The sequence below is a fragment of the Sphaerotilus natans genome (assembly GCF_900156335.1).
GTDB lineage: Bacteria > Pseudomonadota > Gammaproteobacteria > Burkholderiales > Burkholderiaceae_C > Sphaerotilus > Sphaerotilus natans.
On sequence record NZ_FTMZ01000008.1, the window covers coordinates 55,806 to 161,240 of the forward strand.

General features: G+C 71.5%; 66 protein-coding genes and 2 tRNA genes (1 of these 68 cut by a window edge). 33 read left to right on the forward strand and 35 right to left on the reverse strand.

From position 1 onward, the window contains the following. The 13 genes from ectB to BW996_RS09410 all read right to left on the reverse strand — a co-directional run. A protein-coding gene (gene ectB, locus BW996_RS09350) for a diaminobutyrate--2-oxoglutarate transaminase (protein WP_037478870.1) crosses the window boundary here: on the reverse strand, positions 1-856 show its 5' portion. 407 nt of this gene lie to the left of the window's left edge; 856 of the gene's 1,263 nt are visible here — the first part of the coding sequence; its start codon is at positions 854-856; its stop codon lies beyond the left edge, outside the window. A 19-nt stretch (positions 857-875) separates the two neighbouring features. Continuing rightward, entirely contained in the window at positions 876-8,291 is a 7,416-nt protein-coding gene (locus BW996_RS09355; RefSeq protein ID WP_051631623.1) for a non-ribosomal peptide synthetase, read from the reverse strand. Continuing rightward, positions 8,288-16,222, reverse strand: a complete 7,935-nt coding sequence (locus BW996_RS09360; protein WP_139330818.1) for a hybrid non-ribosomal peptide synthetase/type I polyketide synthase — start codon at positions 16,220-16,222, stop codon at positions 8,288-8,290. The genes BW996_RS09355 and BW996_RS09360 overlap by 4 nt, the downstream gene beginning before the upstream one ends. Then, on the reverse strand, positions 16,215-23,018 hold the full coding sequence (locus BW996_RS09365) for a non-ribosomal peptide synthetase (protein WP_037478872.1): 6,804 nt from the start codon (positions 23,016-23,018) through the stop codon (positions 16,215-16,217). The genes BW996_RS09360 and BW996_RS09365 overlap by 8 nt, the downstream gene beginning before the upstream one ends. Positions 23,019-23,043: 25 nt before the next feature. Continuing rightward, a complete protein-coding gene (locus tag BW996_RS09370; protein WP_051631625.1) occupies positions 23,044-28,917 on the reverse strand; it encodes a type I polyketide synthase in 5,874 nt (1,957 codons plus the stop codon). Positions 28,918-28,942: 25 nt separating this feature from the next. Further along, positions 28,943-40,531 carry a type I polyketide synthase gene (locus tag BW996_RS09375; protein WP_051631626.1) on the reverse strand — a complete coding sequence of 3,863 codons (11,589 nt, stop codon included), beginning with the start codon at positions 40,529-40,531 and terminating at the stop codon, positions 28,943-28,945. Positions 40,532-40,601: 70 nt separating this feature from the next. Then, the gene (locus tag BW996_RS09380; protein WP_139330819.1) at positions 40,602-41,690 is read right to left on the reverse strand and encodes a hypothetical protein; all 1,089 of its coding nucleotides are present in this window, start codon (positions 41,688-41,690) and stop codon (positions 40,602-40,604) included. A gap of 172 nt (positions 41,691-41,862) precedes the next feature. Continuing rightward, positions 41,863-42,405, reverse strand: a complete 543-nt coding sequence (locus BW996_RS09385) for a YcjF family protein (protein ID WP_051631627.1) — start codon at positions 42,403-42,405, stop codon at positions 41,863-41,865. 163 nt (positions 42,406-42,568) lie between these two features. Further along, positions 42,569-42,817, reverse strand: a complete 249-nt coding sequence (locus BW996_RS09390; RefSeq protein WP_037478877.1) for a hypothetical protein — start codon at positions 42,815-42,817, stop codon at positions 42,569-42,571. Between the two features lie 4 nt (positions 42,818-42,821). Beyond that, positions 42,822-44,828: an ABC transporter substrate-binding protein gene (locus tag BW996_RS09395; RefSeq protein ID WP_081837974.1), complete on the reverse strand. Its 2,007-nt coding sequence runs from the start codon at positions 44,826-44,828 to the stop codon at positions 42,822-42,824. Positions 44,829-44,838: 10 nt separating this feature from the next. Next, positions 44,839-45,798, reverse strand: a complete 960-nt coding sequence (locus BW996_RS09400) for a prohibitin family protein (protein WP_037478880.1) — start codon at positions 45,796-45,798, stop codon at positions 44,839-44,841. A gap of 17 nt (positions 45,799-45,815) precedes the next feature. Then, complete coding sequence (locus BW996_RS09405) at positions 45,816-47,483, reverse strand: cyclic peptide export ABC transporter (RefSeq protein WP_037478882.1); 1,668 nt, start codon at positions 47,481-47,483, stop codon at positions 45,816-45,818. Further along, positions 47,480-49,126, reverse strand: coding sequence for a cyclic peptide export ABC transporter (locus BW996_RS09410; RefSeq protein WP_037478885.1), 1,647 nt, complete (start codon positions 49,124-49,126; stop codon positions 47,480-47,482). Before BW996_RS09410 ends, BW996_RS09405 begins: the two co-directional genes overlap by 4 nt. Positions 49,127-49,525: 399 nt before the next feature. Between BW996_RS09410 and BW996_RS09415 the strand changes: the two genes are divergently transcribed. After that, positions 49,526-50,974 (forward strand): sensor histidine kinase, encoded by a 1,449-nt coding sequence (locus BW996_RS09415; RefSeq protein ID WP_051631628.1) that lies wholly within the window; start codon positions 49,526-49,528, stop codon positions 50,972-50,974. An 11-nt stretch (positions 50,975-50,985) separates the two neighbouring features. On the opposite strand, the gene BW996_RS09420 is transcribed toward BW996_RS09415, so the two are convergent. The 3 genes from BW996_RS09420 to BW996_RS09430 form a co-directional block, all read right to left on the reverse strand. Continuing rightward, the gene (locus tag BW996_RS09420; RefSeq protein WP_245801910.1) at positions 50,986-51,651 is read right to left on the reverse strand and encodes a response regulator transcription factor; all 666 of its coding nucleotides are present in this window, start codon (positions 51,649-51,651) and stop codon (positions 50,986-50,988) included. Between the two features lie 117 nt (positions 51,652-51,768). Beyond that, entirely contained in the window at positions 51,769-52,611 is an 843-nt protein-coding gene (locus tag BW996_RS09425; RefSeq protein ID WP_081837976.1) for a thioesterase II family protein, read from the reverse strand. 57 nt (positions 52,612-52,668) lie between these two features. Beyond that, complete coding sequence (locus BW996_RS09430) at positions 52,669-53,373, reverse strand: 4'-phosphopantetheinyl transferase family protein (protein ID WP_162177952.1); 705 nt, start codon at positions 53,371-53,373, stop codon at positions 52,669-52,671. A 330-nt stretch (positions 53,374-53,703) separates the two neighbouring features. Between BW996_RS09430 and BW996_RS21680 the strand changes: the two genes are divergently transcribed. The 11 genes from BW996_RS21680 (at position 53,704) to BW996_RS09480 (ending at position 66,671) form a co-directional block, all read left to right on the forward strand. Next, entirely contained in the window at positions 53,704-53,847 is a 144-nt protein-coding gene (locus tag BW996_RS21680; RefSeq protein WP_156027815.1) for a hypothetical protein, read from the forward strand. 3 nt (positions 53,848-53,850) lie between these two features. After that, positions 53,851-55,137: an ergothioneine biosynthesis protein EgtB gene (egtB, locus tag BW996_RS09435; RefSeq protein WP_037478887.1), complete on the forward strand. Its 1,287-nt coding sequence runs from the start codon at positions 53,851-53,853 to the stop codon at positions 55,135-55,137. Between the two features lie 55 nt (positions 55,138-55,192). After that, entirely contained in the window at positions 55,193-56,161 is a 969-nt protein-coding gene (egtD, locus tag BW996_RS09440) for an L-histidine N(alpha)-methyltransferase (protein WP_051631631.1), read from the forward strand. Positions 56,162-56,193: 32 nt separating this feature from the next. Next, complete coding sequence (locus BW996_RS09445; RefSeq protein WP_037478889.1) at positions 56,194-57,018, forward strand: sterol desaturase family protein; 825 nt, start codon at positions 56,194-56,196, stop codon at positions 57,016-57,018. Continuing rightward, positions 56,979-58,199, forward strand: coding sequence for a PLP-dependent transferase (locus BW996_RS09450; protein WP_051631632.1), 1,221 nt, complete (start codon positions 56,979-56,981; stop codon positions 58,197-58,199). Before BW996_RS09445 ends, BW996_RS09450 begins: the two co-directional genes overlap by 40 nt. A 159-nt stretch (positions 58,200-58,358) precedes the next feature. Continuing rightward, positions 58,359-60,038 carry an AMP-binding protein gene (locus tag BW996_RS09455; protein WP_139330820.1) on the forward strand — a complete coding sequence of 560 codons (1,680 nt, stop codon included), beginning with the start codon at positions 58,359-58,361 and terminating at the stop codon, positions 60,036-60,038. A gap of 34 nt (positions 60,039-60,072) precedes the next feature. Further along, positions 60,073-61,245, forward strand: a complete 1,173-nt coding sequence (locus tag BW996_RS09460) for an isovaleryl-CoA dehydrogenase (protein ID WP_037478896.1) — start codon at positions 60,073-60,075, stop codon at positions 61,243-61,245. Between the two features lie 10 nt (positions 61,246-61,255). Continuing rightward, entirely contained in the window at positions 61,256-62,863 is a 1,608-nt protein-coding gene (locus BW996_RS09465; protein ID WP_037478897.1) for a carboxyl transferase domain-containing protein, read from the forward strand. Between the two features lie 14 nt (positions 62,864-62,877). Further along, on the forward strand, positions 62,878-63,687 hold the full coding sequence (locus BW996_RS09470; RefSeq protein WP_037478990.1) for an enoyl-CoA hydratase/isomerase family protein: 810 nt from the start codon (positions 62,878-62,880) through the stop codon (positions 63,685-63,687). A gap of 3 nt (positions 63,688-63,690) precedes the next feature. After that, a complete protein-coding gene (locus BW996_RS09475) occupies positions 63,691-65,691 on the forward strand; it encodes an acetyl/propionyl/methylcrotonyl-CoA carboxylase subunit alpha (RefSeq protein WP_037478899.1) in 2,001 nt (666 codons plus the stop codon). 8 nt (positions 65,692-65,699) lie between these two features. Continuing rightward, complete coding sequence (locus BW996_RS09480; protein WP_081837978.1) at positions 65,700-66,671, forward strand: hydroxymethylglutaryl-CoA lyase; 972 nt, start codon at positions 65,700-65,702, stop codon at positions 66,669-66,671. A gap of 7 nt (positions 66,672-66,678) precedes the next feature. Here the strand turns inward: BW996_RS09480 and BW996_RS09485 are convergent, their stop codons facing one another. The 8 genes from BW996_RS09485 to uraH form a co-directional block, all read right to left on the reverse strand. Then, entirely contained in the window at positions 66,679-67,275 is a 597-nt protein-coding gene (locus BW996_RS09485) for a septal ring lytic transglycosylase RlpA family protein (RefSeq protein ID WP_245801911.1), read from the reverse strand. 483 nt (positions 67,276-67,758) lie between these two features. Then, on the reverse strand, positions 67,759-68,322 hold the full coding sequence (locus tag BW996_RS09490; RefSeq protein WP_037478905.1) for a DUF1415 domain-containing protein: 564 nt from the start codon (positions 68,320-68,322) through the stop codon (positions 67,759-67,761). Next, positions 68,319-68,996: a riboflavin synthase gene (locus BW996_RS09495; RefSeq protein ID WP_037478907.1), complete on the reverse strand. Its 678-nt coding sequence runs from the start codon at positions 68,994-68,996 to the stop codon at positions 68,319-68,321. Before BW996_RS09495 ends, BW996_RS09490 begins: the two co-directional genes overlap by 4 nt. Positions 68,997-69,066: 70 nt before the next feature. Further along, positions 69,067-70,179, reverse strand: a complete 1,113-nt coding sequence (locus BW996_RS09500) for a carbonic anhydrase (RefSeq protein ID WP_037478909.1) — start codon at positions 70,177-70,179, stop codon at positions 69,067-69,069. Between the two features lie 106 nt (positions 70,180-70,285). Next, on the reverse strand, positions 70,286-71,563 hold the full coding sequence (locus BW996_RS09505; protein WP_037478911.1) for a glycerate kinase type-2 family protein: 1,278 nt from the start codon (positions 71,561-71,563) through the stop codon (positions 70,286-70,288). 52 nt (positions 71,564-71,615) lie between these two features. Continuing rightward, entirely contained in the window at positions 71,616-72,446 is an 831-nt protein-coding gene (locus BW996_RS09510; protein WP_051631634.1) for a J domain-containing protein, read from the reverse strand. 6 nt (positions 72,447-72,452) lie between these two features. Further along, positions 72,453-73,670 carry a urate hydroxylase PuuD gene (locus BW996_RS09515; RefSeq protein WP_037478913.1) on the reverse strand — a complete coding sequence of 406 codons (1,218 nt, stop codon included), beginning with the start codon at positions 73,668-73,670 and terminating at the stop codon, positions 72,453-72,455. A gap of 3 nt (positions 73,671-73,673) precedes the next feature. Then, entirely contained in the window at positions 73,674-74,030 is a 357-nt protein-coding gene (gene uraH / locus BW996_RS09520; protein ID WP_037478915.1) for a hydroxyisourate hydrolase, read from the reverse strand. A gap of 125 nt (positions 74,031-74,155) precedes the next feature. Here uraH and puuE point away from each other — a divergent pair, with 125 nt between their 5' ends. The 3 genes from puuE to BW996_RS09535 are packed head-to-tail and all read left to right on the forward strand — an operon-like array spanning position 74,156 to position 78,158. Continuing rightward, positions 74,156-75,112 carry an allantoinase PuuE gene (gene puuE, locus BW996_RS09525; RefSeq protein ID WP_037478917.1) on the forward strand — a complete coding sequence of 319 codons (957 nt, stop codon included), beginning with the start codon at positions 74,156-74,158 and terminating at the stop codon, positions 75,110-75,112. 5 nt (positions 75,113-75,117) lie between these two features. Further along, complete coding sequence (gene uraD / locus BW996_RS09530) at positions 75,118-76,911, forward strand: 2-oxo-4-hydroxy-4-carboxy-5-ureidoimidazoline decarboxylase (RefSeq protein ID WP_037478920.1); 1,794 nt, start codon at positions 75,118-75,120, stop codon at positions 76,909-76,911. Further along, positions 76,908-78,158, forward strand: coding sequence for a M20/M25/M40 family metallo-hydrolase (locus tag BW996_RS09535; protein ID WP_037478922.1), 1,251 nt, complete (start codon positions 76,908-76,910; stop codon positions 78,156-78,158). The genes uraD and BW996_RS09535 overlap by 4 nt, the downstream gene beginning before the upstream one ends. 7 nt (positions 78,159-78,165) lie before the next feature. On the opposite strand, the gene BW996_RS09540 is transcribed toward BW996_RS09535, so the two are convergent. The 7 genes from BW996_RS09540 to BW996_RS09570 are packed head-to-tail and all read right to left on the reverse strand — an operon-like array spanning position 78,166 to position 84,481. Continuing rightward, positions 78,166-78,996: a LytR/AlgR family response regulator transcription factor gene (locus BW996_RS09540; RefSeq protein ID WP_241461836.1), complete on the reverse strand. Its 831-nt coding sequence runs from the start codon at positions 78,994-78,996 to the stop codon at positions 78,166-78,168. Next, positions 78,993-80,129 (reverse strand): sensor histidine kinase, encoded by a 1,137-nt coding sequence (locus tag BW996_RS09545; protein WP_139330821.1) that lies wholly within the window; start codon positions 80,127-80,129, stop codon positions 78,993-78,995. Before BW996_RS09545 ends, BW996_RS09540 begins: the two co-directional genes overlap by 4 nt. After that, on the reverse strand, positions 80,129-81,145 hold the full coding sequence (locus BW996_RS09550; protein ID WP_076458858.1) for a hypothetical protein: 1,017 nt from the start codon (positions 81,143-81,145) through the stop codon (positions 80,129-80,131). The genes BW996_RS09545 and BW996_RS09550 overlap by 1 nt, the downstream gene beginning before the upstream one ends. A 5-nt stretch (positions 81,146-81,150) precedes the next feature. Further along, a complete protein-coding gene (locus BW996_RS09555; protein WP_206539492.1) occupies positions 81,151-81,918 on the reverse strand; it encodes an outer membrane lipoprotein-sorting protein in 768 nt (255 codons plus the stop codon). A gap of 12 nt (positions 81,919-81,930) precedes the next feature. Further along, on the reverse strand, positions 81,931-83,175 hold the full coding sequence (locus tag BW996_RS09560; protein WP_206539493.1) for an ABC transporter permease: 1,245 nt from the start codon (positions 83,173-83,175) through the stop codon (positions 81,931-81,933). Beyond that, on the reverse strand, positions 83,172-83,882 hold the full coding sequence (locus BW996_RS09565) for an ABC transporter ATP-binding protein (RefSeq protein WP_206539494.1): 711 nt from the start codon (positions 83,880-83,882) through the stop codon (positions 83,172-83,174). Before BW996_RS09565 ends, BW996_RS09560 begins: the two co-directional genes overlap by 4 nt. Beyond that, the gene (locus BW996_RS09570) at positions 83,879-84,481 is read right to left on the reverse strand and encodes a hypothetical protein (protein ID WP_037478930.1); all 603 of its coding nucleotides are present in this window, start codon (positions 84,479-84,481) and stop codon (positions 83,879-83,881) included. Before BW996_RS09570 ends, BW996_RS09565 begins: the two co-directional genes overlap by 4 nt. 205 nt (positions 84,482-84,686) lie before the next feature. Here BW996_RS09570 and BW996_RS09575 point away from each other — a divergent pair, with 205 nt between their 5' ends. The 11 genes from BW996_RS09575 to BW996_RS09625 all read left to right on the forward strand — a co-directional run bounded on the left by BW996_RS09575 (position 84,687) and on the right by BW996_RS09625 (position 97,293). Then, positions 84,687-85,406: a YebC/PmpR family DNA-binding transcriptional regulator gene (locus tag BW996_RS09575; RefSeq protein WP_037478932.1), complete on the forward strand. Its 720-nt coding sequence runs from the start codon at positions 84,687-84,689 to the stop codon at positions 85,404-85,406. Between the two features lie 127 nt (positions 85,407-85,533). Then, the gene (locus BW996_RS09580) at positions 85,534-87,180 is read left to right on the forward strand and encodes a phosphoethanolamine transferase (protein WP_083701043.1); all 1,647 of its coding nucleotides are present in this window, start codon (positions 85,534-85,536) and stop codon (positions 87,178-87,180) included. Positions 87,181-87,192: 12 nt separating this feature from the next. Then, positions 87,193-88,491: a phosphoribosylamine--glycine ligase gene (purD, locus tag BW996_RS09585; RefSeq protein WP_037478934.1), complete on the forward strand. Its 1,299-nt coding sequence runs from the start codon at positions 87,193-87,195 to the stop codon at positions 88,489-88,491. Beyond that, a complete protein-coding gene (gene hemF, locus BW996_RS09590) occupies positions 88,484-89,470 on the forward strand; it encodes an oxygen-dependent coproporphyrinogen oxidase (RefSeq protein WP_169740569.1) in 987 nt (328 codons plus the stop codon). Before purD ends, hemF begins: the two co-directional genes overlap by 8 nt. After that, complete coding sequence (nadD, locus tag BW996_RS09595) at positions 89,460-90,140, forward strand: nicotinate (nicotinamide) nucleotide adenylyltransferase (protein ID WP_051631636.1); 681 nt, start codon at positions 89,460-89,462, stop codon at positions 90,138-90,140. The genes hemF and nadD overlap by 11 nt, the downstream gene beginning before the upstream one ends. Further along, complete coding sequence (gene rsfS, locus BW996_RS09600; RefSeq protein ID WP_037478937.1) at positions 90,140-90,820, forward strand: ribosome silencing factor; 681 nt, start codon at positions 90,140-90,142, stop codon at positions 90,818-90,820. The genes nadD and rsfS overlap by 1 nt, the downstream gene beginning before the upstream one ends. A 15-nt stretch (positions 90,821-90,835) precedes the next feature. Then, positions 90,836-91,306, forward strand: a complete 471-nt coding sequence (gene rlmH / locus BW996_RS09605) for a 23S rRNA (pseudouridine(1915)-N(3))-methyltransferase RlmH (protein WP_037478939.1) — start codon at positions 90,836-90,838, stop codon at positions 91,304-91,306. Next, entirely contained in the window at positions 91,299-91,937 is a 639-nt protein-coding gene (locus BW996_RS09610; RefSeq protein WP_175619104.1) for a Maf family protein, read from the forward strand. The genes rlmH and BW996_RS09610 overlap by 8 nt, the downstream gene beginning before the upstream one ends. A gap of 48 nt (positions 91,938-91,985) precedes the next feature. Continuing rightward, positions 91,986-93,467: a ribonuclease G gene (gene rng, locus BW996_RS09615; protein WP_175619108.1), complete on the forward strand. Its 1,482-nt coding sequence runs from the start codon at positions 91,986-91,988 to the stop codon at positions 93,465-93,467. A gap of 16 nt (positions 93,468-93,483) precedes the next feature. Continuing rightward, positions 93,484-95,265: an ABC transporter ATP-binding protein gene (locus BW996_RS09620; RefSeq protein WP_051631637.1), complete on the forward strand. Its 1,782-nt coding sequence runs from the start codon at positions 93,484-93,486 to the stop codon at positions 95,263-95,265. Between the two features lie 63 nt (positions 95,266-95,328). Then, entirely contained in the window at positions 95,329-97,293 is a 1,965-nt protein-coding gene (locus BW996_RS09625) for a glycosyltransferase family 2 protein (protein ID WP_241461837.1), read from the forward strand. A gap of 17 nt (positions 97,294-97,310) precedes the next feature. On the opposite strand, the gene BW996_RS09630 is transcribed toward BW996_RS09625, so the two are convergent. Genes BW996_RS09630 through BW996_RS09645 form a run of 4 tightly spaced genes read right to left on the reverse strand, consistent with a single transcriptional unit; the run spans position 97,311 to position 100,704 of the window. Beyond that, on the reverse strand, positions 97,311-98,312 hold the full coding sequence (locus tag BW996_RS09630) for a glycosyltransferase family 2 protein (protein WP_051631638.1): 1,002 nt from the start codon (positions 98,310-98,312) through the stop codon (positions 97,311-97,313). 44 nt (positions 98,313-98,356) lie between these two features. Continuing rightward, complete coding sequence (locus tag BW996_RS09635) at positions 98,357-99,184, reverse strand: glycosyltransferase family 2 protein (protein WP_051631639.1); 828 nt, start codon at positions 99,182-99,184, stop codon at positions 98,357-98,359. 10 nt (positions 99,185-99,194) lie between these two features. Next, positions 99,195-100,085, reverse strand: a complete 891-nt coding sequence (locus tag BW996_RS09640) for a glycosyltransferase family protein (protein ID WP_241461838.1) — start codon at positions 100,083-100,085, stop codon at positions 99,195-99,197. 31 nt (positions 100,086-100,116) lie between these two features. Continuing rightward, on the reverse strand, positions 100,117-100,704 hold the full coding sequence (locus BW996_RS09645) for a peroxidase-related enzyme (RefSeq protein ID WP_037478946.1): 588 nt from the start codon (positions 100,702-100,704) through the stop codon (positions 100,117-100,119). Positions 100,705-100,819: 115 nt separating this feature from the next. On the opposite strand from BW996_RS09645, the gene BW996_RS09650 reads away from it, so the two are divergent. The 7 genes from BW996_RS09650 to BW996_RS09680 all read left to right on the forward strand — a co-directional run bounded on the left by BW996_RS09650 (position 100,820) and on the right by BW996_RS09680 (position 105,433). After that, the gene (locus BW996_RS09650) at positions 100,820-101,647 is read left to right on the forward strand and encodes a glycosyltransferase family 2 protein (RefSeq protein ID WP_051631640.1); all 828 of its coding nucleotides are present in this window, start codon (positions 100,820-100,822) and stop codon (positions 101,645-101,647) included. 8 nt (positions 101,648-101,655) lie between these two features. Beyond that, on the forward strand, positions 101,656-102,960 hold the full coding sequence (gene tolB, locus BW996_RS09655) for a Tol-Pal system beta propeller repeat protein TolB (RefSeq protein WP_175619105.1): 1,305 nt from the start codon (positions 101,656-101,658) through the stop codon (positions 102,958-102,960). A 28-nt stretch (positions 102,961-102,988) separates the two neighbouring features. Further along, a complete protein-coding gene (gene pal, locus BW996_RS09660) occupies positions 102,989-103,552 on the forward strand; it encodes a peptidoglycan-associated lipoprotein Pal (protein ID WP_037478036.1) in 564 nt (187 codons plus the stop codon). Between the two features lies 1 nt (position 103,553). Continuing rightward, positions 103,554-104,375, forward strand: a complete 822-nt coding sequence (gene ybgF, locus BW996_RS09665; RefSeq protein ID WP_051631506.1) for a tol-pal system protein YbgF — start codon at positions 103,554-103,556, stop codon at positions 104,373-104,375. Between the two features lie 11 nt (positions 104,376-104,386). Next, positions 104,387-105,163 carry a tRNA threonylcarbamoyladenosine dehydratase gene (locus BW996_RS09670; protein WP_037478037.1) on the forward strand — a complete coding sequence of 259 codons (777 nt, stop codon included), beginning with the start codon at positions 104,387-104,389 and terminating at the stop codon, positions 105,161-105,163. Positions 105,164-105,232: 69 nt separating this feature from the next. Beyond that, positions 105,233-105,308: transfer RNA gene (locus BW996_RS09675), tRNA-Lys, on the forward strand. Positions 105,309-105,357: 49 nt separating this feature from the next. After that, positions 105,358-105,433: transfer RNA gene (locus BW996_RS09680), tRNA-Lys, on the forward strand. Positions 105,434-105,435 lie beyond the last annotated feature (2 nt).

A 105,435-nucleotide genomic window follows, 5' to 3' on the forward strand; every position in this document is an offset into this window, starting at 1 on the left:
GCCACTGGTCCAGTTCCGGCCGGATCAGCACCACCGACAGCGGCAGCCCGTAGCCGCTGAGCGACTTCGACAGCGTGACCAGATCGGGGGTGATGCCGGCCTCCTCGAAGCTGAAGAAGTGGCCAGTGCGGCCGCAGCCCATCTGGATGTCGTCCACGATCAGCAGCATGTCGTGGCGCTTGCACAGCGCGGCGAGCCGGCGCAGCCAGGCGGCGCTGGCGACATTGATGCCGCCTTCGCCCTGGATGGTCTCGACCAGCACGGCAGCCGGGTGGTCGAGTCCGCTGCCCCCGTCCTCGAGCTGCCGCTCGAACAGCGCGATCGTGTCGATCTCCGGCCCGTGGTAGCCGTCGTAGGGCATGAAGACGACCTGACTGAGCGCGACCCCGGCGGCGCGGCGGTAGTAGCGATTGCCGGTGGCCGCCACCGAGCCCAGCGTCATGCCGTGGAAGGCGTTGGTGAAGGCGACGATGGTCTGGCGGCCGGTGACGCGCCGCGCCAGCTTCAGCGCGGCCTCGACCGCGTTGGTGCCGGTCGGGCCGGTGAACTGCACCTTGTAGTGCAGGCCGCGCGGCTGCAGGATCACCGCGTCGAGCGTCTCCAGGAAGCGCTGCTTGGCCGCGGTGGCCATGTCCAGGCCGTGCACGAGGCCATCCTGAGCGAGGTAGTCGAGCAGGTCGGCTTTCAGCAGGGGAGGGTTGTGGCCGTAGTTGAGCGTGCCGGCTCCCGCCAGGAAGTCGATGTAGGTGCGGCCCCGCTCGTCATTCAGGCGAGCACCCCGGGCCGAGGTGAAGACCGTGGGCAGGTTGCGGCAGTAGCTGCGCACGTTGGATTCCAGCCGTTCGAAGGTTTTCATGGATTGCTCCGGGGGTTCATCAGGGAAGGACGCCATCGGCCACCCGTGCCGTGGCCGAGGTCTCGAGGCGATGCAGCGCCGCGCGCAGGTGCTCAGCCAGCACCTCGACATGGGGCCGGCTCATCATCGTCAGGTGGGTGCCGGGCACCTCGATGCGCTCGACGGGTCGATCGCTCCAGCGCTGCCAGCCCAGGAAGGCGTCGTGCTGCTGCGGCAGCGCCTCGCCCTGGTCCGGTTCGCGTGGCATCGGATCGGCCGCTTTCAGCAGCAGCAGCGGGAAATCGGCCTGTCCGGCAGGCTGGTAGCGCATGAGCAGCTGGCTCCGGAAGACCTCGACCCAGCCGCGGGCCTGGCGCGGATCGGACTGGGGCGGCAGCAGCTCCATGCGCTCCAGCTCCCGCTGGAACGCCTGCATCTGCGCGGCGGCGTCCAGGGCACGCAGCGTCTGGACGCCGAGCGTGCAGCGCTGGCCGGCCATCGTGCCGAAGGCCGTGGCCAGCGCGACCAGCCAGCGCGCATCGTCCCAGTCCGGCACGGGCGGATCGGTGTGCGCGTCGCCCGGAGCGGTGACATCGAGCAGCACCACGCCGGCGACCGCCTCGCCCGCCTGGCGCAGCTGCCGAGCCATCTCGAAGGCGACCTTGCCGCCGAAGGAGTGTCCGCCCAGCAGGTAGGGGCCACGGGGCTGGACCTGCCGGATCGCCCCCAGGTGGTGCGCCGCCGCGGCCTCGACCGTGGCATGCGGCGGCGTCCTGCCGTCCAGCCCGGTGGCCTGCAGGCCGAAGACCGGGCGGTCGTCGCCCAGTTCGCGGGCCAGCGCATGCAGATAGAGCGGATAGCCGCCGGCGCCCGGCACGCAGTGCAGCGGCAGGCCCGGTCCGCGGCTCGACAGGGGCACCAGGGTCGGCTCGGCGTGCGTGCTGTCGTTCTCGGGATCGGCCAGCAGACGTGCGACCGTCTCGATGGTCGGGTGCTGCAACAGCGCTGCCAGCGGCAGGTCACGGCGGAACTGCTGGCGGATGCGCGCCATCAGCCGCAGCGCGGCCAGCGAGTGGCCGCCCAGATCGAAGAAGCTGTCGCGCACGCCGATCGCGCGGGTGCCGAGCAGATGGCGCCACAGTTCCAGCAACTGGCGCTCGGTGTCGTTGCGGGGGGGAACCGGCGGCTCGCCATCCGTGCGCGGAAGCGGGAAGAGCGTGTCCTCCTTTTCCCCTTCGGCGCCGTCCTCGATGCGCTCTTCGGGGACCAGCAAGGTGTGCAGGGGCTGCGAGGGCTCTCCGATCAAGGCGTCCAGCACGGCGATCAGCCGGCTTGCGATGTCGTTCACCGCCGCCTCGTCGAGCCGGCGTCGGTCGCGGATGAAGCGCAGCCGCATCGGCTCGCCCGGCAGGACCAGCAGGGTCAGCGCGTGGCGCGTGCGTGCACCGATGGCTTCGTCGCCGTCCAGGACGAAGGGCCCGATGCGCGGCAGTGGGCCTGCCGGGCCGGACCCGTCGTCCTGCGCCACGGGGTAGTTCTCGAACACCAGCAGGCTGTCGTACAGCGGCTGCCCGGCCGGCACCTCGCTCCACGACTGGATCTGGCCGGCCGCGCAGTGGCCATGCGGCTGGGCCTCCAGGAGCCGGTCCTGCATCGTCCGCAACCACGCCAGGCGGGTGACGTCGTGGGCGTCATCCAGGCACACCCGCACCGGCACGCTGCTGATGAACATGCCCACCATCTGCTCCACGCCGGCCAGCTCCGGCGGCCGGCCGGACACGGTGGCGCCGAAGACCAGGTCACGCGCCCCTCCGAGCTGATGCAGCGTCAGCGCCCAGGCGCTCTGCATCAGGGTGCCGGAGGTCAGGCCGTGCTGCCGGCCAAAGGCCGCCAGCCGCGTGCCGAGACCGGCCGGCAGCACGTGTTCCTGGCTGGCATGGCCTCTCGGCGCATCGGCGGCCGGCGCGGTGCCATGGCGCAGGCGGGGCGGCTGGTGCAGACCGGCCAGATGTCCGCGCCAGAAGGTCTCGCTGGCGGCTGGATCCTGCGCCCGCAGCCAGCGGATGTAGTCGGCATAGGGCCGCGTCGGTGGCAGGGCCGCCGGCTCGCCCCGGCTGGCGGCCAGGTACAGCGCCATGAAGTCTTGCATCATCACCGACACCGACCAGCCATCGCTGAGCAGGTGGTGGCGGGTCCAGACCAGATGGTGCAGGTCCGCATCCGCCTGCAGCAGCGCCACGCGCATCAGCGGCACCGCATCGGGTGCGAAGCCGCGCCGGCGCTCCGCCTCGGCCTGCTCCATCACCCGCCGGCGCGGGTCCGGCTCGTTCTGGCCTCGCAGATCGACCTCGGTGATCGGCAGCACCGCGTGCTGCGGCCGCAGGACGAACTGCAAGGGCTCGTCCAGGCCTTCCCACAGGAAACCGCTGCGCAGGCTGGCGTGGCGCGCCAGCAGGGCCTGCCAGGCCTGCCCGAAGGCGTGGCGATCGAAGTCGCCCTGCCAGCTCATCACCGACTGCTCGACATGGATGCCGCTCCCGGCGTGGGCCAGCGTCTCCATCAGCATGCCTTGCTGCGACGGCGACAGCGGGTGGATCGACTCGATGGCGCGGTGCACTGGCCCGGCCTGCGGGTTGGCGCGGTGGATCGCGTGCAGCGCCTTGTCCAGTCCGGCCTGGTCGAGGCCCGCCTCCGGAAAGTCGCTGGGCGTGCGGCCGCCGGCGCCGGGCTGCACGCAGTGGTCGATCAGCTCGCGCAGCGCGGCCGTGAACCCGGCCGCCAGCCGCTCGATCGAGGCGGCCAGGTGACGATGGCGGCTGTAGCCCCAGACGATCTCCAGCCGACCGCCGGCGACCAGGCAGGTCAGCTCCAGCGCATGGGCGCGCGGGGCCGACGGCGAGCGCGTCGGCCCGACCTCCTCGGGCGCCAGCGCACGGATCAGTCCGTCGGCGGCGACCTGCTGGTCGAACTGGCCCAGGTAGTTGAAGCACAGGCCGGGCGAGACCGCCAGGGCCTGCGCGCCGCCAAGCTGCGTCAGGATGCCGTGGCCGACGCCGTGGCGCGGCACGCGGCGCAGCGTTTCCTTGACCGACCGGATCGTGGCGCCCGGCCCCTCGTCGCCGTCGGGCAGCGCGAGTCGCACCGGGAAAATCGCGGTGAACCAGCCGACGGTGCGCGAGACATCGACATCATGTCGGCCGTCGAACACGTCCTCGCGGCCGTGGCCCTCCAGCGACAGCAGCAGCTCGCGCTGGCCGCTCCAGCGCCGCCAGGCGCGCAGCAGCGCCGCCAGCAGCAGGTCGTTGATGCGGGTCTGCCAGGCGGCGGGCGCCTGGTGCAGCAGCGCCGCCGTGTCGGCCGGGTCCAGCCGGGTGGTCACGCTCTCGGCCGAGGCCTGATCGTCGGGGCCGCTCATGTGATCGATCGGCAGCGCGGGCACGCCGCCGGCCGCGATGCCGGCCCAGTACGCCCGCTCGTCCGCCACCGCCGCCGGACCGTCCTGCTGAAGCTGGCGCGCCCAGTCGGCGAACGACAGCGTGCGCGCCGGCAGCACCGGCACCGCGCGGCGGCCCACCGCGTCGCAAGCCGTGGGCAGATCGTCCAGAAGCAGCCGCCAGGACACGCCGTCGACCACCAGATGGTGAATGGCCAGCAGCAGCAGCCGGCGCGCTCCCCGCTCGATCCACAAGGCGCGCACCAGCCGGCCGGCGGCCAGGTCCATGCCTTGCTGGCAGGCGCTGGCCCGTTCGCGCAGCGCCTCCGTCCAGTCGGCCTCGGCCAGCGCGGAGAAGTCGGCGCGCTCCAGCACCAGCCCGGCCCCGGGCCGTGCCGGGTCGATCGCGGCGATGTCGGCCTGCCAGTGGCCGTCGGCGGCGCGGACGAAGCGGGTGCGCAGCGCCTCATGGTGATCGACCAGCACGCGCAGCGCGGCCTCGAGCGTGTCCGGGTCGGTCTGCGGATCGAGTTCCAGCAGCATGGCCTGGTTGAAGTGCTGCGGCTCGGCCCATTCCTGCGCGAAGAAGCGGCGCTGGATCGGCGTCAGCGGCAGCGGGCCGCTGGCGGGCAGGCGCTCGCCCACCACGGCGCCACCGGCCTGCGCCTCCGGCTGGGCGATGGCGGCCAGCTCGGCGATGGTCTGGTGCTGGAACAGGTCGCGCGGCTTGAGGTGCAGCCCGGCGGCGCGGGCGCGGCTGACGATCTGGATGCTCAGGATCGAGTCGCCACCGACCTGGAAGAAGTTGTCGGTGACGCCCAGGCGCTCGTGCCGCAGCACCTCGCACCAGATGCGCATCAGCAGGGCCTCGACCGGCGTGCGCGGTGCCACCGCGCCGGTGTTGCCCGCCTCGGCGGGCGGCTCCGGCAGCGCGCGGCGGTCGAGCTTGCCGTTGGGCGTCATCGGCAGCGCCGGCAGGCCGACGATGCACGCCGGAACCATGTAGGCCGGCAACACCCGCGCCAGCGCGGCGCGCAGCGTGCTGCCCTCGACCTCCTCGCCGGCCTGGCCGACCACGTAGGCCACGAGCTGGTGGCCGCCTTGCGGCGTCTCGCGCACCACCACGGCCGCGGCCGACACCGCACCACCGCCGCAGTGCAGCAGCTGCGCCTCGATCTCGCCGGGCTCGATGCGCACGCCGTTGACCTTGACCTGGCCGTCAAGACGGCCCAGGTACTCCAGGCGGCCGTCGGCCCGCCAGCGCGCCAGATCACCGCTGCGGTAGAGCCGGCCGGCTCCGAAGGGGTTGGCAACGAAGCGCTCCGCGCTCAGCGCCGGCTGCTGCCGGTAGCCGCGCGCGACCTGCACGCCGCCGATGTGCAGCTCGCCCGGTGCGCCGATAGGCACCAGCTCGCCGTGGCGGTCGAGCAGATGGATCTGCGTGTTGGCGACCGGGCGGCCGATCGGCACATGGCCACCGCCGCCTTCATCCGGCCGGGCCTCGTGCCAGCAGCAGGCCACGGTGGCCTCGGTCGGGCCGTACTGGTTGAAGACGCGCGTGCCGGGCGCGTGGCGCCACCAGGCCTCGAGCAGCGCCCGCGGCAGCGCCTCGCCGCCCAGGACCAGCGCGGTCGTGCTCAGACCCCTTGTGTTGCCGGCCGCCTCCGGCGTGCCGAGCAGGCGGTGCAGCAGCTCCAGATGCGTCGGCGTGCCCTTGATGAAGCTTAGTGGCGCACCCTGCGGCGCCGCCTGCGGGCGCAGCAGGGCCACCAGTTCCTCGAACTGGCGGTCCTCCGACAGCAGCAGCACCTCGGCGCCGACCAGCAGCGGCGCCAGCAGGGCCGGCAGCGTGCCATCGAAGCCGAACGACGCGTTGACCGGCACGCCGCGGCCGGCCGCGACCGGGTAGGTGCGCACGCACCAGTCCAGATAGTTCAGCAGGCTGCGGTGCGTGACCTCGACGCCCTTGGGCCGACCGGTCGAGCCGGAGGTGTACAGCACATAGGCCAGGTGATCGGGACCGGCCGGCAGGCCGGGCGGCGCGGTCGGCAGACCGTCGAGCCGGTCGATCTCGATGATCCGCTCCGCCCCCGGCGGACAGGCCTCGCGCAGGCGGGAGTGCGTCAGCAGCACCTGAAGCCGCGCCTCCTCGCGCATCTGCAGCAGGCGTGCAGGCGGATGGGCCGGGTCCAGCGGCAGCCAGGCCCCGCCGGCCTTCAGGATGGCCAGCAGGCCGACGGGCAGATCGGTCGTGCGCTCCACGCACAGCCCGACAGCCACCTCGGGGCCGACGCCAGCGGCGCGCAGCACCGCCGCCAGCCGGTCTGACCGCTCCTCCAGCGCCTGGTAGGACAGCGTCCCCTGGGTATCGCGGGCGGCGATGGCCTGCGGCGTGCGCCGGGTCTGGGCGTGGAGGCGCTGATGCAGCGTCGAGCCGTCGGCCGCAGCGGCGAAGACGGTGGCGGTGTCGTTCCAGTCGTGCAGCAGCGTGCGGCGTTCGCTCTCGCCGAGCAGCGGCAGTTGGCCCACCGGCAGGTGCGGCGTGGCCACCATGCCCTCCAGCAGGCGCTGGTAGTGTCCGGCCATGCGCTCGATCGTGGCCGGCTCGAACAGGTCGCTGGCCCAGTTCCAGGCGGGGGTCAAGGCCTGTTCGTCCTCCCAGACCGTCAGCGTCAGCTCGAACTTGGCCGCGTGGCGCGTCGATTCGAGCGGGCTGAAACGGGCCGGCCCGAGCTTCAGCGTCTCGCGCGGCGTGTTCTGCAGCACGAACAGGACCTGGAACAGCGGGCTGAAGGCCAGCTGGCGCTCGGGCTGGAGCGCCTCGACGATCCGCTCGAAGGGCACGGCCTGGTGCTCGAAGGCGTCCAGCGTGGTGCGGCGCACCCGCGCCAGCAGCGTCGGCGTGTCCGGATCGTCCGACAGGTCGTGACGCAGCACCAGGGTGTTGACGAAGAAGCCCACCAGCGGCTCCAGCTCGGTCTGCGGCCGGTTGGCCACCGGCGTGCCGATGCACAGATCTTCCTGGCGGGTGTGGCGCATCAGCAGCACCGCGAAGGCGGCCTGCAGCAGCATGAACAGGGTCACCCCCTGTGCCTGTGCCAGCCGGCGCAGTTCCGTGGCCAGCGCGGGTGGCAGCGGGGCCAGCCGCCGCTCGCCGCGGTGGCTGGGCTGGGCGGGGCGCGGGTGGTCCGTCAGCAGCAGGGGGTGCGCGGGCACGCCGTCGAGCTGGCGGCGCCAGTAGGCGATCTGCCGTGTCAGTGCCGCCTCCTGCGCGGCATCGCGCTGCCAGAGCGCGACATCGGCGTACTGCAAGGGCAGCGGCGGCAGCGTGGCGCCGGCGTACAGCGTCGTCAGCTCGTGCGTCAGCACCCCGATCGACCAGCCGTCGGAGATGGCATGGTGCATCGTCACGAACAGCGCATGCGCTTCGGTGTCCAGCCGCACCAGCCGGACGCACCACAGCGGACCGCGCGCCAGATCGAAGACCTGGGCAGCCTCGGCATCGGCCAGGGCCTGCAGCGCGGCCTCACGCTTGTGCTCCGGAAGACCCGACAAGTCGGTGTGCTGCAACGCCAGCGAGGGCGGCAGAATGTGCTGGTGCGGGCCGCTTCCGTCATCGGGGAAGCAGGTGCGCAGCACCTCGTGCCGGCGCTCGATCTCGCGCCAGGCGGCCTCCAGGGCATCCACGTCGAGCGGCCCGTGCAGCCGCAGGGCCAGCGCGATGTTGTAGGTCGCACCGGGACCGTCGAGCTGGTCAAGGAACCACAGGCGCTGCTGGGACCACGACAGCGGCAGCCGCGGCGGACGGGGCGGCGCCACGATGGCCAGCCCGGTCGCGGCCGGCGCGGCATGTCGGCGCAGGAATTCGATCAGCCCAGGCTTGTGCGCCCGCAGCCGGGCGATCAGCTCCGGCGGCAGCCGGCCGGCCGGGCCGTTGACGCGCAGTGCCTCGCCCTCAAGCGACAACCGGATGTCGCGTGCGGCCAGATCGGCCACCAGATCCAGGACATCGCTCGTGCTCATATCAGGAACTCTTCTCGTTCGTCGTTCGACAGCGTGCTGTCGGTCGGTGTCGCGGGCTGCACGCTGAGCGCCAGGCGCTGCTGCGCCAGCAGCTGGTCGATCTGCTCGGCCAGCGCATCCAGCGTCGGCGCGGCGAACACGCCGCGCAGCGGCAGCTCGATGCCCAGCCGGCGGCGCAGCCGCGACACCACCTGCGTCGCCAGCAGCGAATGCCCCCCGAGCGCGAAGAAATGGTCGTGGCGGCCGACCGCCTCCACGCGCAGCACCTCGCGCCAGATCTCGGCCAGCAGCACTTCGGTCGCGGTGACCGGTGCGATGAAGCCCGTCGCATCGCCGCCTGTGGCGGTGTCGGGCGCGGGCAGGCGCCGGCGGTCGATCTTGCCGTTGGGCGTCAGCGGCAGCGTCTCGTGCCGCAGCACCCAGGCCGGCACCATGTAGGCTGGCAGGTGCTGCGCCAGATGGGCGCGCAGTTCGGCCGTCAGCCCGGCGTCGTCGCGGTCGCTGCCGACATGGGCGACCAGGTGCGGCTCGCCGCGCGCATCGGTGTGCACCACCACCACCGATTGCTGCACCGCCGGATGGCGCTCCAGCGTCGCCTCGATCTCGCCCAGCTCGATGCGCAGGCCGCGCAGCTTGACCTGGAAGTCCATCCGGCCCAGGAACTCCAGCGTGCCGTCGGCGCGCCAGCGTGCCAGGTCGCCGGTACGGTACAGCCGGGCCCCCGGCTGGCCCGCCCAGGGGTCGGGGTGGAAGGCAGCACGGGTGCGTTCCGGATCGTGCAGGTAGCCCCGCCCGACGCCAATGCCGCCGATGCACAGCTCGCCGGCCACGCCGACCGGCAGCGGCTGCAGATGGCGGTCGAGCACGTACAGCCGCACGTTCGGCAAGGCCCGGCCGATCGGCACCGTCGTCGCCTGCGGCGGCAGCGGCCCGGTCAGGATGTGGTGGGTGGCGTCGTCCGAGCACTCGGCCGGGCCGTAGGCGTTGAGCACCGGAATGCGCGGATAGCGCGCGAACCAGGCGCTGCACAGCGCGGGCGGCAACGCCTCGCCGGTCAGCGACAGCCAGCGCAGCGCCGCCAGCGTCGGCGCGGCCTCGCCCTCGGCCTGCGCCTCGTCGAGCATGAAGCGCAGCAGCGAGGGCACGACCTCCAGCACGCTGATGCGCTCGGCCTCGACATGGCGCAGCAGCGCGGCCGGATCCTTGGCGATCTCGTCGCCGAAGATGCGCACCGTGGCGCCCGTCAGCGGCGCGGCCAGGAACTGCCACACCGAGATGTCGAAGCCGGGCGGCGCGGTCTGCGCCAGCGTGTCGGCCGCGCCCAGACCGTGGTCGCGGATCTTGGCGCGCAGGTTGTTGACCATGCCGCGGTGCTCGACCATCACGCCCTTGGGCAGGCCGGTCGAGCCGGAGGTGAACAGCACATAGGCCAGACGGGCCGGATCGCGTCGCACGCCGTCCGGGGCCTGTGCGGGCAGCGCCGCCAGCGCCGCGGCCTCGCGGTCCGGGCACAGCAGCGGCGTGTCGGGCACGAGCGCGGCCAGTCGGTCCGCATGGCCGGCCAGCGTCAGCACCAGCGGCACGCGGGCCTGTCGCACCAGCAGCGCCAGGCGCTCGTCGGGCAGCGCCGGATCGAGCGGCATGTAGGCCGCGCCGATCTTGAACAGGGCCAGCATCGCCACCAGCGTGTGCGCCGAGCGCTCCATGCACACGCCGACGATGTCCTCGGCGCCGACCTCGCCGCCCAGACCGCGCGCGCGCATCGCCTGCGCCAGCTGGTTGGCCTGGCGCTCCAGCTCGGCGTAGCTCAACGACAGGAGGGCGGCCCCGGGCACGGGCTGCCAGCGCACCGCGATCCGCTCGGGCGTGGCCGCAGCCTGCGCCTCGAACAGGGTCATGTAGTCGCTGTCGCCGGCGTCGGGCGTGGCGTTGTCGTTCCAGTGCTGTAGCACCTGCTCGCGCTCGGGCGCTGTCAGCATCGGCAGCTCGCGCACCGCCCGGCCCGGATCGGCCACGACCGCTTCCAGCAGCGTGCGCAGGTGGCCGGCCATGCGCTCGATGGTGCTGCGCTCGAACAGGTCCGTGTCGTACTCGAGCACGGTGTGCAGGCCCGTGTCGATCTCGTGCATCATCAAGGTCAGGTCGTGCTTGGCCATCCCGTCGTGAATCGCGGCGTGTTCAGTGCGCAGCCCCTCCAGCGTCAGCGCATGGGAGCGGTTGGTCAGCAGGTTGAACATCACCTGGAAGATGGGGGTGTACGCCAGCGACCGCTCGGGGCGCAGCGCCTCCACCAGCGTCTCGAAGGGCAGGGCGTGGCGCTGGAAGGCGTCGAGATCGCCCTGACGCACCCGGGCCAGCAACTCGCGGAAGCTGGGATTGCCCGAGACATCGGTGCGCAGCACGAGCGCGTTGAGGAAGAGCCCGATCAGCGGCTCGGTCTCGGCGAACTGGCGGTTGGCGTTGGGCGTGCCGATCACGACGTCGTCCTGACCCGCGTAGCGCGCCAGCAGCACCGAGAACACGGCCTGCACGACCATGAACAGCGTGGCGTTCTCGGCCCGTCCCAGCTGCTTGAGCGATTCGGTCAGGGCCGTCGGCAGCAGGAAGACGAACTTGTCGCCGACGCCACGCTGCACCGCCGGGCGGGGGTGGTCCGTCGGCAGGGTCAGCAGCGGCGGTGTGCCGTCGAGCCGCTGTCGCCAGTAGCTCAGCTGCTCCTCCAGCACCGGGCCGCGCAGCCACTCCCTCTGCCAGAGCGCGTAGTCGGCGTACTGCACCGGCAGTGCCGGCAAGCGGGCCGCCGAAGCCGGCTGGCCCAACACCAGCGTGCCGTACAGCGTGGACAGCTCGTGCATCAGGATGCCCATGGACCAGCCGTCGGCGATCGCGTGGTGCAGCGTGAGGGTCAGCAGGTGGTGCGCCGGCCCCAGGCGCAGCAGCGTGGCGTTCCACAGCGGGCCGTTGGCGAGGTCGAAGGCCTGGTCGCTCTGTTGGCGGATCTGCCGCGTGACCTCGGCCTGCTGTTGTTCCTCGGGCCAGGCGGACAGGTCGGTGACGGCGAGCCGGAAGGACGGCGGATGCACGCGCTGACACGGCTGGCCCGCCTGCTCGGGAAAGCTGGTGCGCAGCGAGGCGTGGCGCGCTTCGACGGTCTGGAACGCCTGCTCCAGCGCCGAGACCTGCAGCGGGCCGTGCAGGTGAATGGCCGCCGGCAGGTTGTACAGGCTTGGATGGGCCTCGAACTGGCTCAAGAACCACAGCCGCTGCTGGGCGAAGGACAGCGGCACGGGCGTGTCCGAAGGCAGGCCGGCCGCGCGCGGCACCAGCCCCATGCCGGGATCCTGGCGGTCCACGGCGCTACCCGAGACCCGCTGCAGGCGAGCGATGGTGGCCGCGAGTCCGGCCACGGTGGGTTCCTCGAAGACGGTCTTCATCGACAGCGCCACCTGGAACACCTTGCGGACGTGGGCGATGACCTGGGTGGCCAGCAGGGAATGCCCCCCCAGCGCCCAGAAGTCGTCGTTCACCCCGATGTCGGTGACGCCCAGCAGTTCCTGCCAGATCCCGATCAGGCCCTGCTCGACGCTGTCGCGGGCGGCGACATGGGGCGGCAGACCCACGCGGCGCTTCGCTGGCGTCAGGACGCTGCCCGGGGCTGCAGGTGTCGGCGGCGCCGGGTCCGCTGGCGGGTGCTGCCGCCGGTCCAGGCGGGCCTGCAGGTCGCCGGTGGACAGGAGGATCTGCGCATGTTCCCGGCTGCCGAGCACGGCATGCAGCGCCGCCATGCCCTCCTCAGGCTGGAGGGCGAAGCCCGCGACGATGCTGCCGGGGCCTGCTGTTTCGGGCCGTGGGGTGTTGCCCAGATGCCAGCCCTCCCAGTTCAGGCTGATCCAGGGCAGGCCCCCGTTCTGGCGCCGCGCGGTGACGAAACAATCCAGCGCTGCGTTGGCCGCACTGTAGGCGCCAAAGCCCAGGCCGCCGAGCACAGCGGCCAGCGACGAGAAGGCGATGCAGAAGTCGAGCGGCTGACCGTCCAGCAGGCGGTCGAGCACCTGGGCCCCGCCCAGCTTGGCGCGGAAGTGGGGGGTGCAATCGGCCACTTGCGCGGTCTGGATGAAGCCATCCGTTGCCTGTCCGCGGGTGATGCCGGCGGCGTGGAACACGCCGTTCAGCGGCCCGAAGGTGGCCTGGGCGGTGCGCAGGGCCGCACCGAGCTGGGCCGCGTCGGCCACGTCGGCGCTCAGGGCCAGCACGTGCGCGCCCGCCTGCTCGATGGCCAGCAGCCGGCGCAGTCGGCGGCTGACGGCGTCGTCCTCGGCGTGCGTGGCCAGCCAGGCCGCCCAGTCCTGCCGTGCAGGGATCGGCGAGCGTCCGATCAGGACCAGCCGGGTGCGCCAGGTGGCCAGGTGTTCGGCCAGCAGCAGCCCGATCTCGCCCAGCCCGCCGGTGATCAGGTAGACCCCGCCTTCCCGGAAGGGGCCGGGGGCGTCGTGTGCATCGGATGCGGCAGGGCTGGGCAGGCGGACGGACGGGAAGGTCGGGGTCCAGCGGTAACGGCCGCGGTAGGCGACGACCGTGTCCTGGCGCAGCGCGAGTTCGGCCAGCACCTGATCGGCCGCAGCCGTGGCGGGACCGACCTCGCCGTCCAGGTCGAGGCAGCGGCAGGCGATGTGGGGGTATTCCTGCGGGATGACCCGGACCAGTCCCAGCAGCGCGGCCTTCTCCGGGTCGAGCGTCTCGTCGCCGGTGACCGCCTGGAGGTGGTTGGCGATCACCGTCAACTGCACCGGCGTGCTGAGGACCGACAGCGCCCGGGCCAGGAACATCAGGCTGTAGAAGCCCTGTGCCAGCGCCTGCCCGTCAGGGGCTGGCAGCGACGACAGCGGTGTCACCTGCCAGAGGTGAAGCACCTGCTGGGGCACAAGCTGGCGCGCCAGCAGGTCGTCCACCAGCGCCGTGAAGTCCTGCGGCCGGCTCGGGTCCACGGCGTAGTCGGCATCGCCCGATCGGGAAAATGCGCTGCCGGGCCGGACGGTGATCACCGTGTGGCCCGCGGCGGCGAGGCGGAGTGCCAGCCGATCCCCCAGTCCCAGCGTATCCGCGAAGACCAGCACACAGGACCGGTCCGCCAGCGCGCTCAAGCTTGATTCGGCCTGCTGCGGCAGGGGCATGCGCTCCCAGCCCGGCACATGGAACCAGTCGGCCAATGGGCGCCGGGCCGCGGCGCGGGGTCGGTCCGCCGCGGCGGCGGGCCGGTCAATCCAGTAGCGCTGGCGTTCGAACGGGCTGCTCGGCAGCGTGACCCGCTGGCGCCGCGTCCGGTCGAGGTCGAAGAAGCCGGCCCAGTCGACCTGCCCCCCCGCCGCCCACAACTGCCCCAGCGCATCGAGCAGGCACTCGCGCTCGGACCGCGCTTCCTGAGGCTGCGGGGTGGAGCGCAGGATGACCTGTTCGGTGATGCCCGGCTGCTGGCGGGCCAGCGAACCCAGCGCCCGGCCTGGCCCCACTTCCAGCAGGATCAGCGCCGGCTCCTTCGCCAGCTCCGCCACGCCGCGGGCGAACTGCACCGGCTCCCGGGTGTGCCGGGCCCAGTAGTCGGGGTCGGTGGCCTGCGCGTCGGTGATCCAGGTGCCGGTCAGGTTGGAGAGGTACGGAATCCGCGGCGGGCGCAGCGTGAGGGTGCGCAGGTGCGCCACCAGCGGCGCCAGGACCGGCTCCATCATGGCCGAGTGGAAGGCGCGGTTCACGTGCAGGCGCCGGTGGCTCACCCCTTGCGCGGTGAGGTGCAGCTGGAACGCGGCGATGTCCTGCGGTGTGCCGGAGACCACGCTCATCGCCGGGCCGTTGACCGCCGCGAGCGCGATTTCCGGCGGCAGGACCAGTTGTTCGGCCGCGAGCGACACCGCCAGCATCGCGCCTTCGGGCTGCGCCTCCATCAACCGGCCGCGCAGCGCCACCAGCCCCAGCGCCTCCGGCAGCGAGAGCACGCCGGCGACGGTGGCCGCCACGTACTCGCCGAAGCTGTGGCCGATCATCGCCTGCGGTTTCACGCCCCAGGACAGCCAGAGCTGCGCCAGCGCATAGGACGTGACGAACAGGGCCGGCTGCGTCACCGAGGGCTGGTGGAGGCGGTCCTCGGCGGTCTGGCGGTCGTCGCCTGAGTCGGGATACAGAAGTTCACGCAGGTCGTAGCCGGTCAGCGGCTGCAGCAGCTTGGCGCAGCGGTCCACCTGCGCGCGGAAGACGGGCTCGGTGTCGTACAGCGCCCGCCCCATGTCGACGGTCTGGGTGCCCTGGCCGGGAAACAGGAAGACCACGGGCCGCGGGGCCTGCGGCGCCTGCGCCTGGCACACGCTGCCGTTGTCGGCGGCGGCCGCCAGGGCGGCGGCGGCTTCAGCCGTGTTGCGGCACAGCAGCGCGCCGCGCACGGGATGGTGCTGTCGGCCATGGGCGAGGCTGTAGGCCACGTCAGCGAGCGCAAGGTCCGGGGCTTCGGCCAGCCGCGCCGCCAGCGCCCGTGCGTGAGCGACCAGTCCGTCCTCGCTGCGTGCGGACAGCAGCAGCAATTGCTGCTGCTGCCCCGGGCCGGACGGCTGCGGTGTCGGTGCTTCCTGCAGCACGACATGCGCGTTCGTGCCGCCAACGCCGAAAGCGCTGACCCCCGCCCGCCGCGGCGCCGCACCGCGCGGCCACGGCGTCGGCTGGCTGGCGATGAAGAAGGGGCTCTGTTCCAGCTTCAGCGCCGGATTCGGCCGTTCGGCGTGCAGCGATGGCGGGATCAGCCCGTGCTGCAACGCCAGCGTGGCCTTGATCAGGCCGGCCACCCCCGCAGCGGCATCAGCGTGGCCGATGTTGCTCTTGACCGAGCCGAGCGCGCAGACGCCGCGCCGCTCGCTGCGGAAGGCCTCCGTCAGCGCGGCGACCTCGATCGGGTCGCCCAGCGGCGTGCCGGTGCCGTGGGCCTCGACATAGCCGATCGAGTCGGGCTCGACCTCGGCGACGGCCTGCGCCTCGCGGATCACCCGCGCCTGACCCTCGACGCTCGGCGCGGTGAAGCTGATCTTGGCCGCGCCGTCGTTGTTGATCGCCGAGCCGCGGATCACCGCGTGGACCATGTCGCCGTCGGCCAGCGCCTCGGCCAGCGGCTTGAGCAGCACCATGCCGACGCCACTGCCGCCCAGCGTGCCGGCCGCATCTTCCGAGAAGGCGCGGCAGTGGCCGTCCGGCGACAGGATCATGCCCTCCTGGTGCAGATAACCCTGGTCCTGCGGCAGCAGCAGCGACACGCCACCCGCCAGCGCCAGGTCGCACTCGCCCGCCAGCAGGCTCTGGCAGGCCTGGTGCACCGCCACCAGCGAGGTCGAGCAGGCGGTCTGCACCGTCACGCTCGGGCCGCTCAGGTTCAGCTTGTACGACAGCCGCATGGCCACCGAGTCCGGGCTGTTGACCAGGAACATCTGGTACGCGCCGACGGTGTTTTTCAGCGCCGCGTTCGGGTGCAGGTGTTCGAGCAGGTAGTGGTTCAGGCCACTGCCCGCGAACACGCCGATGCTGCCGCGGCCCGCCAGCGTGCGGTCGCTGTAGCCGGCCACGTCCAGCGCCTCCCAGGCGGTTTCCAGCAGCAGGCGCTGCTGCGGATCGAGCAGTTCGGCCTCGCGCGGCGAGAAGCCGAAGAAGGCCGCGTCGAAGCGGTCGTGCTCGGGCAGCACGGCGCCCGCCCGGACATAGTGCGGATCGTCCAGCAGCGCCGGCTCGACCCCGGCCGCGCGCAGTTCCGCGTCGGAAAAGCGCGTGATCAGCGCGTCGCCCGCGCACAGGTGGCGCCAGAACTCCTGCAGCGACGACGCGCCCGGGAAGCGGCCCGCCAGGCCGATGATGGCAATCGCTGCGTCGTTCATGTCGTCGTGTTCACGGTCATTCAGATCAGTCAAGGGAGGTCTCCTCGGTGCGCGCGTCCTTGCGGATCTGGCGCTGGCGCAGGCCGGCACCGCGGGCCGTGCGCCGGGCCTCGGCACGGCGGCTGTCGTCGGGGGGCGGGGCGGGGCTGGCTGTGGACTCGCCGCCGTGGCCGTCCCACGAGCCGGCCGTCGCCAGGTGGCGCGCCAGCGTGGCCACGGTCGGGTGGCGGAACAGGTCCACCAGGCCGAGGGCCGGCACGCCCCAGTCGTCGAGCCGGTTCTTCAGCTTCACCAGCAGCAGCGAATGGCCACCCAGCTCGAAGAAGCTGTCGTCGCGGCCGACCTGCTCGATCTGCAGCAGCTCCTGCCACAGCGCGGTGAGCCGGCGCTCCAGCGCGTTCTGCGGCGCCATCGGCGAGTCCGTGCGCGGCGCGGCCGTGGGGGCCGGCAGCGCCCGGCGATCGACCTTGCCGCTGGGATTGCGCGGCAGCGCGTCCAGGCGAACCCAGGCTGCAGGCAGCATGAAGGCCGGCAGGCGCGTGCTGGCGAAGGCGCGCAGCACGCCGCTGTCCGGAGCTTCGACCCCGGAGGCGGTGACGGTGTACGCCACCAGCCGCGGCTCGCCCGGGCGGTCCTCGCGGACGATGACGGCGGCATCGGCCAGCGCCGGATGGGTGCGCAGGACCGCCTCGATCTCGCCCAGCTCGACGCGGAAGCCCCGCAGCTTGACCTGGTGGTCGATGCGGCCGAGGAACTCCAGGGGGCCGTCGCCGAGCCGGCGCGCCAGGTCGCCCGTGCGGTACAGCCGCTCGCGCCGCCCCATCACCGTCCGCTCGACGAACTTGTCGGCGGTCAGATCAGGCCGGTTCAGGTAGCCCCGGGCCAGACCGACCCCGGCGATGCACAGCTCACCCGGCACGCCCACCGGCACGACCTGGCCCGCCGTGTCCAGCAGGTGCAGGCGGGTGTTGGCGACGGGGCGGCCGATGGGCACGGTCTGGGGGCCGTCCACCGGCTGCGTCACCTCGAAGAAGCTGGTGCCGACGGTGGCTTCGGTCGGGCCGTAGCCGTTCAGGAACCGCCGCCCTCGGCTCCAGCGCAGGGCCAGCGTCCACGGACAGGCTTCGCCGACCGCCACGACGGTGGCCAGATGCGGGAAGGCTTCCGGGTCAAGCGTGGCCAGCAACGACGGTGGCAGGGTCGCCACCGTCACCCGTTCCTGCTGCAGCAATGCGACCTTGGCGAGCGGATCGGCGCGCGTCTGCGGCGTTGCCAGCACCAGCGTGGCGCCGGCCGCCAGCGTCACCAGGATCTCGAACACTGCGCCGTCGAAGCCCCACGCCGCGAACTGGGCGAAGCGGCTTTCGGGGGTGAGCTGGCCCAGCGTGATGAAGTCCTCGGCCAGGTTCACCAGCCCGCGGTGCGGCAGCAGCACACCCTTGGGCTGGCCGGTCGAACCGGAGGTGTAGATCACGTAGGCGAGATCGTCCGGCGCCACTGCGGGCACCTCGGCCACCGCGTCCGCCTCGACCTCACCCTCGGCGGGCCGCTCGCACAGCGTGTCCAGGTCCAGCGTCTGCACGGTCGCCTTGAGGCCCTTCAGCGCGGCCATGGCGGCGGGCCATGTTGTGGTCTGGGTCAGCAGCACCTGGACGCCAGCGTCCTCCAGGATGCCGACCAGGCGTTCATGCGGATAGTGCGGGTCCAGCGGCAGGAAGGCGCCACCGGCCTTCAGCGTGCCCAGCATGCCGGTCACCAGGGCCGGGCCGCTGTCCACCCAGAGGGCCACCAGCGCCCCCCGACCGACACCCGCCCGGCGCAGGTGCCGCGCCAGCCGGTCGGCGCGTGCATCCAGTGCCTGGTAGCTGACCGGCTCCCCGCCGCACACCAGCGCGACCGCCTGCGGACGCCTCCTGGCCTGGGCTTCGAACAGTTGGTGGACACAGGAGGTGGCCGAGTACGGCGTGTCGGTGGCGTTCCAGGCCTGCAACTGCTGCTGCTCGGCCGCGGTGAGCATCGGCAGGCGGCTGATCGCCGTGTCCGGCGCGCCACGGGCGTCGACCGTGGCCACGACCGCCTCCAGCAGCGTCGTGTAGTGCCCCGCCATGCGGGCGATGGTGTCGGCGTGGAACAGGTCAGCGTTGTGGTCGAACACCAGGCGCAGGCGTCCCCCGTGCTCATCGGCCAGCAGCGCTAGGTCAAACTGGCCCGCACCCTGCCCGCCGGTCTCGGCCAGCGCCCACGGCGTCATCTGCAGGCCGGCGGCGGTCAGGGGCTCGGCCTCGTCCTGCTGACCCAGCAGGAACAGCGTCTGCACCAGCGGCGGCACGCTCGGATCGCGCTGTGGCAGCAGCTCCTGCACCAGCGCGGAGAACGGGTAGTGCTGGTGCGCCAGCGCACCGGCCACCGTCTGCGCGACCTGATCGAGGAAGTCGGCGAAGTCCGGCGAGGCGTCCGGGTCGTGGCGCGAACGCAGCGCGATCAGGTTGACGAAGTAGCCGACCACCGGCGCGAACTCGTCGCGGGTGCGGCCGGCCTCGGGTGCCGTGCCGACCAGCAGGTCGGACTGGCCGGTGGTGCGGTGCAACTGCACCAGGTACACCGCCAGCAGCAGCGTGAACAGGCTGACCCGCTGGCGCCGCGCCAGCGCCTTGACGCGCTGCGTCAGGTCCGCGTCCAGATGCCAGACATGGGCGCGGCCGTTGAAGGTGCGGGTCGGTGGGCGGGGCACGTCCAGCGGCAGTTGCAGCACCGGCAGCTCGCCCGCCAACTGCTGGTGCCACCAGGCGCGCAGGCGCGGTCCGGCCGTCTCCAGCAGCCCTTGTTCCCAGCGCACGAAGTCGGCCCAGCCGTGGCGCAGCGGCGGCAGCGCGGCCACCGTGCCCGCGCAGCGCGCTGCATAGCCCTGCGCCAGCTCGCGGGTCAGGATCTCGCCCGAGCCGGCATCGGTGGCCAGGTGGTGGATCGACAGCACCAGCAGGTGATCGTCGTCGGCGTGGCGGATCAGCACGGGGCGGAACACGGCCTGCGTCAGGTCGAACGGCTGCGTGAACTGCGCGCGGACTTGCGCCGCCAGCGCATCCGCGTCCAGCCCGACCGCATCGACCTCGGCCAGCACGACTCGCGTGGGCGGCAGCACCTGCTGCATCGGCCCGCCGTCTTCGACGCGCACGACCCGTCGCAGCGCGGCATGACGCGCCACCAGATCGGTCAGCGTCTGCTGCAGCGCCTCACGCTGCAGCGGGCCCTGCAGCCGCAGCACCCGCCCGGAGTTCCAGGCGTGGCTGAGCGGCGCGCTCTGCTGCAGGAACCACAGGGCGCGCTGACCGTGCGACAGCGGACAGCGGACCGCCTCCTCGGTCACGACCGGCAGGGGCGCCGCAAAGGCCATCGCCATCGGATCGGGTGTGTCCTCCACCCCGGTCTCGTCCAGCGCGGCGGCCAATGCGGCGACGCTGCGCAGCCGGTAGAGCTGCGTGGCCGTCACGGCCCGGTCCAGCCGTTGCTGCGCCAGGCGTACCAGCTTCAGGGCCAGCAGCGAATGCCCGCCCAGCTCGAAGAAGTCGTCATGCACACCGACCGCCGGCCGCCCGAGCACCTCGGCGAAGACGGCCGCCAACGTGGCCTCGACGGGCGTGCGCGGGGCGACCAGCCCGTTGCCCGATGGGTCGTTCGCCGTGTCGATCTCCGGTGCGGGCAGTGCGCGGCGGTCGATCTTGCCGTTCGGGGTCAGCGGCAGCCGCGCATGCACCATGAGGTGTGTCGGCACCAGGTGCGCGGGCAGGCGCTGCTGCAGCCAGCGGCGCAGCGCCGTGCCGAGTGCGGCGGCCCCGGCGGTGTCGGCGATGTCCTTCAGCCCGACATGGCCGACCAGCACGGCGTCGGCCCCTTGCCCGTGGACGACGGCCGCGGCGGCGACGACGGCCGGGTGGGCGACCAGCGCCGCCTCGATCTCGCCAGGCTCGATGCGGAAGCCGCGCAGCTTGATCTGGTGGTCGATGCGGCCGAGGTAGTCCAGTTCGCCATCCGGCCGCCAGCGGGCCAGATCGCCGGTGCGGTAGAGCCGCTCGCGCCGGCCGCCCAGCTCCACCTCGATGAATCGTTCGGCCGTGAGGTCGGGGCGGTTCAGGTAACCGCGCGCCAGCCCCGTCCCGGCGATGCACAGCTCGCCCGGCACGCCCGGCGGCACGTGCTGCAGGTGCGCATCCAGCAGGTGGATGCGGGTGTTGTCGATCGGCCGGCCGATCGGTGTCGGCGCCTGCGCATCCATCGCCGCGGTGAAGCGGTGGAAGGTCGAGCAGATGGTGGTCTCGGTCGGGCCGTAGCCGTTGACGATCACCAGGCCCTGCACTCCAGCGGCGTCCTGCCAGGCCTGCAGCAGCCCTTGCCGGATCGACTCGACGCCCACCAGCAGGCGGCGCAGCGGAAGATCCCGGCCCAGTGCGTCGAGCAGGGGCTCCAGCAGCGCGGGCGGAACGTAAGCGCTGTCGATGCCGCAGGTTCGGATGGTGCGGGCCAGCTGCTCCGGCGCGAGCAGCAGGTCGCGGGGCACGATGTGCAGGGCGCCGCCAAAGCCCAGCGTGCCGTGAAGCTCCCACACCGCCACGTCGAAGCCGAACGGGGCGAGCGTCAGGCTCCGGAAGCCGGGCGCCAGCGGGGCCACGCGGTGGAAGGCTGTGACCAGGTTCGTCAGCGCGCGGTGCGGCAGGCAGGCCCCCTTCGGCTGCCCGGTCGAGCCGGAGGTGTAGATCACATAGGCCAGGTCGTCGGGTCCGGTGCGACGCGCTGGCCGATCGGCCGGAAATGCGCCCCAGGCATCCGGTTCGTCCAGACCGAGCAGCACACAGCCTGCGGGCGCCAGGGCCGCGACCTGCTCGGCCAGCGCCTGCTGGGTCAGCACCAGGCCGGCGCCGCAGTCTTCGAGCAGGAAGCGCAGGCGCTCCGGCGGATAGTCCGGGTCGAGCGGCACGTAGGCGCCGCCGGCCTTCAGGATGCCGAGCACGCCGGCCACCATGTCCGGCGAGCGCGACACGCACAGGCCGACCAGCGTGTCCGGGCCGACCCCGCGTGCGATCAGCGCCTGGGCGATGCGGTTGGCGCGGGCGTCGAGGTCGGCGTAGCTGAGCGAGGTGTCCCCGCAGACGACGGCGGGCGCCGCCGGCGTGGCCGTGGCGTGGGCCTCGAACAGATCCACGAGCGTCCAGCCCTGCGGGTCGTTGCGCTCGGTCGCGTTCCAGGCGAGCAGTTGCCGCTGCTCGGCATCGGTCAGCAAGGGCAGCGCGTGAATGTCCGCCTCGGGGTTGGCGACGATGCCCTGCAGCAGCACCTGCAGGTGCCCGGCCATCGCGGCGATCTGCGTGTCCTCGAAGCGTCCAGCGTTGTAGGTGAACATGGCCGTCAGGACGCCGCCGCGGTCCAGGACGGTCAGCGTCAGCGCCTGCGGCATGCCGCGCTGCTCGCTCGCCAGGGGCTGCAGCAGCGTGTCGGTGGTTACCGCGTCCGCCTGGCGCAGCGCGACGCAGACGAAGCCCGCGATGCCGGTGTGCAGCCGCTGCGGCGTGGCGTGGGTCTGCAGCAGGCGCATCATCTCGGCGTGCGGCCAGGCCTGGTGCGCGAGGGCTTGTTGCTGCGCCGCCTGCGTGCGCTGCAGCAGCGTGGCAAAGGTCGGCGCGCCGCCCAGGTCCGCGCGCAGCAGCACCGGGTTGGCGAAGTAGCCCACCGTGTCGGTCCAGCCCGGCAGCGCGCGGGTGGTGGCCGGGGACGCGATCAGGAACTGTGATTGCCCGCCGTGCCGGCCGAGCAGCACCTGCCAGGCGGCCAGCAGCACGGCGTACAGCGTGCTGCGCCTGGCGCGGGCCAGCGCGCGCAGTCCGTCCGCCAGACCGGCGTCGAGCGTCACGCAGTGCCGGCGGGCCTCGCCATCGGCGTGGCCGACGGTCGGCAGGTCCAGCAGCGCAGGCTCGCCGCTCAGCGCGTCGCGCCAGTAGGCCGCCAGCGCGTCGCCCTGCGCCGCAAGCGTGTCGCGCTCCCAGCGCACGAAGTCGTGCGGGCTCAGGTGTCCGGGATCGGTCACCGCCGCCGCGACCGACCCTTGGCCCGCGACCCGCTCGTGGTAGAGCGCAGCGAGGTCGTGGCGCAGGATCTCCTGGCTGGTGTAGTCGGTGGCGATGTGGTGGATCGACCCGTGCAGCTGGGCCTCGACCGCGCCGGATGGCGTGCTCACTTCCAGCACCGCCATGCGCATGACCGGGCCGCGGGCGAGGTCGAAGGGCTTGTCGGCAAACGCCCGGCGCCAAGCCTCGACCTGCGCCGCATCCCAGCCCCGGCCGTCGACGACCGTGAAATCCGGTTCGGCCTCGACGAGCAGGCGCTGCACCGGCTGCACCGCGTCGGTGGCCTCGGGACTGTCGGGTCTGTCGGGTCTGTCGCATCTCTCGGAGAGCGGATAGACGGTGCGCAGGATCGGGTGCCGCTGCAGCAGCGCGCGCGTGGCCTGGCGCAGCGTGTCGAAGCAGGTGCCCGCCGGCAGGCGGTCGATGCTGACCAGGTGGTAGCGGCTGCTGGTGGGGTCGATCTGCCAGTCCAGCCACAGGCCGAGCTGCCCTTGCGACAGCGGGCTGTCGGCCTGTCCGGCTCCGAAGGCCTCGCGCTCGGCCAGCCAGGCCAGGATGGCCGGCTTGTGCAGGCGCAGCGATGCCAGCGCCTCCGGGGGCAGCCCTGCGCGCGGGGCGCGAAAGCGCAGCTGCTCACCCTCGCGCCAGAGCGTGATGTCGCGTGCAGCCAGGTCGGCGAGCAGCTCGACGACGTTGAAGTGGGTGTCAGTCTTCATGCTTCATGTCCACTCTTCAGCGGGTTCAGATCGATCCGGTCGTCCAGTCGGCATCGGCTTCGGCGGCTGCCTCGTTGCCGTGCCCACGCTCCGGGGTCGCGGAGACACCGAGCGTTGCCATCAGCTCGGCGACGATGTCGCCGACGCTCAGCCCCTGGAGGAAGCGCGCGAACGGGATGTCGACGCCCCAGTGGCGGCGCAGGCCGTTGCGCAGCTCGACGGCCATCAGCGAGTCCATGCCCAGGGCCAGCAGGCTCTCGTCGGCCGGAACGCTCTCGCCGCGGGGCAGCCGCAGCACGCGGGCGACCTGCGCGGTGACATGCCCATGCAGCCACGCCGGCCGGTCGGCCGGTGCGCAGCGCTCGAACTGCTGGCGCGGCGTCGCGACGGGCACCTCGGCCGCGGCGGGCGCGGTCGTCTCGCCCGCGGTCACGGGCACCGTGCCGCTCTGCGGGCGTGCCTGCGGCATCCCGACCGTGTCGGCCAGCAGCTCGGCGAACAGCGCCGGCACGACCGCGGCATGGCCGCGCATGCGTTCCCGGTCCAGTGGCATCACCGCCACCTGCGCCTGGGCCGATCCGAGCAGCCGGCCCAGCACCGCGAGGCCCTGCGTCGGCTCGATGCGGCCATGGCCCTGCGTCGACAGGTGCCGGGCACGGTCGGCGTCCATGCGCGCGGCCGCCCCGACCTCGGACCAGATGCCCCAGGCGATCGCCACGGCCGGCCGCCCGGCCGCACGCCGCTGCTGGCACAGGGCGTCGAGCGCGCTGTTGGCCGCCGCGTAGGCGCCCAGGCCCAGGTCGCCGGTCAGCGCGGTGATCGAGGAGAAGGCGACGAAGAAGTCCAGGGGGCGGTCCCGGGTGAGGGCGTCCAGGTGGCGGGCGCCCAGCACCTTGGGCGCGAGCACGGCCGCGAAGCGCTCCGCATCGGTCTGCAGCAGCAGGCCGGTGGTGTCGCTGGCGGCTGCGGCGTGCAGCACGCCGGCCAGCGGATGCGCCGCCGCGATGCCGTCGAGCACCGCCGCCAGCGCCGCACGATCGGCGACATCGGCGACCCGCAGCTGCACCTGCCCGCCTTCGGCCGCGACCCGGTCCTGCAGCGCCGCCAGATCGCGGGCCTGCTCGGCCGAGGGTTCACGCCGCGCCAGCAGCAGCAGGTGACGCGCGCCTTGCCCGATCATCCAGTGCGCCACCGCCCGGCCCAGGCCGCCCAGGCCGCCGGTGATCAGGTAGGTCGCCTCGGGGCGCAGCGGCAGACGGGGCGATGCGGGCTCCTGCTCCTCGTGGCGCACCAGCCGGGCGACATGGCGATGACCGCCCCGCAGCGCCAGGCGCCTTTCTGCCGGCAGCGTGTCGGGAGCCGCCAGCGCCGCCAGCAGCGCCTCGGCCTGTGCGGCCGCCGGCGCCGCGCCATCCAGGTCGATGCAGGTGCAGGCCAGCTCGGGGTGCTCGACGCCGATCGCCGCCGCCAGTCCCCACCAGGCGGCCTGGTCGGCGCCCTGCAGCCGGTCACCGTCCTGCACCGGCTGCGCGTCGCGGCTCACCAGCCACAGCCGCGGTGCCGGGCCCGGCCGGGTGGCCAGCGCCTGCACCACCGGCAGCACGGCCGTGGCGACCTCGCAGGGCCCGGCCGTCTCGCCCGCCAGGTCGGGCAGGCAGATCACGCCCTGCAGGTCGGGCATCTCGGCCAGCCGCCGACCGAGGTCCGCGTCCGTCCGTGGCGCGAGCACCATCTGCCGGCCGTGCCCCTGCAGGCCCGCGACCAGCCGCGCGCCCAGGCCATCGGCATCTCCCAGCACCAGCCAGCCGCCCGGCTGCACAGGGGGCTCAGGCGTCAAGCTCGGCCCGCGCGGCGCGCGCGCCAGCAGCAGCACCTGCCCGAGCGCGCTGTCGGCCAGCGCGGCCGACGGGCTGGCGACGACCGACTCGAAGCCGGCCTCGGCCAGCAGCGCCTCCCAGGCCGCGACCGGCAGCAGCGGATGGCCCTGGCGCTCGTCGGCGGCGCGCCACCAGCCTTCGGTCAGGCCGAAGCTCAGGTCGATCCAGCGCCGCGCGCCGCTGGCCTCCACCAGCACGAGCAGCCCGCCCGGGGCGAGCAGGCTGCGGGCATGGCGCAGGCTGGTGCGCAGATCCTCGGTGGCGTGCAGCACATTGGCGGCGATCACGATGTCCTGCTGCCCGGGCAGGAAGCCCTGGGCCGCCGGCGGGCGCTCGATGTCGAGCGCAGACAGCACCAGGCCGCCCGAGGCCAGGTGGTGGGCAAAGCGCTCGCCGGCCTGCTTGACGAAGGCCCGCCCCTGGTCGGTGAAGGTGTAGCGCAGCCGGCCCGGCAGCCGCTCGGCGAGCCGGGGCAGCAGCGCGGCGGTCGTGCCGCCGGTGCCCGCGCCGATCTCCAGCACGCGCAGGCCCCGGTCGGTCGGCAGCGCCTCGATCGCGCGCCCGATCGCCGTCTCGACCAGCGTGTTCATCAGCCGCGAGGCCGCCGTCTCGCGGTAGAGCCGCTCGGCGGTGTTGTCCTGGAACAGCAGGTCCAGCGCCTGGGCCTGGCCGCGCAGCAGCGCCGGCAGCGCCGGCGCGAAGCGGGTCAGCAGCGTGCACTCGATCGCCGCTGCCGCACCGACCTGCCCGGGCAGCCCGGCCGCCCAGGCCGCCAGATCGATCGCCGGTGCGTCGCGCATCACCCGCCAGCGCGGCCCCTCGCGCTGCAGCCAGCCGTCCTCGGCCAGCATCGCCAGCAGCCGCGCGAAGAGCCGGCGGTGGGCCGGCACCACGCCGAGCGCCTGTGCGGCTTGCGCCTCGTCCCAGACCTGGCCTTCACGCAGCGGCCAGCCGCCTTGCGCGAACAGGGCCAGCACCGGGGTGCTGCAGGCCTGCTCCAGCCGGTCGATCGCCTCCAGCGCCGGGCGCAGGGCCTCGCCCTCCATCTGCCAGGCGACTTCGGCCTGCAGCAGCGGCGCAAGCGGCGTCAGCGGGCGCAGCGCCGCGGCCGCCTCGCCCCAGCGGCCCTGATCGCGCCAGACCGTGCGGTGCAGCAGCGCCTCGGCCGGGGATGCGGACGCGGTCTGCGGCGAGGGCGCCGGCCGGGGCGCTGGCCCGCGGTCCGGTTCCGACGCCGCGGCCCAGTGACGGCTGCGCTGAAAAGGATAGGTCGGCAGCGATGAGGGCGCCAGCGCCCGCCCGGGCGCGCACAGCCCGGCGGCACGCCAGTCCGGCGTCACCCCGCGCACCAGCAGCGCGGCAAGGCTGTCGCGCATGCGGCGCTGGTCGTCCTCGCCTTGGCGCAGGCTGGGCACCAGCAGCGCCGTCGGGCCCGGCTCGGCGCCACCGGCCAGCGCCTCGATGACCGCGCCGGCCATGCCCGCCAGCGTCGCCTGCGGGCCGATCTCCAGGAACAGCCGGCAGCCCTGCGCATGCAGCGTGGCCACGCCGTCGGCGAAGCGCACCGTCTCGCGCAGGTGGCGGCACCAGTAGGCCGGATCGAGCAGCTCGGCCTCGACGCGCCGGCCGCTCAGCCCGGAGACGACCGCAATCTGCGGCGGCGACAGGCGCACGGTCGCCAGCACCGCCGCGAAATCGCCGAGCACCGCATCGAGCAGCGGCGAGTGCGCCGCCACCGGAATGGCCAGATCGCGCACCGTCAGGCCCGCGGCCTGCATCGCGGCCGCGACCCGCGCGACGCTGTCGGCGCCGCCCGAGATCACCACGCTCTGCGGGCCGTTGACCGCCGCCAGGTCCACATCCTCCAGGCCGGCGATGAAGCGGCGCGCCTGCGCCTCGTCGGCGATGGCCGATAGCATGCGCCCGGGGGCTTGTGCCATCAGCCGGCCGCGCGCGATGACCAGCCGCAGCCCGTCCTCGACCGACATCACGCCGGCCACGCAGGCCGCGGCATAGTCGCCCAGGCTGTGGCCCAGCACCATCGCCGGCACCACGCCCCAGTGGCGCCACAGCGCCGCCAGCGCGCACTCCAGCGCGAAGTTCGCCGCCTGGCCGCAGGGGTGCGACTCGATCAGGTCGCGGTGGGCCGGCGGCGCGGCCGGGTAGAGCAGCTCGACCAGCGAGCGCCCCAGCTCGGCCTGCATCACCGGCTCGCAGCGCTCGATGACCGCGCGGAACACCGGCTGGCCGTCGAACAGCGTGCGGCCCATCTGCAGGTACTGCGCTCCCTGGCCGGCGAACAGGAAGGCCAGCTTCGGGGCGCCCTGCGGCGGCACCGTGCCGTGGTGGACCTCGGCCTCGTCGGCCGTCGCGTGGTCGTCGGCCCAGGCGCGCAGGCGCTCGCCCAGCGCCGCCGCGCTGTCGCCCACCAGGGCCAGCCGCTGGCCGAAGGCCTGGCGCGAGGTCGCCGCGCTTGCGCACAGCGCGCCGAGGGCGGCGTCGGGGGTGCGCGCCAGCAGGTCCGCATGGCGGCGGGCCAGCGCGCGCAGCGCCTGCGGATGGCGCGCCGACAGCGTCAGCAGCTGCCAGCGCTGGGCGTCGGTCGCGGCCGCGGCCGTGGCTCCCGCCTCATCCTCAGCCACCGCCGGCGCCTGTTCGATCAGCACATGGGCGTTGGCGCCACCGAGACCGAAGGAGCTGACGCCGGCGATGCGCGGCCCGGGTGCCTCCGGCCAGGGCATCAGCGTGTCCGCCACCCGCAGCCGGCCGTCGAGCCAGTCGATGTGCGTGCTGGCCTGGCGGAAATTCGGCTGCGGCGGCAGCCGGCCGTGCTGCAGCATCAGGACGACCTTGATCAGGCCGATGACGCCCGCGGCCTCCTCCAGGTGGCCGATGGCGGCCTTGACCGAGCCGACCGTCAGCGGCTGCGCCGCATCGCGTGCACCGAAGACGCTGGCCAGCGCCCGCATCTCGATCGGATCGCCGAGCCGCGTGCCGGTGCCGTGGGCCTCGACATAGCCGACCTGCGCCGGCTCCAGCCGCGCATCGGCCAACGCCTGGCGGATCAGCGTGGCCTGCGCGGTGGCGCTGGGCACGGTCAGGCCGCTGCTCGGGCCGTCATGGTTGGTCGCGCTGCCGCGGATCAGCGCCAGGATCGGATCGCCCGCCGCCTGTGCATCCGACAGGCGCTTGAGCACGACCAGGCCGCAGCCTTCACCGCGCCCATAGCCGTCGGCGGCGGCATCGAAGGTCTTGCAGCGGCCGTCCGGCGCCAGCGCCTGCAGCTGCGACTGCACGACATGGCCCAGCGCGGTGACCATCAGGTGGCTGCCGCCGGCCAGGGCCAGGTCGCTGCTGCGCCGGCGCAGGCTCTCGCAGGCCTGGTGCACGCTGATCAGCGAGGCCGAGCAGGCGGTGTCGATCACCAGGCTCGGCCCCTGCAGGCCCAGCACATAGGACAGCCGGCCGGCGGCGAAGATCGGGCTGTTGCCGGTGGTGGCGTGGGCCTCGGCGCGCTGTGCTTCGTCGATCAGGCCGAGGTACTCGCTGGGCGTCACGCCGACGAAGACGCCCGAGCGGCTGTGGCGCAGCGAGGCCGGCGCGATGCCGGCGCGCTCCAGCGCCTCCCAGGCCACCTCCAGCAGCAGGCGCTGCTGCGGGTCCATCAGGGCCGCCTCGCGCGGCGAGATGCCGAAGAAGGCCGCGTCGAAGGCCGCGATGTCGCCGTCCAGGAAGGCCCCGTCGCGCACATAGGTCTTGCCGGGGGTGGCCGGCTGCGGGTCGTGGCAGGCGTCGCGGTCCCAGCGCGCGGCCGGCACCGGGCCGACCTGGTCGGCGCCGGCACACAGCCGCTCCCAGAAGGCCTCGGGGCTGTCGGCGCCCGGCACGCGACAAGCCATGCCGATGATGGCGATCGGTTCGTGCTGCTGGTCCTGCAGCGCCTCCAGGCGCTGGCGGGTCTTCTGCAGGGCCTGCAATGCCTTGACCAGCTGCGTTCGGGTGTCAGGTGCGGTATCGCTCATCGGCGTTCTTTTCAAGGATTCAGTCTCAGTCGTCGAGCCGGGCCAGCTCGTCGTCGATCAGCGCGCCCAGCTCGGCCTCGGAGAGCTGATCGAGGTCAAGGTCATCGAACGCATCGGGCGCGACCGCCGCGACCGCCGCGGCCGGCGCATCGATCGCCACCGCGCTTTCGGGCTCGACCTCGGGCTCGGCCAGCATCTCGGCCAGCAGGTGGTCGCGCAGCTGCGCCACGCTCGGGTACTCGAAGGCGATCGTCGAGGGCAGCGGCAGCTCCAGCGCCCGCGACAGGTGGCGGCGCAGCTCGATCGTCATCAGCGAGTCCATGCCCAGATCGCTGAAGCCGGTGTGGCTGTCGGGCAGCTCGGTCAGGCGCAGCGTGTCGGCCACCGCCTGCTGCAGCCAGCCCGTCAGGATCTCGGCGCGCTCCGCGCCCCGGACCTCGGCCAGTTGCTGCCGCAGCGGCACAGGCGCTGCGGTCGTCGTCGCCCCGGCGCCAGGGACGGGCGATGAGGATCCGGCGGGCGTGCCCGGTGGCTGCAGCGCCGCCAGCGCGGCGAAATACGGCAGCCGCCCCACCTCGCCCGAGCTCCGCAGGTAGGTCGCCCAGTCGATCGCCATGACGCCCAGATGGGCCGGTGCCCGCGCGCCTGTCGCCATCAGCGCCTCCAGCGCGGCCAGGGCCTGCTCCGGGGCCATGGCCGTCAGGCCGCGACTGACCAGCTCGGCGCCGCGCTCGCGCATGAGCTGCGCGGCCGCGCCGATGTCGGCCCAGGCGCCCCAGTCGATCGCCAGCGCCGGCAGCCCGAGCGCGCGCCGGTGGGCCGCCAGCGCATCGAGCGCGGTGTTGGCCGCGGCGTGGTTGGCCTGGCCCCGGTTGCCCAGCAGGCCGGCCGCGGCGGCGTACATCACGAAGAAGTCGAGCCGCATCCCCGCCGCCTGCGTCAGCCGGTGCAGGTTCCAGGCGCCGCGCACCTTCGGCCCGAGCACGCGGTCCAGACTCGCCCCGTCCTGGTGCAGCACCGGCCGGTCATCGAGCACGCCCACCGCATGGACCACGCCCCGCAGCGGCCAGCGCGGGTCGATCGAGGCCAGCAGCGCCGCCAGCGCCGCGCCGTCGGCGACATCGCCGGCGGCCACGCGCACCTCGACCCCCTGAGCCGCCAGCGCGGCCAGCCGCGCCTGGGCCGCCGCATCGGGCGCACGCCGGCCAAGCAGCAGCAGATGGCGTGCCCCGCGGGCGACGAGCCGATCGGCCGTGGCCAGGCCCAGCCCGCCGAGCCCGCCGGTGATCAGGTAGGTGGCCTGCGCCTCGCAGCGCAGCGCCTCGGTGCCGACCGACTCGATGCCCACGCCGGCCTCGGCCGCGCTGCAGCGCTGCAGCCGTGCCCGGTGGCGCCGACCGCCGCGCAGCGCGATCTGGCGCTCGCGCCGCTCCACCGGCACGCCGTCGCAGGCATCGAGTTCGGCCAGCAGGGCCTGCGCGTCCGCGTCCACGTCGCTCCGGACACCGGCCCGGGCAGGCAGGTCGATGCGCACCGCGCCCAGCTCGGGGTGCTCCTGATCGAACACCCGGCCCATGCCCCACAGGCCCGCCTGTCGCCAGCCGGACATTTCCTCGCCGGGCACGACCGCCTGGGCCGCGCGGGTGGCGCAGACCAGCCCGGCCGGGGGCACGCGCCCCTGCAGCAGCGCCTGCGCCAGCCGCAGCAGCGAGGTGCCGGCCGGCGCCATCGCGGCGACCGGATCGACCGCCTGTGCAGCATCGACGGAATCATCGAGCGCACGCAGGTGCACGACGCCATGCAGCGCAGGCATCTGCGCGATCAGGGCGCCGAGGTCGGTCGAGTCCGCCGCTTCTGGCGCCACGGTGATGGCGCGGTCGCCCCGTCGGCGCAGCCGCTCGGCCAGCGCCTGTGCGACGCCGCCCGCGTCGCCGAGCAGCAGCCAGTCGCGCGCCACGGCCGGCGCCGGCAGCGGCCGGTCGAGCAGATCGGCACGGGCCACAATCAGCGCGTGCCCGCCTTGCTCCATCACGTCGATGTCGGCAAAGCCTTGGGCATGCAGCAGCTCCCGCCACTGTGCGGCCGTCAGCAGCGGATGGTCCTGGCGCAGGTCGTCGAAGCGCCACCAGCCGTCGGTCAGGCCAAAGGTCAGATCGACCCAGCGGCTGCGTGTGGTGACCTCCAGCAGCAGCAGCTGGCCGCCCGGCTGCAGCAGGGCGCGCACATGCGCCAGCGTCGCCGGCAGGTCGCGGGTGGCGTGCAGCACATTGGCCGCCAGCACCACGTCGGCCTGGCCGCGGGCGAAACCCTGCTCCAGCGGCGAGCGCTCGATGTCGAGCGTCTGCGCGCGCAGGAAGGGGAAGGCGGCGAAGCGCTCGCGCGCCCGCATCACGAAGGACGGGCCGATGTCGGTGAACAGGTAGTCGCAGCGCTGCGCCGGCAGGCGCGGCAGCACGCCGACCGTGGTGCCGCCGGTGCCGCCGCCCACCTCCAGCAGGCGCAGGCCGCGCTCGGCCGGCAGCGCCGCCATCAGGCGCGCGACCAGCTCGGCGGTGCGATCGTTCATCAGGCGGTGGATCGGCGATTCGGCGTAGAGACGGTGCGCGGTGCGGGTGTCGCCCTCTGGAAACAGCAGCTCCAGCGGATCGACCCGCCCCTGCAGCACGTCGAGCAGCCGGTCGCCGCAGCGCCGCAGCAGCAGTGCCTCCGGCGGCAGGCCCTGGGCGTGCGCGCCGTGATCAGCCTCGAAGCGGGCGTGCAGCGCGGCCAGATCCGGCTCGGCGGGCACGGCGCGCACGGTCCAGTCCGTCCCGGTGCCCTCGTCGCGCACCAGCCAGCCCAGCTCGCCGAGGATCTCCAGCAGCCGCCCGGTCAGCCGGCGGTGCGCCGGCACGACCCCGAGCCGGTCGGCCAGGTCGGCCACCGTCCAGCGCGCGCCCGGCTCGAAGGCCACGCCGGCCTGTCGCCAGGCGGCCAGCACCTGCGCGCCGGCCAGCGTCTCCAGATCGGCGACGCAGGTCTCATAGGCGCCGCCGCCCTGGGCCGCCCAGTCCGACGCCAGCGTGGCGGCCAGCGCACCGACCGTCTCGGCTGGCGCGGGCAGTGCGGTCACCCCATCCGGCCCGAAGGCGTCGCGCGACCAGTCGACCCGGTGCAGCCAGTCCTGCCACGGCGGATCGCGGCGGATCGCCGCCGCCGGGGCCGCACGCATCGCGAAGCCGCGCACCTGCACCAGCGGCCGGCCCGGGTCGTCGAACAGGCTCAGGTCCCAGGTGTCGGGGCCCACCTGCACCGCATGGCACCACCAGCCCTCGCCTCGGGCCGGGTGCTGCAGCACGATCGCATCGACCGCAAACGGCAGCAGCGTGCCGCCGCCCTCGTCGTCACGCGCCAGCGACGCGACCTGGAAGCAGGCGTCGAGCAGCCCCGGGTGCAGCGCAGGGTCGTCCAGCAGCACGCTGGAGGTCGCCGGCAGGCGCAGCCGGCCGAGCGTCTCGGGCCGCGCACCCGCCGGGCCGTGCCAGAGCGCCTCGATCCAGCGGAAGGCCGTGCCCAGCGCGATGTGCGCGGCCTCGCCACGGCGCCAGACCTGCTGCGGATCGCCCGGCCGGCAGCAGCGCTGACGCAGCTGCGCCAGCGACTCGCCCGGGGGGCCGATGTCCGCAGGCGCCCCCAGCAGGGCGCGCGCATGGGTCTGCAGGCTCGCCTTGCCCTGGCCCGGCAGCAGGCTGATCAGGCGCAGGCTGCGGCCCGTGTCGTCCACGCCGAGCACGATCTGCACTTGACGACCGCCATCGGTGGGCAGCACCAGGGCCTGCGGCAGCACCACCTCGCGCAGCGCGGCGGGTCCGTCGGCGTCGCCTTGCGCCAGCGCGACCGCCGCCAGCGCCATCGCCAGCTGGCAGGCGCCCGGCGAGACCACCTCGCCGTGGACGCGGTGCTCGGCCAGCATCGGCCAGCGCTGCAGGCTGAGCTCGGTCTCGAAGACCTGCTCGTCGTGCAGGGGCAGCTCGAAGCGGCGGTCGATCAGCGGGTGCAGCGCCGTGGCGGCACGTCGTGCGGTCACCGCCGGCTGGCGCGCCCAGCAGGCCTGGCGCTGGAAGGGCGTGGTCGGCAGCAGCACCCGGCGCGGCGCCGGGCTGTCCGGCGAGAGGGCCGCCCAGCGCGGCAGGTGGCCGTGCACGAACAGCGCCCCCAGGCTGGCGAGCAGGGCCGCGCGGTCGGGCACGCCGCGGCGCAGGCTCGGCAGCGTCATGCCCGAGGCCAGATCGAGCTGCCTGGCCACCAGACCCGCCAGCGCCGGATGCGGGCCGACCTCCAGGAACAGGCCGGCACCCTCGCGGCGCAGCGTCTCGACGCCCTCGGCAAAATGCACCGGCTCGCGCACCTGGCGCACCCAGTAGTCGGCGCAGGCCATCTCGGCCCCGGCCAGCGCGCCGCTCAGGTTCGACACCACCGGCAGCGTCGGCGGCGCGTAGCGGATCGTCTCGGCCACGGCCCGGAAGGCGTCGAGCATCGGCGCCATCAGCGGCGAATGGAAGGCGTGCGTGACCTTCAGCGCCCGGGCCTCGATGCCCTGGGCCTGCAGCTGCGCCACCAGTTCAGCCACCGCCTCGCGCCGGCCCGACAGCACGACGCTGTCGGGGGCGTTGACCGCGGCGATCGCCACCTGATCCTCCCGGCCGGCCAGCAGCGGGCGCACCCGATCGGGCGTGGTGCGCAGCGACACCATGCTGCCGTCCTGCGGCAGGGCCTCCATCAGCCGCCCCCGCGCCGCGACCAGCTTCAGCGCGTCGGCCAGATCGAAGACCCCGGCCAGACAGGCCGCGACGATCTCGCCCAGGCTGTGGCCGAGCATCCATTCCGGCTCGATGCCCCAGGCCCGCCACTGGCAGGCCAGCGCGTACTCCAGCGCGAACAGCGCCGGTTGCGCCTGCCCGGCGCGCTCCATCGGCTCGCCGTCGCGCTCCGGGTCGGCCGGGTGCAGGATCTCGCGCAGCGACAGCGGTGTCTCCGGCAGCGCCGCCAGCAGGCGGTCGCAGTCGTCGATCGCGGCGCGGAAGACCGGCTCGTCGCGGTAGAGCGCGCGGCCCATGCCGACCGACTGGCTGCCCTGGCCGGTGAACAGGAAGGCCAGACGCGCCCGCACGGGCGGCGTGACGCCACGGGATGTGCCCGCGGCCGAGCGGCCCTCGGCCAGCGCGCGAAGCTGCCGGGCCAGGTCGTCACGGTCATGCGCGACCAGCGCCAGCCGGTGCGCGTGGTGACGCCGGCCGGTCGCGGCCGTGTGGCACATCGCCGCCAGCGGCTGCGCGGCGTGGGCCGGCAGGTGCGTGCGCCAGCGCGTCACCAGCGCGTCGAGCGCGGCCTCGCTGCGCGCGGACAGCACCAGCAACTGCGCGCCATCGGCCTCGCCGGCATCCGCATTTGGACGGGGAAGATCGCCCGCCATCGGTGCCGCTTCCAGGACCAGGTGCGCGTTCGTGCCGCTGATCCCGAAGGAGCTGACGCCGGCGAGCCGGCGCGCCGACGCGCCCCCCGGCCACGGCAGGTTCTCCACCGGCACCTCGACCGCGAACTCGTCCCACTCGATGTGCGGGTTGGGCGTGTGGAAATGGATCTGACGCGGGATGGTGGCGTGCTGCAGCGCAAGCACCGTCTTGACGAAGCCGGCGATGCCGGCGGCCGGCTCCAGGTGGCCGATGTTGGCCTTGACCGTGCCCACGCGCAGCGGCTCGGGCCGCGTCTGGCCGAAGACCTCGCCGATCGCGCGCAGCTCGATCGGGTCGCCCAGCGGCGTGCCGGTGCCGTGGGTCTCGATGTAGGCCAGCGCGTCGGCCGGCACCCGGGCGTCCTGCAGCGCCTGGCGCAGCAGCTTTTGCTGGGCGTGCTTGCTCGGCACGGTCAGGCCGCTGGCCGCGCCGTCGTGGTTGATGGCGCTGCCACGGATGACGGCCAGGATCGGATCGCCCGCGGCACGCGCGTCGCTCAGGCGCTTGAGCAGCACCATGGCGCCGCCTTCGCCGCGGCCGTAGCCGTCGGCGGCGGCATCGAAGGCCTTGCAGCGACCGTCGGGCGCCAGCACCTGCATCTGCGACAGCGCCACATGCATCGTCGGGCTGAGCATCAGGCTGGCGCCGCCGGCCAGGGCCAGGCGGCATTCGCCCTGGCGCAGGCTGCGCACCGCCAGATGCAGCGCCACCAGCGACGAGGAGCACGCCGTGTCCACCGCCATCGTCGGGCCCTGCAGACCGAGCACATAGGCCAGCCGGCCGGCCGCGACGCTGTGGCCGGAGCTGGTGATGGCGTAGGTGTCCAGCGCCTTCAGGTCGGCGACATCGTGGATGCCGCCGTGGTTGTCCACCCCGGTGCCGATGAAGACGCCGGTGTCGCTGTCGAGCAGGTCCTGCGGCGCGATGCCGGCGCGCTCCAGCACCTCCCAGGCCGTCTCCAGCAGCAGACCGTGCTTCGGGTCCATGCCGGCGGCCTCGCGCGGCGAGATGCCGAAGAACAGCGGATCGAAGGACTCGACGTCATCGAGGAAGGCGCCTTGACGCACGTACATGCGCCCGGGCCGGGGCCGCTGCGGATCGTAGAGCGCCTCGACATCCCAGCGCGAGGCCGGGATCTCGCCGACCCGGTCGACGCCGTCGCGCACCAGGGTCCAGAAGTCCTCCGGCGTCGACGCACCGGGAAAGCGGCAGGCCATCGCGATCACCGCGATGGCCTCATCGTCACCGGCGCCCGCGCCCGCGCCCGCATCGGCGACGGTCGGCGGCAGGGCCTCGGGCCGCGGGCCCGGGCCCTCGTCCAGACGCAGGCGCTCCAGCAGGAACGGCGCCAGCGCGTCGATGTGGCGGTACTCGAAGGCCAGCGTGCTCGGCAGCGCACAGCCCAGCTCGGCTTCGAGCCGATGGCGCAGCCGCAGCGCCATCAGCGAGTCCATGCCCAGATCGGTGAAGCCGGTGGTGGTGTCGGGCGGCTGCGCCATGCCCAGCAGCGCGCCGACCGTCTGCTGCAGCCAGGCCTGCATCGCTGCGGCACGCCGCGCCGGCGCCAGCGCCCCCAGCCGCTCGCGCAGCGGCGTGTGCCCGGCCGCGTTTGCACCGGGCGCGGCCACGGCGGGGGCGGCTGGCATCAGCGTGGCGAGCAGACGCGCCCCCGGACGCGCCTCGGCCATCGCCGGCAGGTCCAGCTCGGCGATGGCCACCTGACCGTCCCAGCGGTCCGCCTGCGACAGCACGCGTTCGAGCGCGGCCAGACCGCGCTCCGGCGCCATTGGCCGCACGCCGGGGAAGGACAGCACCTCGCCGCGCATGGCCATGCCCGCGTCGGCCCAGATGCCCCAGTCCACGCTCAGCGCCGGCAGGGCGCGGCGGCGACGCCAGCGCGCCAGCCCGTCGAGGAAGGTGTTGGCCGCCGCGTAGCTGCCCTGGCCGGCATTGCCGATCAGGCCCGCCACCGAGGCGAAGCTCACCATCAGGTCCAGCGGCAGGTCCGCCGTCAGCCGATGCAGCAGCCAGGCGCCCTGGACCTTGGCCGCCAGCGCGCGGGCGATGCGCGGCCAGTCCTGGTTGAGCAGCACGCCGTCGTCGAGCACACCGGCGGTGTGGAAGACGCCTCGAAGCGGCGTGGTGCCGCTGCGCAGCGTCTCGATCAGGGCGCCCATCGCCCCGGCATCGGACACGTCGACCGCCTGCACCTGCACCGACACGCCACGGGCCGCCAGCGCATCGAGCACCGACTGCGCCTGCGCCTCCACGGTGGCGCGGCGGCCGGTCAGCAGCAGATGGCGTGCGCCCAGGTCGGCGAGCCGCTGCGCCAGGCGCAGGCCCAGCGCGCCCAGGCCCCCGGTGATCCAGTACAGCGCCTCGGCCTGCAGGGACAGCGGCTGGGGTGAAGACACCGCCAGCGCCGGCGCCCGCTCCAGCCGGGCGACATGGCGGCGGCCTTGGCGCCAGGCCACTTCGGTCTCGCCATCGGGCCGGGGTTGCAGCAGTTCCGTGGCCAGCGCGCGGGCGCGCTGCGCCGCGTTGTCGGCCGCATCCAGATCGACCAGCGCGCCCCAGTGCCGCCCCAGCTCCAGCGCCGCGACCCGACCCAGGCCGACCAACGGCGTCTGCACCAGCGTGACCGGCTGGTCCGTGTGCAGCGGCAGCGCCCGGTGGGTCGCCACCCAGAGCTTCGTGTCCGACGGCGTCTCGGCCTGCGGGGCCGACAGGGCCTGCACCAGCGTCACCAGGGTGCCCAGGCTGCGCTGCAGCCGCGTGTCCAGCGCCGACGCTGTCTCGCCATCGGCGAGATCGTCGCTGGCCGGCACGAAGACCACACCGCGCAGAGGCGCCGGCGCGTCCGTGGCAAGCATCCCGGACAGTTCCGTGGCACTGGTGCCCTCCTGGACCGTACCGACGTCAAGGCGGACCACCGTCTCGCCATGCTCGACCAGCAGCGCGGCCAGCGCATCGGCCAGCCCCTTGGCCTCGCCGACGATCAGCCAGCGCCCGGCCTGTGCCGGTGCCAGCAGCGCCGGCGTGCGCGACTGGCGTTCCCAGCGTGTCACGAACAGCGTGGACGACAGCGCATCGGCCTCGGCTTCGGCTCCCGCCACGGCCTGCGGGCGCCGGCCCGCGGGCACCGGATAAGGCTGCCGCTGGAAGGGATAGGTCGGCAACGCGACCGGCACCGGCCGCTGTCCCCCCGCCAGCGCGAGCCCGTCGACCTGCACCCCTCGGGTGTACAGCGATCCCAGCGCCATTCGCATTGCCTGCCGATCCTCGGTGCCCGGCACCAGGCTGGGCAGCAGCAGGGCGCCGGTCGATGCCGCGCCCTGCGATGCCGCGTCTTCCAGCACTAGGGCAGCCATGCCGAGCAGCGTGGCCTGCGGGCCGATTTCCACCATCGCCTCGCAGCCCAGGGCGGCCAGCGTGCGCACGCCGTCGGCGAAGCGCACCGTTTCGCGCAGGTGCCGACGCCAGTAGTCCGGGTCGGTCAGCTCGGCGCCGACCGGCTGGCCGGTCATGCTCGACACCACGGTCAGCCGCGGCGGCGCCAGCGGCACGGCCGCCACGGCCGCCGCAAAATCGTCCAGCACCGGATCGAGCAGCGGCGAATGCGCCGCCACCGGGATGTCCAGCACCCGGGTGCGCAGGCCGGCCTCGGCCAGCCGCGCCGCGATCGCCTCGACGCCGTGCGTGGCCCCGGAGATGACGACGCTCTGCGGGCCGTTGATGACGCCCAGCGCGACATCGGTGCAGCCGGCCAGGAACGGTCGCACCTGATCCTCGCTCGCCTGCACCGCGAGCATGCGGCCGTGCGCGGCCTGCATCAGCCGGCCGCGCAGGGTCACCAGACGCAGGCCGTCTTCCAGCGACAGCACCCCGGCGGCGTAGGCGGCGGCAAAGTCGCCCAGGCTGTGGCCGAGCACGACATCGGGCTCGATGCCCCAGGCGCGCCACAGGTCGGCCAGCGCGCACTCCAGCGCGAAGTTCGCCGCCTGCCCGCAGGGATGCGAGGTGAGCAGGTCCTGGTGCGCGGGCGCCTCGTCCGGGTAGAGCAGCTCGACCAGCGAGCGGCCGAGCACCTCGCGCAGCACGCGGTCGCAGCGGTCGATGCGGTCGCGAAACAGTGGCTCGTGCGCGTACAGGCCCCGGCCCATCTGCAGGTACTGCGCGCCCTGGCCGGTGAACAGGAAGGCGATGCGGGGGGCGCTGCCCTCGGCTGCAGGCTGACCAGCGCACAGCGCGGCCGTCTCCTCGCCGCGCAGCCAGGCCTGCAGCCGCGCCGCGGCCTCCTGCGGCGTGGTGGCGACCAGCGCAAGCCGGTGTGCCAGATGGGCGCGCCCCTGCTGGAGCGTGGCAGCAACGGCCGCCAGCGCGGGGCCGGACGGGCGCGACAGCGCCTCGACATGGCGCTCGGCCAGCTCGGTCAGCGCGGCCGGGCTCTGTGCGCTCAGCACCAGCAGCTGCGGCGCCAACGATGCCGGCCCGGCGTCGGCCACCGGCGCCGATGCAGGGGCCTCCTCGACGATCGCGTGCGCGTTGGTGCCGCTGAAGCCGAAGGAGCTGACGGCTGCTCGCCGGGGCGGCTCTCCGGGCCGCGCCGGCCAGGGCCGTGCCGCGGTCGGCACGACGATCGCCGCGTCGCGCAGCAGCGGGTTGAGCTCGCGCAGGTGCAGGTGCGGCGGCACGAGGCCGTGCTGCAGCGTCAGCACCAGCTTGATGAGGCCGGCGATGCCGGCCGCGGCCTCGGCATGGCCGATGTTGCTCTTGATCGAGCCCAGCACCAGAGGCTGGTCGGCGGGCCGGCCGGCGCCATAGACCGCCTGCAGCGCCTGCACCTCGATCGGGTCGCCGAGCCGGGTGCCGGTGCCATGGGCCTCGACATGGGCGATGTCGTGCGGCTGCAGGCCGGCGGCCGCCAGCGCCTGGCGGATCACCGCCTCCTGCGCCGCGCCGTTGGGCGCGGTCAGGCCGTTGCTGGCGCCGTCCTGGTTGATCGCGGTGCCGCGGATGACCGCCAGCACGCGGTCGCCGGCGGCCTGCGCCTGCGACAGGCGCTTGAGCACGACCACGCCGCAGCCCTCGCTGCGCACATAGCCGTCGGCCCGGGCGTCGAAGGTCTTGCAGCGGCCGTCCGGCGCGAGCATGCCGGCCTGCGAGAAGGCGATGCTCAGCTCCGGCGTCAGCAGCAGGTTCACGCCCGAGGCCAGCGCCAGGTCGGACTCGCCGCTGTGCAGGCTCTGGCAGGCCTGGTGCACCGCCACCAGCGAGGCCGAGCAGGCGGTGTCGACCGAGAAGGCCGGCCCCGAGGTGCCCAGGAAGTAGGCCAGGCGGCCGGCGGTCACCGCATTGGCGCTGCCGGTGCCGTAGTACAGGCCGATGTCCGGCTCGCGCGCCTGCAGCAGCTTGAAGTCGTCGCCGAAGGTGCCGACGAAGATGCCGGTGGCCGTGCCCTGCAGCCCGTCCGGATCGATGCCGGCATGTTCCAGCGCTTCCCAGTGCGTCTCCAGCAGCAGCTTCTGCTGCGGATCCATCGCCGCCGCCTCGACGGGCGCCATGCGGAAAAAGGGCGCGTCGAACCGGCCGATCTCCCGCTCCAGGAAGCCGCCGAAGCGCGAGCGGATCTGCTGCGGCCCGTCGCCGTGCAGGGTTGCGACATCCCAGCGCTCGGGCGGCACCTCCGAGATCGCGTCCACGCCGCCTGCGAGCAGTGCCCAGAACTCGTCGGGCGTCGTCACCCCGCCAGGAAACCGGCAGGCCATGCCGATGATCGCGATCGGCTCGACCCCGTGCGGGCGGTTGGCTGCGTGCCCGGTGACGCCGTTGCCCGCCGGCTGGCGCAGATGCCGGATCAGCGCCTCGGGCGTGGCGTGGCGGAAGAACAGCAGCGGGTCGAGGTCACGGCCGAGGCGCTGGGCCAGCCGTGCGCGGATCTCGCCCAGCTCGCGCGAGCCCAGCCCCATCTCGCGCAGCGCCCGGCGGCGCAGGTAGAGCCCGCTGCGCGCTTCGCCCAGCACCTCGCGCACGGTCAGGTCGACCAGCGCAGGCAGATCGGCATGAGCAGTCTCATGCGCCAGGTCGGCGGAAGGTGTCGGGCGTGCGGCGGAGCGGTTCATGGAATCACCGGGGTCAGGAAAGACAGGCGCTCAGAAGCGGTGGAAAGCGACGAGAAGCAGCGAAAAGCGCTCAGCGCAGCTGGATCACGGGCGACTGCGGCAGCTGGTTGGGATTGAGCTCGGTCTGCGCGAAGACGAACTGCAGGCCCTGGAAGGCGGTGCGGTAGCGCATCGCCCCGGCGCGGTCGGAGACGACGTACTTGCGTCCGGCGTACTCGACGCTGGCGGCCTCGGGCTCGGTCAGCTCACTGGTGGCCTCGATGCGCAGGATGGCGTCGCGCTGGCCGGCCGGCAGGCCCGCGCGCAGGGCCTCGGGCAGGATGTCGGCGTGCTTGCCGTCGAAGGCCATCGCGTACAGCGTGCCGACGAAGGTGCGCAGCTTCAGCTCGATGCTGAAGCCGGGCGCCAGCGGCTGGCTGCCCAGGGCCTTGATCTGCGCCCGGGCGCCCTCGCGCGCCGTCAGCCGCTGCAGGGCGGCGCCCGCGCGCTCGTCGGCCGAAATGCGCAGTTGCGTGCCGGCGGCGTCCGTGCCCGTCACCAGGGCCCGCGCGCCCTGCAGGGTCTGCAGCGCCTCGACCACGCGCAGGAAGTCGGCGTAGTTGTCCGGATCATCGGCATCGAAGCCGTTGTTCAGCACGATCTTCTGGCCGCCGGCGGTCGTCAGCACGAGCTGCTCGCCGAGCATGCGCACCAGCGTCGTGACCGAGAAGCCCTGTCCGGCCAGACCCGCGAAGGTGCGCGGATCCACCGGCTTCATGATGACCGCCGAGAAGCCCGGGCCGCTCAGCGGCGCGAAGTTGAACATCGGCGCCTCGGTGGCGCTGCCGCTCAGGCCGAGCATGCGGGTGAAGGTCTCGGCCACGCCCGGCATCGGGGTGAGCGCGTTCGACATCGAGCCGTTGGCGCCCCGCGTGAAGCTGAAGCTGGCGTTGATCGGGCCCATCTGCAGGAAATAGGGCGGATGGCCGTTCTGGATGCGTGCCAGGTTCAGCAGCGTCTGCTGATTGCCGACCTGGGCCTGGGCATCGGCGTATTCGACATAGCGGGTGCGCAGCGCGCTCGGGCCTGCGCAGCCGGCCAGCACCACCGCGGCGGCCGTGGCGGACAGGACAAGCAGGCGACGCGGCAAGGCGCGCGACAGACGGACAGGAGACGACATGGTGAACCTTGGCGACATGAAGCGGGGGGAAGGAAGGCAAGCGGTCGAAAAGGCTGGTGCCCCCTCTGCTGGCGTGCAAGCGTGCAGGCGTGCAAAAGCGGGGGAGGGGGACCAGCCGTCCTGGTGCTCACGCAGAGGTGGGCCTCCAGGAACTCACGGTCTCAGGGAAGACTCAGGCGGCCTTGGCCTTGACGACCTCGGCCCCTTCCTTGACCTTCTCCTTGAACATTTCCTTGAACTTGACCGGATCGAAGTTGTCGATCGTGCCGCCGGTCTCGAAGTGCTTGGTCAGCACCTTGCCGGTGGCGTAGGTGACGGCGGCCGAGGTGGCCGACAGACCGGCCGCACCGGCGATCGAGCCCAGCACCGGCACGGCCTTGGCCAGACTGGCCAGGCCGGTCATCGCCACGATCACGCCGGCGCCGCTGACCAGCGAGGTCAGCAGCGAGCGCACCAGCTTCTCCTTGAAGGGCACGTCGTAGATCTTGCACAGGCTGTGCGCCATGTCGATCTGGATGCCCATGATGGCGGCCAGATCGACGCCGGGCACGGGGATCAGACTCACGCCGGTGGCGGCGATGACGTGGTTCTTGACAACATCGTTGGCCAGCAGCAGGCGGTCCGAGCGGACCACGTCCGAGACCAGCACCGGGTCCGGGGTGGCGGGGGTGTCGACGGCCTTGGCTTCGACCTCGACGGTATCGGTGGAGCTCATGAGAGCGTTCTCCATGGATTGAGTGGAACTGCAAAGCGCGACAGGTGACGCGGCGGTCTCCTGCGCATCGAGGGGGAGTGACTTCTTCCTTCTGGCGATGGGGGGTCCTTTCGTGGGGCAGAGTCAGCGGGATGCACCGGTCGATCCCGGCGTGGACCGGCCCTCACGACGCCGCGGACGGCGGCTTGGCCGGGGGCGCGCTCGGCGCCGGTGCGGGAGCAGGCGCAGGCGCGCGGCGGCGCTGCGGCGGATCGCCGGCCAGCACGAACAGCGCCCCCAGCACCGGCGACATCAGCAGCGAGGCCCAGAAGTAGCCCCAGAAGCCCCACTTGCGGTGGCGGCCGAGCACCGCCACGAGCAGGCTGCCAAGGACGTACAGGATGGGCAGGACATGCGGACTCAGAGCAGACATGGCATCACCGTGAAGGAGAACTCGAAGGGGGTGTGGCGTGCGAGGCCGCCGGCGGGGCCGCACTGGCCGGCGCAGAGGCCACCTCGGGCTCGGGGGTGGACGCCGCATCGGACGCGGGCTCGGAGGCGGCCTCGGCACGCTGGCGGGCGGCCTTGGGCAGCGCGAAGGTGGCCGCCACCGGCGGCATCTCCGAGGCGAACAGGTTCAGCAGCGCCGGATTGCTCTGGTGGCCGAGCGAGAGCAGGCGCTGCAGATCGACCTTGACCGCCGGCAGGTTGACCAGCCCGCCGATGACGCCATCGACCGCCGAACGCAGCAGCATGCGCTCGACCGTCTTGACCGCCGGGCCGAAGTCGGGCTGGCGGCCCGCCTCGTCGACGAACAGGGCCAGCCCTGGCGGCATGATGCGGTTGCCCGCCGCGCTGACGGCAAAGACCGGCAGGTTGACGCCGCGCAGCCGCCGCTCCAGCGCCGCCGTGTCGACGAAGCTCAGGTCATCGAAGCGCGCCAGCATCAGCGCCTGCACCTGGCCCTGTTCGGGCAGCGTCTGCAGGCAGCCCGCCAGATCGTCGTCGAGCGCCTCGTCGTGCACCACGCAGGTCTCGACGCGCAGCCCGGCGGCCTGGCCGAGCTGGCGCAGCTGTGCCAGATGATCGGGCAGCGTGTCGGGGTCGCGCGAGGCCACCAGCACGCCCAGCCGCTCGAACGGCAGGATGCGCCGGGCCAGCTCGAACTGCAGCGCCGCCATCTCCTCCATCGACGCCCCGGCCTGGAAGGCGCGGCTGAAGCCCGGGGGCAGCGGCGTGCCGGCCAGGTGTTCCTCCTGCTCGGCGCGTTCGAGCTGATAGCGCAGGTGCAGACCCGGCAGCGGCTGCCACTGCCCGCTCACCAGCTCCTGGAACTCGTAGTGCTTGGCGCGCAGCTCGCCGTGCGCGTCGAAGGCGTGCAGCCCGGTCACGCCGATCCAGTACGGCATGAAGCGCAGCGCCGAGGCCACCGCCGACGTCCGGGTCGACTTGGCCGTCTCGATCGCGCGCGCCAGCAGCATCATCGCGTCGTAGCCCTGCGCGGCGTTGTGGTCGGGATCCTGCTGGTATGCGGCACGGTATCGCTCGACGAAGGCGGCATTGCGCCAGCCCGGCTGGCTGCTGCGGTACAGCGCCGGCACGATGGTCTCGTTGCCGGCGCGCCCGGCCGATTGCGCGAAGTCGCGCGAGTTGAGCGAATCGATGCCGATGATCGGCACCTGCACGCCCAGTTCGCGCAGCTGCTGCACCATGCGCGCGCCAGGCTCGGTGGCGGCCGACAGGAACACCGCATCGAAGGACTTGGCGCGCAGCTCGGCCACCAGGCTGCGGTAGTCCTCGTCGCTGGCCTGGAAGGACACCCGGTGCGCGACCCGCAGGCCACGACCGACCGCCGCGTCCTCGAACAGGAAGGCCATCTCGCGGCTGTAGTCGTCGCGCGTGTTGAGCACCGCGACCTGCCCGTAGCCCAGCAGCGCGGTCAGGCTGGCGAGCTGGTCGGCCATGACCGGTCCGCTCGGGGCCATCCGGAAGACGTACTGGAAACCGTGGCCGGTCAGGCTCTTGCGGGTCGCGAACGGCGGCAGGAAGACCACGCGCGCGGCCTCGTAGACCAGCGAGGCCGGCACCGCCACCGCCGACGACCGGTGGCCCAGCACCGCCACGACCTCGTCGTCGTCGGCGAGCCGGTGCACCAGCGCGTTCTCGGCCACCGGGTCGGCGCTGCCCTGTTCGATGCGCAGGCGCACACGTCGCCCCAGGAGTTTTTCGGGGCGTGCGTTGAGCTGCGCCACGGCCAGCTCGATGCCCTTGACATAGTCGGTCTGCTGTGGGTCGCGCACTGCCGCGATGACGATGTCGCCGCGTGTGTCCTGGGCGCGGCGGTCGCGGGCCTCGGCCATCGTGGCGTAGTCCGGTCCCGGCCAGTGGCTCCAGACGAACAAGGCGACCAGCAACAAGGCCACGGCAGACAGCACCCTCTTCATCACCGGGTTCTCACGGCGTGACGTTGAGGAGCACGGCAGGCTTGCCGTCGCCGGTCGCGCCCCCCTGGGCACCCGCCCCAGGTGGGGACATGCCACCGCCCATGATCAAGGTCTTGGCATTGGGCGAGGTGGCGATGTCGCGCATCGCGCCGATCTGCTCGTGCTGCAGCACGCGGTCGGTCAGACTCTCGGCCAGGATGGCGTTGTGCTTCTTCCTGCCTTCGGCCTCGACGATCAGCCGATCCGCCTCCTTGCGCGCCGTCTCCATGCGGAACTCGTAGGACTTGAGCATTTCCTCCTGGGTCAGCTTGTCCTCGATCGCCGTCTTGAGCTTGTCCGGCAGCTGGATGCTGCGGATGATGATGTCGTCGACCTGGACAAAATTGCGCCCGACCTCGTCGAGCGCGGCCAGGATGGCGCGAGTGAGCAGCCCGTCCTTGTTGGTGTAGATGTCCTCGGCGACGTACTGGCCGAGCTGCTTGCGCATGACCGACTCGACCTGCGGGACGATGACGCGCATCACATAGTCCGGGCCGATGCGCTGGTGCAGCACGCCCAGCATCTCGACTTCGGGCTGGTAGCGAATGGCCAGGGAGAGCTTGACACTCAGGCCCTTGGACGTGAGCACGTCGAACTCGTGCAGCTTGATCTGCTTGCGCGTCTCGTACTGGTGCATCGTGTTGAACGGACTGATCAGGTAGACCCCTTCGGTGTAGACGTGGTCGACCTGGGTGCCGGAGAACAGCCGGAACAGCACGCCGTTGTGCCCCGGCGGGATCACGACGACGATGCGGCTCCACAGGAAGACGATCAGCAGCAGCAGCAGCAGGTTGGTGACGATGAACGCCGGGGTGTTCTCGTGCAGCCAGTCGGCCAGGCGCTGGCGGGGCGTCAGCGGTGCCTCGGGCGCGGACGCGTCGACCTGCGCAGAGGACGTGTCGTCGTCGAACCATTCTTTGGGGCCGGCCATGGATGCGGGGCTCCTGTTCATGCGGTGTCCGCGACGATGCGGCCGTCCTGCAGGCGGACGATCCGGTCGGCGCAGTCGAAATAGGCGTCGTCATGCGAGACGACGATGACGGTGGTGCCGCGCGTGCGCAGCTCCGGCAGCAGTTCGCGGTAGAAGCGGCGGCGGAACTCGGGGTCCTGGTCGGCGGCGACCTCGTCGAGCACGCACACCGGCTTGTTCCGGAGCACCGCGACGATGAAGGCCAGGCGCTTGCGCTGGCCGGTGGACAGCGCCGTCTGCGTGAAGCGTCCGTTCTCGAAGCCGGTCTTGCGCTCCAGGCCCATGACCTGCAGCCAGCGCCGCACCTCGGCCGGATCGACGTCGTCAAGCCCGTGCAGGCGCTCGAAGAGGTGGAAGTCGGTGAAGACGATCGAGAACAGCTCGCGCCAGTCGTCGCGTGCGGCCGCATCGACGATCTGGCCGTCGCGGCGCAGCTCGCCTTCCATCGGCGGGTACAGGCCGGTGAGGAGCTTCAGCAGCGTGGACTTGCCCGCACCATTGCCGCCGACGATGAAGACCAGCTCGCCGCGACGGATCTCCAGCGTGTGCGGGCCTGAGCGGAACGTGACCTCGCCGGCCGCGTCGGTGTAGTGGAAGGCCGCGCCGTGCAGGCCCAGGTGCTCGAAGGCTGGCCGGGCCGGATCTGCCGCGACCGGCCCCTCCGCCATCGGCGCATCGACCTCGGCCGCGCGCCCGTGCACGGCCGCCTCGATCTCGGCCTCCAGCGCGTAGAGCCCGCCCACCGCGGCCTCGGCACGCGCCAGCATCGGCAGCATGGTGGCGAAGGCCGTCAGCGGGCCCATCAGCGACAGCACGATCGACAGGCCCTGCTCGATGCCGTCGCTGCGGCTCGGCCAGAGCGACGGCTGAACGAACACCAGCGCGGCCAGCAGCACGTAGAGGATGCCGCTGGAGAACTGCAGGTCGTCGACGGTGCGGCGGTTGATGTCGTGGCGCGGCGCGTGCGCACTGCGGGCCCGGGACTGCAGCTCGGCCTGGATGGCCTCGCTGCGACCGCGGTGCAGCTTGACTTCCTTGAAGCCCTGCACCAGCTCGCCGAACAGCGCGAAGAAGCGCGCCTCGCGCTCGGCCGACAGGCGCGTCTCGGCGGTGGCGCGCTGGTAGTGGCGCATCAGCTGCGGCACCGCCAGCGCGAACACCAGCGCGATCAGCCCGAAAGTGATGGGGTCCTTCCAGACCATGTACAGGCCGCTGGCGGCAAACAGCGCGAGCGACTGCAGGCCGTACAGGCCCTGCATCACCGCATCGGCCACCAGCCGGGTGTCCTGGCTGATCGGCGTGAAGCGTCCGCTGGCGGATTCGCGCTCGATGTAGCGCAGGTCGGCCTGCAGCAGCCTTGTCGCCAGCCGGGTCTTGACACGCTCGAGCGCCTGCTCGGAGGCGGTGAAGCAGTCCTTGAGGCTGCGCCGCAGGCTCAGCACCCAGGCGGCCAGCCCGAGCAGGTAGACGATCAGCAGGGCCAGCCGCGTCATCGTCAGGCCGTCGCCGGCCGACGCCGCGCCGGTGTTGGCCAGCGCGATCAGCAGGCCCTGGCACAGACCCGACAGCACCATGCCCGCCAGCATCGGCGGCAGCGGCAGGTCGGCCTCGCGGCGCAGGAAGTCGAGCAGCTGGCTGCGCTTCATGCCGGCACGCTCCCGCCCTGGCGCTCGTCGGAGACGATGTGGCCGGCGTCGAGCCGCAGCACGCGGTCGGCCGTGTGGAACCAGGCCTCGTCGTGCGAGACGATGAGCAGCGTGCGCCCGGCCGCCTTCAGCTCCGGCAGCAGCTCCTCGTGATAGCGGCGTCGGAACGCTGGATCCTGGTCAGCCGCCAGTTCGTCGAACAGGCAGATCGGCCGGCCTTCGAGCACCGCGGCGATGAAGGCCAGGCGCTTGCGCTGGCCGGTCGACAGGTCGGTGCGGGTGAAGCGGCCACCCTCGCAGCGGGTCTTGCCACTCAGTCCCAGCCGGTCGATCCAGGCGTTGACCTCGGCGTCATCGACGCCCTCGGGCAGCCCGTACAGGTGGTCGAAGAGGTGGAAATCGGTGAAGACGGTCGAGAACAGGCTGCGGTAGGCCTCCAGCGTGCGTGGCCCGACCGGCTCGCCGTCGAGCAGCACGTCGCCCGCCTCGGCCGGGTAGAGCCCGGTGAGCAGCTTGAGCAGCGTGGACTTGCCCGCGCCGTTGCCGCCGACGATGAAGACGGTCTCGCCGGCGCGCAGGCTCAGGTCGTGCGGGCCGGAGGTGAACAGCGGCGAGCCATCGGTGTCGAGGTAGCGCATGCGTGCCCCCGCCAGCCGGATCTCGTCGAACTGCCGCAGCGGCTCGACAGGCCGACGGTGGTGGGGTTCCAGCGCTGCATCCAGGCGCGCCTCCAGGGCGTACTGATGACCGATGGCCGCATCCACCGCCGCCATGCCGGCCAGTCCCTGCGTGATCGAACCGATCGGACCGAGGATGTACATGACGGTGGCGACGATCTGGTGGGTCTGGTCGCCGCTGCTCGGCACCACCACCGGCAGCACGAACACCACGGCCAGCAGCAGCAGCAGGAAGGCAATGCCGCCAAACAGGTGATCGAAGACGGTGTCGAGGTTGGCCTGGCGCTTGAGGCCGTGCGCCTGCGCGGCCACTTCGACGAGATGGCGCCGCAGGCCGGCGCGCTCGCGCCGGCTCAGCTGCAGCTCCTTGACGCCGTGGACGACATCACCGAGCGCACGCTGGAAGTCCACCTCCCGGTGATGGGCCTGGCCCATCGCCACGGCAATGGCCGGATCGCGCACCTTGCGCACCGCGATGTAGCTGATCACCACCAGCACGATCACCAGACACGCCAGCGGCGACAGCACCGCCAGGTACAGCGTCGAGAACACCAGCGTCACCAGCGACTGCACGGTGGTGACGACCTGGGAGCCGGCGCGCGCGATGACCTGGGTGTCCTGCGTCAGCGCCGCGAACCCCGGAAGCCCGCCGACCTGCTCGACCTGCCGCAGCGAGGTGCGCCGGACCTTGTCGGTCAGGCGCAGGCGCACCCGCTCGATGGTGGCCTCGACCGCCTGCATGGCGTCGAGCATGGCGCTGCGCTGCGTGTAGGCGTACAGCACCAGCGCGACGAGGTAGGCCGCGAACAGTCGGCCATCATGCTCGGACTGATCGGCCTGGGCCGCCGCCCGGTTGAGCAGGGCCAGCATCAGCATGTTGGCCATGCCCGTCAGCAGCGACATCGCGATGATGCGCCGCTTCGGCACGCCGGCCTCCTGCGTCAGGAAGCGCCTCAGGTGCTGCATCGTGCGCGCAGGCCGCCGCTTCTGGGCGCCGTGACGGCGGCATCAAGGGCACCCCGTCCACCGCGTGTCTTTCGTTCCATCAGATGCGCACATTTGGTGCATATCTGATTGCATAGATCATAAATGCATGAAATAAACAAATGATGCAAAAATACAACAAAATTTTTGACACTGGCGGACATGAGGTGTAGCTTTGAACGCAGTGCAGATGTGATGAATTCATCATTTTAGAGATATTAACTTCTTCATTTATTTCATTTTTACAAATTATTTCGATTGATAAATCATTTGTGGGTAGTTAAAACAGATCTTGTTCATCAGTGATTTCTTGCTTGGTGGCGTCGCGTACCGCTGGTCGGTTTCGTGGTTCTGCCAACAGCGCCTCGCTCCCCATGCCCCATGACATTTCCGCCGCTTGATGTCCGCGACATCGCGTTCATTGGATTTCTGGTCTACCTGCTGCTGCCGCTGGGAACGGCGGTGATCCTGAGCGGACAAGACCGGCGAGGTCGTCTGATGCAGTGGTGCTGGGGAAGCGGCCTGCTGAGCCTGCTGCCGCTGATTGCATCGATCGGTGCACACCAGATCCCTCGGGCGCTGCTGTCGGTCGGGTTCGGCCTGGGCTTTCTGGGCATGTTGCTGCGCATCAATGCGCTGCGCGGCCATCTGGAGGCGCGCCGCCAGCGGGGGCGGCTGGTGATGCTCTGCGTGATCCTGACCCTGGGTTCCGAAGCGATCGGGCTGCTGGGTCTTGCGCTTCAGCTGGCGTATGTCGCGGCCGTTCAGGCGCTGGGCGGGTTCTGGATCACCCGACTGGCCTGGCAACTGGGTATCCGACTGCCCAGCCGCAGTGCGCGGGCCATGGCGCTGGCCTACGGTGTCGGCACGCTGGTGTTGCTGTGGCGTGGGCTGATGATTCTGGTCGAGCACAGCCAAGGGGCGCGCGTGGACGCGCTCGCGCAGGGCGGGCATTCCCTGGTGCTGGCCTTGCTCGTGCTGATGACGGGCATCTTCAGCAACATTGCCTACATCGGCATCACCCTCGAAGGCGTGCGCGCCCGGGAGCGGGCGCGCGAGCTGGAGGCTGCGCAGGCCGCCGTGGCGCAGCGCCAGAGCGAAGCGCAGTCAGGCCAGCTGCGCGAGCTGCTGCGCGAGCGCGACGACATGCTGCACCTGCTGGCCCACGAAGTGCGTCAACCGCTCAACAACGCCTCGGCGGCCCTGCAGAGCGCCCGCAGCGCCGCCGTTCGCACGCTCGGCGACGACACGGACGCCGCCCCACTGCTGGGGCGACTCGACCGCGCAGGCAGCGTCATCCAGCAGATCACCAGCATCCTCGACAACACCTTGACGGCCTCCAGCCTGCTGTCGACCGACAGTCGGCTGGCCCCTGTCGAAGCGGACCTGCCCTCGCTCATCGAGCTGTGCCTGGCCGACCTGGCGCCCAGTCAGCGGGCCCGTGTGCAGGTCGAACACGACGCGGGCCTGCGCACGGCCTCGTTCGATCCCGGCCTGCTGCGCCTGGCGCTGCGCAACCTGCTGGTCAACGCGCTGAACCACACGCCGGCGCACACGCCGATCGTGTTGCGCGTGAGCGAGCAGGACGAGCCGCTGGCGGTGCTGCTGGAAGTGATCGACCAGGGGCCGGGCTTTGCGCCCGCGCTGCGTGAGCGTGCGTTCGAGCGCGGAGTGCGCGGCCCCCGCAGCACCGGACTCGGCCTGGGGCTCTACATCGTGCAGCGCGTCGCCGAGCTGCACCGCGGCCGCATCGAGATCCTGCCTCGGGACGTGCCTGGCGACACCGGCACGCGGATGCGCCTGACGCTGCCACAGGGCCTGATGGACTGACGGCGGAGGGCTCAGGCCAGACGCAGTTCGGCGCGGAAGACATAGCCGACCCGCGCGACCGACTGCAGCGGCACGATCAGCGTCGTGGCGCGCTCGATGCGTCGGCGCAGCCGGTAGATCGTGCCGTGCAGCCAGTTGTCGTCGTCCTCGGCAGGATCTCGCCCGAGCCGGCGGCACAGCGTCTCGCGCGTGACCGGCTGGCCGTGCGCCTCGAACAGGCAGTCCATCACCGTCATGTCCCCGTCGCTCAGCTCGATGCGCGCCAGATCCGGCGCCACCAGCACGCTGGCGCGCCGGTCCAGCACCCATGCCGTCGAGGTCTGCGTCACGGTCGTCGTGCGCCGATGGATCGCACGGATCGTCAGCAGCACCTGATCGAAGCTCACGGGCTTGGTCAGATACATGTCGGCCCCGGCATCGATCACCGACTTGAAGACGTCCGGCGAGACCTTGCCCGAGACGACGACGATGCCGACCTGGGTGCGCCGGCGCAGCAGCCGGATCAGTTGCAGCCCGTCGACCCCCGGCAGCATCAGGTCGATCAGGTAGAAGGCGTAGCCATACGGCGCGTCGGTCGTCAGAAGATCATCGCTGTCCGGGTAGGCATCGACACGAATGCCCTGCTCGCGCAGGTGCTGTGCCAGGAATTCGGTGTATTCGGTGTCGTCATCGATCAAGGCCAATGTGGACGGCAGCAAGGACATGGAGGCGCAACCACGGAAAGGAGGGGGACGGAAGGATGAATCCCGGGTGTCATGTTCTTGTCAACGGATTCGGATTCATCTCGATGCATGTTACGGCACCCCGAAGCGGGCAGGCCCGCATGCCTCCTCGACGCGCGTGCTCAGTGCCGCGCGCAACAGCAGCTCCGGCTGCCGCCACAGCGCAAAGTGATCACCCGGGACCGATGTCTGCTGAAATCCGCCGCAGGTCCAGTCCGCCCAGCGCGCCACCTGCTCCGGGTGGGCGTGGCTGTCGTCATGGGCGCCCAGGGCCACGATCGGGCAGTCCAGCCGCCGAGGGCGCGCCGAGCCGCCTGTGACCGCACGCTCGCGCAGGCGCGCCACCAGGCCGAAGTCGGCTGCCAGCATGGGCAGCAGCAGATCCAGCAGTTCTTCGTGCTCGAACACGGCCGGTGGTGTGCCGCCCAGTTCGCGCAGGTGCGTCAGCAGGGCTTCGCGGCCGACGCGCTCAGGATCGATGCGTGGCGGGTGCTCCGGGCTGCTGCAGGCCGCCACCACGAGGCGCTGCAACCGCGACTGCTCGGCGGGTCGCAGCCGGCAGGCCAGCGCATGGGCCAGCAGGGCGCCCATGCTGTAGCCCAGCAGCACAAAAGGCCGATCCAGCCATGGCGTCAACGCCTCGTGCAGCTCTGCCAGCAACACCTCGGGATCCGTGATGTGGGCTTCGGTGAAGCGGCCCTCGCGCCCCGGCAGCTGGATGGGGCACAGATCGACATCGGCAGGCACCAGATCAAGCCATGGGCGCCATATCGACGCGGCACCGCCTGCATAGGGCAGGCAGAGCAGCCGCAGCCGTGGTGCCGCGGTCAATCGCGGTCGCCACAACCAGCGTGAAGTCGAGCCTGAAGTCGGACGCGACGATGTCGCAAGGAGAGGGGCGGCAACAGAAGTCATGCCTGGAACCTTGAGGTGGAGAGAGGGGCAACAGGACGATCAGGAAGATCAGCCAGATCAGCCGGGACTGGACACGCGCCAGGTCAAGTGCTCGTCAGGGTGATGGCGCAGACAGGCCAGCGCCCAGTGGTGCCCGGCCCCCGCCAGCCCTCCTTGCAGCCAGCCTCGTGCGGGCCAGTCGACCCGCATGTCGTCCGTCGGTGGTGCGCAGGATCGCGCCTGCCAGCCGGGTCCGACGGGGTCCGGCATCACTTCCAGCTGGTTCGGCTCGATCTGGCCCAGGCCGCACCCCAGGGCCTTGAGCACGGCCTCCTTGAAGGTCCAGCGCGCCATCAGGAAGTGCTGCTGCGCCTGAGCGTCACCCCCGAGGCCGCGCCAGTCGCGCAGCTCACGCGGGGCCAGGAGCGTCTCGGCCAGATCCTCCGAAAGAGGCAGTGCATCCAGCCTCTCGATGTCCACGCCGACCTCGCGGTCGCATGCGACCGCCACCGCCACATGGCCTGTGCAGTGCGACAGATTGAAGCGCAGGGTCTGCCACGCAGGATGGGCGCGGGAACACAGGGCGGGCTTGCCGTGGGTGCCGACGACAAAGCGCCAGGCTTCCGGGGCCTCCGGGGCGTAGCGGCTGAGCACCCGGCGCAGCAGCCCATGCGCCTGAATGAACAGCACCTGATCGCTCGGGCGGCGCAAGCGCGATGCCCGCGCACGCTCGCCCGCATCCAGCAGCGTCCAGTCGTCGGTGGCGCTCGAGGTGACAGGCATCAGGTGCAGGTCAATGACACCCGTCTGCAGATCGACCAGTGAGATCTGATTTTCAGGGTCCGAAGGATTCATGGAGGGCGTGCGACATCGATCTCAGGCATTTTGCTGCCTAGTGCTGCTTATGCGTGAATTTTTTGGCGTAAATTGATATTTATGGGTACCAAAATAATAAAAATTACAATTAATCCATGATGAATTCAATCTGATTTTATGTGAGATATTTCTTGTTTTGTGTCAATTTGTGATTTTTATCATCAAGTCTGACGAGTTGAATAAGATCGATTGTCAGAATTTTCTTGGCGCCCACCAGTCGTCGCGCCATTGCCTGTCATGAACAACGTCATTCTGGGCAACCAATTCCTGGTCATGGTGGCCGACGAGAGCAGCCCGGCGCTGACGCTGCCCGCCCGCATCTCGCATCTGTCCGGCGTCCACGGCCGGGTGCAGAAGATCGGTCTGCGCACCCCGGCCTGAGCGATGACCCGCGCTGCCCCGACCCCGGCGCTGCTGCGCCGCCGCTACCGCGCTGTTCGTGCGGTGACCGAAACCCTGTGCGCGCCGCTGCTGACCGAGGACTACCAGACCCAGGCCGTCACCGAGGCGAGTCCGCCGAAGTGGCACATCGCCCACGTCACCTGGTTCTTCGAGACCTTCCTGCTCAAGCCGCACCACCCGGACTACCGGCCAGGGTTCCCGGGCTTCGAGGTGCTGTTCAACTCCTACTACGAGTCGATCGGCAAGTTCCACCCACGCCACCAGCGCGGTCACCTGGCGCGGCCGTCGGTCGAGGAGGTCTACCGCTACCGCCGCACGGTCGATGCGGCGATGGAAGAACTGTTCGACCTGCTGGAGAACACGCCTGACCGCACCTCGGACCCGACGACCACGGCGACGATCTGCGGCTTCATCGAACTCGGCCTGAACCACGAGCAGCAGCACCAGGAACTGCTGTGCATGGACATCAAGGCCAACTTTGCGGTCAATCCGCTCAAGCCGGCCTACCGCCGCGACCTGCCGCGCCGCACGGTCGAGGCCACCCGGCCGCTGCGCTGGGTCGAGCAGGGCGAGGGGCTGCACGAGATCGGCCACGCTCCGGGCAGCGGCTTCGCCTTCGACAACGAGTCGCCGCGCCACCGCGTCTGGCTGAACGGCTACCGCGTCGCCGACCGGCTGGTGACCAACGGCGAATACCTCGCGTTCATCGCGTCCGGCGCCTACACGCAGGCCGCGCACTGGCTCTCCGACGGCTGGGCGCACATCCGCCGCCACGACTGGCAGCACCCGCTGTACTGGGAGCGTGACGGGCAGGGCGGCTGGCTGGAGATGACGCTCGGCGGCTGGCGGGCGCTTGACCTGCACGCGCCGGTCTGCCACGTCAGCTACTACGAGGCCGAGGCCTACGCGCGCTGGGCGGGTCACCGCCTGCCGACCGAGGCGGAACTGGAGGTCGTGCTCGCGCAGCAGGCACTGCAGGGCAACACCTTCGACCAGGGCTTCCTGCACCCGATGCCCGCCGGGACGGACGGCCAGTGGCACGGCGACCTGTGGACCTGGACCGGCTCGGCCTACCTGCCGTACCCCGGGTTCAAGCCGCTCGAAGGCTCGGCCGGTGAATACAACGGCAAGTTCATGTGCAACCAGATGGTGCTGCGCGGAGGCTGCTGCGCCACCTCGCTGGACCACCTGCGCGCCAGCTACCGCAACTTCTTCTACCCGCACGACCGCTGGGCCTTCACCGGCATCCGGCTCGCCGGAGATCTCTGACGGCCCCGGGGCCACGACCCCCTCACCCCTTGCTGACCTCAGGAGGACCTGTCCGATGACCTACCGCTTCCACGACTGCCAGCCCGAGTTCGACGACTTCCACCACAGCGTGATCAGCGGCCTGTCGGCCAGCCCGAAGCAGATCGCGCCGAAGTTCTTCTACGACGAGGTCGGCTCGAAGATCTTCGATGCGATCTGCGACCAGCCCGAGTACTACGTGCCCGCCATCGAGCGCAGCATCTTCGAGACCCACGCCGAGGACATCCTGGCGAGCCTGCAGGTCCAGGACTGCCACCTGATCGAGCCGGGGGCGGGCAGCAGCGTCAAGGTGCGCTTCCTGCTCGACCGGGTGCGTCCGGCGATGTACGTGCCGATGGACATCTCGGCCGAGCACCTGCGCGCCTCGGCCGCACGGCTGGCGGCGGACTACCCCGGGCTGCCGGTGCATGCGGTCTGTGTCGACCACACCAAGCCGTATGCGCTGCCGTCCGACATCCCGGCGACGCGGCGCGTGTTCTTCTACCCCGGCTCCAGCCTGGGCAACTTCGACCCGGCCGAGGCGATCCGCTTCCTGCGCGATCTGCGCAGCAAGGCGGGTGACGACGGGCGGCTGCTGATCGGCATCGACACCAAGAAGCCCGCCGACGTGCTGAACCTGGCCTACAACGACCCGGCCGGCGTCACCGCGGCCTTCAACCTCAATCTGCTGGAGCGGCTGCGCAAGGAACTGGCCTCGGATGTCGACCCGGCGCGCTTCGAGCACCGCGCCTTCTACAACGCCGCGCGTGGCCGCATCGAGATGCACCTCGTCAGCCGCGAAGCGCAGCGCGTGCGGGTCAACGGCAACAGCTTCGACTTCCGGGCCGGCGAATCCATCCACACCGAGAACTCCTACAAGTACACGCCCGACGAACTCCGGCAGCTTGCCTGGGATGCGGGCTGGGCGGGCGAGAAGGTCTGGCTGGATGACAAGGGTTACTTCAGCGTGCATCTGCTGAAAGCAAGGCCAGGCGCATGCCGTTGATTTGGCGACGGTTGCCGGCTTGGGTTTCCCTGATGGGCGAGCTGGAGTTTTTCATGAAGGTGGCACTCACCTGTGCCATTTTTCAGGAGATATTTTCTTTCGTGTTTGCCGGGCGTCAGTTTGATTTCTGGTCGCAGGTGCTGATCTATTGGGGGGTCGGATCGGTCTCGTATTATCTGCTCGGTTTCCTGATCGAGCGTGGGATCAAGCGTCACAGTGCGCTCAAAGACCGGCTGTGCATCCGGGCCACGCCGGTCAGACCGCAGGCGTTTCCGGCCTTCACGCTCAAAGGCATCCTCCTCGGGGAGATCCGCGGTTTTCTGGCGGCGCTGGTGATCATCGGCATCACGCGCCCCGTCGAGCGAGAGCCCGATTTCCTGGCCAACGTCGCCTGGTTCTTTGCCAGCATCGTGCTGGCCGACTTCCTGTTTTACGTGCAGCACCGGATGCTGCACCGAAAGAAGTTCTTCAAGATTCACCGGCGGCATCACGAGTTTCGCGACACCTCCAGCTTCGTGGCCGGACACAAGAGTTTCACGGAATACTGCTTGACTTCGGTGACGGACCTGGCGCTGTTCCTGATCCTGGGCCGTGATCTGGCGCAGCTCTGTGCCTGGACGCTGGTCGGCAATGCCTACAACCTGGAAGGGCACAGTTCCCTGTCGCTGTTCTATGTGGGCACCGATTTCCATGATCGCCACCACACGCACTTCAACCGGAACTTTGGCATCCAGGGTTTCTGGGACAAGATCTTTGGCACCCATGAATGTGCTTCGATGAATCAGGGGGCGCTGTTCTTGGCGAACCGATTCACCCGTTGGGTGAACACGAGAATTGCACCTCGTGCGACGCCGTGACGGATGCGTCGTCCACCCGCCTGATCCACCATCCGTATCGGCCCCCGGAGGGATTCGATGGCGCGATGCCGGGGGTGTTCAAGGCCTCAGGGGTGCATTTCCCCACCGTGGCGGCCTCGCGCAGCGACGGCTGGCTCGACAAGAGCGGCTACACCTACGGGCTGCAAGGCACGCCGACCAGCTTCGTGCTGGAGGAGCGGCTGGCCACGCTCGAAGGTGCTCGCCGGGTGCTGCTCGCGCCAAGCGGCCGGGCGGCGGTCATGCTGGTCGAGGTGGCCGCGCTTCGGGCCGGGGACGCCGTGCTGCTGCCGTGGGCGGCTGAGGTCGGCCAGGCCGATGGCGCCACCGACCATGCGTTTGCGCGGGAGGACATGGTTCGCTGGGGCATCGGCATCCAGCGCTACGACCCGATGACGGAGGCCTCGCTGGCCGACGTGGTGACACCGGCCACGCGGCTGGTCTGGCTGGTGGCGCCCGATCCGGTGACCCAGGCCTTTCCGGATCTGCGCGGGCTGGTACGCACCGTGCGGGAGCGGGCGCCGGGGGCCTTGATCGCGCTGGACAACACCTGGGGTGCCGGACTCGCGTTCCGTGCCTTCGACCTCGGGGAGGGGCTTGCCGTCGACCTGTCGGTCCAGGATCTGGGCCCGCAGGTGTCGGGCGGCCAGGCCTGCCTGGGATCGGTGGCCTGCCGCGATGAGACGCTGTACCAGCGCCTGCTGTGGAGCCACACGCGGCTGGGGCTGGGCGTGGGCATGGGCGAGGTCGAGGCGGTGCTGCGGGCCTTGCCCTCGCTGGCCTTGCGCCATGCCGCACAGGACGCGGCCGCGCGGCGTCTTGCACAGTGGTGCCAGGCGCAGCCCGCGTTTGCGGGCGTGGCGCATCCGGCCCTTCCAGGCACCCCGGGACATGTGCACTGGGCGACCCTGTGCGGATCGGCCGCCGGCCTGCTCGTGCTCCAGGTCGATGTCCGTCACGGGCTGGAGCGCCTCGAAGCCTTTGCCGGGGCGCTGAAGATCTTCCAGGTCGGTTCGGGCTGGGGCGGTTCGACGAGCCGGGTGCAGCTTGTTCCCGGGCCCGGGGAGGCGTGCAGGTGTGCATGCCTGAGCCTGTCGGTTGGCCTGGAGCCGGTGGAGGATCTGGAGGACGACTTGGCCCAGGCTGCCGTCGCATTGAATTGAGTGATGCTCACATTTTGATGTGAAAGTCATCCCGGCGTGAATCAGGAAGCCTGAAGTATGAAGCCTGATCGCAGGAACGCATCGTCTTCGGGGGTTAACCCTCAAGCCTTGTTTTGAGGATGGCTCAATAATTGTCTCGGGTTCCGACTGGAGACACAGATGACGCCTCAAGATCCGGGTGTGCTTCCGCTGCATGGCCTCAGCCATGTCCGGGGGGGCACGCAGCCGCCGCTGTCCGAGCGTACCCTGGCCGGCCTGCTGCGCGAGACGGTGAGGCGCGTCGGCGACCGCGAGGCCGTCGTGTTTCGCGAGCAGGGTGTGCGCTGGACCTGGCGCCAGTTCTCGGTCGAGGTCGATCGGCTGGCGGCGGGGCTGCGGGCGCTGGGCCTGCGGCCTGGCGATCGCCTGGGCATCTGGTCGCCGAACCGCGTCGAGTGGCTGGTGACGCAGTTCGCCACCGCGCGCATCGGGATCGTGCTGGTCAACATCAACCCGGCCTACCGGCTGGCGGAGCTGGAATACGCGCTGCAGCTGTCGGGCTGCCGGGCGGTGATCGCGGCGGAGCGGCTGCGCACGGCGGACTACCTGGCAATGCTGCAGACGGTGAAGCCGAAGCTGCCCGCGCTCGAATTTGTCCTCCGCATGGGCGAGGGCCGGACGCCGGGCATGCTGCGCTACGCCGATGTGCTGCTCGCGCCGGAGGCGGTCGATGTCGCCGCGCTGGACGCGCTCGAGGCCACGCTCGGCTGCCATGACCCGATCAACATCCAGTTCACCAGCGGCACCACCGGCCACCCCAAGGGCGCGACGCTGACGCATCACAACATCGTCAACAACGCGATCGCGGTGGCGCAGGCGATGCGCTTCGGCGAGGCCGACCGGCTGTGCATCCCGGTGCCGCTGTACCACTGCTTCGGCATGGTGCTGGCGGTGCTGGCCTGCGTGGCCAGCGGCGCGGCGATGGTGTTCCCGGGCGAGGTCTTCGATGCCGGCGCCACGCTGGCGGCGGTGTCCGAGGAGCGCTGCACCGCGCTGCACGGCGTGCCGACGATGTTCATCGCCGAGCTGGACCACCCCGAGTTCGAGCGCTTCGACCTGTCGTGCCTGCGCACCGGCATCATGGCCGGCTCGCCGTGCCCGATCGAGACGATGAAGAAGGTGGTCGCGCGCATGAGCCTGCGCGAGATCACCATCGCCTACGGCATGACCGAGACCAGCCCGGTCTCCTTCCAGAGCAGCTTTGATGACCCGCTGGAGCGCCGCGTCACCACGGTCGGCCGGGTGCAGCCGCATGTCGAGGCCAAGGTGGTCGATGCCGACGGCCGCACCGTGCCGGTCGGCACGCCGGGCGAGCTGTGGACGCGCGGCTACCTGGTGATGCAGGGCTACTGGGGCGACGAGGCCCGCACCCGCGAGGCCATCGTCGAGGGCGGCTGGATGCGCACCGGCGACCTGGCCACGCTCGATGCCGAGGGCTACTGCAACATCGTCGGCCGGGTGAAGGACATGCTGATCCGCGGCGGCGAGAACATTTATCCGCGCGAGATCGAGGAGTTCCTGTTCCGCCACCCGAAGGTGCAGTCGGTGCAGGTCTTCGGCGTGCCCGACCGCAAATATGGCGAGGAGGTCTGCGCCTGGATCATGCTGCGCCTCGGCGAGCGCGCCGACGTCGAGGAGATCCAGGCCTTCTGCCGCGACCAGATCGCCCACTACAAGATCCCGCGCCACATCCGCTTCGTCACCGAGATGCCGATGACGATCACCGGCAAGGTGCAGAAATTCATGATGCGCCGCGCGATGGCCGAGGAGCTGGCGCGCGACGAGGACCGGACCGCCTGATCCGCCGATCCGCCTGACCCAAGGAAGCCCCACCATGTTCGAATCCACCTTCCAGTTCCCCCTGGGCGAGGACATCGCCGCGCTGCGCGAGGCGGTGCGCGACTTCGCTCAGGCCGAGATCGCGCCGCGTGCGGCCGACATCGACCGCGACAACCTCTTCCCGCACGCGCTGTGGCGACAGCTCGGCGAGCTCGGCGTCAACGGCCTGACGGTGCCCGAGGCGTACGGCGGCACCAACCTCGGCTATGTCGCGCACATGGTGGCGATGGAGGAGATCAGCCGCGCCAGCGCCTCGGTGGGCCTGTCCTACGGCGCGCATTCCAACCTCTGCATCAACCAGATCCAGCGCAACGGCACCGAGGCGCAGAAGCAGAAATACCTGCCCAAGCTCATCAGCGGCGAGCACATCGGCGCGCTGGCGATGAGCGAGCCCGGCGCTGGCTCGGATGTGGTCAGCATGAAGCTGCGCGCCGAGAAGAAGGGGGATCGCTACGTCCTGAACGGCTCGAAGATGTGGATCACCAACGGCGGCGACGCCGACACGCTGGTGGTCTACGCCAAGACCGAGCCGGAAATGGGCGCACGCGGCATGACCGCCTTCATCGTCGAGAAGGGCATGGCCGGCTTCAGCCACGGCCACCACCTCGACAAGCTCGGCATGCGCGGCTCCAACACCTGGCCGCTGTTCTTCGACAACTGCGAGGTGCCCGAGGAGAACGTGCTCGGCGGCGAGGGCAACGGCGCCAAGGTGCTGATGTCGGGCCTGGACTACGAGCGCATCGTGCTGTCGGGCGGGCCGCTGGGGATCATGGCAGCGTGCCTCGATGTCGTCGTGCCGTTCGTGCACGAGCGCAAGCAGTTCGGCCAGTCGATCGGCGAGTTCCAGCTGATGCAGGGCAAGCTGGCGGACATGTACTCGACCTTCCAGGCCTGCCGCGCCTACGGCTACGCGGTGGCGCAGGCCTGCGACCGCGGCGACCACAGCCGCGCGCTGCGAAAGGATGCCGCCGGCGTCATCCTCTACACCGCCGAGAAGGCGACCTGGATGGCCGGCGAGGCGATCCAGGCGCTGGGCGGGGTCGGCTACACCAGCGAGTACCCGACCGGCCGCCTGTGGCGCGACGCCAAGCTCTACGAAATCGGCGCCGGCACCTCCGAGATCCGCCGCATGCTGATCGGCCGCGAGCTGTTCAGCGAGACCTGCTGAGGACGCCGCCATGCAGGTGCTGCAGAGCAAGATCAATCCGCGCTCGGAGGACTTCCGGGCCAATGCGGCGCAGATGCGCGCGCTGGTCGACGACCTGCGCGCGAAGGCGGCGCAGGTGGCGCTGGGCGGCGGCGAGGCCGCGCGCGCCAGGCACACCGCGCGCGGCAAGCTGCTGCCGCGCGAGCGCATCGACCACCTGCTCGACCCGGGCACGCCCTTCCTGGAGATCGGCCAGATGGCCGCCTTCGGGATGTACGGCGACGAGGCGCCCTCGGCCGGCATGATCGCCGGCGTCGGCCGCATCGAGGGCGTGGAGTGCCTGATCGTCGCCAACGACGCCACCGTCAAGGGCGGAACCTACTATCCGCTGACGGTCAAGAAGCACCTGCGCGCGCAGGAGATCGCGCTGCAGAACCATCTGCCGTGCATCTATCTGGTGGACTCGGGCGGCGCCTTCCTGCCGCTGCAGGACGAGGTCTTTCCGGACCGCGACCACTTCGGCCGTATCTTCTACAACCAAGCGACGATGTCGGCCATGGGCATCCCGCAGATCGCGGTGGTGATGGGCTCGTGCACCGCCGGCGGCGCCTACGTGCCGGCGATGAGCGACGAGACTATCATCGTGCGCGAGCAGGGCACCATCTTCCTGGGCGGCCCGCCGCTGGTGAAGGCCGCCACCGGCGAGGTGGTCTCGGCCGAGGACCTGGGCGGCGGCGACGTGCACGCGCGCTTCTCGGGCGTGGCCGACCATCTGGCCGAGAACGACAGCCATGCGCTGTTCCTGTGCCGGCGCATCGTCGCGAACCTGAACCGCAGGAAGCCCGAGCCGCTCCGGCTCGCGCCCGTCGAGGCGCCGCTCTACGACCCCGAGGAGATCCACGGCATCGTGCCGCTGGACACCCGCAAGCCCTGGGACGTGCGCGAGGTGATCGCGCGGGTGGTCGACGGCTCGCGCTTCGACGAGTTCAAGGCGCGCTATGGCGCGACGCTGGTGACCGGCTTCGCTCATCTGCACGGCATGCCGGTGGGTCTGATCGCCAACAACGGCATCCTGTTCGGCGAGTCGGCGCAGAAGGGCGCGCACTTCATCGAGCTGTGCGCGCAGCGCGGCATTCCGCTGGTCTTCCTGCAGAACATCACCGGCTTCATGGTCGGCCAGAAATACGAGAGCGGCGGCATCGCCAAGGACGGCGCCAAGATGGTGACGGCGGTGGCCACCGCGCAGGTGCCCAAGGTGACGATGCTGATCGGCGGCAGCTTTGGCGCGGGCAACTACGGCATGTGCGGCCGGGCCTACAGCCCGCGCTTCCTGTGGATGTGGCCGAACGCGCGCATCAGCGTGATGGGCGGCGAGCAGGCCGCCAGCGTGCTGGCCACCGTGCGGCGCGACGGCATCGAGGCCCGGGGCGCGACCTGGTCGGCCGAGGACGAGGCGGCCTTCAAGGCGCCGATCCGCGCGCAGTACGAGGCCCAGGGCCATCCGTACTACGCCACCGCGCGGCTGTGGGACGACGGGCTGGTCGATCCGGTGCAGACCCGCCGGGTGCTGGCGCTGTCGCTGTCGGCGGCGCTGAACGCGCCGATCGAGCCGACGACGTTCGGCGTGTTCCGCATGTGATGGGGGAGGCCTCGATGACCTTGACGACGCTGCGCATCGAGCGCCGCGGCCCGGCCGCCTGGATCTGGATGAGCCGGCCTGCGGTGCACAACGCCTTCGACGAGACGCTGATCGCCGAGCTGACCGACACGCTGCGCCAGATCGATGCTGACCCGGCCGTGCGCGCCATCGTGCTGGCCGGCGAGGGCCGGAGCTTCTCGGCCGGCGCCGACCTGAACGGGATGCGCCGCCAGGGCGAGGCCTCGGTCGAGGACAACCTGGCCGACGCGCGCCGGCTCGCCGGGCTGTTCCGCACGCTGTCGACCTGCGCGACGCCGACGCTGGCGCGGGTGCAGGGCGCCGCACTGGGCGGCGGCATGGGGCTGGCCGCGGCCTGCGACCTCTGCGTCGCCGCCGAGCGGGCGGTGTTCGCGACCTCCGAGGTGCGCTTCGGCCTCATCCCGTCGGCGATCAGCCCCTATGTGATCCGCGCGATCGGCGAGCGCCAGGCCTACCGCTATTTCCAGACCGCCGAGCGCATCCCGGCCACGCGCGCCCGCGAGCTGGGCCTGGTGCACGAGGTGACGACCGACGACGGGCTCGACACCCAGGTCGATGCGCTGATCGCGGCGCTCTTGAGCGGCGGCCCGCAGGCGCAGGCCGCGGCGACCGACCTGATCCGTGCCGTCGCCAACCGGCCGATCACCGACGCGCTGGTCGAGGACACCGCGCGGCGCATCGCCGGCCTGCGCGCCACCGACGAGGCCCGCGAAGGGCTGGCCGCCTTCCTGGACAAGCGGCCGGCGGCCTGGACGCTGCCCTCATCCCCCGATTCCGGAGCCTGAGCCATGTTCACCAAGATCCTGATCGCCAACCGCGGCGAGATCGCCTGCCGGGTCATCCGCACCGCGCGGCGGCTGGGCATCGCCACGGTGGCGGTGCATTCCGAGGCCGACACGAACGCGCGCCATGTGCGGCTGGCCGACGAGGCGGTCTGCATCGGCGCGGCCGCCGCGCGCGAGAGCTATCTGCGCGGCGACCGCATCCTGGCGGCCGCCCGTGCCACCGGCGCGCAGGCGATCCATCCCGGCTACGGCTTCCTGTCGGAGAACGAGGACTTCGCCGAGGCCTGCGCGGCCGCCGGCGTGGTCTTCATCGGCCCGCCGGCCCGCGCGATCCGCGCGATGGGCAGCAAGTCCGCCGCCAAGGCGCTGATGGCCGAGGCCGGCGTGCCGCTGACGCCCGGCTACCACGGCGATCGCCAGGAGCCGGAGTTCCTGGCCGAGCGCGCCGCCGAGATCGGCTATCCGGTGCTGATCAAGGCCAGCGCCGGCGGCGGCGGCAAGGGCATGCGCCGGGTCGACCAGCCGGAGGACTTCGCCGCGGCGCTGGCCTCCTGCCAGCGCGAGGCGCTGAACGCCTTCGGCGAGCCGCATGTGCTGGTCGAGAAGTACGTGCTGCGCCCGCGTCACATCGAGATCCAGGTCTTCGGCGACACCCTGGGCGGCTGCGTGCATCTCTTCGAGCGCGACTGCTCGGTGCAGCGCCGCCACCAGAAGGTGCTGGAGGAAGCGCCCGCGCCCGGCATGACGCCCGAGCGCCGCGCCGCGATGGGCCGCGCGGCGGTGGACGCGGCGCGGGCGGTCGGCTATGTGGGCGCCGGCACGGTGGAATTCATCGTCCAGCCCGACGGCGCCTTCTATTTCATGGAGATGAACACCCGGCTGCAGGTCGAGCACCCGGTCACCGAGATGATCACCGGCCTGGATCTGGTCGAGTGGCAACTGCGCGTGGCCGCGGGCGAGCCGCTGCCGCTGCCGCAGGAGGCGCTGGCGATCGACGGTCACGCGATCGAGGCGCGCATCTACGCCGAGGACGCGGACAAGGGTTTTCTGCCGTCGACCGGCCGGCTGCTGCACCTGGCGCCGCCGTCTGAGGGCCCGCATGTGCGCGTCGACACCGGGGTGGAGCAGGGCGACGAGATCACCCCGCACTACGACCCGATGATCGCCAAGCTGATCGTGCACGACCGCGACCGCCCGCGGGCGCTGGCGCGCCTGCGCGCGGCCCTGGCGCAGTACCGCATCGCCGGCGTGACGAGCAATGTCGAGTTCCTGCAGCGCCTGGTGGCCACGCCGGCCTTTGCGCAGGCCGACCTCGACACCGCGCTGATCGAGCGCGAGCAGGCGCTGCTGTTCCCGGCGCCGCAGCCGGTGCCCGACGAGGTCTGGGCGCTGGCGGCGCTGGCCGAGCTGCAGCGCGAGGCCGCCGAGGCTGCGGCCGGCGACGCCGCCTCGCCGTGGAGCCAGGCCGATGGATGGCGGCTCAACCTCGCGCCCGAGCGCCGCCTTGCGCTGCGCTGCGGCGAGCAGACGCTGTCGGTCGGCGCGCAGCCCGATGCGGCAGGCGGCTGGTGGCTGTCGATCGGCGCGACGCGGCTGCAGGCCAGCGGCCGCCTCGGCCCCGACGGCACGCTGGCCGCGCGGCTGGGGGAGCGCCGGGTGCAGGCGGCGGTGGTGCTCAGCGCCGAGCGCCGCCAGGTCTTTCTCGATGGCCGCACCTGGCCGGTGGTGCGGGTGGCGCGGCTGCAGGCCGGCGGGCGCGGCGACGACCACGGCGGCGGCCTGAAGGCGCCGATGCCGGGCAAGGTCATCGCGCTGCTGGTCGCGCCGGGCACGGTGGTCGAGCCCGGCGCACCGGTGCTGGTGATGGAGGCGATGAAGATGGAGCACACGCTGACGGCACCGTCCCGGGGCCGGGTCAGCGCCTTCCGCTTCGCGGTGGGCGATCAGGTCGGCGATGGCGCCGAGCTGGCCGACTTCGTGGCCGAGCCGGCGGCTGCGGCATGATGCCGGCCATGACGACTTTCCCGACTTTGGCGTCGACGCCAACCCTGGATCCTGCGGCCCCGGCGCCGGCTGCACCGACGGTGCGCCTGGTCGAGGTCGGCCCGCGCGACGGCCTGCAGAACGAGCGCCAGGCCATTCCGACCGCCACCAAGCTCGCGCTGATCCGCCGCCTGGCCGCCGCCGGCCTGAAGGACATCGAGGCCACCGCCTTCGTCTCGCCGAAGTGGGTGCCGCAGATGGCCGACCATGCCGAGGTGATGGCCGGACTGCCGTCGGCGGCCGAGTTTCCCGGCGTGAACTACCCCGTGCTGACGCCCAACCTCAAGGGCTTCGAGGCGGCGCTGGCGGCCGGTGCCCGCGAGGTCGCGGTCTTCGCCGCCGCCTCCGAGGCCTTCTCGCAGAAGAACATCAACTGCACGGTGGCCGAGTCGATCGTGCGCTTCGAGCCCATCCTGGCGGCGGCACAGGCCGCCGGCGTGCGGGTGCGCGGCTACATCTCCTGCGTGCTGGGCTGCCCCTACCAGGGCGAGGTCGCGCCCGAGGCGGTGGCCGCGATCGCGCGCGAGCTGCTGCAGATGGGCTGCTTCGAGGTCTCGCTGGGCGACACCATCGGCATCGGCACGCCCGCGGGCGTGCAGCGCCTGATCGGCACGGTGGGCGAGCAGGTGCAGGTGACGCGTCTGGCCGGCCATTTCCACGACACCTGGGGCATGGGCGTGGCCAATGTGGCCGAGGCCTGGCGCCAGGGCGTGCGGGTGTTCGACAGCTCGGTGGCGGGCCTGGGCGGCTGTCCCTACGCGAAGGGCGCCACCGGCAATGTGGCGACCGAGGACCTGGTCTGGCTGCTGCACGGCCTGGGCGAGTCCACGGGGGTGGACCTGGAGGCGCTGGCGGCCTGCGGCGAATGGATCTGCGCCGAGCTGGGCCGGCCGAACGGCTCGCGCGCCGGAAGGGCGCTGCGGGCCCGCTGCGCCGCTTGATCCGGCCTCAGTTGCTGCCGCGCTTGGGGCTGCCGTCCTTGTCGGCCGCGCCCGGCGGCACGATGTGCAGCGCCACGTCGACGATGCCGCGCTGGATCATCTTGAGCTTCTCGGCCGCGGCCCGCGACAGGTCGGCGACCCGGCCGCCGGAGTAGGGGCCGCGGTCGTTGACCCGCACCACCACGCTGGTGTTGTTGGCCAGATTTGTCACCTTCACCAGCGTGCCCAGCGGCAGCGTGCGGTGCGCCATCGTCAGCTCGCCGTTGTCGAAGGTCTCGCCGCTGGCCGTCTTGCGGCCATGGAACTTGTCAGAGTAGTAGGAGGCCGCGCCGGTCTGGTGCGGCTGGCCGGTGACCCGGGCCGTGGTGCTGGCCGCGGCGCTGCGGATGCGCTGCACCGGCTCGGCGATGGCCGTGGTGACGGCGCTGACCGCACTGACCGCGGCGCTGACCGGCGCGGAGGCCGCCTCGGCCACCGCGGCGACCGCGGCGACCGCTGCGGTCGTGGTGCTGGTGAGCGTGGAGACCGACAGCAGCGCAGGACGATCCCCTTCATCGCTCGCGGCCGGTTCCGGGGCCGCCATCGTCAGGCCTGCACCGCTCATGAGCAGCGTGCAGAGCGTCGTGTGAAGAGCGACAGAGCGGACAGTCCGTGCATTCATCTGGGGGGTCTCCTTGCCTGAGTTGCGTGGGCTTCCGATCGGGTGATCGAAAAGTGGGCGCAGTCTAGCGAGCACGCCAGCTGCTGTGAATCGGGTGCCCCCGATTCCGTCGTGTCCTGATTTTTCAGATGTGGCCGGAACCGGTCCGGCCTTCGGGCTCACGCGACGAGCCTGCGAATAGCCCGATTCTTCGACGGCCGACAAGCCCGAGCATAGCGAGGATTGCCGTCAATTCTGTCGACAATTCACATCATCGCCTTGAATCTCGGCTGTGAAGCCCGATGAAAGGCGGGGCTTGTCCGTCAGATCGCAACACGAATGCAGGCTGCAGCAGCTTGATTCATGTCACAAATGAAAGAACAGGGCACGCCAGCGCCATGATTCTTTCACAGGTGCGGACCCCGATTCGCGTGGAACCCAATGGTATCAGGCGGTGAACAGCTTCTTCCAGCCGGCGTGGCCGAGCCGCTGCAGCGTCTCGATGTTGCGCTCGTAGATGTCGGCGGCGTCGGGGAAGGCCTCGACCGCCGCGTCGATGCTGGCCTCGCGGATCAGGTGCAGCGTCGGCCAGGGCGAGCGGTTGCTGAAGTTCTCGATGTCGTCGGCGTGCGTCTCGTCGAACTGGTAGTCGGGGTGGAAGCTGGCGACCTGCAGGATGCCGTCGAGCTGCAGCTCCTCCACCACCGCGTCGGCGACCTCGAGGAAGTCGTTGAAGTCCATGAAGTCGGTGAGGGCCTGCGGATGGATCAGCAGCGTCGTCTCGATCTTCTCGGGCGCAGCCTCGGCCAGCAGTTCCAGCTCGCTCACCAGCTCCTGCAGCAGGCCCTCGGCGTCGGTGGCGTGGCTGACGTGGTAGCGGATCTGCTGCTTGACATGCACCGCCTTGGCGAAGGGGCACAGGTTCAGGCCGATGACGGCCTTCTCCAGCCACTCGACGGTGTCGGCGACGGCCTGCGCGTCGGTCGGGACGGTCTTCGGGGCGGTGTTCATGCGTCGATCTCCATGCCGCGTTCGCGCAGCAGCGCCTTCAGCGCCGGCAGCATGCTGCCCAGCCGCTCGTCGACCGCCGCGCGCACGGTGTCGACCATCACCTGGGTCTGGCGCTCGATCTCGATGTTGAGCGCGTCGCCGGGGCGCTTGTCGCCGAAGGTGGTCTGGCGCAGCGTCTCCGGGATCAGCCAGACCTCGAAGCAGCCGGCCTCGCGGTCGACCTCGGCGATGGTCAGGCTGGCGCCGTTGATGGCGATGTAGCCCTTCGAGAAGATGTAGCGCATCCACTGCGGCGGCACCTGGATGCGCAGCACATGGTTGTTCTCGGGGTGGCGCACCTCGACCAGCGTGGCCTGGAAGTCGACGTGGCCGGAGAGCGGGTGGCCGCCGATCTCGACGCCGTCGCGCGCGGCGCGCTCGACGTTGATGCGGCTGCCGACCTGCAGCGTGCCCAGCGTGGTGAGCGCCAGGCTCTGCTGCATCACGTCGAAGTCGGCGCGGTCGCCGTCATGGTGCTGGACGACGGTCAGGCAGGTGCCGTCGCAGGCGACGCTGGCGCCGATCTCCTGGCCGGCGAGAAAGCCGGGCGGGAACTGCAGCGTGAAGCTGCGCAGGCCAGGGCGGTCGGAGAGAGCCGCCACGGTGGCGACGGCCTGGACGATGCCGGTGAACATGATGGGATTCGACCTCTGGAAACGAACAACGGTGCCGAGCCTATCAGCCTCGGCACCGTCGCGTGTCCGCTCAGTTCGATTCCTTGATCATGCGGCCGCTGGCCTGCTGGATCGGGCGGGCGTTCATCGGGTAGAGCTTGGCGAACACCGCCAGCTGTTCGGCCGACAGCTGTGCGGGCTGCTTGAGCACCAGCCACAGCACGCCCTCGCTGCAGGGCGGCGTGGTCAGCGAGCCCATGTAGGTGTAGTAGCGGCGGTCCTCCGGCAGCATCAGGTTCATGTCGATCGGCACCGGCGACATCGTCTCTTCCTTCTTCTCCAGCGGCAGGCTGTTCCAGACCAGCTGGACCATCGGATGCTGCTTGCCCTGGTCCATCAGCACGGCGACCACCGCCAGGCGGCCTTCCGGATCCTTGTGCACCAGGTGGGCGACCATCTCGAACTGGCGGCCGTTGATGCGCTCCTCCGACGGGCGGTGGAAGTGGAACTGCACCAGCTCGTAGCGTCGGCCGGCGACCTCGATCGAGTTGCCGCCGCCCAGGTTGGCCTGCACGGTGTGGCCGTTGTCGATCACGTTGAAGCCGGTGGGCCGGTAGTCGAAGCGGATCGGCTCGAGATCGACCTTGACGCCACCGCGGATGTCGATCGGGCTCTGGCGCTTGCCGCTGCCGCACAGCGAGAACTCGGACTGCAGCTTGCCCCACTCGGCCGGACCGCCGTCGCCGCCATAGGACCAGTGCGGTGCGGCGTGGCCGCTGCCGTGGCCTGCGGCGGCATGGGCGGCCACCGCGACGGCGCCAGCGCCGACCGCCGCCGCTTTGTGCACATGCGCCGGCTTGCGCGCGGCAGGCTTGTGCTCGGCCTGGGCGGCACGGACCGCGGCGATGCGGGCCTCCAGCCGCTGGCGCAGCTCCTCGTCGCTGACACGCGCCGGTGCGGCGGGTGCGGTGGGTGCGGTGGGTGCGGTGGGTGCGGCTGCCGGGGCTTCCTTGGCGGGTGCAGTCTCAGGCTTGGCCGCTTCCTTCTGGGCGGCGGCCTGCGCAGCCGCCTTGGCCGCTGCCTTGGCGGGCGAGACCGGTGCGGGCGCGGATGCCGCTTCACCGGCCTGAGCGGTGCCACTGATCAGCAAGGCGCCCAGCAGCACAGGCAGCAGGCGCGGCAGGACAGGATTCGATCGGGTCATGATGTGTTCTCCGGCCCAAGGGCGGTCAATCGACATGACTGCCGATTTCGGCGCCCACGGGGGGAGACTTGACCCGATCTGGTGTTTCCTGCGGCGCTGGAGTGGCTCAGACCACCAGAATCGCCCGAAAGTCGTTCACGTTCGTACGGGTCGGGCCGGTGACAAGCGACTGGCCGAGCGCCTGGAAGAAGCCGTGGCCGTCGTTGTCGTCGAGGTGCGCGCGGGGCTTCAGGCCGGCGGCCGCGGCGCGTGCGATCGTGCCGGGCGTCCACAGCGCGCCGGCGATCTCCTCGCGGCCGTCGACGCCGTCGGTGTCGGCCATCAGCGCGTGCACCCGCGTGTCCTCGCCCAGCGCCAGGCCGAAGGCGAGCAGGCATTCCACATTGCGCCCGCCGCGCCCTTGGCCGCGCAGCGTCACCGTGGTCTCGCCGCCCGACAGCAGCACGCAGGGCGTGGCGAAGGGCTGACCGCGCTGGCTGACCTGCCGCGCCAGCCCGGCCAGCACCCGGCCGACCTCGCGGGCCTCGCCCTCGATCGCGTCGCCCAGGATGTGCGCGGTCACGCCGGCCGCCTGCGCGACGCGGGCCGCGGCCTCCAGCGCCATCTGCGGCGTGGCGATCATGCGCACCGCGTTGGCTGCCAGGCGCGCGTCCCCGGGCTTGACCGATTCGCCCGCGCCCGATTCGAGCAGCCGGCGCGCCGCCTCGGGCAACGCGATCGCATGGCGGCGCACGATCTCGAGCGCGTCGGCGCAGGTGCTCGGGTCGGCCACCGTCGGGCCGGAGGCGATGTCGACCGGATCGTCGCCGGGCACGTCCGACAGCAGCAGCGTGAGCATGCGCGCCGGATGGAAGGCGGCGGCCAGCCGCCCGCCCTTGATCGCCGACAGGTGCCGGCGCACGGTGTTCATCTCCGCGATGGTCGCGCCCGAGGCCAGCAGCGCGCGGTTGATCGCCTGCTTGTCCTCCAGCGTCAGATCGCCCGCGGGCAGCGGCAGCAGCGCCGAGCCGCCGCCGGAGATCAGGCACAGCACCAGATCGTCGGCGGTGATCGCCAGCTCCTCGGGCAGCGCGAGCAGCCGCTGCGCCGCGGCCAGCCCGGCGGCGTCGGGCACCGGATGCGCGGCCTCGACGATCTCGATGCGCTCGCACGGCGCGCCGTAGCCGTAGCGGGTGACGACCAGCCCGGCCAGCGGCCCCGGCCAGTGCTGTTCCACCGCCTGCGCCATCGCCGCCGAGGCCTTGCCGGCACCGATGACGATCAGACGGCCGCGCACGCTGGCCGGATCGGGCAGGTGCGGCGGCACGCACAGCGCGGGCTGGGCGCTGGCGACGGCGGCATCGAAGAGCTGGCGCAGCAGCGCGGCGGGGTCGGCGAAGATCATGGCGTCTCGGGGCGTTCGGTGGCGGGGACGAGGCTGGCATTGGACATCGTCTTCAACCGAATTCGGCGGCCAGACGATGTGCAACGAGCTGGCGCAGCTCTTCGTCGTTCTCGAACTTCAGATCATGCATGCCGAGCAGCAGCGTGCCGCCGGCGCGCAGCAGCGGGCGCTGCACGACGCCGCCGCACAGGCTCACCAGTTCATGCAGGGCCTGCCGGTCGGGCGGGCCGTCGCTCGGGTGCGCGATGCGGGCGTACAGGGCGCGCTTGCGCAGACTGTCGACCGTGCGGGGGAAGCGCTGCGCGATCTTCTCGCGCACGCTGTCGGCGCTGACGCTGCGCCCGAGCACCGAGACGATCTGGCTGACGAAGCGCACCGCCTCGACCTCCCGCGCCAGCAGCAACTGCTCCGCGTAGGCGAGCACGGCCTCGTCGGTGCCGAAGTGGCGGCCGAGAAACTCGACGCGCAGCCGATCGGCGATCGCTGCCGCGTCGGCGTACTGCTGGCGCTGGAGCAGGTGCCGCTGGAACTCGTCGGCCAGATGCGCCGACAGCCGTTCCAGCCGGGCATGGTGCAGGACGATCTCCGGGAAGAAGTTCGCGGCGATCAGCCAGCGTTCGGCGATCGTGCCGGGGCCGGCGTCCGTGTCTGCCGCGGTCGGGGGCGGGGGCGGCGCGTCGGCCAGCGTGGCGTCATAGGCGAGCCGGCGGGCCGGGTCCGAGAGCACATCGTGAGCGATGTTGATGCGCTGGATCCGCTCGATCGCGTCCGGGGCCGGATTGCGGTCCGGGTGGTAGAGCGACACCAGCGCCCGGTAGGCCGCCTTGACGACGGCGGCCTCGGCGTGGCGCGCCAGACCCAGGACCTGGTAGTGGTCAGGCACGGCGGTTCAGGGCGCGGTGGGCGCGCCGGCCTCGAACCAGCGCTTGATCAGCGCACGCTCGTCCTCGGTGATCTGGGTGGCGTTGTTCATCGGCATCAGCTTCAGCACCACGGCCTGCTGGTAGACCGCCTGCGCGTGCTGCTGGATCAGCTCCGGCGTGTGCAGCGCGACATTCTTGTTCTGCAGCTGCGCGTTGTGGCACATCGTGCAGCGCTGGTCGATGACCGCCTTGACCTCGGCGAAGGCGACCGGCTTGGCGGCCGCGGCCTGCGCGGCGGCACTCGGCGGCGGCGGGGCCAGCCAGATCGCCAGGCCCAGCAGCACCAGCGTGCCGACGACGGCGTGTTCCCACGGTGTGCGCTTGCCCAGCACATGCGCCTTGTGGCGCGCGACGAAGCTGTGGCGGATCAAGGCACCGGCCAGCATCAGCAGCACCAGCACCAGCCAGTTGTGCTCGCCCTGGTAGAGCCAGCCGTAGTGGTTGGAGATCATCGCGATCAGCACCGGCAGCGTGAAATAGGTGTTGTGCACGCTGCGCTGCTTGCCGCGTTTGCCGTGGACCGGGTCGGGCGTCTCGCCGGCACGCAGCGAGGCCACCACCTTGCGCTGGCCGGGGATGATCCAGAAGAACACGTTGGCGCTCATCGCGGTGGCCAGCATCGCGCCGACCAGCAGGAAGGCCGCACGGCCCGCGAACAGCTGGCAGGCCAGCCAGGACGCGAACACCACGAAGACAAAGACACAGGCGCCGACGACGATGTCGCCGTTCTTTCGCTGGCCGAGCGTGCGGCAGATGCCGTCGTAGATCAGCCAGAACGCCGCCAGGAAACCCAGCGCCGCGCCGATGGCCGCGCCTGGCGTCCAGTCGAACACCGTCTTGTCCACCAGGAAGGTGCCGGCGTTGTAGAGATAGAGCGTGGTGAACAGCCCGAAGCCGGTCAGCCAGGTGGAATAGCTTTCCCAGTAGGACCAGTGCAGGTTCTGCGGCAGCGGCAGCCAGCGCGGCGCCACCATGTATTTGTTGGAGTGGTAGAAGCCGCCGCCGTGCACCGCCCACATCTCGCCGTCGACCCCCTTCTTCTTCAGGTCCTCATGGGTGGGCGGAGAGAGGCTGTTGTCCAGCATCACGAAATAGAAGGATGCGCCGATCCAGGCGACAGCCGTGATGACATGGGCCCAGCGCAGCAGCAGGTTGAGCCAGTCGAAGAGATAGGCGATGTCCATCGCTCAGGAGCCTCGGTAGGTCGAGTAGGCCCAGGGGCTGACCAGCAGCGGCACATGGTAGTGGCCATCGGGCTCGGCGATGCCGAATTCGATCGGCACCTCGTCCAGGAAGGCCGGCTCGGGCAGCACGACGCCGCGGGCACGGAAATAGCTGGCGACCGAGAAGGTCAGCCGGTAACGGCCGGTCTGCAAGGGGCCCGGCCCCAGCAGCGGGCCGTCCGGGTTGCGGCCGTCGTCGTTGAGCACGATCGAATGCACCAGCTCGGTGCCCTGGTCGCCGAGGCGTTCCAGGCGCACCGCCATGCCGGCCGCCGGGCCGCCGTGTATCGTGTCGAGCACATGGGTGCTGAGGCGTCCCATGGGTTCCCTTTCATGTTGGGGTGGACGGGGCTGCGAAGAAATTGCAGGATGGGGGAAAGTGTATACACTTCGAGATACACGTCAATCTTCTCCTCCTGCCTCTCATCCTGCCGCGAGCCGATGCCATGACCGATTCGTTGCCTGCCCGCTATCCCCGCGACCTGCGCGGCCACGGCCGCAACCCGCCTCACGCGCAATGGCCATGCCAGGCCCGTGTCGCGGTCCAGTTTGTCCTCAATTTCGAGGAGGGCGGCGAGAACTCGGTGCTGCACGGCGACGCCGGCAGCGAGCAGTTCCTGTCGGAGATGTTCAACCCGCCTGCGTTTGCGGCGCGCCACCTGAGCATGGAGGGCATCTACGAGTACGGCAGCCGTGTCGGCGTCTGGCGCATCCTGCGCGAGTTCGAGCGCCGGGGCCTGCCGCTGACCATCTTCGGCGTGTCGACGGCGCTCGAGCGTGCGCCCGAGGTGACGGCGGCCTTCCGCGAGCTCGGCCACGAGATCGCCTGCCACGGCCTGAAGTGGATCCATTACCAGAACATCGACGAGGCCACCGAGCGCGCCCACCTGGCCGAGGCGATGGCGATCATCGAGCGGCTGACCGGCGAGCGCGCAGCCGGCTGGTACACCGGCCGCGACAGCCCCAACACCCGCCGCCTGGTGGCTGACCACGGCGGCTTCGCCTACGACAGCGACTACTACGGCGACGACCTGCCGTTCTGGCTGCAGGTCAGAAAGACCGACGGTGCGCTGGCCCCGCATCTGGTCGTGCCCTACACGCTGGACTGCAACGACATGCGCTTCGCGCTGCCGCAGGGCTACAGCCACGGCGACGAGTTCTTCCAGTACCTGCGCGATGCCTTCGACGTGCACTACGCCGAGGGCGACGAGCGCCCGTCGATGATGTCGATCGGCATGCACTGCCGGCTGCTCGGCCGCCCCGGGCGGATGCGCGCGCTGCAGCGCTTTCTCGACCATGTGCAGTCGCATGAGCGCGTCTGGGTCTGCCGCCGCATCGACATCGCCCGCCACTGGCAGCAGACGCATCCGTTCGACGCCGCCACCGCCTTCGTCTGGGAATGAACGCCATGCCGCTGACGACCCCGCTGACCATCGAACAGCTCAACGCCGCCACGCCCGCCGAGTTCGTGGCCCTGCTGGACGGCACCTACGAGCACTCGCCCTGGATCGCTGAGCGCGCCGCCGCGCTGCGCCCCTTCACCAGTCTGGCCGGGCTGAAGCACGCGCTGGTCTGCGTCGTGCGCGACGCGGGGCAGGGCCCGCAGCTCGCGCTGATCCGCGCCCACCCGGAGCTGGCCGGCAAGGCGATGGTGTCGAAGACGCTGACCGCCGAATCGACGAACGAGCAGGGCAAGGCGGGCCTGACCGACTGCACGCCCGAGGAGTTCGCCCGGCTGCATCAGCTCAACGCCGACTACAACGCCAAGTTCGGCTTCCCCTTCATCCTGGCGGTGCGCGGGCCGCGTGGCCTGGGGCTGGGGCGGCACGAGATCATCGCCACCTTCGCGCGCCGCCTGGGCAACCCGGTCGACTTCGAGCGCGAGGAATGCCTGCGCAACATCCACCGCATCGCCGAGATCCGCCTGAACGACAAGTTCGGCGTGTCGCCCGAGCTCGGCAATCGGGTGTGGGACTGGGCCGAGCAGCTCGCGCAGCACAGCGACCCCGGCTATGCCGAGCGCGGTGAGCTGACCGTCACCTACCTGACCGACGCGCACCGCGCCTGCGCGCAGCAGCTGGCGCGGTGGATGCGCCAGGACTGCAGCTTCGACGAGGTAGCGATCGACGCGGTCGGCAATGTCGTCGGCGTCTATCACGGGCTGGACCGCGCCGCGCCGCGCCTGCTCACCGGCAGCCACTACGACACCGTGCGCAACGCCGGCAAGTACGACGGCCGCCTGGGCATCCTGGTGCCGATGGCCGCGGTGGCCGAGCTGCACCGCGCCGGTCGCCGGCTGCCCTTCGGCATCGAGGTGGTCGGCTTCGCGGAAGAAGAAGGCCAGCGCTACAAGGCGACCTTCCTGGGCTCGAGCGCGCTGGTCGGGCAGTTCGATCCGGCCTGGCTCGACCAGGTGGACGCCGACGGCGTGACGATGCGCGCGGCGATGCAGCACGCCGGGCTGTGTGTGGACGACATTGCCGCGCTGGCGCGTGACCCGGCGCGCTACCTCGGCTTCGTGGAGGTCCACATCGAGCAGGGGCCGGTGCTGGCCGAGGTGGACCTGCCGCTGGGCGTGGTCACCTCGATCAACGGCAGCGTGCGCTTCCTGGGCGAGGTCACCGGCATGGCCAGCCACGCCGGCACCACGCCGATGAACCGCCGGCGTGACGCCGCGCTGGCAGTGGCGGAACTCGCGCTGTTCGTCGAGCGGCGCGCGGCGGCCGTGCCCGACGTGGTCGGCACGGTGGGCATCGTGGAGGTGCCCGGCGGCTCGATCAATGTCGTTCCCGGCCGTTGCCGCTTCAGCCTCGACATTCGCGCCACCACCGACGCCGCGCGCGACGCCTGCCTGCACGACGTGCGCACCGAGCTGGCGGCGATCTGCCAGCGGCGCGGCGTGTCCGTGGCGCTCGACGAGACGATGCGTGCCGCGGCGGCGCCGAGCGATCCGGCCTGGCAGGCACGCTGGGAGCGGGCGGTGGCGGCCCTCGGCCTGCCGGTGCAGCATCTGCCCAGCGGCGCCGGCCACGACGCGATGAAGCTGCATGAGCGGATGCCGCAGGCGATGCTGTTCGTGCGCGGCCTGAACGCCGGCATCAGCCACAACCCGCTCGAATCGAGCACGAACGAGGACATCGAGCTGGCGGTGCGCGCCTTCGCCGATGTGCTCGAACAACTGAACACGGAGCCCGCCGCATGACCCCGACCCCTGACCGTTTCGCCCGGCTCGACGCCTGGATCGACGCGCACTTCGACGAGGAGGTCACCTTCCTGCAGAAGCTGGTGCAGGTGCCCACCGACACGCCGCCCGGCAACAACGCCCCGCACGCCGAGCGCACCGCCGAGCTGCTCGCCGGCTTCGGCTTCGACGCGGAAAAGCACGCGGTCCCCGAGCAGGAAGTGCGCGACTACGGGCTGGCGTCGATCACCAACCTGATCGTGCGCCGCGCCTATGACGCCGGCGGCCCGGTCATCGCGCTCAACGCGCACGGCGACGTGGTGCCGCCCGGCGAGGGCTGGACGCACGACCCCTACGGCGGCGAGATCGTCGACGGCCGGCTCTACGGCCGCGCGGCGGCGGTCAGCAAGAGCGACTTCGCCACCTTCACCTTCGCCACCCGTGCGCTGGAGGCGCTGCGGGCCGAGGGCGCGCCCCTGAAGGGCGGCGTCGAGCTGCACTTCACCTACGACGAGGAATTTGGCGGCGAGCTCGGCCCCGGCTGGCTGCTTGAACAGGGCCTGACGGAGCCCGACTACCTGATCGCCGCCGGCTTCGGCCACGAGGTCATCACCGCGCACAACGGCTGCCTGCAGCTGGAGGTGACGGTGCACGGCGTCATGGCCCACGCCGCGATTCCCGACAGCGGCGTCGATGCGCTGCAGGGGGCGGTGGCGATCATGAACGCGCTCTATGGCGAGAACGCGCGCTACCGCGCCGAGATCCGCTCGCAGGTGCCGGGCATCAACCATCCCTACATCAACGTCGGCTGGATCCAGGGCGGCACCAACACCAATGTCGTGCCCGGCAAGGTGGTGATGAAGATCGATCGCCGCATGATCCCCGAGGAAGATCCGGTGCAGGTCGAGGCCGAGATCCGCCGCCTCATCACCGAGGCCGCCGCCAGCCGGCCGGGGGTGAGCGTCGACATCCGCCGGCTGCTGCTGGCCCAGGCGCTGCAGCCGCTGCCGGGCAACCGGCCGCTGGTCGAGGCGATCTGCCGCCACGGCGCCGAGGTCTTCGGCGAGGCGATTCCCGTGTCGGGCACGCCGCTCTACACCGACGTGCGGCTGTACTGCGCCCACGGCATTCCGGCGGTGATCTACGGCGCCGGGCCGCGCACCGTGCGCGAGTCCAACGCCAAGCGTGCCGACGAGCATCTGGTGCTCGACGACCTGCGCCGCGCGACGAAGGTGGTGGCGCGCACGCTGCTGCAGATGCTGGGCTGAGTGAGGCTCACAGCCCCCGGAAGCGCGCCGCGAACACCCGGCTGACCGCCAGCCGCTCGGGCCGCTCGCGCAGCTCCAGCGTGGTGCGGCCCTGCTCGTCGCGCACCGCACGGGCGATGCAGCGCGCCTGCACCACCGTGCCGCGGTGGACCTGCCAGAAGCGCTGCTCATCCAGCTGGCCGAGCAGCTCGCGCAGCGACAGCCGGATCAGGTGCTCGCGCCGGGCGGTGACCACCCGCAGGTACTTGTCGGCGGCCTCGAAGTAGATGACCTCGTCGACCGGCACCATCTCGGTGACTGCGCCGTGCTGCGCGGCGATCACCTCCAGCCGTTCGGACGGACGCCGCGCGGCCGGCTCGGCGGCCTGCATCAGCTGCTGCAGCCTTCCCACCAGATCGTCGAGCGGTGGCGTGTCGTCCGGTCGGCGCTCCTGCTGCGCCTGCAGCCGCGCCTGCAGCCGCGCCAGGCTGCTGGCGAGCCGCGCCGGCTGCACCGGCTTGAGCAGGTAGTCGGCTGCCTGCAGCTCGAAGGCCTGCACCGCATGCTGGTCATAGGCGGTCACGAAGACCAGCAGCGGGAAGCCGGCCGCGTCGGCATCCGGCCAGTCCTCGACCAGCGCGCGGGCGACCTCCAGCCCGTCCAGCCCCGGCATGCGGATGTCGAGAAAGACGATCTGTGGCCGCAGCGCCAGCGTGCGCTCCAGGGCCTGCGTGCCGTGGGTCGCCATGCCGACGATGCGCAGCGCCGGCCACGCCTGCTGCAGCGCGTGGCGCAGGTGCGCGGCCAGCAGCGGCTCGTCCTCGGCGATCAGCGCGCTGGCGTCCAGGTCAGGATTCATCGGGCCGGTTCTCCTTCGTTCGAGGTTGAAAAGGCGGCGGGCAGCGGCAGCTCGACGCAGGCCAGCGTGCCGTCCGGCGCCGCCTGCAGCGTGAGCTGCGCCTGATCGCCGTGCAGCGTGCGCAGCCGCTCGCGCACCTGGTCGAGGCCGAAGCCGGTGCCTGGCGGCAGGGCGCTGGCCGGGGGCGTCGGGCCCAGGCCGACGCCGGTGTCATGCACCGTCAGGCGCAGCCGCTCGCCGCAGTGCTCGGCGCGCACCGTCAGCCGGCCACCGTCGACGCTGGGCTCCAGGCCGTGGCGGATCGCGTTCTCCACCAGCGGCTGCAGCAGCAGCGCCGGCACCGGCAGCGCGGCCAGCTCAGGGGGCAGCTCGAAGCGGCTCTCCAGCCGCTCGCCCATGCGCACCTGCATCAGCGCCAGATAGTCGCGCAGCCGGGCGAACTCGTCGGTCAGCGCATGCTCGGCCACCCGCGAGCCCTGCAGCGTGGCGCGCAGGAAGTCGATCAGGTGGTCGAGCATCACGCCCGCGCGCGGCGGGTCCAGGTCGATCAGCACCCGCAGATTGGCCAGGGTGTTGAACAGCATGTGCGGTTCGAGCTGGCTTTCCAGCAGCTTCAGGCGCGTCTCGGCGGCCAGGCGACGCACCGCTTCGGCTTCGGCCTCGGCCAGCAGCCGGCGGCTCTGCAGCGACTGGACGATGGTCAGCAACAGGCCGACGGTCAGCGTGACCAGCATCATCGGCGCGAAGCCGTCGTGCTGCAGCGGGCCGTGGTGCAGCATCGGCTGGCCGCTCAGCCAGGCCCCCAGGCGCGAGCCGCCGCGAAAGCCCAGCACGGTGCCGATCCCGATCAGCGCACTCATCCAGCCCCAGCCCGGCCAGCCCTGCGTGGCCGGCACGTCGCCAGGGTCGCGCGCCAGGCGCCAGCGCACCGCCAGCCCCCGGCCGACGTCGATCAGCGCCCAGCAGCTCAGGCCGATCGAGAGCGAATACACCAGCGAGACGCCCAGCGCGTCGCCGAGCAGGGTGTGCAGGAAGACGGCGATCAGCACGCAGGCGCCGACGGTCCACAGCGCGCGGCGCGCCATGCCGTGGTGCAGTGGCTGGGGCGTGGGCAGGGCTTGGGGGCTTGTCATCAGAACGCCAGTGTCGCCGCGATGGCGCCGTTCTGGCGCAGCGGGCCCTGGCGCATCGCCGCCGTCTGCGGGCCGCCGAGCCGGCGCCAGGCGGCCTCGACGCGCCAGCGGTCGCCGCTCCAGCGCAGGCCCGCGCCCAGGCTGCGCCCGCCGTCGCGCGGCTGCCACAGCAGATCGAGCGAGGGCTCCCAGGCGCCGTCCTTCAGGCTGGCGCGCAGGTAGAGATTGCGCTGCGCGGCGCGGCGCGCAGCCGCACCGTCATGCCAGGCCTCGGCCAGCAGCGTCAGGTCCGGGCCGCCGGTCCAGCTCCAGCCCGCCAGCGTCTGGTGACGGGCGAGGTGCGGCTGCCAGCGCGTCGAGGCGTGCAGCTCGACCGCGTCGCTGGCGACCCAGGCCAGCGCGGCGCCCAGGCCGGCGTGACGGTCCTGGCGCCAGTCGGCGTGCAGATGGGCATCGAGCGTGCCCAGGCGGTGGAAATGGCGCCACGCCAGCGTGCGCTCGGCCGCCTCGCCCTGCGGCTCGACGGCGACGAGGCTGGTGGCGCTGTCGGCATCGACCCGCTCGGCCTGCAGCACCGCTCGGCCCTGCGGCGTGGTCGGCAGCAGCGGGCGGCGCTCCTCGCGCTGCACCACGTCATTGGGCCGGAAGGCCTGGCCGACATCCCAGGCGACGATGCGCCGGCCGGCGGCGAGCTGCCAGTCGGCCAGATCCAGGTGGGCGTAGAGCTCGTTGACGCGGCCCGGCGTGGCGGTCTGCGCGTCGCCGTCGCGGCGTTGCAGCGCGGTCTGGGCGTCCAGATGCAGGCCCAGGCCGGTCTGCGCGTCGAGTGCGCGTCGCGCGTCGGCGCGCAGCTGGAGCTGGGCCGCCGTCCTGGCGTCGGTGGTGGCGGCCTGCTGGAACTCGCGCGCCAGCCGCAGCTCGCCCGAGAGCGCGAAGCGGGTCGCCTCGTCGGCGCGGGCCCCGGGTGCCGCGGCGATGGCCGTCGCCAGCAGGGTCACGGTCCAGATCGGTGTCATCGCGCTCACTCCAGCGTCGGGTTGCGCACCAGCGCCATCGGGTTCAGCCAGGATTCGGGCACGCGGCGCGCCTGGCGCGAGAGGTACTCGATGCGGGTGCGCCGGCCGTGGCCGAGCGCGTCGATCAGCTCCATCGCGTCGATGCGGGTCGGCCGCTCGGGCCGGTCGGTGAGGAAGCGCGCCTGCTTGGCCCGCTTGTCCGACTGCACGTACAGGTCGGCGCGCACCGGCTCGTGGTGCGTGCGGCCGAGCCACAGCTCGATGCGCGCGTAGCTGGTGCCCTTGCGCTGCGCCGCCAGGCTCAGGTGCCAGCAGGCGGCCGGGGCCGATGGCGCGGCATCCTCGGCGCAGGGCTCGGCGCCGACCAGGGTCGCGGCATAGTCCTGCGACCAGCGCAGCGTGGCGATGTCGCCGGTCGAGGCGTCGCCCAGCAGCTTCTGCATCGGCGTGATGCGCATCGGCCGCTGCGTGCCGGGCATCAAGAGCCAGAAGTCGTCGCCGAGCATCAGCACCTTCTGGCCCTGCTCGGCCGGCGAGCGCATGACGACCAGCGAGCGCCGGCCGCTCTGCGCGTAGACGGTGTAGAGCCGCTCCTTGTCGGGCGAGGTGGTGGTGACGCGCGTCTCGACGACGAGGTCGTCGTCGACCATGCGGAAGCGGTCGGCGTCGGCGAGCAGGCGCGCGACGTCCGGCGCGGGATCCGCGGCCCGAGCGGGCGCGGCGAGGGCGGTCAGCGTGACCAGCAGCGGCAGCAGCGGCAGCATCGGTTTCATGATCGATGTTCCTCAGACATGGCCCAGCGCGGCGACCACCGGCAGCCGCACTGTGCGTCGTGCGACCCCGGCGGAGGCCAGCGCCACCAGCGTCGTCACCAGGCCGAGCGTGGCCAGCATCAGCCCGGCGTCCAGCGTGATCAGCAGGGGATAGCCGGTCGAGCGGCCGGGCGGCGGCGGCATCATCACCGGGAAGACCTGCAGCGCCACCGACACCGCCCCCGTGATCGCCGCGCCGATCGCGCCGCCGGCGGCGCCCAGCAGCAGCCCCTCCATCGCCAGCGTCTGCAGCAGCTGGCCCGGCCGGGTGCCCAGCGCGCGCAGCGTGCCGATCTCGCGGGTGCGCTCGATCACCGACATCGCCATCGCGTTGGCGACCACCACGACCACGATCACGCCGATGATCAGCCCGAGCGCGCCGAAGATGCGGTTGTAGAGCGCGCGCACGCTGCGGTAGAAGGGCGCCTGCTCCTCCCAGGTGCGCAGCGCCAGGTCGGGCAGGGCCGCGCCGAGCCGCGCGCGCGCCGGCAGCGTCGCCTCCATGCGGTCCAGGAAGACGCCCAGGCTCGACACCCGGTCGGTCACCAGCAGGCGCTGCGCGGTGGCGACGTCGGTGTAGACCAGGCGCTGGTCGATCTCGGGCACGCCGGTGGAGACGATGCCGGCCACCGTGACGTCGAGCGCGTTCATCGCGCCCTCGGTCGTGCCGGCCAGGAGCGTCAGCGACGCGCCCGGCTGCGCCTTGAGGTTGCGCGCCAGCCCGGCGCCGAGCATCACCGCGCCGCGCTCGGTGCCGGCCAGCTCGCGCCCGGCCTCCACCGTCAGGAAGGGGCCCTTGACCGCGAACTCGGCGTCCGGCTCGATGCCGACGCCCATCATGATCACCGACTTGTCGCCGTTGCTGATCAGGCCGCCGAACTCGACGCGCGGCAGCACCTGGCGCACCGCCGGGTCGGACAGCAGCCGCTGGCGCAGCGCCTCGGCGTTCGTCAGGCCGTGCTGCAGCGGCGTGTCCTCGAAGCCGTCGAACTGCGCCGCGTGCGCCAGCACCAGGTGGCCGGTGGTGCGCGCCGAGGCCTCGGCCAGGCCCTGGTAGGTCGAGAGCGCGAAGCCGCCGGCCAGCAGGATCGCCGCGGTGCCGAGCGCGGCGATCGCCACGGTGACCAGCGAGCGGCGCCGGTTGCGCCGCGTGTTGAGCCACGCGAAGCGCGCCCAGGCGAGCAGGGCATTCATCCGGGCGGGCATCTGGGCGTTCATGCGGACATCTCCAGGTCGGCAGGGGCGATCACGCCGTCGCGCAGCGCGATGACGCGGTCGCAGCGGCGCGTCAGCCGCTCGTCGTGGGTGGCGATCAGGAAGGCGGCACCGTCCCGGTGGCCGAGCTCGCGCATCAGGTCGAGCATCTGCGTGGCTGTGGCCGAGTCCAGGCTGGCGGTCGGCTCGTCGGCGATGACCAGCCCCGGGCGCTTGACCAGCGCGCGGGCGATGGCCACCCGCTGGCGCTGGCCGCCGGAGAGCGCATCCGGCCGGTGGCCGGCGTGCTCGCGCAGGCCCACCGCGTCGAGCGCCGCGGCGACGCGTGCACGCCGCTCCACGGCGGTCACGCCGGCCAGGAACAGCGGGTAATCGACGTTGTCAGCCACCGTCATCACCGGCACCAGGTTGAAGCCCTGGAAGATGAAGCCGATGGCGTCGCGGCGCAGTGCCGTCGCGGCGGCCTCGTCGCGGGCGTCGACGGCCTGGCCGCGCAGCCGCACCGTGCCGGCGTCGGGCATGTCGATCAGGCCGGCGAGGTTCAGGATCGTGCTCTTGCCGCTGCCCGACGGGCCGGTCAGCGCCACCAGCTCGCCCGGTCGCACCGCCAGGTCGACGCCGCGCAGCGCCGGCACCGTGTGCGCGCCGAGCCGGTAGGTCTTGTGCACGCCCTGCAGCTCGATCACCGGCGGGGTCTTCAGGGCGTTCATGCGGCCTCCTTCGCGGCCAGGCGCTGCACCGCTTCGCGGAAGGCCGCCGGCGTGGCCGCCAGCGCCGGGTCGCGCTGCACCTGCTCGAGCAGGCGCCGGCCACGCTCGCCGCGGTGGAACATCGCCGGCAGCGCCAGGAAGGTGCCGGCGGCGGTCAGCCGCGTCTCCAGCGCCACCGGCACGCCGCGGTGCAGCTCGGTGGCGTGTGCCGGCGTCAGACGCGCCAGCGCCCGGTCGATCATCGCCAGACCGTCCTCGGCGTGGCCCATCTTCTTCCACGGCATCCAGGTGGCGCGCGCCTGCATCGCGGTGGCCGCACCGGCATAGGCCAGCAGCAGCGGGTCGTCGGGTCGGGCCTGCAGCAGCGCGGTGAACTGCGCCAGCGCCGGCGCGATGGCGGCGTGGTCGCCGTCGCGGGCGCGGCCGAAGATGGCCGCGGCCTGGTCGAAGTCTGTCGCCGGGGTCGCTGCGGTGGCGACGACCCGCGGGCTGGCCGGCATCCCGTCGGTCGACAGGGCCGAAGCGGCCGGTGCGGTCATGGCGACCAGCACGCCGAGCTTGATGGCGGCAAGGAACAGGAACAGATGGCGGCGCGACATGGAGGACATCTCCCGGAAAGCGTTGACGATGGCGTCATGGTTCGCGGTCCGGCGCCGCCGCGCAGCCGCGATGCGACGAACGGTGATCCGGTGGCGCGAACGGTCGTCCGGGCGGTGTCAGTGGATCGGTGGCCGGCCTGCCGCCGAAAAGTAGAATGGCGCCCCACCGAACTCAGCTGAACAACAGTTACAGGAGCATCCATCCATGGCCGGTCATTCCAAGTGGGCGAACATCCAGCACCGCAAGGGTCGTCAGGACGAGAAGCGCGGCAAGGTCTGGACCCGCATCACCCGCGAGATCATCGTCGCGGCCCGCGAGGGCGGCGGCGACATCGCGATGAATCCGCGCCTGCGCCTGGCCATCGAGAAGGCCAAGGCGGCCAACATGCCGGCCGACAACATCAAGCGCAACGTCGACAAGGCCACCGGCAACCTCGACGGCGTGACCTACGAGGAAATCCGCTACGAGGGCTACGGCATCGGCGGCGCGGCCATCATCGTCGACACGATGACCGACAACCGCGTGCGCACGGTGGCCGAGGTGCGCCACGCCTTCAGCAAGTACGGCGGCAACCTGGGCACCGAAGGCTCGGTGGCCTTCCAGTTCAAGCACTGCGGCCAGATCGTCTTTGCGCCCGGCACCAGCGAGGACAAGGTGATGGAAGTCGCGCTGGAGGCCGGCGCCGACGATGTGGTCGTCGGCGATGACGGCTCGATCGAGGTGCTGACCGCGCCGGCCGACTTCGAGGCGGTGCGCGACGCGCTGACGGCCGCCGGCCTGAGCGCCGAGATCGCCGAGGTCACGATGCGCGCCGACAACCCGGTCGAGCTGGCTGGCGACGACGCCGCGCGCATGCAGAAGCTGCTCGACGTCATCGAGGATCTGGACGACGTGCAGGACGTGTTCCACAACGCGGTGCTCTGAACCCAGAGCCCAGGGTCCAGGCTCCCGGGTCTCAGGCCCGGAGCACAGAACAAGACACGACATAGCTCTGAGCCCGGGCCGCGCGTCCTTGCGTGTGCAGCCCAGGCGCGGTGCGAGGGGACAAGCGATGGCGATGGAGATGTCGGCCGCCCAGGCCGTGTCCGGGCGCTCCGTGCGCACGGCGCGCGCGGGCTGGCTGCTGCTGGGCTCGGTGCTGATGCTGCTGCTGGGGCTGTCGGGCCAGCCGCTGCTGGGCGCGGCCAAGATGGCGGTGCTGTTCCTGCCCGGATGGTGGCTGCTGTCCTTGCGGATCATTCGGCCGGCGCTGCGCCGACCGGCCTTCCTGCTGTGGACCGTGCCCTTCATCGTCGATGCGGCGGTGCGGGGCTTCCTGCATTTCAGCTATGGCGCGGCGCCGGACAGCTCGCTGGTGCTGACCTCGCTGGCCAACACCCACGGCGACGAGGCGCTGCAGTACCTCGAGCAGCATGCGGTGCCGGTGGCGCTGGCCAGTCTGCTGGCGCTGGCGGCGCTGACGGTGCTGGACCGCATCGCCCGCGAGATCCTGGCGCACGATCCCGGTCCGGACGACCGCGGCCTGTCCTGGGGGCTGAGCTGGCCGCAGGCGCTGCTGCCGGTGCTGCTGGCGCTGGGCGCCACCGCCAGCGGGCCGTGGCGCGACATGCATCCGCTGGCCTTCTGGCCGCAGTGGCCGGCGCAGCTGGCCAGCACCCGCGCCGCGCTGCGCGACGCCGCGCTCGAGCACCAGGGCTGGATCGACCGGGCCGCCCGGGCCGGCGTGGTCGGACCGATCGAGGGCGGGCGCGTCGCGATGCTGGTCATCACCGAGAGCATCAACCGCGACAACCTCGGCCTGTACGGCTATTCCCGCGCGACCACCCCGGCGCTGGAGCGGCATCGCCATGAGCTGCTGGTGATGCGTCATGCCTGGTCGGTGGCGGCTTCGACCGTGCCGGCGCTCGACGCGATGCTGCGGCCGACCGCCGCCGACGGCAGCCGCCAGGACCTGCTGGCGCTGGCGCGTGCGGCCGGCTACCGCATCCACTGGATCAGCAACCATGACGATCTGGCGATCCGCACCCGCCACGGCGGCCTGGCCGACGAGCAGGTCTACATCAACCGGGTGCCGGGCCGTTCGGCGCGCACGCTCGATGGCACGCTGCTGCCGCAGGTCGATCGCGCGCTGGCCGATCCGGCGCCGCTGAAGCTGATCGTGGTGCATCTGCTGGGCGCGCATCCGCATTACCGCTACCGCTATCCGGAAGGTCAGCCCGAGACCGGCTCCGCCGACGATGCGGTCTCCGCGGCGATGGTCGAGCAGGGCCGCTGGCCGTGGATCCGGCGTTTCCGCACCGAATATGACACCGCGCTGCGCTATCACGATGGGGTGCTGGCCGCGCTGCTCAAGCAGCTGCAGGCGGTGCCGGCCGACGATGACACCCGCAAGCTCTGGCTGGCGGTGTCCGACCATGGCCAGGATGTCGGACATGACCGCAACCATGCGGGCCACAGCCCGATGACGCCGGCCGGCTACCGCATTCCGCTGCTGCTGTGGCAATCCGGCCACGCGCTGCCCCCCGATGCGCAGGCCCTGGAGCAGCGTCCGGTGCGGGCCGACTGGCTGGCCGATCTGCTGCTGCCCCGGCTGGGCATCACGCTGCCGGGGGCCGATCCCGCGCGCGATGCGCTCTCGGCCGACTACCGCTGGCAGCCCCCGGTGCTGCCGGTCGCTGTGGCAAACTACCTCGACTGATTTCGGATGTCTATGAAAGTACTGGTTATTGGCGGCGGCGGCCGCGAGCATGCCCTGGCCTGGAAGCTGGCGCAGTCCCCCCGGGTCCACAAGGTCTATGTGGCGCCTGGCAACGGCGGTACGGCCCTGGACCCACGCATCGTCAACGTGCCGATCGGCAACGATGTGGCCGCGCTGGCCGACTTTGCCCAATCCGAGAAGATCGGCCTGACGGTGGTCGGCCCCGAGGCGACACTGGCGCTGGGCGTGGTCGACGCCTTCCGCGCGCGCGGCCTGCGCATCTTCGGGCCGTCGAAGGCGGCCGCGCAGCTCGAGAGCTCCAAGGCCTTCGCCAAGGACTTCATGAAGCGGCACAAGATCCCGACCGCCGCCTACGACACCTTCAGCGACGCGGCTGCCGCGCATGCCTACGTGGACAAGATCGGCGCGCCGATCGTCGTCAAGGCCGACGGCCTGGCCGCCGGCAAGGGCGTGGTCGTGGCGATGACGCTCGACGAGGCCCATGAGGCGGTCGACTGGATGCTGCTCGACAACAAGCTCGGCGTGCAGCACAACGACGCGGGCGCCCGGGTGGTCATCGAGGAGTTCCTGCAGGGCGAGGAGGCCAGCTTCATCGTCATGGTCGACGGCCGCAACATCCTGGCGCTGGCCACCAGCCAGGACCACAAGCGCCTGCAGGATGCCGACCAGGGCCCGAACACCGGCGGCATGGGCGCCTACTCGCCCGCGCCGGTGGTCACGCCCAACATCCACGCCAAGGTGATCCAGGAGATCATCCGCCCGACGGTCGAGGGCATGCGCCGCGACGGCATGCCCTTTACCGGCTTCCTGTACGCCGGCCTGATGATCGATGCGACCGGCGGCGTCAAGACGCTGGAGTTCAACACCCGCATGGGCGACCCGGAGACGCAGCCGATCATGATGCGCCTGAAGAGCGACCTGCTCGAGGTGCTGCTGCATGCCACCGACGGCACGCTCGACCAGGTCGCGCTGGACTGGGACCGCCGCGTCGCGCTGGGCGTGGTGATGGCCGCCGGCGGCTATCCGCTCGACCCGAAGAAGGGCGACACGCTGCGCGGCCTGCCGGCCGAGACCGAGGACTGCAAGGTCTTCCATGCCGGCACCGCCACCGGCCCGAACGGCACGGTCGTCACCAGCGGTGGCCGCGTGCTGTGCGTGACCGCGCTGGGCGACTCGGTGCGCACCGCGCAGCAGCGCGCCTACATCGGCGTGCAGTCGATCCAGTTCGACGGCATGCAGTACCGCAACGACATCGGCTACCGCGCGATCAAGCGCGGCGGCAATGCCTGAGATGGTGGCGCCCGACGAGCGGCCGCTGTCGAACGAGACGGTGCGGGCCTACCTCCTGGGCCTGCAGCAGTCGATCTGCGACGCCGTGGGTGCCGAGGACGGCCAGTCCTTCCTGACGGATGCCTGGGAGCGTCCGGCCGGCGGGCGGCTGGAGGGTGCGGGCATCACCCGGCTGATCGAGGGCGGCGCGCTGCTCGAGCGCGGCGGCTGCGCCTTCTCGCAGGTGCGCGGGCCCGCCTTGCCGCCTTCGGCCACGCAGCACCGGCCGGAGCTGGCCGGCGCGCCCTTCGAGGCGATGGGCGTGTCGCTGGTCTTCCATCCGCGCAACCCCTATGTGCCGACGGTGCACATGAACGTGCGCATGCTCTCGGCCACGCCCACCGAGGGCCCGGCCGCCGGGCAGACGGTGCGCTGGTTCGGCGGCGGCATGGACCTGACGCCTTACTATGGCTTCGAGGAAGACGCGGTGCATTTCCACCGCGCCTGCCGCGACGCGCTGGCGCCGCACGATCCGGCGCTGTACCCGCGCTTCAAGACCTGGTGCGACGAGTACTTCTTCCTGAAGCACCGCGACGAGCCGCGCGGCGTGGGCGGCATCTTCTTCGACGACTTCTCGGCGCTGGGCGCGCAGGGCAGCTTCGCGATACTCAAGGATGTGGGCGACGCGCTGCTCAAGGGCTGGCTGCCGATCGCGCAGCGCCGCCGCGATACCCCGTACGGCGAGCGCGAGCGTGACTTCCAGGCCTACCGGCGCGGCCGCTATGTCGAGTTCAACCTTGTCTGGGACCGCGGCACGCTCTTCGGCCTGCAGTCGGGTGGACGCACCGAGTCGATCCTGATGTCGATGCCGCCGAACGTGAGCTGGCGCTACCGCTGGGCGCCCGAGCCCGGCACGCCGGAGGCGCGGCTCTACACCGACTTCCTGCGCCCGCGCGACTGGCTCGCCGAGGCGGAGGCCGCCGGCACCGATGGCCTCTGACCCGCCCCGGGCCGGGCGGCGGGTGCGCCGCATCGGCCTGTTCGGCGGCAGCTTCGATCCGGTCCACCAGGCTCACCGCGAACTGGCCGAAGCGGCGCTTGCGCAGCTCGGTCTGGACGAGCTGCGCTGGATTCCGGTGGGTCAGGCGTGGCAGAAAACCCGACAGATGGCCCCGGCGACGCATCGCGCCGCGATGGTCGGGCTCGCGATCGGCGACAATCCCGCTTTCGTGCTCGAGCGCTGCGAGATCGAACGCGACGGACCGAGCTACACGCTCGACACCGTCGCCGAGCTGCAGCGGCGCGACGGGCAGCGGCATCCGGGCGAGCCGGCCGACTGGTTCCTGGTCATCGGACAGGACCAGCTGGCCAACTTCGCCACCTGGCACGGTTGGCGCGATCTGCTCGGGCGGGTCGCTCTGGCGGTGGCCGGCCGGGCCGGCGACGCGGTGCAGATGCCCGTGGCGCTGGCCGAGGCCGGCGCGCGGGTCGTGCCGCTGGCGATGATGCCGATGACGGTGTCGTCGACCGAACTGAGGACGCGGCTGGCTGCAGGCGAGCCCGCGTCCAGCCTGGCGCCCCGGATGGTGGCGCCGGCGGTGGCAGGCTATATTGAACGCCACGGCCTGTACCATCCCCACCCCCCGAACACGGAACAAGAACGGATCTAATGGACATCCGCAAGCTGCAACGCGCCATCGTCGATGGCCTCGAGGGCGTCAAGGCCCAGGACATCGTGGTCTTCAACACCGAGCATCTCTCGCCGCTCTTCGAGCGGGTGGTGATCGCCTCGGGCACGAGCAACCGCCAGACCAAGGCCCTCGCCGCCGGCGTGCGCGACGAGGTCAAGGGCATCGGGGGCGAGATCCTGAGCATGGAGGGCGAGGACAACGGCGAGTGGATCATCGTCGACTGTGGCTCGGCCGTCGTCCACATCATGCAGCCGGCCATCCGGCAGTACTACCACCTCGAGGAGATCTGGGGTGGCAAGGCGGTGCGCATGAAGCTGGCCAGCCAGCGCACGGGCCTGGCCAAGGCCTCGGAAGGCCCGGCCGACGAGGACGAGGGCGCTCAGGCCGGCGTCGACGTGCCGGCCCGCAAGGCGCCGGCCCGCAAGCGCGGCTCCTCGGCCGCCGAGGCGGTGGCCAAGCCGGTCAAGCCGGCCGCCAAGCGCGCTCCGCGTGCGGCCTCCGCCGCGGAAGGCGCGCCCGCCGCACGCAAGACCGCCGCCCCGCGCAAGACGGCTGCTCGCAAGGCCACGCCGAAGATCCAGACCGTCGTCATCAACGCGCCCGAGCGCAAGGCCGCCGCACCCGCTGCCCGCAAGCGCGCGGCGCCCAAGCGCGGCTGACGCCCGGTCCGCGCCGTGAAGCTGACGATCGTCGCGGTCGGCCAGCGCATGCCGGCCTGGGCCGAGACGGCCTATGACGACTACGCCAAGCGCTTCCCGCCGGACTGTCGGCTGGAGCTGAAAGCCGTCAAGACCGAGCCCCGCACCACCGGCAAGCCGGTGGAGGCGCTGATGGCGGCCGAGCGTGCGCGCATCGAGGCGGCGCTGCCGCGCGGCGTGCGCCGGGTGGTGCTCGACGAGCGCGGCACCCGGCTGAGCACCGTCGCGCTGGCCGAGCGGCTGCAGGCCTGGCAGCACGACGGGCGTGATGTCGCGCTGCTGATCGGCGGCCCTGACGGGCTCGATCCGGCGCTGCGCGAGGACGCCGACGAGCGCGTGCGCCTGTCGGACCTGACGCTGCCGCATGCCTTCGTGCGGGTGATGCTGGCCGAGGCGCTCTACCGCGCCTGGTCGGTCAACGCCGGCCATCCCTATCACCGTGAATGAGACCGAGCCGCCTTCGATGACCTTCCGGATCCACCTTGCCTCGCAGAGTCCGCGCCGGCGCCAGCTGCTCGACCAGATCGGCGTGCGCCACGAGCTGCTGCTGCCCGGGGACGACGAGGACGCCGAAGCGCTCGAGGCCGTCCTGGCCGGTGAGGCGGCGCTCGACTATGTCCAGCGGGTCACGCTGGCCAAGCTGGAGGCGGCGCGGCTGCGGCTGGCCCGGCGCGGTCTGCCGCCGCTGCCCATCCTGTGCGCCGACACCACCGTGGCGCTGGACGGGCGCATCCTGGGCAAGCCGGCCGACGCCGCCGAGGCCTGCGAGATGCTGACGGCGCTGTCGGGCCGCGAGCACCAGGTGCTGACCGCGGTCGCGCTGGCCTGGCCGCTGCCGGACACGCGCGCGCCGCTGCTGCGCCTGAGCCGCTCGACGGTGCGCTTCGCGCCGATCGGCCCCGAGCGCATCGCCGCCTACGTGGCCTCCGGCGAGCCGATGGGCAAGGCCGGCGCCTACGCGATCCAGAGCGGCGCGGCCGCCTGGATCGAGCACATCGCCGGCAGCTATTCGGGCATCATGGGCCTGCCCCTGTTCGAGACCGCGGGCCTGCTGCGGGAGGCCGGCGCCACGGTCTGAATCGGGCCAGCGCCGCCACAACACAGACAGAAAGCCCCACCGATGCCGATGCATGACATTCTGGTGAACTGGTCGCCGCAGGAGACGCGCGTGGCCATCGTCGAGAACGGAGCCATCCAGGAACTGCATGTCGAGCGCACGCTCGAGCGCGGGCTGGTGGGCAACATCTATGCCGGCCGCGTCGCGCGCGTGCTGCCCGGCATGCAGAGCGCGTTCATCGACATCGGCCTGGAGCGCGCCGCCTTCCTGCATGTCGCCGATGTGCAGATCAACGGCCAGACGGCCCGAGGCCACCACGGCGAGGGCACGACGCTGCCGCCGATCGAGAAGCTGGTCTACGAAGGCCAGACGCTGGTGGTGCAGGTCATCAAGGATCCGATCGGCACCAAGGGCGCGCGGCTGTCGACGCAGATCAGCATCGCCGGGCGGCTGCTGGTGCATCTGCCGCAGGACGACCACATCGGCATCTCGCAGAAGATCGGCTCGCACGAGCTGCGCGACCAGCTGCGCCAGCGCATGACCGCGCTGGTGGGCAACCGCGAGACGGGCGGGGGCGGGGGCTTCATCCTGCGCACCAATGCCGAGGATGCCACGGATGCCGAACTCGGCGACGACATCGCCTACCTGCGCAAGACCTGGGCGCTGATCCGCGAGCGGGCGCTGAAGTCGCCGCCGGGCTCGCTGCTGTTCGAGGACCTGAATCTGGTGCAGCGGGTGCTGCGCGACCTGGTCGACGACCGCACCGGCTCGATCCGCATCGACTCGCGCATGCAGTACGACCTGCTGCGCGAGTTCGGCCAGCTCTACACGCCCGGCGCGGTCGGGCGGCTGCAGCACTACCGCGGCGAGCGGCCGATCTTCGATCTCTACAACATCGACCAGGAGATCGAGCGCGCGCTGGCGCGCCGGGTCGACCTGAAGTCGGGCGGCTACCTGGTGGTGGACCAGACCGAGGCGCTGACGACGATCGACGTCAACACCGGCGGCTTCGTCGGTGCGCGCAACTTCGACGACACGATCTTCAAGACCAATCTCGAGGCCGCGCAGGCGATCGTGCGCCAGCTGCGGCTGCGCAATCTGGGCGGCATCATCATCATCGACTTCATCGACATGACCCGCTCCGACCACCAGGAGCAGGTGCTGCTGGAGCTGCGCAAGCAGCTCGCGCGCGATCGCACCAAGATCACGGTCAGCGGCTTCACCCAGCTCGGTCTGGTCGAGATGACCCGCAAGCGCACCCGCGAGTCGCTGGCGCACATGCTGTGCCAGCCGTGCCCGACCTGCGGCGGGCGCGGCCAGGTCAAGACCGCGCGCTCGGTCTGCTACGACATCCTGCGCGAGATCCTGCGCGAGGCGCGGCAGTTCAACCCGAAGGAATTTCGCGTCATCGCCTGCCCGGCGGTGATCGAGATGCTGCTCGACGAGGAAAGCCCGCACCTGGCCGGCCTGAGCGACTTCATCGGCAAGCCGATCTCGCTGCAGGCCGAGGCGACGATGAATCCGGAGCAGTACGACATCGTCCTGATGTGACGACCGACCGAGACGCATGAGCACAGAGACTCCCGCCCAGCCCAGCCATCGCGACACGCTCCGGCGGCTGCTCACCTATGTGGCGCAGCACAAGGCCCGCTACATCGCCGCGATCGTCGCGCTGCTGATGACTTCGGCGATCGAGCCGCTGATCCCGGCGCTGTTCAAGAAGCTGCTCGACAGCGGCTTCCAGGCCGCCGACAGCTTCCCGATCTGGATAGTGCCGGTGGTGGTGATCCTGCTGTTCGCGGTGCGTGGCCTGACCACCTTCGCCGGCACCTACCTGATGGCCGACGCCTCCTCGCGGGTGGTCTACGACGTGCGCCGCGACCTGATGGGCTCGCTGCTGAAGGTCGATGCCAAGGTCTTCGGCTGGCTGACGCCGGGCCTGGCGGTCAGCAAGACGATCAACGATCCGCAGGGCTCGATCACCACGCTGTCGAACAACTTCAACACGCTGCTGCGGGCGTCCTCGACCTTCCTGTTCCTGTTCGGCTATCTGCTGTACCTGAACTTCCAGCTCACCATCCTGGCGATGGTGACGGTGCCGCTGATGATCTTCGTGGTGCGGCGGCTGCACAAGCGCGTCAGCGCGGTTGGCAGCCTGGAGTACGAGTCGCAGCAGCGCCTGGTCAACATCGTCGACGACGCCGCGCGTGCCTGGCGCATCGTGCGCACCTTCGACGCGCACGCCTTCGAGCGCGGCCGCTTCGAGTCCGAGGCCTGGACGCTGCGCCGGCTGATGGTCAAGCGCATCGCCAGCAGCGCGCTGCTGACGCCGGCCACCCAGATCGTCTCGGCGCTGGCGGTGTCGATCATCCTGTCGCTGGCGCTGTGGCAGGCGCGCAATGGCGAGGCCAGCGTCGGCGACTTCGTCGCCTTCCTCACGGCGCTGCTGATGACGATCTCGCCGCTGAAGCAGCTCACCGACGTGTCGCAGTCCTTCATTCACAGCCTGATCGGGCTGCGTGGCGCCTTCGACCTGATCGACGCGCCCGAGGAGCCCGATCCGGGCTCGCGCGACTTGCCGGCCTGCCGTGGCGACATCGACGTGCGCGCGCTCGAGGTCTGCTATCCCGACAGCCCGCGCCCGGCGATCGACGGCGTGTCGATGGCGATCCGCCCGGGCCAGACGGTGGCCTTCGTCGGCGCCTCCGGGGCAGGCAAGACCACGATGGTCAGCACGCTGCTGGGCTTCGTGCAGCCCACCGGCGGCGACGTGCTGATCGACGGGGTGTCGATCCAGGACATCCGCCGGCCCTCGCTGCGGCGCCACTTCGCGGTGGTGTCGCAGGACATCGTGCTGTTCGACGGCTCGATCGCGGCCAACGTCACCTACGCGCAGCCGCGCGACGATGCACGCGTCGTCGCCTGCCTGAAGGCGGCCAACCTGTGGAGCTTCGTCGAGCAGCAGCCCGATGGGCTGGAGAGCGTCATCGGCGTCAACGGCAGCCGGCTCTCGGGCGGTCAGCGCCAGCGCCTGGCCATCGCGCGCGCGCTCTACAAGGACAGCGCGGTCTGGATCTTCGACGAGGCCACCTCGGCGCTGGACGCCGAATCCGAGCGGGTCGTTCAGCAAAGCATCGAGCAACTGTCCGGCCAGAAGACGATCATCCTGATCGCGCACCGGCTCAGCACCGTGCGGCGTGCGGATCGCATCTTCGTGTTCGGCGACGGCCGGGTGGTCGAGTCGGGCACGCACGAGGGGCTGATCGCGCAGCGCGGCGTCTATGCCGACATGGTGCGCGCACAAAGTCTGGAAACGAATCCGGGCCAGACTGCCCCGCTTCCCGACTGAGCCGGCCGGCACGGGCCGTGCTTCGGTCCGCAAGCCGACAACGTGCACAGACAGGGGAAAGCCATGACAGAACATCAAGAGAATCAGGGGGGCGGGGCGCCGCTGTGGCGCCGCATGCTCGAGCGGCTGCGCCAGCTCAACCGAGAGCGGCTGCAGCGTCGCCATCGGGTGCGAGTGGCCAGACCGCCGGCGCCGCTGTCGCACGCCGAGTGGATCGACCGGTTCGACCGGATCGAGGGCGAGAACCTCGAGGCGCTCGAGCGCCGGCTGCAGGCACTGCCGGCGCGGCCGCTGCTGTCGCTGGTCATGCCGGTCTACAACCCGGACCTGCGCTGGCTGGACGAGGCCATCGCCTCGGTGCGTCGCCAGCTCTACCCGAACTGGGAGCTGTGCATCGCCGACGATGCCTCCACCGATGCCCGTGTGCTGCCACGCCTGCGCGAGCAGGCGCGGCGCGATCCGCGCATCCGCATCGTCGCGCGCGAGACCAACGGTCATATTTCCGCCTGCAGCAATTCGGCGCTGGCGCTGGTGCGTGGCAGCCATGTCGGCTGGATCGATCAGGATGACCTGCTGCGCGAGCATGCGCTGCTGCTGATGGCCGAGGCGATCGGCCGCTGGCCGCAGGCGCAGGTGCTGTATTCGGACGAGGACAAGATCGATGCCGCGGGCGTGCGCCGCGAGCCCTACTTCAAGCCGGACTGGAATCCGGAGCTGCTGCTCGGCCAGAACTATCCGAGCCATTTCACGATGATCGCCACCGCGCGGGTGCGCCGGCTCGGCGGCCTGCGCGCGGGCTTCGAGGGCGCGCAGGACCACGACCTGCTGCTGCGCTGCACGGAAGGGCTGGATCCGCGCCCGGACGGCGGCGATGTCGTTCACATCCCGCACATCCTCTATCACTGGCGCATGCATCAGGGCAGCACCTCGACGGGCGACGCGCACAAGTCCTACGCGGCCCGGGCGCGTGTCCGGGCGGTCCAGGAGCATCTGGATCGGCGCGGTCTGGCCGGGCAGGCCGTCGATGACGGACGGGGCGGCTGCCGGGTGATCTGGGCGCGGCCGGATCCGGCGCCGCGGGTCTCCATCCTGGTGCCCACCCGCAACGGGCTGGCGCTGCTGCGCACCTGCCTCGACAGCGTGCTGGCGCTGACCACCTACCCGAACTACGAGATCCTGGTGATCGACAACGGCTCGGACGATCCGGCCACGCTCGACTACCTCGCCGACATCACGCGCCGCGATGCCCGGGTGCGGGTGATGCGCGACGACCGGCCCTTCAACTATTCGGCGCTGAACAATGCGGCCGCCCGGCGCACCGACGGTGAATTCCTGGTGCTGCTGAACAACGACATCGAGGTCATCACGCCGGAGTGGCTCGACGAGATGGTGGCGCTGGCCGCGCAGGACGGGGTCGGCGCGGTCGGTGCGCGGCTGCTCTATGGCGACGGCCGGCTGCAGCATGGCGGCGTCATTCTGCTCGGGCCGCGCGGCATTGCTGGACATGCGCACAAGTTTCTCGCCCGCGACTGTGCCGGCTACATGGGCCGGGCGATGCTGCTGCAGTCCTTCAGCGCGGTCACCGCTGCCTGCCTGGTGCTGCGCCGGGTCCACTTCGATGCCGTCGGGGGACTCGACGAGCATCATCTGGCGGTGGCCTTCAACGATGTCGATCTGTGCCTGAAGCTGCGCGAGGCGGGGCTGCGCAATGTCTGGACGCCGCATGCCGAGCTCTACCACCATGAATCGGTCTCGCGTGGCGCGGACGACACCCCGGCCAAGGCCGAGCGCTTCCGGGGCGAGGTCGAGTGCATGAGCCGGCGCTGGGGCGTGCGGCTCGAGCGCGATCCGGCCTACAGCCCCTGGCTGGCCCTCGAGCGCGAGGACATGAGCCGTGCCGACGTGCCGCGTGTCAGCCTGCTCGAGCCCTGGTTCCTGACCGCGCCGATGATCAGCTCGCCTGCGGCCGCAGATCGCATCAGGGCCCAGGTCCTGGCCGACCAGCCTGTCGAGACCGAGACGGCCTGAGCCGGGCCGCCTGGGGATCAGTCCCGCCGGCGCAGGCGGGACTGCAGCCGCTTGATCGCCACCGTCGGTCCCGGGAAGATCTGGTGCAGCGCCTTGCGGGTGCGCCACCACCAGGGCAACTCGCGATAGCTGCGCGCCAGCGCCCAGCGCTCGGCCGCGGTCGTCGCCTCGCCCAGCCGGAACATGTAGTCCGAACGGTAGGGGTTGAGGCCCAGATGTTGCCGGAGCAGCGCGACGGCCTGCGGCCCCAGCTGCTCGGCATCCCTGTGCAGCTGGCGCATCTCGGCCAGCTCGCGCAGCGTCTGGCGGCGTGTCCAGCGCTTCATCTGCTCCGGATCCTGGAAGGTCGGTCGGCGCGAGGTGCCGCCGCGCCGGTAGTGCACCAGCGCCGCGTCCACCGTCAGCGCGCCGCCACCGGCCAGCGCACGAAAGGCCATGATCTGGTCCTCGTAGAAGACCTCCGGATCCAGCGGGCCGAAGCGCTCCATCATGCGCTTCGTGAAGGCATGGGTGGCGCCGATCACATAAGGGCGCTTCTCGGCCCAGGCCTGCAGACCCTGCCAGCGCGACAGGTCGTCGACCGGCATGACGTCGTGCAGCACGCCCTCGGTGTCCATGTCGATCACATGCGAGGCGATCAGGTCGGCGCGCCGCCCCGAGGCTTCCCAGGCAGCGAGCAGGCGCTCGACCCGATCCGGCACCGAGAAGTCGTCGGCGGCCATCGTCACCAGCAGCTCGCCCTGCGCCAGCGCCACCAGATCGTTGTAGTGCCGGCCGATGCCCACGTTCTGGGGCGACTGCCGCACGATGACCCGGTGCGGCCCCCGGTACGCGGCCGCGACCTGCTGCAGGATCTCGAAGGTGCCGTCGCTCGAGTGGTCGTCCGACAGGATGATCTCGCAGGGGCCGCCGGTCTGGGCCAGGCAGGCCTCGGCGGAGGCGCGGGCCCACTGGGCCTGCTGGTAGGCCAGGAACAGGATGGTGACGAGGGGGCGGGGGGCCTCGGGGGCTGAACTCATGCGTGCAGGTGCGTTCTCGGGGGCGTGGACGTCAGGGCGGGCGATCAGACCGAGCGCCACTGGCCCTCGGTGCGCAGCATGTGCAGGCTGTGGCCGCAGCGCGCGTTTTCCGCGATGCTCCATTGACGGCGCTGGCGCTCGCGCTCCAGCTTGAAGCGCTTGCGCGCCAACCAGCCCATGCCCAGGCGGCTGTAGAAATAGTGGCGGTCGCCGAGGGACTTGGCGCCCGATTCCTTCTTCATCGCCTTCTGCGTGATCGAGCCGAAGTGGTGGAAGACCGCGTCGCCGACGGTGCCGACCGCGATGCCCGCGCGCAGGCAGCGCACCAGGTATTCCATGTCCTCGTGGCCGCCCAGGCGGCGATCGGTGTCGGGAAATCCGATCGCCTCGAAGACGCTGCGATGCACCGCGAAGCACACGCCGTGGAACCAGCCGCGGCGCGCCGTGCCGGCCATCTTCAGCAGGTACTCGGGCGCGAAGGCCGCGAAGCCGTAGTCCTCGGCGCCTTCGAGCAGCGCCGGGCTGACCACCTTCAGGCCCTGGGCCTCGGCGGCGTCGAGCATCGCGTCGATCGCGCGCGGGCCGGCCAGCACGTCGTTGTTCAGCAGCACGACCCAGTCGGACTCGCGCGCCAGCAGCGCGCCTTGCGTCCAGGCGCCGCCGCAGCCCAGGTTGACGCGGTTGGTGAGCGCGCCCAGGCCGTCCTTGGCGGCACGTTCGGCCAGGCGGGCGGGGGTCTCGTCGGTGCTGGCGTTGTCGATGACCAGGATGTCGGCCGGGCGCACGCCCTGCGCCTGCAGGCTGTCCAGGCACATCGCGGTGTAGCGCCACTGGTTGAGCACCGGGATGACGATGGTGTAGCGGGAACTCATGCGTGTATTGTCACGCCACCAGCTTGTAGTGCTTGTGGCTCAGGTCCAGCCCGAACCAGCGCTCGAGCACCATCGCCTTGCGGTGCTTGCGCTCGCGGCGGGTCAGCGGGTGGGCCGGGTCGGGCGTGAAGGCGGTCTCGGCGTCATGGGCCAGCCAGTCGGCCACGCATGCCGGATGCGTGCCCTCGAAGCGGCGCAGCGCCTGCGGGTCGATCGAATACGCCATCTTCGGCGGCTGGTGCGACCAGTACTTGCTGACCTGGTCCATCTTGGCCTGCATGTAGTCGAGCCGGCGCACATGGCCGTAGTGGTAGATGTGCGCGCCCGCCAGCGCCGCCTGCGGATGGCGGCCGCGGCGGTGGCGGTCCATCACCACCCAGAACTGGCCGTCGGGCGCGTAGCTGCGGATGGTGTTGCGAATCAGGCGGCACTCGCGCCGGTACCAGGCCGGGCTGACCGCCAGCCATTCGGGCGAGCCGTAGAAGTGCAGGTATTCGAAGACCAGCGCCTCGACCGCTGGATTGCCGTGGTGGCGATCGACCGCGGCGCGGATGGCCGGCAGCTCGGCCTCGTGCAGCACCTCGTCGCCCTCGAGGTAGAAGGCCCAGTCGCCGGTGCAGGCGTATTGGGCGATCATCTTCTGCTGCGCGTAGACGAAGCCCTTCTCGGCCATGCGCTCGTTCCAGCGCGTCGGGAGGATGCGGATCTTGGGCTGCTCGGCTGCCAGCGCGTGGATGCGCGCCTCGGTCGCGTCCTCGCCGGCGCCCAGCGCGATGACGAACTCGTCGACCAGCGGCAGGATCGAGCGGATCGAGGCCTCGAACGGGAAGCCGAGCTTCACGCCGTGGCGCAGGAAGGTGAAGCCGCTGATCGAGGCGGAGGCAGCACGGGACATCGTCATCCGGGAATCGTGGGAAGGGCAGGGGCTGGGCTCAGGGACGCGGCGTGCGCGGCACCCGGCCCATCAGGAAGAACTCGTCGTTGGGCCGCATCGCGATCAGGTTGGCCAGGCGGTTGGACAGGCCGAAGAAGGCGGTGATGGCGCCGATGTCCCAGATGTCCTCGTCGGAGAAGCCGTGCGCGTGCAGGGCGGCGTAGTCGGCCTCGCCGATCTCGTCGGCCTGGCGGCAGACCTTCAGCGCGAAGTCCAGCATCGCCGTCTGGCGCGGCGTGATGTCGGCCTTTCGGTGGTTGACGGCGATCTGGTCGGCCACGAGCGGATTCTTCTCGAGGATGCGCAGGATCGCGCCGTGCGCGACGACACAGTACAGGCAGCGGTTCACGCCCGAGGTCGCTACCACGATCATCTCCTGCTCGCCCTTGCTCAGGCCCGAGGGGCGCAGCATCAGCGCGTCGTGGTAGTCGAAGAAGGCGCGGCACTCGTCGGGCCGGTGCGCCAGCGCCAGGAAGACGTTGGGCACGAAGCCGGCCTTCTCCTGCACCGCCAGGATGCGCGTGCGCAGGTCCTCGGGCAGATCGGCCAGGTCGGGCACGGGGAATCGGCTGATCGGTGGGGGCATGGGCGTCTCCTCGGAGTGTCGGGGCCGATTATCGACGCTGTGCATGAACAGGCCTTCATCATGCCGCGTGGCGGCCGGTTCCGGCAGGTGCCTACAATCAGCGCCTTGCCTGCCCATGACAACCCATCCCGCCTCCCCCGATTGCGCCTCGACCGCTCCCGCCCTCTCGGTCGTCCTCATCACCCGTGACGAGGCCGCCCGCCTGGAGCGCTGCCTGCGCTCGGTGGCCTTCGCCGACGAGATCATCGTCGTCGACAGCGGCAGCACCGACGACACGGTGGCGATCGCGCGCCGGCTGGGCGCGCGGGTCGAGGTCACGCCGGACTGGCCCGGCTTCGGCGCCCAGAAGAACCGGGCGCTGGCGCTGGCGCGCGGGCGCTGGGTGCTGAGCCTGGACGCCGACGAATGGCTCGACGAGACGCTGGCGGCCGAGATCCGGCGTGTCGTCGCCACGCCGCCGGCGGGCGTGGCCCATCGGCTGTCGCGGCTGTCGTCCTTCTGCGGCCAGTGGATGCGTCACGGCGGCTGGTACCCGGACCCGGTGCTGCGCCTGTTCCCACGCGGCACGGCCCGCTTCAGCGACGACCGGGTGCATGAGCGGCTGCTCTGGGACGGTCGCGTCGAGGGGCTGGGCGGGCATCTGCTGCACGAGAGCATGGCTTCGCTGACAGTGGCCAACGACAAGATGAACCGCTATTCCAGCGGGCGCGCCGCCGACCTGGCCGCGCGCGGGCGCCGCGGCGGCCTGGGCCGCGCGATCGGCCACGGCCTGTGGGCCTTCGTGCGCACCTGGATCCTGCGCCGGGGCTTTCTCGACGGCCGCCTGGGCTTCGTGCTGGCGGTCCACAACGCCGAGGCGTCCTACTATCGCTATCTGAAAATCTGGCTGGAATGCGCCGACGCACCCCAGCCGCCGAGTTCTCCCAGACCTCCGTCCCGATGAACGCACCGATGAGAAGATCCACCGATCGTCGCCACTTCCTGCGCCAGACCGCCGCCGGCTGCGCGGCGCTGGGCCTGACGGGCGGCCTGACGTCCGCGCAGGCCCAGTTCCGCGTCGAGATCTCCGGCATCGGCGCCTCGCAGATCCCGGTGGCGATCGCGCCCTTCCGGGACGAGGACCGCGCCGCGGTGCCGATCTCGCAGGTGATCCGCGCCGACCTGGAGCGCAGCGGGCTGTTCCGCATCGTGCCGGCCGGCGGCGAGGCGATCGACGAGCTCTCCCGCCCGGACTTTCCCGGCTGGCGCAACCGGGGCGCCGATGCGCTGGCCGGCGGCTCGGCCACCCGCCTGGCCGATGGCCGCCATGACCTGCGCTACCGCCTGTGGGACGTGGTCAAGGGCGCCGACCTGCTCGGGCAGTCGCTGGCGGTGCCGCGCGAGGACCTGCGCCGCGCCGCGCACCGCATCGCCGACGAGATCTACCAGAAGCTCACCGGCGAGCGCGGCGTCTTCTCGACCCGCATCGCCTATGTCTCCAAGAGCGCCGGGCGCTACACGCTCTTTGTCGCCGATGCCGACGGCGAGGGCGCGAAGGTGGCGGTCGGCGGTGCGCAGCCCATCATCTCGCCGGCCTGGTCGCCCGACGGCGGCGATCTGGCCTATGTCTCCTTCGAGAGCGGCAAGCCGGTGGTCTATGTGCAGGACGTCTCCTCCGGTCAGCGCCGGGTGGTGGCCAGCTTCAAGGGCTCCAACAGCGCGCCAGCCTGGTCGCCCGACGGCAGCCAGATCGCGGTGACGCTCACGCGCGACGGCAACTCCGAGATCTATCTGGTGGGCCGCGGCGGCGGCGAGCCGCGCCGGCTCACCCAGGCCTCGAGCATCGAGACCGAGGCGGCCTGGTCGTCCGACGGCCGCTCGATCTACTTCGTCAGCGACCGCGGCGGCGGCCCGCAGATCTACCGCATGAGCGCCTCCGGTGGCAATGCCGAGCGGGTGACTTTCTCTGGCAGCTACAACATCAGTCCCGCACTGAGCCCCGACGGCCGCTGGATGGCCTACATCACCCGCAACGGCGGCGGCTCCTTCCGCCTGCAGCTGATGGACCTGTCCTCGGGAACCGTGACCGCACTCACCGACACCAACGACGACGAAAGCCCGAGCTTCGCGCCCAACAGCCGGCTCATCATCTACGCCAGCCGCTCCGGCGGGCGCGATGTGCTGATGACCACCACGCTCGACGGATCTATCAAGGCCCGCCTGAGTCCGCCGATGGTCGATGTGCGCGAGCCGGTCTGGGGTCCTTTCGGCCGCTGAACCTGGCCGCTTTCACGGAGAACATGTCATGTCCAAGATCCTTCGCTCCCGCGCCGCCTTCCTGTACCTGGGCCTGAGCGCCGCCTTCCTGGCGGGCTGCGCCTCGAACACCCGCGTCGAGCCGCCCGCGCCGGTCGAGAGCCGCGGCACCGGCACGATTTCCGGCGCCGGCACCGGTGCGGCCCAGGGCGCCGGCACCGGCGGTGTCGGCAGCTCCGCCGTCACCCCGGTCGACACCGGTCGCCAGGCCGATGCGGCGGCGGGCGCCGGCCGTGTCGTCTACTTCGACTTCGACAGCTTCGTCGTCAAGGACGAGTACCGCAGCGTCGTCGAGGCCCAGGCCCGCCGCCTGGGCGCCGACCGCAAGCGCCGCATGATCGTCGAGGGTCATACCGACGAGCGCGGCGGCCGCGAGTACAACCTGGCGCTGGGCCAGAAGCGCGCCGATGCGGTGGTGCGCTCGATGGTGCTGCTGGGCGCGCAGGACGGCCAGCTCGAGGCCGTCAGCTTCGGCAAGGAGCGCCCGGCCGCCCAGGGCAGCGACGAGGCCGCCTGGGCCAAGAACCGCCGCGCCGAGCTGAAGGACCGCTGAGATGACGCGCCGCCCCCTGTCGATCCGCGCCGCACGGGCTCCGGCGGCGCTGCTGCTGGCGCTGACCGCGGCCTGGCCCGTCGGCGCCCAGGCCGGTCTGTTCGATGACGAGGAGGCCCGCAAGGCCATCGTCGAGCTGCGTGGCCGCTTCGAGCGCGCCCAGCAGGAAAGCAGCGAGCGCGATGCGCGCCAGCGCGAGCTGGCCGAGCAGGTCGAGACGCTCAAGCGCAGCCTGCTCGACCTCAACGCCCAGATCGAATCGCTGCGCGCCGATCTGGCGAAGCTGCGTGGCCAGGACGAGCAGCAGGTGCAGTCCGGCAAGGACCTGGCCCGCGAGATCGCCGAGCTGCAGCGCAAGCTCAAGGACCAGTTCGCCGCGATCGACGAGCGCATGCGCCGGCTCGAGCCGCAGCGCGTCTCGCTCGACGGCCGCGACGCGGTGGTCGAGGCGCCCGAGAAGAAGGCCTACGACGAGGCGATCGGCATCCTGCGCAAGGGCGAGTTCGCCAATGCGGCGGCTGCGCTGACCAGCTTCCAGAAGCGCTTTCCCTCCAGCCCCTACCAGGGCCATGTGCAGTACTGGCTCGGCAACGCGCTGTACGGCAAGGGCGAGGTCAAGGAGGCGATGACCATCTTCCGCACGCTGGTCACCTCGACGCCGGACCATCCGCGCGCCTCCGAGGCGCTGCTGGCGCTGGCCAACTGCCAGATCGAGCTGAAGGACCCGAAGAGCGCCCGCCGCACCCTCGAGGAGCTGGTGCGCAACTATCCGCAGTCCGAGGCCGCGCAGGCTGCGGCCGAGCGCATCCGGCAGCTGAAGTGAGCGTGGCTTCGGTGGTTTCCGCGCAGCAGAGCGATGCCGATCTCGAGCGCCGCTTCGGCGGTCTGCGCCGGCTCTGGGGCGATGCGGCGTATGCCCGGGTGCGTGCGGCCCGGGTGGCGGTGGTGGGCGTCGGCGGCGTCGGCTCCTGGGCGGTCGAGGCGCTGGCACGCAGCGGCGTGGCCGAGCTGGTGCTGATCGATCTGGATCATGTCGCCGAGTCCAACATCAACCGCCAGATCCAGGCCCTGGGCACGACCGTCGGCGCCGCCAAGGTGCAGGCGTTGCGCGAGCGCATCGCCGACATTCATCCGGGCTGCCGGGTGCATGCGGTCGAGGACTTCGTCGAGCCGGAGAACTGGCCGGCCCTGCTGCCGATCGCGGTCGATGGCGTCATCGACGCCTGCGACCGCAACGCCGCCAAGCTGGCGATGGCGCGCTGGGCGCTGGCCGGCGGGCACCGGCTGGTGATGGCCGGTGCGGCCGGCGGCAAGTCGCATCCCGAGCGGGTGGAGGCGGCCGATCTGGCCGAGGTCACGCACGATCCGCTGCTGGCCCGGCTGCGCCAGCAGCTGCGCCGAGAGGGGGCGCCGCGCCAGGGGCGCATCGGCGTGCGCTGCATCTTCTCGCGCGAGACGGTGCAGCGGCCGCAGACGGACGGCGCCTGTGCGACCGATGGCAGCCTGAACTGCCACGGCTACGGCTCCAGCGTGATGGTCACCGCCAGCTTCGGCCTGGCGGCTGCGGCGCAGATTCTCGAAGGCGTGCGCGCAGACGCACGAGGTGCTTGACGACACCGCGGTGGGGTGTATTAGAATCTAGGGCTCGGCTGATCAGTGACTGATTTGCCGAGGCGGTGGGGGTCGTTAGCTCAGTTGGTAGAGCAGCGGACTTTTAATCCGTAGGTCGCAGGTTCGAGTCCCGCACGACCCACCAAAAACATGATATAGTCACAGTCTTGATGAAAATCAGGGCTGACAGGCAAGGGCTCTTAGCTCAGTTGGTAGAGCAGCGGACTCTTAATCCGTAGGTCGAGTGTTCGAGTCACTCAGGGCCCACCAGA

Bases quoted from the DNA above. Each gene is read 5' to 3' on its own strand.
- BW996_RS09355 (WP_051631623.1), bottom strand. From the start codon at position 8,291: ATGAGCACGAGCGATGTCCTGGATCTGGTGGCCGATCTGGCCGCACGC.
- BW996_RS09365 (WP_037478872.1), bottom strand. From the start codon at position 23,018: ATGAAGACTGACACCCACTTCAACGTCGTCGAGCTGCTCGCCGACCTG.
- BW996_RS09370 (WP_051631625.1), bottom strand. From the start codon at position 28,917: ATGAGCGATACCGCACCTGACACCCGAACGCAGCTGGTCAAGGCATTG.
- BW996_RS09375 (WP_051631626.1), bottom strand. From the start codon at position 40,531: ATGAACCGCTCCGCCGCACGCCCGACACCTTCCGCCGACCTGGCGCAT.
- BW996_RS09380 (WP_139330819.1), bottom strand. From the start codon at position 41,690: ATGTCGTCTCCTGTCCGTCTGTCGCGCGCCTTGCCGCGTCGCCTGCTT.
- BW996_RS09385 (WP_051631627.1), bottom strand. From the start codon at position 42,405: ATGAGCTCCACCGATACCGTCGAGGTCGAAGCCAAGGCCGTCGACACC.
- BW996_RS09390 (WP_037478877.1), bottom strand. From the start codon at position 42,817: ATGTCTGCTCTGAGTCCGCATGTCCTGCCCATCCTGTACGTCCTTGGC.
- BW996_RS09395 (WP_081837974.1), bottom strand. From the start codon at position 44,828: ATGAAGAGGGTGCTGTCTGCCGTGGCCTTGTTGCTGGTCGCCTTGTTC.
- BW996_RS09400 (WP_037478880.1), bottom strand. From the start codon at position 45,798: ATGGCCGGCCCCAAAGAATGGTTCGACGACGACACGTCCTCTGCGCAG.
- BW996_RS09405 (WP_037478882.1), bottom strand. From the start codon at position 47,483: ATGAAGCGCAGCCAGCTGCTCGACTTCCTGCGCCGCGAGGCCGACCTG.
- BW996_RS09410 (WP_037478885.1), bottom strand. From the start codon at position 49,126: ATGCAGCACCTGAGGCGCTTCCTGACGCAGGAGGCCGGCGTGCCGAAG.
- BW996_RS09415 (WP_051631628.1), top strand. From the start codon at position 49,526: ATGACATTTCCGCCGCTTGATGTCCGCGACATCGCGTTCATTGGATTT.
- BW996_RS09425 (WP_081837976.1), bottom strand. From the start codon at position 52,611: ATGACTTCTGTTGCCGCCCCTCTCCTTGCGACATCGTCGCGTCCGACT.
- BW996_RS09430 (WP_162177952.1), bottom strand. From the start codon at position 53,373: ATGCCTGTCACCTCGAGCGCCACCGACGACTGGACGCTGCTGGATGCG.
- BW996_RS21680 (WP_156027815.1), top strand. From the start codon at position 53,704: ATGAACAACGTCATTCTGGGCAACCAATTCCTGGTCATGGTGGCCGAC.
- egtB (WP_037478887.1), top strand. From the start codon at position 53,851: ATGACCCGCGCTGCCCCGACCCCGGCGCTGCTGCGCCGCCGCTACCGC.
- egtD (WP_051631631.1), top strand. From the start codon at position 55,193: ATGACCTACCGCTTCCACGACTGCCAGCCCGAGTTCGACGACTTCCAC.
- BW996_RS09445 (WP_037478889.1), top strand. From the start codon at position 56,194: ATGGGCGAGCTGGAGTTTTTCATGAAGGTGGCACTCACCTGTGCCATT.
- BW996_RS09455 (WP_139330820.1), top strand. From the start codon at position 58,359: ATGACGCCTCAAGATCCGGGTGTGCTTCCGCTGCATGGCCTCAGCCAT.
- BW996_RS09460 (WP_037478896.1), top strand. From the start codon at position 60,073: ATGTTCGAATCCACCTTCCAGTTCCCCCTGGGCGAGGACATCGCCGCG.
- BW996_RS09465 (WP_037478897.1), top strand. From the start codon at position 61,256: ATGCAGGTGCTGCAGAGCAAGATCAATCCGCGCTCGGAGGACTTCCGG.
- BW996_RS09470 (WP_037478990.1), top strand. From the start codon at position 62,878: ATGACCTTGACGACGCTGCGCATCGAGCGCCGCGGCCCGGCCGCCTGG.
- BW996_RS09475 (WP_037478899.1), top strand. From the start codon at position 63,691: ATGTTCACCAAGATCCTGATCGCCAACCGCGGCGAGATCGCCTGCCGG.
- BW996_RS09480 (WP_081837978.1), top strand. From the start codon at position 65,700: ATGACGACTTTCCCGACTTTGGCGTCGACGCCAACCCTGGATCCTGCG.
- BW996_RS09485 (WP_245801911.1), bottom strand. From the start codon at position 67,275: ATGAGCGGTGCAGGCCTGACGATGGCGGCCCCGGAACCGGCCGCGAGC.
- BW996_RS09490 (WP_037478905.1), bottom strand. From the start codon at position 68,322: ATGAACACCGCCCCGAAGACCGTCCCGACCGACGCGCAGGCCGTCGCC.
- BW996_RS09495 (WP_037478907.1), bottom strand. From the start codon at position 68,996: ATGTTCACCGGCATCGTCCAGGCCGTCGCCACCGTGGCGGCTCTCTCC.
- BW996_RS09500 (WP_037478909.1), bottom strand. From the start codon at position 70,179: ATGACCCGATCGAATCCTGTCCTGCCGCGCCTGCTGCCTGTGCTGCTG.
- BW996_RS09505 (WP_037478911.1), bottom strand. From the start codon at position 71,563: ATGATCTTCGCCGACCCCGCCGCGCTGCTGCGCCAGCTCTTCGATGCC.
- BW996_RS09515 (WP_037478913.1), bottom strand. From the start codon at position 73,670: ATGGACATCGCCTATCTCTTCGACTGGCTCAACCTGCTGCTGCGCTGG.
- uraH (WP_037478915.1), bottom strand. From the start codon at position 74,030: ATGGGACGCCTCAGCACCCATGTGCTCGACACGATACACGGCGGCCCG.
- puuE (WP_037478917.1), top strand. From the start codon at position 74,156: ATGACCGATTCGTTGCCTGCCCGCTATCCCCGCGACCTGCGCGGCCAC.
- uraD (WP_037478920.1), top strand. From the start codon at position 75,118: ATGCCGCTGACGACCCCGCTGACCATCGAACAGCTCAACGCCGCCACG.
- BW996_RS09535 (WP_037478922.1), top strand. From the start codon at position 76,908: ATGACCCCGACCCCTGACCGTTTCGCCCGGCTCGACGCCTGGATCGAC.
- BW996_RS09540 (WP_241461836.1), bottom strand. From the start codon at position 78,996: ATGAATCCTGACCTGGACGCCAGCGCGCTGATCGCCGAGGACGAGCCG.
- BW996_RS09545 (WP_139330821.1), bottom strand. From the start codon at position 80,129: ATGACAAGCCCCCAAGCCCTGCCCACGCCCCAGCCACTGCACCACGGC.
- BW996_RS09550 (WP_076458858.1), bottom strand. From the start codon at position 81,145: ATGACACCGATCTGGACCGTGACCCTGCTGGCGACGGCCATCGCCGCG.
- BW996_RS09555 (WP_206539492.1), bottom strand. From the start codon at position 81,918: ATGAAACCGATGCTGCCGCTGCTGCCGCTGCTGGTCACGCTGACCGCC.
- BW996_RS09560 (WP_206539493.1), bottom strand. From the start codon at position 83,175: ATGAACGCCCAGATGCCCGCCCGGATGAATGCCCTGCTCGCCTGGGCG.
- BW996_RS09565 (WP_206539494.1), bottom strand. From the start codon at position 83,882: ATGAACGCCCTGAAGACCCCGCCGGTGATCGAGCTGCAGGGCGTGCAC.
- BW996_RS09570 (WP_037478930.1), bottom strand. From the start codon at position 84,481: ATGTCGCGCCGCCATCTGTTCCTGTTCCTTGCCGCCATCAAGCTCGGC.
- BW996_RS09575 (WP_037478932.1), top strand. From the start codon at position 84,687: ATGGCCGGTCATTCCAAGTGGGCGAACATCCAGCACCGCAAGGGTCGT.
- BW996_RS09580 (WP_083701043.1), top strand. From the start codon at position 85,534: ATGGCGATGGAGATGTCGGCCGCCCAGGCCGTGTCCGGGCGCTCCGTG.
- purD (WP_037478934.1), top strand. From the start codon at position 87,193: ATGAAAGTACTGGTTATTGGCGGCGGCGGCCGCGAGCATGCCCTGGCC.
- hemF (WP_169740569.1), top strand. From the start codon at position 88,484: ATGCCTGAGATGGTGGCGCCCGACGAGCGGCCGCTGTCGAACGAGACG.
- nadD (WP_051631636.1), top strand. From the start codon at position 89,460: ATGGCCTCTGACCCGCCCCGGGCCGGGCGGCGGGTGCGCCGCATCGGC.
- rsfS (WP_037478937.1), top strand. From the start codon at position 90,140: ATGGACATCCGCAAGCTGCAACGCGCCATCGTCGATGGCCTCGAGGGC.
- rng (WP_175619108.1), top strand. From the start codon at position 91,986: ATGCATGACATTCTGGTGAACTGGTCGCCGCAGGAGACGCGCGTGGCC.
- BW996_RS09620 (WP_051631637.1), top strand. From the start codon at position 93,484: ATGAGCACAGAGACTCCCGCCCAGCCCAGCCATCGCGACACGCTCCGG.
- BW996_RS09625 (WP_241461837.1), top strand. From the start codon at position 95,329: ATGACAGAACATCAAGAGAATCAGGGGGGCGGGGCGCCGCTGTGGCGC.
- BW996_RS09630 (WP_051631638.1), bottom strand. From the start codon at position 98,312: ATGAGTTCAGCCCCCGAGGCCCCCCGCCCCCTCGTCACCATCCTGTTC.
- BW996_RS09635 (WP_051631639.1), bottom strand. From the start codon at position 99,184: ATGAGTTCCCGCTACACCATCGTCATCCCGGTGCTCAACCAGTGGCGC.
- BW996_RS09640 (WP_241461838.1), bottom strand. From the start codon at position 100,085: ATGACGATGTCCCGTGCTGCCTCCGCCTCGATCAGCGGCTTCACCTTC.
- BW996_RS09645 (WP_037478946.1), bottom strand. From the start codon at position 100,704: ATGCCCCCACCGATCAGCCGATTCCCCGTGCCCGACCTGGCCGATCTG.
- BW996_RS09650 (WP_051631640.1), top strand. From the start codon at position 100,820: ATGACAACCCATCCCGCCTCCCCCGATTGCGCCTCGACCGCTCCCGCC.
- tolB (WP_175619105.1), top strand. From the start codon at position 101,656: ATGAGAAGATCCACCGATCGTCGCCACTTCCTGCGCCAGACCGCCGCC.
- pal (WP_037478036.1), top strand. From the start codon at position 102,989: ATGTCCAAGATCCTTCGCTCCCGCGCCGCCTTCCTGTACCTGGGCCTG.
- ybgF (WP_051631506.1), top strand. From the start codon at position 103,554: ATGACGCGCCGCCCCCTGTCGATCCGCGCCGCACGGGCTCCGGCGGCG.